Origin of the sequence: Pseudoalteromonas sp. APC 3355 (genome assembly GCF_030407615.1) — a bacterium.
In the GTDB taxonomy this organism is placed as follows: Bacteria; Pseudomonadota; Gammaproteobacteria; order Enterobacterales; family Alteromonadaceae; genus Pseudoalteromonas; species Pseudoalteromonas distincta.
Window position 1 is genome coordinate 1 of the sequence record NZ_JASDDB010000015.1, and the last position, 115,343, is coordinate 115,343.

Below are 115,343 nucleotides of genomic sequence, written 5' to 3' on the forward strand. Positions count from 1 at the left end.
TAAAAAACCAAGAAGCGTTTAAGCTCCAAGAAAGTTAAATACGACCTTGAAGCTTAAAATGAGAGATGGTATCTACAAGTAAAACTCATATCTACACTTTGGGGTAAACGTAGAGTTCGCTCACGTGAAAAGCATAGCTTTTAATTACTTAAATAAAACACTATTCACAAAGAGAAGAGCAAGAGGAGTAAATGAGAAAATATAAAGACCAACAACAATCTTTTTATCTATCACTGCCTCTAAAAGCGCAGCGCCTCATAACCTCTTTGTGAATAAATTACTTTACGGGCTTCGCGTCTACAGCGTTACTTTTTATGCAGCGCTTCAATGCGTGCTAACAGACTTGAGGTGTCGTATCTGCCGCCGCCAAGTGCTTGTACGTCGGCGTAATATTGATCGACCGTTGCGGTCATTGGTAAAGTAGCGCCGTTATTTTTAGCTTCATCGAGTGCAATGCCTAAATCTTTACGCATCCAATCTACGGCAAAACCAAACTCATATTCACCCGCCCACATTGTTTTGTAGCGGTTTTCCATTTGCCACGAACCGGCTGCACCTTTAGAAATGGTTTCTATAACTTTTTCACCATCAAGCCCAGCTTGCTTGGCAAAATGTAAGCCTTCGGCTAAACCTTGCACTACACCAGCAATACAAATTTGATTAACCATTTTACAAAGTTGTCCCGAGCCAACGCCGCCTAGTAATTGGCTAAAACGACTAAACGCCGCCATAACTGGCTGCACTTTAGCAAATACGGCTTCACTACCACCCGCCATAACCGTTAATACGCCGTTTTCGGCGCCAGCTTGTCCGCCCGATACAGGCGCATCTATAAAGTCGATATTTTGCAGAGCCGCTTTTGCAGCCACTTCACGTGCTACTTCGGCAGAAGTTGTGGTGTGATCAACCAAAACAGTGTGCGGTAACATGCCCGCTAACACGCCGTCGTCGCCATACACTACTGAGCGTAAATCGTCATCATTCCCAACACACATAAATACAATATCGGCATTGCTGGCAGCTTCGCGCGGGGTTGATGCAAAGCTTCCTGAATGTTCTGCAGTCCACGTTTGAGCTTTAGCTTGAGTGCGGTTATAAACGCATACGCTGTGCCCTGTTTTTGCTAAATGCCCCGCCATTGGGTAACCCATTACGCCTAAACCTATAAATGCGACTTTCATTGACATAAAAATGACCTATTTAACTGATAACTTAGAAACTAGACCTCGATTATGTCAACCGGTCGATAAAAAAGCGAATGAAAGTCTTTATAAAATTTCCTTAACGGGAAAGGTAAGTAGGTAACCTATGGACAGTATTTATCAATTTAATGCACCACTTTATAACAGCGAAAATTTTCCTCTTAGCCAGTTACAGGGCAAAACCGTCCTTATTGTTAATACAGCGAGTAAATGTAATTTTTCGGTGCAATTAAACGCACTCGAAAAGCTCTATCAGCAATATAAAAGCAATGGTTTTACTGTGCTTGCGTTTCCGTGTAACCAGTTTGGCCAAAATGAGCCGCTTGATAATTTAGCCATTAAAGACTTTTACCAAGATCAATTTAATATCTCGTTTGAGGTATTTGGTAAGGTAATGGTAAACGGGCCAGAAACACATCCGTTGTTTAATTATTTAAAGTCGCATACGCGGGGTATTTCGCAAAACCGCGCAATTAAATGGAATTTCACTAAGTTTTTAATTAATTCACAAGGGCAACTTGTTGCTCGCTATGCACCGCGTACTAAGCCCGAAACACTTAAACAAGTAATAGAAAGTAACTTACTGCAAGCCGCAAAGTTAAGCGCTGCAAGAGGTGGTAAAAAGGTAGCATCAAAAATATCTTTGTTTACGCCAGCTAAGGCTTAATTTAAATCAATAAGATGCGTGTTACTAAAGCATAGGTTTATAAAGTAGTTTATTGTATTGATACTTATTAAGCGTCGAGGCTATTACCATGAATATTGCTTTTTTTAGTACTCAAAAGTACGAACTGCCTTTTTTTGAACAAAGTACACGCGATAATCGTGATATAAAAATAACGTATTTTGAGCAATCCCTGAGCGAACAAACGGCTATTTTAGCAAACGGGTTTGATGCCATATGCGTATTTGTAAACGACACCGTAAACGCCACGGTTATTGAACAACTGGCAAGCCAAGGCATAAATACTACTTTGCTGCGTTGTGCAGGATTTAATAATGTTGATTTACCTGCTGCAAAAGCACATGAAATTAAAGTATTACGCGTACCGGCTTACAGCCCTGAGGCCGTAGCCGAGCATTGTATTGCACTTATGCTAACACTTAGCCGTAAAACCCATAAAGCGTATAACCGCGTGCGCGAAGACAACTTTGATTTAAACGGATTACTAGGCTTTAACTTGCACAATAAAACCGTGGGTATTGTAGGTTGCGGTAAAATTGGCCTTGCGCTGTGCAACATTTTAAATGGCTTTGGCGCTAAAGTATTAGTGTGCGACCCATACGCACAACCTGGCAATTATACAATTACCGATATAGACACATTACTTAGCCAAAGCGATGTGATTTCTTTACATTGCCCACTGAACGAGCAAACTCATCATTTAATAAATGATGAGGCATTTAGTAAAATGAAAACCGGCGTTATGCTCATTAACACTTCTCGCGGTGCATTGCTTGATAGTAACGCGTGTATTAGCGCGCTTAAAACTAAAAAGCTAGGTTACCTGGGACTCGACGTTTACGAGCAAGAATCGGAGCTTTTTTTTAAAAACCACAGCGACGAAATAAACCAAGACGATATATTCTCGCGCTTAGTGAGCTTTAAAAACGTATTAGTAACGGGGCATCAGGGATTTTTTACGCAAGAAGCACTTACCGAAATAGCAAACACAACCGTATTTAACGCGCTTGAAGTAAGTGAAGGTAGGCCTCTAACTAATGAGGTTTTATAAATACCTTAGCTTTACCTAAATAATAGGCACAAAAAAGCGAATAAGGTGAGCCCTATTCGCTTTTTGTTTAAAAATTTACTTTAAATAGAGCTTAGCCAAACGCAACGTTTGCAAATACCAAGGTCATTAATATTGGGCAAACAAAACGAATATACTGAGCAAACCAGTAATGTACGCCTGTTGTTGCTTGGTGTAATTTATTACCACGCTGCCACATCCACCCTACTGTAATAAAGTAAAATAAACCCATAAGCGGTAATTGGTATTGAGTAAATAGCATAATAACTAAGCCAAATAACCAATCAAAATTTAGTATAATTGCGCTTGCACACACAAGTACAACGGCGCTTACCGCCCACGTTGCTTTGGTGCGGCTAACGTTGTGGTTTTCGACTAAAAACGCCACCGGAATCTCAGTTGTCGATATAGTTGACGTAACCGATGCGATAGACATTAATACAAAAAACAGTAAACCAACTAATAAGCCAATTTCGCCCATGGTGCTAAATAGCTCAGGTAAAATAGCAAAAATTAGCTGCCCTTCGCCAATCAGTTTACCACCACTAAATACTTCAACACCGTTGTGCTGCGCCACATAAATAGCAGGAATAATAAGTAACCCAGCTAAAAAAGCAACGCCAGTATCAAGTAGTGCAACACCTGCTGTGAGCTTTGGTAAATTAGCATCTGGTTGTAAATACGAGCCGTAAATCATCATACAGCCCACACCTAGTGAGAGCGAAAAGAACGCTTGCCCCATTGCGGCAATAATTAAGTTAGGGTCGAGTATTTGGCTAAAATCAGGAATTAAATACGCGGCAAAGCCTTCGCTTGCGCCATCTAGTGTTGCAATGTAGGCAATTAAACCAACAAGCAAGACGAGTAGCAGTGGCATTAAACGGCGCGACCAGGTTTCGATTCCTGATTTAACACCTTTTAAAATAATACTGGCAGTTAAAATAAGCATAAGCGGCGTAAATACAAAATTACGCAGCACTGAGTCGCTATGTAGAAATTCGCTTGCGCCTGTGAAACCTAAAAAAGTTGTTATGGGTTCAATAGCGTACGAGAGCATCCACCCTGCCACTATTGAATAAAAACTTAGCATAACAACTGCGCCCGCAAGGCCTATGTAACCGGCTGCTGCACCTACTTTACGGCTAGTGTTTTGCCATGCATCGCCCAATGCTTTTACCGGGTTAGCTTGTGCTTTGTGACCTAAATAAAGTTCGGTATACAGCGCAGGTAGCGCAAGTAAAAATATAACAATAAAATAAACCAGTAAAAAAGCACCGCCGCCATGGTTGGCCGCTTGCGTAGGAAAACCCCAAATATTACCCAAACCCACTGCTGCGCCAGCAGCGGCTAAAACAAAACCAAGTCGGCTTTGAAACCCATCACGCACTTGTGCCATACATCTACAAATCTGTTATTATTTTGGTTATTGTGAATTAAACCATATTTCATGCCAGCTGAGTAATAAAATTGTACCCAGCCTTTATTAGTGGCGTTAACCGCTCACAATATCAGCGACTTCTTTTGCTTTAGGGCTTTTATGACTGAACACTATTTTAAAAACGCCTTGAGTATTACTTCAACTCAATTGGCAAATTTGTCTTTTGCGAGTAACAGTATTTTATTATTTAATGCTAAAACACTTGAGCTTAGTGACTTTAATTTGCCCGATTGCTTAAGCCCATTTGAATTAACTATTATAAACCGCCGTAAAAGCCCACAAGCTAAGCAAGAGTATTTAGCTACGCGGTTATTGTTAAAACACCTTATTAAAGTAGCGCAGCCGCAACATGCGCACGTAGCCCTTAATAAAATGAGTACAGAATTTGACGAGGCAAGCTCAAAGCTGCAAATACACGTAAGTGATGATGTTATTAATACCTGTATTTCGCACTCGCATGGTTTAGTTGGGGTCGCGCTAAATTTTGATAAAAGTGAGTTTGGTTTTGATATTGAAAAAGTAAGCCTAAAGCGCCCGTTTGAAAAGCTTGCTAAGCATTTTTATCATAATGATGAAATTACACTTATCACCGAGCCTACTAATACCCAAGCCCAAGCAGATACGTTTTTTAGAATTTGGACATTAAAAGAGTCAGTTGCTAAAGCCACCAGCCGCCCTATTGCAAAATTACTTAGCCCCAATGTGTTTGACGAATTACATAGTGCAAAGCTGAGTGCTTGCAGTAATCGCGTTACTGTAGCTTATAGCAATGACAGTAATGTTTGTTTTGATGTGAGTGTGGTGCATAAAAAAAGCATCGACTGGCGATGCTTTTTATTAAATGACTTTATTAATCAATTTTGTTAAGTGATTTTACTAGGTGATTTTCCTGAATAACGGTTATTTACGCAGCAAAATCATTTTCTAATAAACGACTATGAATAGACTGTACTACGTTATCTGACTCAGTTTGCTCTACTAAAAAGCACAGGTTGTGCTTACTAGCACCGTGACAAATTAATCGAATGTTAAAGTCTTTTAGCACACTCATTAAGTTCATTTCGTGTTGGCGTAATTGAATCTCAGAGCCAATAAGTGCTACCAGTGTTAAATTGTTTTCTACCGAAACATGGCAAAACTCTGCAAGCTTATCTAGGCATTCTTGATCAAGCTCTGGGCGCGAGGCGTTTTGCGCGTTATCAAGGGTTATAGCTACGCTTATTTCTGATGTGGTTACCAAATCTACCGATATATTGTATTCACTTAATAGTGTAAATACGCGTGCTAAAAAGCCGCTTGCTAGTAGCATTTCTGGGCTTTTAAGCGTAAGCAATATTTGGTTTTTACGTTGCGTTACTGCGCGTATACCTGGTTGCTGCGATTTTTCGCGCTCAATCCACGTACCGCCACGCTCAGGCTCTCGGCTAGAACCTACAAACACGTTAATGTGGCTACGGCTTGCTGGTAAAATAGTCGCTGGGTGCAATACTTTTGCACCAAAGGTTGCCATTTCAGCGGCTTCGTCAAAGCTTAAGCGTGCAATAGGCGTCGCTTTTGCGCACAAACGCGGGTCGGTGCTAAAAATGCCCACTACGTCGGTCCAAATATGCACACTTTTAGCGTTAATCGCTTCAGCTAGTAATGCAGCGCTGTAGTCAGAACCACCACGTCCTAGCGTTGTGGTGTGACCGTATTCGTCACTACCAATAAATCCCTGAGTTACAATTACTTGAGCGTCTAATAACGGAATTAAATGCTCTTTAGCAGCTTGCGCTGTGGCTGCAACATTGGGCGTTGCTTTACCAAATTGGCTGTCGGTTTTAAGTACCTTGCGCACATCAAAGCGATCGGCGTTTAAACCTTGTAAACGCAGCACTTGAGCAAACAAATACGACGATAAACGCTCACCAAAGCTAAGTAGCTCGTCGTGTTGCTGATCGGTTGTTAGTGGCTCTTGAGCCAATGTTTGAAATGCTTTTAGGGTTTCGTTAAAGCCAACCGCTAAATCGGCATCTAGCGATAATTCATCTAAAATAGTTTGTTGAATAGCAAGCACGCCGTTTATGTGTTCTTGGCGCTCACTAGGAGTAATGCTTGATTTACACAGTGCAACTAAGTGATTAGTTACGCCGGCACTGGCGCTCACGGCAACAATACGTACGCTTTTATCTGCAACAATAATTTCGCTACAGCGACTCATCGCTTCAAAATTTGCAACACTGGTTCCGCCAAATTTGGCAACGATGTAATCTGATTTTGCGCCTGATACTGTTTGTGGCACTGATTGGGTAGTCATTTAGTCTCCTTTCGCGGTATCCAAACCGCAATAAAACAAGAAGAACTTGGCAAAGGAATGCTTGAAGATAAGTCCACTGCCAGAAGCTCTCCACCTATATTGGTGACAGTTTTGAGGATTCAGCCCCATAAACCGAAAAACAATGACGACGTACCATTATTTTCCTCGGCGAGTACTTCCCTCCTTAATGATCATCGGCTTTCGTCGCCTAACATTAAGTACCTAAGTATCGCACCTCTTCTGAATGCTTTATTAACCAGTGGCTAATAAAACAAAACCCCACTAAGTAGCGGGGCTTTGAAAGTTATCGTTTAGACGTCTAGCTGTCAAGCATTTAATAATTTATGAGTTAAATAAAACTGCCCATGTAATACGAGCCCGCATATCCAACCGTGTAACAAATTAATAAATGCAGCGATAAACGCAAGTAGCTCATAAAGGTAAGCGCTTTAACTTTACTCATGGCAATAATGCCCGCAGCCGAACCAATAATAAGCATTGAACCGCCCACGCCCGTTGCATACGTAAACGACAACCAGTGTTGTTGGCTCATTACTATATTGGCTTTTAATAATGCAGCGGTAAGCGGTACGTTATCGACCCCTGCTGATAATATGCCCATTAAGTAGTTTGCGTATTCTGGTGCCATTACCGTGTATAGGTCGGTAAATTTACTCAACATACCAATTTCTTTAAGTGCGCCTACAAGTAAAAGTACACCTACAAAAAACAATAATGTGTCGTATTCTATATCGCGAACAAAATCGATTATGTCTTTGTTTATGTCTTTTTTGCGCATTAAAAATTGCGCCACTAAAAACATCACTGATAAGCCAAACAAAAAGGTTAATAAAGGCGGTACGCTGTAAATTACACTCAACGTAAGTGTGCTCACTACGGTAGATAAAAATATAACAGCAATGGTTATGTCGGTTTTTTCAATGCGGGTTTTACCTGCACTAGCAAACTCAACACGCCCTTTCATACCAATAGACAGTAACGCAGCAAGCAGCATAACGCTTGCAAGTGCTGGCGCTATAAGTAGTAATAAATGAGCAATGGTTACTTTGCCATCTAAAAATATCATTAGTGTGGTTACATCACCTGTTATTAGCGATACCCCACCTGAGTTCACTCCAAACACAATAAGCGTGGCGTATTTAACGAGCTTTTTAGGTTCAAGCTTTAACGACATAACAACCGCAAGCGATATAAGCGTCGCTGTTACGTTATCTGAAATCGACGAAAACAAAAACGCAAAACCACCCACCAAAAACATGAGCTTTTTTTCGCTAATACTTTTTGGCATAACACGGTGCACAATATTTTCTATAAACCCCTTTGAATTTAAATACGCGACAAAGGTCATTGCAGCCATTAAAAATAGCCATAATGAGGCAATTTCTAAAATATTTTCGTTTAAAAGATGCTGAATCGTATCGGGGCTTTGCCCGTGTAGGGGGTATATAAAAAGAAGAATCCAGCAAAGCGTACCAAAAAACAGCGTGGTTTTAGCTTTATTTACATGGATTATATCTTCTATAACGATCAGTAAAAATGCAATCGCTATCAGGGTTAGAATAATCGAGGAAACCATGGTAGTTAAACAACCTTTGATATAGTTTTAAAGAACACACAAATAACATTCCATTTCATGTGCCTATTTTCGGCGCGAATTTTAGCACTGCCTCTATGCAAAAACTATTATTAAATGGTCTTAAAAACGAATACTATATACAGACAAGGTTAATTAAAAATACGTAATAATGAGTCTTCTAAAAGAACTCAATAATAAAATACTAGGATGTTGTAACCCCTTATGATCCCAGCTAAAAAGCTGCTAAACACCATAACCGAACATTGGGGTGTATTAGAGCTATTATTTAAACGTTTTAAAATGGCTGACTTTAGCCTAAAAGACGTACAAAACGCGATTAAGCAAAAGCAGCCTACGTGGTCAAACGAACGCATTTATAAAGAAACAAATCGTTTGTTAAACCAAGATATTTTAATTCCACTGGCTAAATCCTCTCAACTTGAAATAAATCGTGCCATTGCCGATTTTGCTACTTTTTTACTGCAAGAAGAGCATTTAGGTTTAGCACAAGAAATTAGCGTATTAGTAGAGGACCTGGCTCGTTTAGGTAACCGCCTAGATAACGCTGGCGAAATAGAAGACTTTGACGACTTACGACGCTACAGCCGCATTATGGATGATCGGGTGCGTAAAATAATGAAGCTTTATACGCACAACGAAAACGCTATTTTAAATATTGTTGAACAAGCCAAATCAAATAATGCAGTGCAATCGCTGCAAAAGCGTTATAAAGCGGTAATAGAAGCCTTTGACGAATACATAGAGCCAATGCTTGAAATGGTTGATATTCGTGGTGAGTTTCATGCATGTTTTACCCTCATTGAAGAGCAAATAAGTAAGCAAATACTGCACATTGAGCGCTCAGGTAAAGCGTATAACGACAAACGTATGCTGGAGCAATTACGTACCCGTATACTCGAAATGCATTTAATGGGCCGAGAAAGCTTACGTAAAAGTGCCGATATGCTTATGCCACTGCGCGAGGAGCTACGCCGTAATAACTTAATTACTCGTCAAGCAGCCAAAGTACTTGGGCTTGTACGTAAAAATGGCGTAGACAATATGCTAAGTGCTGTGCAACCACATTTTGTAAGCGACGCGCAGCGATATTCGCTTGGTCAGCAACGCCATATTGTGGCTTACATGGCAAGCTTGGTTGAATTTGAACACGAAGAATACCAATTGCCTGACCAGCAAGACGTGCCTGCTTTTGTTACGCCTAATATTCCTGACTACAACGATGTTAAAACCAGTTTTGCTAAGCGCTTTAATAAAAAACGCAAAAAGCCGCAGCCCTTGCTGCAATTTTTAGACGAAAGCTATCCAGATCTCGATGCCGACGAAATGCTATTTTTGTATCAAAAATTAGTCAGCGACAGCGATATTAAAATAATTCAAAGCGATGAAAAAGCCCGCGTAAAAATTGCCGGTCAGCACTTTTCTTTATATCCATTTAATTCAGAGCCTCAGCCAGATCCAAAGGCAGGTAAATAAACCATGACACACATAAACTTAGACGAGCTAACCCATCTACAAGCCATTAATAAAAAATTAGTAGCGGGTTATCACATTTGTGAGCAAGACAACGTAATGTGGCAAGAGCTTGACCAACACATAGAAGACTACACCGCCCTATTTACCGCCCTAGGTAACGATTTGAAACACGACAGCCGTGGCTTTTATTATTTTGGTAGCGACGAAAGTACGCCAAATATGGGCAAAATATCTCGCGCTATCGCGCTCACCATTTACATTTTAATTGAGCACTACGCCAATACGGGTAAAGACCCAATGCGCGCATTGTTTGACGACGTAAACGATTTAGAGCTTATGCAAACGCTGGTGCAAATTAACAAACATTTGTTTGATCAGCTTGAGATATTTTCGGGATCGGATTTGCGTAAAGACGTTTACCTGCGCATGGTGCGCTTAGGTTTAGCCCGTGAAGTAGAAGGCGGCTTTATGCTACAAGCGCCAATTCACCGCTACATAGATGCACTCATGGAAGTAAACGAAGAAACCTACATTACAGAGGACGAGGAATGAAAAATCTATACGGACTAAGCAAACTCGCCCTACTTAACACCGCAGGCTATGCAAAATGTGTGATCCCGCTTGATAAAAGCAGCTCTATTTGCGCGCCCAATAACACAGGTAAAAGCTCGGTTATTAACGCCCTGCAGTTTCCGCTTATTAACGATTTGCGCTTAACAGAATGGGACGGACACGATTTAGATGAAACCCGTAAGTTTTATTTTTCATCCGATCAGTCCTACATTTTACTAGAAGCTAACTTGCCTCATGGCTCGGTAGTAATTGGAGTTGCAGGACTTGGTAAAATTGCCGGTTACGCGCATCAGTACTTTTGTTATCAAGGTAAGCTTGATTTAGAGCAGTATACGCAAGGTAAAACTATTATTAAATTTACCAAGCTGTTCAACCATTTAAAATCGCTTAACTACAACCCTATTGAGTTAAAAGCACAAGAGTTAAACGCGCTGTTGACTGGCGGCGCAACGCCTTTTGACGGCGACATTAACCTAAAAATGATCCCGCTAAATAATGTACAAGACTCTTCTATTTATAAAGAAATATTTAGACGTATTCTTAACTTACATAAATTAGGCGCAAGCGACGTAAAACGCTTTATGCTACGCGTGTTTGAACGCCATATGTCGAACTCTAAGGTCGACTTTTATGAAGTATGGCGTCGCTCGTTTGATAAAGTAAATCGCTCAAAACGCGAATTAAAAGCCCTTGAGTCAATGCAAGAGCCAATAGCCGCGCTTGAATCAATGCTTGAAAACCAAACCGTGCTTAAAGGTAAATTAGCGGCGTACGCACCTAAAATTGACCAAGCATTGATTGATTTTGATACTTATCAAGAGTCGCAACTTAATGAGTTGGGTATAGCGCTTGAAGATATAGAGCACGAAAAACACGAGTTTGAGCAAAAACAAAGCCTATACGTACAGCAATCGCGTGATATAGAGCGCAGACAAACTCAAATTGAGCAGTGGTTCTTAGATTACGATGCGCTTAAAAGCGAGTTTGAACTGGTAAATAAAGCCACGCTTAAAACCAGCCTGACTCAGTTAAAACAAGATTACGAGTCGCTTTCGCACTCTATAACAAGCGCACAAGGGCAAAGCCTACACACACTTGACTACCGCATTAGCGAAACACAAAAACAAATTAAGAGCCTAAAGCTACAACTTAAAAACCTTGAGTTTAATTTGTTTACCCGCATGCGCGAAGACCTCTCGTTAAAAGAAGTAGAAGAAATATCGCGCATTTTAAACCCTGATATTCTCTCGTTTGCAACCACCACTAATGGCGATATAACCATTGATGACGAAGACGCGTTTGGGGAATTTTTATCGCTATTAAGTGAAAACGTTAAAGGCGGCGTCTTAACGCTACCAGGTGCGAGCATTAAGCTTAAAAAGCTCTCGCCTGTGCAAATGCAAAGCGGCGAAAACAAAGAGCAATTAACCGCTCAGTTAAATGCACTTGAGCATTCACTTAAAGAGTTTAAGCAACAGCGCGATGTTGCTGCAAACGTTGCCGACAAGCAAAAAGAAAAAGACGCGTTATACGATGAGCTTATGAGCCTCGAGAGCGCCCTAAAACGCTTAGAGCAGTTTGATGTAATGCAGCTATCGGTTGAAGCGCAAGCCATGCTAAAAGAGCAGTTATTAGCTGAGCGCGAACAAGTTGACGACTACTTGCAAGATATTCAAAAAAATAGTGGCTCAATTGCCGATCGTCGCTCGTTAATTAAATCGAAACAAGAGCAAATTAATCGCCAAACTGAGCGATTACGCCAAGTTAAGAGCGAGCGAATTGATCACACGCTTGATTTATACAGCGGTAAAGTAACTCCATACATGATTGATATTACGGTCGACTTTGATAACTTAAGCGACCTTGTTCATCATTTTAATAAAGACTGCCAAGAACTGCGTAATTTTGACATAAACGTGCGTAATACCTATTTGCATGTATATAACGCGGGTATTACTAAATTCGACAACGAAAATGACGAATACACTAAATACCAAAAGCTAATAAGCGCCTTTCATAATATTGATAACGAACGCGATGCTGTTGAGCGCCAAGCACGCGTTGCGCTTACCGAAGTGGCCGCAACGATTAAAGGCTTGCGAGAAGATTTAGACCGACTTCGCCGCGAAATGAATAGCTTTAATAAAGGCATAAGCCAGCACCGTATTTCAAACCTGCAAGCGTTTAAAATTAACGTCATACCGCGCAAAATGCTGGTTGATAGTATAGATACCATTATCAGCACGTCGCATCAGTTTGAGCAAGGCGACACGCTTGATTTACTTAGCCAAGAACCGTACAGCGAAAGTGCGGTAAACGAAGCAAAAGATCACTTAATTAAACTCGCATCAGATAAAGCGGGCTTAACACTTACCGATTTATTTGATATTCGATTTGAAGTAGTTAACCGCGCAGGTGAAACCGAACACTTTGAAAAAATAGATTCGGCGGGTTCAAATGGTACACGTATTACGATTAAGTTATTGTGTGGCATGTTGTTTATACGTTACTTATTAAGCGATCAAGAACAAAACCTATACCGTATACCTATTTACATAGATGAAGCGGCCGACATTGACCCACAAAATCAAAAAGCGATTATAGAAACCGCACTAAGCTTTGGTTTTGTGCCTATATTTGCCTCAGTTAAACCACAAATAAGTTGTGACTACATTGTGCCTATTCGCTCGGTAAAAGACGGTGCACAAAACTGGGTAGATGAAAAAGATTGGATTGAAGTTGAACACAATTAATTGGCCGTTAAGGCAAACCAACTAAACTAAAATATAGGACGTTTAAATAATACACATTTAAACGATGTGTGTTATTTTAAATTAATGCATTTTATTGGAGCAAACGTAATGAAAAATATACTTATCGTTGCAGCGCTAGCACTACTTACAGCCTGTACACAAACCCCTGATTGGGATTACGATAAATCAGCCAACTTTAGTAATTTTAAAACATTTGCTTGGGTAGAAAACGCCAGCCTAACTAAAGACACAAATAACTACCAAATTAATGGCCTAATGGAAAAACGTGTTCGCACTGCCGTTAACGCAGAACTGAGCCAAACACTAGGTATGAGATTAGTTGATACAGCAAATGCTGATGTACTTGTTAACTATCATGCATCGGTAGATAAAGAGCTTGAAGTAGATACATTTAATGTAAACTACCGCCCGCATTGGGGTTATTGGGGTACTGGTTTTCAACGTGATACAACCGCGCGTGAATACGAAGTGGGCACACTGATTATTGATATTGTAGACCGTGAATCTAACCAGCTAGTATGGCGCGGCGCAAAAGAAGGCCGATTAAAGAAAAACCAATCGCCAGAACAACGTGAAGCATCAATTAATAAAACAGTGAGCGAAATTTTAAGTAACTTCCCGCCGCAAAAGCAGCAATAAGTTAAAATTAGCTATAAGTAAGTTTTAAAAAAGCTCACAGTTCGTGAGCTTTTTTGTGGGTGTGTATTTTTGGGACTTTTAAAATAAAGTAATTACGAGCTACGCCCGTCACGTCAGCAAGCTGCACGTCTACAAAAAAACACCGCGTCAAACCTTAACTGTAGGCGCTAAGCTTGCTTGCGCGAGAAGCGATAGCTTCTAATCACTTACCTTTACCTAACGCTATATTCAACCTTAAATTACGAGCTGCGCTCGTCACGTCAGCAAGCTGCACGTCTACAAAAAACACCGCGTCAAACTTTACCCGTAGGCGCTAAGCTTGCTTACGCGAGAAGCGATAGCTTCTAATTACTTATCTTTGTGCGCTTACCCTACTCAAATTTACGATTTATACTTATGCAGTAACTCAAGCGGTATATGGCAGTAATCATCAGGGTGATTAGTTAGTCGGTCTTGATGCTCAGGATCGCTTGGCACGTAGTTAGTTAGCAGCTCTACCCCTACCACAATTTTATCGGCATCACTGCGCTTGTTTATATAATTGCTTGCTGCATCTAAATGGCTTTGGTTTTTGCTATAAATGGCAGTGCGGTATTTAGGGCCTACGTCATCCCCTTGTTTATTAATACTGTATGGGTCAATAATTTCAAAAAAGTAGTCATACAGCTTATTTAGGCTAACGACTTTTAAATCAAAAATGACTTTTACGCATTCGGCATAACCATCGTATTCGCCGTCAGTGGTTTTGCTTGTACCATTAGCGCGCCCTGCTTCAGTGCTTATTACGCCTGGTAAGTGCTTTAAAAATTCTTGTACGCCCCACAGGCAGCCACCAGCAAAGTAAATTGTATTTTGTTGTGTCGTATCCATTATAAATGTTACCTAATAAGTAATTATACCGATTGCATTAAAATAGTGTTCTATTATAGCGCCAAGAAAATAGCGCAATAACAAGGCGAAAATTATGACATATAGTTGTTCTATATAAATAATTTTTAACGCAGTGAGTGCGCTATTTAATGCGATAGGATGATCATGTTTTTAATAAAGTCGGTATTACGTAAATGGTTATCAAATGCAGTTATTAACAAATTAATGTACAATCGCGCACAAAATGACTGCTGTTACATCTAGTTATTTTATCATGCTCAAATATAAGCTTTGAAATTAATTGTAACCGCAGCTACAAATAAAAAATGACGAGAAACACATGAATCGCACACCACACATTATAATACCTGCAATATTATGCAGCGTTACTGCATTTGCCAATGCTAATACGCTATCTGATGAGTCGGCAATCGAGAAAATAACGGTTGAGGCCTCACCCACTGCAAATAAGTTGCCAGTAGGTACATTCGACTCGCCTATTTCTAATTTAGAATATGACCCCCGTGTTGATTTACAATCGCGTAATATGGCTGAGGCGCAGGCTGATGTAACTATACGCGGCGGTATTTTCGAAAACACCGGTTTTAGGGTAGGAAGCGCTACCCTGCTTGACCCGCAATCTGGCCATTATTTTGCTGAAATACCCATTGCACCGCAAATGCTAACCGGCCCAGATGTTTTAACTGGTGCCGATAACGCACTTTACGGTATGAATAGCTCTGTAGGTACAGTTTCGTTTGGTTGGAAACCGATTATTACCGGCGGTAGTGTATCTCTTGGTACTGGTACAAACGACTTTAATCTGCAAAGTATTCACGCTGCTAAAAACACACAACTTGATAGCTTAGCTAACTATACTCTGGGCTTTGAAGGTGAGTATTCTCATTCGCAAAGTGATGGCACCATTGATAATGGCGATCATGACTTTTCGCGCGCCTCAGCTCGCGTGCAATTAGTAAGCGAGCACAGCCAAACAGATTTGTTTTTTGGCTCACAAGATAAGTTTTTTGGCTGGCCTAACTTGTACACCCCTTTTGGCGTTAACGAAACTGAAGATTTAGAAACCCGTCTTTGGATGCTTAATCACAAGCAAAACTACGCTGATAACAGCAACTTTGAAGTATCTGCTTATTATCGTACCCATGACGATCACTATATTTACTCGCGCGAAAATCCTAGTGCATTTGAAGCTTTTCATAAAAGCGAAGTTAAATCGTTTGGACTTTCGGGTCGCCATGCACAAAGCGATGCACTGGCAATAAATTACTCTACACAGTTTATTGACGACTCAATTGAATCTACCACGCTTGAAAACAACTTTACCTCTCGTAAGTATTATAAATTAAGCGTATTGCCTGAATACAAAATGGCGCTTGAGGATAATAAACAACTTACCTTTCGTTTAGGTGCTGCGTTTGACGATACAAATAGAGACGACTCTGAACTGTCACTTATTGGTGATATAACCCTTAATACACAAAACAGCAAAGGTTTTGAGCGCACGTTTTATTTATCGTACGCAGAGGCGAGTCAAGTTGCAGGCTACACAGCCATTGGCGGCAGCGACTCTGGCGGGTTATTTAGAAGTAACTACAACCTTGAGCGCGAAACCACATCAAACTTGGAGCTAGGTTTATTACTTGAAGAACAAAGCTGGCAGTTAAACTCGGCTATTTTTTATCGAAAAGATAATAACTTGACCGATTGGACCTTTAATTTTGATTCAACCTCAGCGCGCTTTGCAAACCCAGTTGATATTGATACTGCAGGGGTTGAATTTTTAGCGACTAAGCACTTTGATACAGCAAAGCTTATAGCAAGCTACACCTATTTACATAAATCAGAAAACTACGGCGCAGTCGATATTGATGCCAGCTTTTACGCGTTAAACTTTCCTGATCACCGTTTAACACTTGGCGCTGTGTACAACCCAACTGATATTTTAGAATTTAGAATAGATAACGAATGGCGTACACAACACAAAAATTCACTTAGAAACGGCAAAGACAACGCGTTATTTACCCAGCTAACGCTTAAAATAACGCCGCCACAGTTGAGTAATTTATTTATCACCTTAGCGGCAGATAACTTATGGGGTGAATCGTTTGAAGAGATACCAGGTACACCAGGGCGTGGTGAGCAATACACGCTAAGCGCAACGTATAGCTGGTAATTAAAGTTTTAGGAATTTATTCATTAGGTACCTGCTTACAAAAGTAGGTACCCAATAAATTTAACTTATAAAGAGACTGCGAGTACGAAAACGATGAAAGAGAAACCTAAAAGCCATGCATAAATTAGCTGTGCAACGGTAAACATAATAGGATCTTCAGTAATATCTAAGTTGCAGTTTCCTCCAAAAGTCCAGCCACTGTTAAATGAGTGAAATAGTAGCCCGCCTGACATGCTCATTAATAGCAAAGAAAAAAACACATCAGAGCCATCAAGTGTATCGGGAACTATGGAAAATCCTACAGGAAAGCCAAAAATTAGGCCAAATAAGAACAAACCAAGGATACGCTTTGCTGTGCAGGTGGTTTTTAAAATAACTTGTTTGGCTGCTATCGCAGATTTAGCCTCACTTTTACGCGCATTTATTTCAGTTTCTCTACGAGAAAACTCAATCATTAGCGCATTAAAATTCTCTGCGTATTTTACTTTATCAATACTCTTTTTTGCTTCGAGTAGTTCATCTAATGAATACTTTGAATAATCGACTTTGATGCAATATTTCCTTATAAAGCTGAATAACTTCGGCAAATCCAGTTAACCAAGAGTCTCCCTACTAAATTAGTTAATCATTTTACAGCACACTTTTTTCATTTGTAAATATATGTGTATTTCAAGAGCTCACTAAGTTAGCTCTTCAAGCTCTGTAATAAGCGCTAGAGCCTGTGCATTTGTTGATCCGCAAACATCAAATGTGGCGCTAAAATCACTACATACTTTAGGTCGACTTTCATCACCAAATAACTTACATAAATTACGTTCATCTAGCTGAATACAACGCTCTCCGGCTTTTTTACCATTTGGCATACCTGGAATAGGCGAACTAATACTTGGCGCAATACAACATGCGCCGCAGCCTAGCCTGCAATTCATCGATTCGGTTTTCATAATTTCCTCTGTATAAAAAACACTTACTTTAATTTCTTTTTAGGAACTTAATTAGTCACATAGTGAGTTGTAACACACACATGTAATGCTTTGTTACATCTTAAAACAGCTTGTAAACACTTTATTGCGTATTATTGCTCTGTCACCACCAATTATGAAGGAATGCCTTGTGGCTACTACAAAACAAATAATACTCCCAATCGCTGTTTTAGCAGGCGGTATTGCTTTAGCTTTCGCCTTTATGGCAATGAAAAAACCACCCGAAGAAAAGCCAGAGCAAGATTTACGTCCTTTAGTAGCAACACAAAGCGTACTTTTAGATTCTATAACGCTCGATGTTAAATCGTACGGCATTGTTAAACCAAAGTATCGTACCGAGCTAATAGCACAAGTTAGCGGGCAAGTTATTTCGGTATCAGATCAATTTGTTGAAGGCGCGTTTGTAAAGCAAGGCGATATTTTAGCACGAATTGATGCAAATGATTACGAGGCAGACTTTATTGAAGCGCAAGCGGGTTTAGCACAAGCAAGCTCAGCACTTGAAATAGAACGCGCGCAAGCACATGTCGCTCAAGCTGAGTGGGAGCGCATTAAGTCAGACTCAAGCGACGCTATCGCATCAGAACTTTATTTACGAAAACCACAGCTGGCAGAAAAATTAGCGCGTTACCGCTCTGCTCAAGCAAGTGTTAAGCGTGCTAGCCGCAATCTTGAGCGTACTTATATTAAAGCCCCTTATGATGCCATTATTAATGAGCGCACAATTAGCTTGGGTTCAGTAGTAAACCCAGGTAATAGTTTTGGCGCACTAAGCGCAACCTCAGTTGCAGAGGTACGTTTACCGGTTGCCGATCAAGAACTGCAATATTTAAAAAATGGCGGCGTAGGTTCAAATGTTACATTTAACGCAGAATACGCGGGTAAGCAAACAATGTGGCAAGCCAAAGTAATTCGCACCGAAGGTGTGGTTGATCAAACAAGCCGTATGAGCTACTTGGTTGCACAACTTGCAACACCTTATGGCGATAAAACACGTCCTCTTCGTTTTGGTTCGTACATTAACGCTACCATTGAAGGTCGCCCGCTTGATAACGCAATTATTGTTGCGCACCACTTAGTTAAAGATAATAAAATTGTAATTTTAAATGACGATTTAACATTGTCGTTTAAAACTCTCAATATTATACGCGAACAAAACGGCATGATTATAGCCAGCCAAGGGTTAAAAAATGGCGAGCAAATTGTTACCTCAGCGCTTGAATACCCAACTGAAGGTATGGCAGTAAAAATTGAAGATATTGCGCCTGATAAAACTGATGTAACTCAACTTGCGCTGAAAGAGGAATAATCATGAACACTCGTGAAACAGGGTTAATTGCATGGTTTGCCCGAAATCCCGTTGCTGCTAACCTACTAATGATATTTATATTAGTGGGCGGTATTTTAATGGCGATGACCATTCGCAAACAAATGTTCCCACAGTTTGAAAGCAACTGGATAAGCGTACAAGCGGTTTACCCAGGTGCAGCCCCGCAAGAGGTTGAAGAAGGCATAACCATAAAAGTTGAAGAAAACCTCGAAGGTATTGAAGGCATTAAACGCCTAATTACGTACTCTAACCGTGGTTTTTCACAAGCGTGGATTGAAATAGAAGAACAATACAATCCACAAGAAGTACTTGATGAAATTAAAGTACAAGTTGATTCAATAAACACCTTTCCTGCGGGGATGGAGCGCCCTGTTGTGCGCCGCGATAAGTTTGAGCAAGAGGTAATGATACTCGCGCTTTACGGCGACATGAGTAATTACCAGTTAAAAGAGCTTGGCAACGATATAAAAGACGAGTTACAAGCACTGCCTCACGTTAACCTTGTTAATTTTAACGGCGGCTTAGAATACGAAATTGGTATAGAAGTCAGCCCCGATAAACTGCGCGAATATGGCTTAACATTTAGAGATATTGCAGGCGCGGTGCAAAACTTTTCGGCAAATATGTCGGCGGGACAAATACGCTCTGAAAATGGTTATATTTCGATGCGTGTTGAAAAACAAGCCTACCGTGGTTTTGAGTTTGAAAAACTGCCACTTATTACCCTTGCTGATGGCGCACAAATTTATTTAGGCGATGTTGCAACTATTAATGATGGCTTTGAAGAAGGTCTACAATATTCAAAATACAACGGTAAAAATTCACTCTCGTTTGAAGTAAACGCATCAAAAGATCAAGACATTACCGATGTAGCAAAAGTACTTAAAAGCTACATGGCAACTAAAGAGCCACTTTTACCTGCAGGCGTTAAGCTCTCTCCTATTGTTGATTTAACTTACTACCTTGAAGGTCGACTCGATATGATGGTCGATAACATGATTTGGGGTGGCTTGTTAGTAATGATAGTGCTGGCACTATTTTTACCGCTACGCTTAGCATTTTGGGTAATGATGGGTTTACCAGTGTCTTTTCTGGGCGCCTTTTTGTTTATGCCTATTGGCTTTTTAGATGTAACAATTAACCTAGCCTCTCTTTTTGCCTTTATACTTGTACTCGGGATTGTTGTTGATGACGCCATAGTTGTGGGCGAATCAGCCAGTGCCGAAATAGAAAAACACGGCCATACACTTGATAACGTTGTACGTGGTGTAAAACGCGTTGCGATGCCAGCAACCTTTGGTGTGCTAACCACAATTGCGGCATTTTTACCACAAACACTCGCAACCGGCCCTGGCGCTGCTTTTTCTAAGGCCATTGGTGGCGTTATTATTTTATGTTTGATTTTTTCACTCATTGAATCAAAACTAATTTTACCTGCGCATATTGCAGCAATGAATCCGCGTAAACCAAATCCTAAAAACCTATTACATCGCTTACGTATGGTGATTGATAGTGGTTTAAAAGGCTTTGTGAATAACTACTACCTTCCTTTTGTTAGCCGCTGTATTCATTATCGCTATACAGTGATTGTCGGCTTTATGTGTTTGCTTATTGTAAGCGCAGGTATGTTTGCAGGTGGTTTAGTTAAGTTTGTACCAAACCCTAAAATACCGCACGACTTTCCGCGTATTGATATAGAAATGAACCTTGCCTCATCTGAGCAAGCAACACTTGAAACCGCACGTAAAATAGAAAGCGTGTTGTTAAAGGTCGATCAGCAACTACAAGAGCAATACGGTAAACCGATGATCCGCGATTTATCGGTAAGTCTGCGCGGACGAACGCAAGCAAATATTATGGCCATTTTGGTAGAGCCTGATTTACGCCCTATCGATACCTTTGCCCTAAGTGCGTTATGGCGTGAGCAAATGCCCGCTCTGCCCGGCATTAAAACCATGACCATTCAAGACAGTATAATGAATGGCGGTCGAGATGATGGCGACGTTAGCTTTAAACTTGAAGGCAAAAATGCTGACGAGCTAAAAGAAGTGGCTGGTAAATTAAAAGCTAAATTACAAACAATGGAAGGTGTTGGCGACGTAAACGATTCAATGCAAAGCGCTACCGACGAAGTGCAACTTGATTTAAAACCACTCGCTTACAGCATGGGATTAACGCTTGCTGATGTAGCGTCGCAAGTTAGCTTTAGTTACTACGGCTTAGAAGCGCAGCGAATATTGCGTGAAGGCGAAGAAATTAAAGTCATGATTCGCTATCCAGAAGACGAACGTAATTCAATAAGTGACATAGCAAGCGTGCGTATTATTACACCTACAGGCGCTGAAGTACCGCTAAGTGAAGTAGCCGAAGTTAAGCTGGTTGACGGTGTTAACCGTATTCGCCGCGAAAACTCTAAACGCACTGTAAACGTATGGGCTGCGGTAAATACCGACAAAGCCGAACCATTTGCGATAGCTGAGGAAATTCGTGATGAATACTTACCAACATTACTTAAGAGCTACCCTGGCGTTACAAGTGATGTAGCTGGGCGCATTCAAGAAGAGATGGATAGCGCTTCAGAACAGCTTCGTGACTTTGGTATATCAATGATGATTATATTTGCCTTGTTAGCGATTCCGCTTCGCTCTTACTCGCAGCCACTTATTATAATGTCGGTTATTCCGTTTGGTGTAGTTGGCGCGATGTTTGGCCATATGATTTTAGGTATGACTATGAGCAGCTTATCTATGTTTGGCATTATTGCTGTAGCGGGTGTGGTTGTAAATGACTCCCTCGTTATGGTTGATTTTGTAAATAAAGCCCGCGCCGAAGGTGTTGCAATTAAAGATGCAGTAGTACAAGCCGGTGCTCGTCGCTTTAGGGCAATACTACTCACCTCAATCACTACCTTTATTGGTGTAATGCCAATTATTTTTGAAACGAGTTTACAAGCTAAAATTGTTATCCCAATGGCTGTATCACTTGCTTTTGGTGTGTTATTTGCCACAGTAATTACACTGATACTTATACCGTGCCAGTATGTTGCACTAGAAGATGCTAAACGATTAGTACGTAAAATGCGTGGCAAGCCGCCACTAGTAGATGCCCAACCAGCGCCTACTAATAGCTAAATTAAGTAACATCCCAACCAAAAAAGCTCGGCATATTATATGCCGAGCTTTTTATTTTTAGCTTAAAAATAATATTCACCTATTTGCTAAGTCTTTATCTTACTGATAGTTTAACTCTATAAATATAACCCTCAAAAGGAATAATGATGGGCACAATTCAACTTATTTTATTTATTGTTTTTGCTGTATTAACCACTCTTGGCTACAAAAAGAATAACCGCAACTTAATGCTATTAGGCGCCGTTGCAATATCGTTTGCGTTTGTAGGGCTCGACTTTTTAATCGGCGTAGATGAAGGGATATCAGGCATTAATTAATCAATAAAAATTTTAGCTTGAAAATTAAAGGGACTTTAATGCGCTTATACATACTGATTATTTCTTTAGTTATTTTTTTAAGTGGTTGCCAGAGCTATATTGCTTATCAAATAACTAAGCCTCCGGAGAAAGTTCTCCCTAAAGAATTTGAGAGCTCTATCGCTTTATCTGGAGTACAAACCCATTACTGCAACAGCGAAATAGGTTGTCTTGATTTTAGGATTATTTCACCTAAGGATATTGATAATTATCTACTAAGTGGCAATACGTTAACATTAACTTTAATTAGTAAAGGAAGCACTGAAGACGATACTTTTGAATATCAACTCAATGCTGATAATTTACCGACTAAGTCAAACGATGGGCTTTTAATTATTTTTCCGGGATATGGCGTAAATAGTTTGGTTTATACCATGCAAGCCCGATGGCTTAGCCATATCACTGGAAAGAATGTAATAGTGATGCCTGCAAGTAATCAATACGATGAATTTAAGTATGGCTTAAACTCCCTTGATTTATTAGTAAAATATATAAATGAACACCAATACACCGACATTTCATTGCTTAGTTACTCTATGGGTGCAGTTGCAAGCATCGACCTCACAACCAAACTCAATATTAATAAGCATATACTTTTTGCTCCAATGATTAATTTTAAAGCCGCACTAAGAACAATTGCTAAATTATCATACCCTGTTTATAGCAAACTGTTAGGTGATGATTATATAAACGAAGTCGCGGCTAAGGTAATTGAAAACAGTAAAGTACCTCTTAATAAACTCGACATATTAAGTAATCTAAATAAGACCCCTCATGCAAGGCAAACTTACATCTTTTCAAGTAATGCAGACAAAGTGAGTCCATATAATGGGTTGCTTACTCTTAGTAACCCAAAAGTGAGCATTTATGAGGTAAAAGATTTAAATCATCTTGAAATGGTTTCTTTAATATCCGCACAACAAAGGAATGTGCTCCTTTCCTTGCTTGATGGATAACTTTGGCAACAATCATAATAATTGAGAGAAATATTGCTCGTTTTTTATCCCTAATACGTTATGGTATTTAAATAATAAATAGACATAATAAAGTTAAGGAACAGCCATGAATACATCCCCCTCTGATCACATTCCTCAAGAAGCCTTTGATTGGTATGACGAATACGCCCACGGTTTAATGGACCGACGTACTTTTATGAAAAAACTCGGTGGCCTTGCTGCACTTGGCTTTTCGATGGCTGTACTTACATCAGTATTATTACCTAATTACGCATTGGCTGAACAAGTGTCGTTTAATGACGACGATATTAAAGCAACATACGAAGAATTCGATTCGCCAGACGGGCACGGTAAAGGCAAAGGTTACTTAGCAACCCCTAAAAACATAGAAGGCAAGCTTCCCGTTGTACTCGTGATACACGAAAACCGTGGATTAAACCCTTACATAAAGGATGTAGCAAGACGCTTAGCTAAAGTAGGCTTTATTGCATTTGCACCCGATGCGCTATTTCCACTGGGTGGCTACCCTGGTAATGATGATGAAGGACGCGCTATGCAAAAAAACATGGATCGCGCTAAAATTCAAAACGATTTTGTTGCCGCAGCGCACTTTTTAAAATCGCATGCTAACAGTAACGGTAAATTAGGCGCTGTCGGTTTTTGTTTTGGTGGCTACATTGTTAATTATTTAGCGGCAGTTGATAGTAATTTAATCAGCGCTGGCGTGCCTTTTTACGGCACTCCCGCCAGTGAAAGTTTACGTAAAAATATTAAAGCACCGTTAATGATTCAATTAGGTGAGCTGGATAAACGTGTAAACGCGTCGTGGCCACAGTACGAACAAGATTTAAAAGCTAATAATGTTGAATACACTATGCATATGTATAAAGGGGCAAATCATGGTTTTCATAACGACTCTACAGGTCGATATGATAAAGACAATGCCGAGCTTGCATGGCAACGTACCGTTGAGTTTTTTAATAAAAAGCTAAGTTAACGAATACGATAAATGCCACCAGCTCTAAGCCGGTGGCATTATTAAGTAGACTAATTAGCTCAGTACGCTTTTATCAATAATTCCTTTCTTTACCAACTGCTGCAAAATAGCTTGGGATTTTGCTCTGCATGCATCACGTAGTAAACGCACCGCAGGGGTTATTGACTGCCTACTTGGGCAAATAAGCCAAAGTTCACCATTAACATGTTGATAATTTTGCATTACAGTAACCACCCTGTCATTGAGTAAATCATCGGCTATATCAAGGGCTGATTTTACAGCCAAGCCTTTACCCGCAACGCACCAGCGCCTTACTAAATCGCCATCGTTTGAGGCGCGCCTGCCATTCATTTTAACTTTAAATTTTGACTCACCATCGGTGAATTCCCACGTATTATTTATAATATCCTGCAACTGATAAAACAAACCTTGATGCGACGCTAAATCATCGGGATGCATGGGAGCCCCGTTTTGTAAGAGATATTCGTCAGTTGCACATAACAAGCGCGGTACGTTACAAATTTTGAATCCATAAACGCTAGCATCATTAGGCGAGCCATAACGAAGCGCTATATCAACTGAGTCACGGTAAAAGTCGATATTACTATCACTTATATGCGTTCTTAAACTTAGCTTTGGATAAGTGTCCATGAGTTCATCAATCCATGGGATCACTAAGTTACGGCCTAAGTCAGATGAAAGGGCAACGCGCAACTCCCCTTCAATTTCGTCATGCTCACCTTTTAGATTTTGCTTTGCAAGCTCAAGTACAGCTAAAGCCTGCTCACATTGTGGTATGTAGCGCTCCCCAGCAGCCGATAACCTTAAATGACGTGTTGTACGAACAAATAGCTCACTACCAAGGGCTGCCTCAACACGTTTAATAGCAGCGCTTGCTGTGGCTGTACGCATATCTAACTTAGCAGCTGCGAGCGTAATACTTCTAAACTCAGCTACTTTTAAAATAAGTTTTAAATCTTCTATGTTCATATTATCTATTTTTATTTGATAATTATTCAACAATTATGCGGTTTATCTATATTAAAGCAAGGTCTACTATATATCCATCAGCTAGCCAAAGCATGGCTTGCACCTTATATGTAAACAAATTAGGACACTTATTATGAAAGCCATTGGTTATAAAAAATCTCTTCCTGTTTCTAATCCTGAATCGTTAATTGATGTTGAATTACCACAGCCAGTTGCAACAGGTCGTGATTTATTAATTAAAGTTAAAGCTATTGCAGTTAACCCTGCCGATTATAAAGTGCGCCTATATATGCCACCAACAAACGGTGAAGTAAAAGTAATTGGTTGGGATGCAGTTGGTGAAGTGGTTGCCATCGGCGATGCTGTAACGGCATTTAAACCTGGCGATGCGGTTTATTACGCAGGTGATATTACTCGCCCAGGTAGTAATGCAGAATTTCAATTAGTGGATGAGCGCATTGTAGGATTTAAACCGCAGAGCTTAAACGATGCTGAAGCTGCTGCATTACCCCTTACTGCAATAACAGCGTACGAATTATTATTTGAGCATTTAAACATTGTAAAACAAGCAGCTGATTCAACAACAAAATCAGACGAAGTTATTTTAGTAACAGGTGCCGCAGGCGGCGTTGGTTCTATTTTTATTCAGCTTGCTAAAGCGATTACTGGTGCAACAGTGATTGCCACTGCATCGCGTGAAAGCTCACAAGCATGGGTTAAAAAACTAGGCGCAGACTATGTCGTTGACCATACAAAACCATTACCGGCTCAAATTAACGCATTAAATATTGGTTCTGTAACACATGTAGCAAGTCTGCACAGTACTGATACTTATTTTGAAGCGTATACAGAGGTACTTGCACCATTTGGTAAAATTGCAATGATTGACGATCCTGAGTCATTAGATGTAAGTAAATTAAAAATGAAGAGCTTATCGCTACATTGGGAATTTATGTTTGCCCGCTCAATGTTTAACGCAAAAGACTTAATAGAACAAAGTAAGTTATTAAATCATGTTGCTGAGCTAATTGATCAGGGCCATATTCAAACAACGATTGGTAAAAACTTAGGTGTTATAAATGCGGCTAACCTGCGTATTGCACACGCAGAACTTGAAGGCGGTCGCTCTATTGGCAAAATAGTATTGGAAGGTTTTTGATTCTATAAATACCAAACACGCGCTGCCTGAATTAATTACAGGCGCCAATGCAATTGGCGTCTTCAGCTAATATTTTGCGGCAGCTATGGCTGTATTTATATTTATTAAAGAAACGATTACCTAATAATATTTGATAATGATTCAACCATATACCTGTTTATCATATTGTAATAATCCACTACTATCCTTACCTAGCTATATTGATAGGCCTTACTTTACGTAGATATCAATTGAATTAAATAAGTAGAGTGACTTAAAAACACGATATTATTTTTGTAATAAATTTTTAAAAGGGTTTGTTTTTACTAAAACTAACTCAACATAGTAAATACTGGTAAAACACCTACTCAATGGAGAAACTAATGACTCACCCTATTATTAATGACTTAGAAAAGCGTTACACAGCAAAACGTTACGATGCAACGAAACGTGTATCTCAAGACGATTTAGCCGTTATTTACGAAGCTATGCGCCTATCTCCATCATCTATTAACTCGCAGCCTTGGAAATTCATCGTAATTGAATCAGATGAGGCTAAAGAGCGTATGCATAGTACATTTGCTAATAAATTTGCGTTTAACCAGCCACATATTAAAACAGCTTCGCATATAATATTATTCGCTCACAATCCTAAATATACCCGCGATGACTACGCACAAGTTATTGATGCAGATATTAAAAATGGCCGTACTAAAGCAGAAAATCGCGAACAAGCTTTTGGTGCTTATGCGTTTGTTGATATGAATACTGATGAGCAAGGCGTTAATGAAGAGTGGACTAAAGCACAAACTTACATTGCACTGGGTAACACTATGCATGCCGCTGCACGTTTAGGCATTGATTCAACCCCAATGGAAGGCGTAGATGCCGAGCTGATTGGCGAAGTCTTTGAAAAAGAACTTGATGGTTACGTATGCGACGTGGCATTAGTACTTGGCTATCATGATAGCGCTGAAGATTATAATGCTAAATTACCTAAATCTCGCTTAGCAAAAGAGCAAGTTATTCAGGTTTTATAAGTAATACGTTATAAACTTAAATGATAACAATATTAAAAAACCACTTATTTAAATAAGTGGTTTTTTTGCTTTAAAGCAGTTTAACTTACTTTGCGCTGTGCAGCCTGAATGTATTGCACTAAATCTTCAATAGAAACAACGGCCATACTATGTTTATTAGCATAATCACTCACCTCAGGTAAGCGCGCCATTGAACCATCTGGATTTGTTAGTTCGCAAATTACGCCAAATGGTTTTAAGCCGGCTAGTTGCATTAAATCAACGGATGCTTCGGTATGACCACGACGAACTAATACGCCACCCGTTTGTGCTTTTAAACCAAATACATGCCCTGGGCGCGATAAATCACTTGGTTTTGCATTATCCGCTGTCGCTGCTTTTATAGTAGTTACTCTATCAGCAGCAGACACGCCTGTTGTAACGCCATGCTTAGCTTCAATAGTGACTGTATAAGCGGTGTTATTTTGACTCGTATTGTTAGCTACCATTTGCGGTAAGTCGAGCTGTTTAATGCGCTCCTCCCCCATGCATAAGCAAACAATGCCGCTGCCTTCGCGGATCATTTCGGCCATTTGAGAAGTCGTTAAATGCTCAGCTGAAAAAACAAAGTCGCCTTCATTTTCACGGTTTTCATCATCAACAACAAGTACGCCTTGGCCTTGCTGTAGTGCAGTGATTGCGCTTTGTACGCGGGTATGGCTTTCGCCGAATTGAGTAAGTAGAGACTGAATCATCATTATATTCCAAATAAAAATAATAGATTCAGGACTGTGAAAGGATCAGTAATACATCACTTAAATTTAAAGCGATCACTACCAAAACAGCTTAAATAAAATAACAAAAAGCACGCAGCAAAATGCAGCGCACACTGTTATACCAATAACATTAAATTAGTGACTAATTATAGCGCAAAGAAAAATAGCTCACTTAACGCGATACAAGGATCATGTCTTTAATAAAATTGGTTTTAGTATAATAAGCCATATTCTCTTTCATCCGGACTGTAACCGTCGGCTCTGGCATCTCACCAGATCTGCTTGACCTTTACTTAACCTAAAATAAGTTAAATAAAGCGCTCGCGGGCTCGTTTAAGTCATAAAAAACATTAAACATACCGCCGGTGGGGAATTTCACCCCGCCCTGAGAATTTACAGTAAGCATTAGCACTTACTGTAGGCATATTATACGCTTGTATTTATTTGTTTTTCAAAACTAAATACAATAAAAACTACGAAAGTTGAATATTTAACGATGCGCGATCTACTATACCTTCGTTTATATCAGCAACTAGCGTACAGGTAGCACCATTGACCAAATTTAAGTTAGGTTGAACGTGCCCTATATCGGCATCAAAAATTACAGGAAATAAACACCCACCTAGCGCTACATCTAATGCATGGCGATAATCAAAGGCATCGTAATGACCTTGTGTTATTTCACTTCGCCCTAAAACCAAGCCATTGATGTCATCAAATATTCCGGCTAATTTTAATGACAGTAAAAATCGTGCAACGGTTGTTGGTGTAAGTTCTGAGTTTTCGAGGTATAAAATAAGCCCTTCGGGCGCACTGTCCTTTTTAAACTCATGCAGCGCTAAAAATGGCGAGTCGAGCAATAAACCTACGGTATCTAAACACCCACCAAATAACCGACCAGACATTTCTATGGTACGTTTATCTGTGTAGTTTAAACATTGCCAGTTTGTGGGCTCACTCGGGCTGAGTAATTCGTTCGGATTTTGCGCGTAATTAGGCTTATTTTTTTGGTATAAAGAAGAAGGACCTTGCTCAAATTTACTACCGGCTTCGTAGGTCAGAGTTTCAAATATTTGTAAGCTGTACGGATTTTTTTCATCTGGGTGTAACTGCATAAGATTGGCGCTGTGAAGGGTTGCCCATTGGCACTTAGCAGTGAGTGCACATGCAATAGTACTCACATCAGAAAAACCAACTAACCACTTAGGCTTTGCTTCTTTAATGGCGTTAAAATCAAGTAGTGGCAGTATTTCCATTGCCAGCTCACCACCCATTGGCGGCATAATCGCATCTATTTCATCATCTAATAAAAAACCCATTAGCTGCTTAGCATGCGCTTTAGCATTAAGCTGTTCACGTGGTTTGTTTTGACGTAAAAACTCGCCTTCAACAATATTATACCCTCGTTGTTTTAGTCCATTTATAACAATATCTAATCGTCCGTGATACTTTTCTTTTAGCCCAGATGAAAGCGAGCAAATAGCGATTTTAGAGCCTACTTTTAAAGGCGCTGGGTAAAGTATATTAGCCATTGAGTGTTCCTTTTAATGAAGTGATTATGTACCTATATCATCATGTTTACTCTTTATGCAATATGAACACCCTTATCAGTATAGTGATTTATTTAAGGCATAAAAAAACCGATGTAAATACATCGGTTTTTATTCAAAACGTTAAAGTGAGTTATGCGTTAAAGATACTCAACTTCAATGATTTCGTACTCAACGATACCTTTTGGCGTTTGGATAGACACTGCATCGTCTACTTGTTTACCAATTAAGCCACGCGCAATCGGTGAATTAACAGAAATTAAGTTGTTTTTAATATCTGCTTCATCATCGCCTACAATACGGTATTTTACTTCAGCATCCGTATCTACATTTACTATAGTTACGGTAGTACCAAAAATAACTTTGCCCGTATTTGGCATTTTAGTTACGTCGATTATCTGAACATTTGAAAGTTTAGCTTCAATTTCTTGAATACGACCTTCACAAAAACCCTGTTGCTCACGTGCAGCGTGGTACTCAGCGTTTTCTTTTAAGTCACCGTGTTCACGCGCAACAGCAATGTCGGCGATAATTTTTGGACGGGTAACTGTTTTTAATTCGTTAAGCTCTTTGCGCAGTAAATCTGCGCCACGAACTGTCATCGGAATTGATTGCATACTTTTCTCACTTAACACCAAGGCCCTAGTTGGCCTTGGCACATTTCCTTAGTTCAATCGCAGGTGTAGCTCTTGAACTGACGTTACTTTACTACGATCATCTGCTTTGTTAGCAGTACAGTTAGCAAAAGCCGCGTTCAAGGTTGTCGTATAGTTGGTTTTATTTTGCAATGCACCACGACGTAACACCTTCGAATCTTCGATCGCTTGGCGACCTTCGGTGGTATTAACGATATAGCTGTACTCTTTATTCTTGATATAATCAAGAATATGCGGGCGGCCTTCATATACTTTGTTTACACGTCGTACTTCAATGCCAGCTTCTTCAAGAGCTTGTGCCGTGCCACCCGTTGCGTCAAGTTCAAAACCTAAGTCGGTCATAATCTTGGCTAATTCAACAATGCGTGGCTTATCGCTATTACGAACAGATAATAACGCGCGACCACCGCGTGGTAAAGTGTTGCTTGCACCTAATTGTGCTTTTGCGAATGCTTCGGCGAAAGTATCACCAACACCCATCACTTCACCCGTTGAGCGCATCTCAGGGCCACGAATTGGATCCACACCCTGAAACTTAGCAAATGGTAAAACAACTTCTTTAACGCTGTAATAAGGAGGGATCACTTCTTTAGTAATACCTTGGCTTGCCAAAGACTGACCCGCCATACAACGAGCCGCCACTTTTGCAAGCGCTACACCGGTTGCTTTTGATACAAACGGTACAGTACGTGCGGCACGCGGGTTAACTTCAATTAAGTACACTTTGCCATCTTTTACAGCAAACTGTGTATTCATTAAGCCAACAACACCAAGCTCAAGCGCCATATCGGTTACTTGCTTGCGCATTACATCTTGCACTTCTTGCGATAAAGAATGTGCTGGTAATGAACATGCTGAGTCACCAGAGTGAACACCGGCTTGCTCAATGTGCTCCATGATACCGCCAATAATTACTTGCTCGCCGTCGCAAATTGCGTCAACGTCAACTTCAATTGCGTTATCTAAGAAACGGTCCAGTAATACAGGTGCTTCGTTTGATGCAGATACAGCTTCGGTCATGTAGCGACGTAAATCGTCTTCATCATATACAATTTCCATTGCACGACCACCTAGTACATACGACGGACGTACAACTAGCGGAAAACCAATTTCAACTGATTTAAGTAGTGCTTCTTCAGTTGAAGTTACTGTTGCATTTTCTGGCTGAAGTAAGTTCAAACGCTCAACAAGTTGTTGGAAACGTTCGCGGTCTTCTGCACGGTCAATCGCATCAGGTGAAGTACCAATTACTGGAACGCCATTCGCTTCAAGCTCACGCGCTAATTTAAGTGGTGTTTGACCACCGTACTGCACGATAACGCCTTTTGGCTTTTCAACACGTACGATTTCAAGTACGTCTTCAAGTGTAATTGGCTCAAAGTATAGTCTATCAGATGTATCGTAATCGGTAGAAACCGTTTCAGGGTTACAGTTAACCATAATGGTTTCATAACCGTCTTCGCGAAGCGCAAGCGAGGCATGTACACAACAGTAATCAAATTCAATACCTTGGCCGATACGGTTAGGACCGCCACCAATAACCATGATTTTATCTTTATCTGTTGGGTTTGCTTCACACTCTTCATCGTAAGATGAGTACATGTAAGCTGTGTCTGAGCTAAATTCTGCGGCGCACGTATCAACACGCTTGTATACTGGCACGATGTTCAATAGGTGGCGTTTTTTACGAATTTCAGCTTCAGATACACCAGCAATTTCAGCTATACGTGGATCTGCGAAACCTTTGCGTTTAAGTTTACGTAGGAAGTCGGCATTTAAACCAGCCATACCTACTTCACCAATTTTTGCTTCGTCTTTTAAAATATCTTCTATTTGTACTAAGAACCAGCGATTAACTTTAGTCAGCTCATAAACATCATCAACGCTCATACCATGGCGCATTGCATCGGCAATGTACCAGATACGCTCAGCACCTGGCTCGCGTAATTCGCGAATGATTTTTTCTTTCGCTTTAGGGTCATCAAGTGCAACTATTGGGTTAAAACCTGTTGCGCCAACTTCAAGACCACGTAATGCTTTGTGTAATGATTCTTGTTGGTTACGACCAATCGCCATTACTTCGCCAACCGATTTCATTTGCGTAGTTAAACGATCGTTAGCACCGGCAAATTTTTCAAAGTTAAAGCGAGGAATTTTTGTTACAACGTAATCGATTGAAGGCTCAAAAGATGCTGGAGTTTTACCGCCAGTAATATCGTTTTGAAGCTCGTCAAGCGTGTAACCTACTGCTAGCTTTGCAGCAATTTTAGCAATCGGGAAACCCGTTGCTTTTGATGCAAGTGCAGATGAACGTGATACACGTGGGTTCATCTCAATGATAACCATACGGCCATCTTCAGGATTAATACCAAACTGCACGTTAGAACCGCCAGTTTCTACACCAATTTCACGTAATACCGCCATAGAGGCGTTACGCATAATTTGGTATTCTTTGTCGGTTAGCGTTTGCGCTGGTGCAACGGTGATTGAATCGCCAGTGTGAACACCCATAGGGTCAAAGTTTTCAATGGTACAAACAATAATACAGTTATCGTTTTTATCACGTACAACTTCTGTTTCGTACTCTTTCCAACCAATCAGTGATTCATCAATCAATAATTCGTTTGTTGGCGATAAGTCTAAACCACGTTCACAAATTTCTTCAAACTCTTCCATGTTGTAAGCAACACCGCCACCGGTGCCACCCATGGTGAAAGAAGGACGAATGATACATGGTAAGCCAATTCGGCTCATTGTATCTTTAGCTTCTTCCATTGAGTGAGCAATTTCAGCACGAGGACATTCAAGGCCAATGTTTTTCATTGCTACGTCAAAGCGTTCACGGTTTTCTGCTTTGTCGATTGCATCGGCCGTTGCGCCAATTAGCTCAACGCCATGCTTAGCCAATACACCATGCTTGTCTAAATCAAGTGCACAGTTTAATGCTGTTTGACCACCCATTGTAGGCAATACTGCATCTGGCTTTTCTTTTTCAATAATTTTTTCTACCACTTCCCAGTGAATTGGTTCGATGTAGGTAGCATCGGCCATTTCAGGATCGGTCATGATAGTTGCAGGGTTTGAGTTAACTAATATAACTCTATAGCCTTCTTCTCTAAGTGCTTTACACGCTTGAGCACCAGAGTAGTCAAATTCACAAGCTTGACCAATTACAATTGGGCCTGCGCCTAAGATAAGAATGCTTTTTATGTCGGTACGTTTTGGCATTATTACTCCAGTTAAATTAGTGTTTACGCGCTTGCATCAAATCGATGAAGTGGTCAAATAATGGTGCTGCATCGTGTGGACCTGGACTTGCTTCAGGGTGACCCTGGAAGCTAAACGCAGGCTTATCAGTACGATGAATACCTTGAAGCGTTCCATCAAATAACGATTTATGCGTGGCACGAAGCGTACTTGGTAGGCTTGATTCTTGAGCTGCAAAACCATGGTTTTGAGCTGTGATCATAACTACATTACGGTCTAGGTCTTTAACTGGGTGGTTACCACCGTGGTGGCCAAATTTCATTTTTTCTGTTTTAGCACCTGAAGCAAGGGCTAATAACTGATGACCTAAACAGATACCAAAAATAGGTGTGTCGGTTTCTAAAAAGGCTTGAATGGCTTCAATAGCGTAAGTACATGGCTCAGGATCACCAGGGCCATTAGATAGGAAGATACCATCAGGGTTTAAAGCAAGTACGTCAGCGGCAGAAGTTTGCGCTGGTACTACTGTAAGTTTACAACCACGGTCTACAAGCATACGTAAAATATTACGTTTTACACCGAAGTCGTAGGCAACAACATGAAACTTTTCATCAGCAGCGTCAAGGGTTTTAAATCCTTCACCTAATGTCCAGCTTGATTCGCGCCACTCAAAATTTTCCTTGGTTGAGACAACTTTTGCTAAATCCATACCTTTTAAACCTGGGAAGGCTTGCGCGGCTTGTAACGCTTTATTTTCGTCTAGCTCGTCACCGGCAACAATACACCCGTTTTGTGCGCCTTTGTCACGCAAAATTCGAGTTAGCTTTCTGGTGTCGATGTCCGCAATACCTAAAATATTACGTTCTTTTAAGTAATCATCTAACGATTGCTCGTTACGAAAGTTACTTGCTAGCAGTGGCAAATCACGGATCACTAGGCCTTTAGCCCAAATTTGATTCGCTTCTTCGTCTTCGCTGTTGGTACCCGTATTACCGATATGTGGGTACGTCAAAGTTACGATTTGTTCCGCGTATGATGGATCAGTCAAAATTTCTTGATAACCAGTCATAGACGTATTGAATACCACTTCACCGACTGACATGCCGTCAGCGCCGATTGCAGTACCGCGAAACACTGTGCCGTCTTCTAGGACTAACAGAGCGGATTTAGTCAAGTTAAACCTCCTAACAGTAAAAAACGGGAGTAAGCAATTGCTTAACACCCCGCCAATACCCAGAGGGATCGTCAAAACCAGATTTTTGTGAGCTTAAATTGTTTTACGCAGTCTTAAATGATGCAGATGTAAAGCATTCAACCTTCAATCATTTTTCTTGCCTAAAACTATTTTATTCCCACTGAAACCCTGGATTTACTAGCCACTTGGGTATAATTGGAAACACGCATTTAGTAATTTTTGGCAAATTGGCTGCATATTACATGAAGTTGCTATTTAGGTCTAACATTATTTGGTTAATTGTTACAAATAAGTCACTGTAGGTGAAATTAGACCCAAACAGTTAAAATAGTAACTAAACTACTTAAGATCTAGCACATCTTGCATATCATAAAGTCCAGCAGGTTTGTTTTTTAACCAGCTTGCAGCCCTTATAGCACCTAGAGCGAACGTCATTCTCGAACTTGCTTTATGTGTTAATTCAAGCCTTTCGCCCATTGTAGCGAAGTATGCGGTATGTTCACCTACTATATCGCCCCCTCTTAGGACAGAATAACCAATCTCATTTTGAGATTTCGCTGTTTCTACTTGGCTTCGGTCATATACCGCAACCTCGTCGTGATCCCAGCCTTTCGCTTGCGCGATTGACTCACCTATTGCCAGTGCAGTACCCGATGGTGCATCTATTTTATGACGGTGATGCGCTTCAAATATTTCGATATCTAAATCGTCACCAAACTTAGTCGCTGCGGTTTGCACAAGGTTAAGTAATACATTGACACCTACGCTGTAATTTCGCGCAAATACAATAGGGATATGTTTAGCGGCATCGTGTAATAGCGCCATATCATCATTTGTTAAACCTGTTGTGCCAATTACCATAGGAATTTTTTGTGCAACAGCTGTTTTTAAATGGTTTTTCATACCCGCTGGCAGCGTAAAGTCGATTAAAACATCTACATCATCTATTGTACTTTCGTCGCTAAAGCTAACACTGTTATCGGCTGCGCTATTTACTTGATTTACATTAATGCCCAATAGCGATGAACCACTACGAACATATGCGCCTGTAAGTTGTGTTTGCTCTTTAATTGTCGCGGCTTCTAATAGGGCTAAGCCCATTCTACCGTTAGCACCAAAAACACCTATTCGATTTGTAGTCATGGTTTTTACCTAATTTAATTTGAATCCGTTTATTAGCCATATATCCGGGCATTACAAAATACGCAGGTGGGTATTTTTATGCAGTTGGATAAATATTAATCGCTGAAAATCGCGTTGCTTTATAGATATTATCTAAAAGTCATGCAATAGTCAGGTGACCTTTTAATTTAATAATAATAACAATACCAGTTTACTTTAGCCATCTATACATTTAAACTTCTCTTTCGCGTCGATTTGGTCTTTGGCTTGCGGACGCTGCGGCTAACAACTTTTTAAAATAAAAAGTTGTACTGCTAAATTCAGCTAAAAGAGGAGTTTTGGCTGTGATAAATTTTACTGGTTATGAGGATTATGATGCAGCCATCATTTAATAAAAACAAAGCAATACTTTCTTTACTTCCCCTACTTACCTTTGTAGCGCTATTTTTAGGCTCAGGTTTGTATTTGCAATCGCAAGGGGTTGATTATGCTTTTTACCAACTACCTGCACCTGTTGCTATATTGCCCGCCATCATGCTTGCGTTTATTTTAAATAAAGGCACGGTAAACCAATGTGTAGAGACCTTTATTAAAGGTGCCGGACACAACAATATTATTACCATGTGTTTAATCTACTTACTTGCAGGTGCTTTTTCGGCTGTGGCAAGTGCAACCGGTGGTGTAGATGCGGTAGTAAATGCAGGCTTATCGCTTATCCCACCTTCGTTATTGCTCCCTGGTTTGTTTTTAATTGCGGCCGTTGTTTCTACTGCAATGGGAACGTCAATGGGAACAATTGGCGCCATTGGCCCTATCGCTTATGCGGTATCAATTAAAACAGGTATAGACCCAGCATTAATGGCAGGTACGATTGTATCTGGCGCTATGTTTGGCGATAACTTATCTATTATTTCAGACACCACTATTGCAGCTACGCGCACGCAAGGTTGTGAAATGAAAGACAAGTTTAAAGAAAATCTTAAAATTGCAGTCCCTGCAGCCATTCTAACAATCGCCCTGTTGTTTTATTTAACACCTGCTGCACAAGTAGTTGAAACTAAAGACTATGATATTTGGTTAGTACTTCCTTATGCCTTTATTTTAGTGTTAGCAGTTGCCGGCTTGAACGTATTTGTAGTGTTGTTTAGCGGTATTATTTTTGCCGCATTAATGGGCTTTACCGGTAGTTACGAAGGCGCAAGCTTTGTAAAAGACATTTACAAAGGCTTTACTGATATGCAGGAAATATTTTTACTTTCTATGTTTATTGGTGGCTTATCTGAATTTATTCGTATTAACGGTGGTCTTGATTACATTGCTCAAAAGATTCAAGCGATTACTAAAATCATTGCAAAATGGCACCGTAAAGTGGCTGACCAATTAGGTATTGCCGCATTAGTTTTAACAAGTAATGTATGTATTGCTAATAATACAGTGTCTATTATTGTCGCAGGTCCTATTGCTAAAAAGCTAGCAGATGACGGTGAAATAAGCGGTAAACGCTCTGCCAGTTTACTTGATATATTCGCCTGTGTAACACAGGGGTCATTGCCATACGGTGCCCAAGCATTGTTATTAGGTGCTACGTTTAAAATTAGCCCGTGGGAAGTATCAACGTCTTCATATTACTGTTTTATTTTAGCATTTACTGCCATTGCAGTTATTTGCTTACGCCGTAATAAAGCATAATTTAAACACCTATACTATGTTGCAGCTTAATAAGTAAGCTGCAACATATGTTAAAATAACACTCTACATATCAATCACTTTTGCTATAATGCGCGCCTTCGCGTGTCACTAAAATTATAGTTAAATACAGATATGAAATTTAAAAAATTACTTCCTCTCGTTACTTTTACATCAATTGCTTTATCGTCTTCTGCTTTTGCGGCTAATTGGAGCAGCACAGCACTACATATTAATAATGGCGACCAAAAAAACCCATTCACTGAGCAAGAGTCAAACACCACTGTTTACTCGGTTCAACATGCATCGGGTTACGATTACGGCGATAACTTCTTTTTTATCGATTACAGTAAAGACGATACCGATGATGGTTACCAAGATGCTGATTTTTATGGTGAGTGGTATTCAACGGTAAGCTTATCGGCCATTAGCGGCGAAAAAATTGGCGCAGGCGCATTATTAGATGTGGGCCTTACCGGTGGTATTAACGTTGCTGGCGACGCTAAAGTAATGAAATACTTGCCTGGTGTTAAATTAAGCTGGGATGTACCTGGGTTTAACTTTTTTCAAACGCTGTTCACAGCTTACATTGACGATAGTGAAGGTGTAGCAAAAGGCGGGGCTCCTATTGAAACAAATAGCTGGATGCTTGATGTTGCCTTTGAATACCCTTTTAATATTGGCTCACAAAAATTTAGCTTTAAAGGCCACGCTGAATACATTGCAGAACGTGAAGATGAATTTGGTAACGATGTAGAGGCGTGGATACTCGCACAGCCTATTTTAGTATGGGATATGGGCCACGCTCTTCAAATGAAAGAGAACACACTACTGTTGGGTATGGAATTACAATACTGGCACAATAAACTAGGTACTGAAGTCACTGAGTCAGTGCCACAAATCCATATTGAGTGGACGTTTTAAGCTTTAACGATACTTCTTTTACCCTACATTAATAAGCGAAGCTCTCTTTTAGCTTCGCTTTTTTCATCTCCAAATTAAACAACGTTGAGCATGACAAAGCCTCAATTGAATAGTACTTAATGTTTAGTTACTATAATGAATTATTCTGAGTTTTATATATTAGAGCTCATATTATTTGTCCTTAATTGGAGTAACCAAATGTCGTCGATTAAAGTTATTTGCTTTTCTACTTTATTGTTATTAACAAACAATGCATTAGCGAGCACAACGCAAGATACCTCTTCACTTTCTTATGATGCACTTTTAAGCAGTTACCAGTACGATTTTAAAGTAAATTACTTTAACATTGAGTCACAAAAACAATCTCTTAAAATGGCCTATATTTACTTAAAGCCTACCAAATCCGACATGCCTACAGTGACGCTTATGCACGGCAAAAATTTTAATGCAGATTACTGGACTACTACTGCGCAATACCTGCAATCTTTAGGCTACGGCGTATTAATCCCTGATCAAATTGGTTTTGGAAAATCATCTAAACCAACTAATTACCAGTATTCATTTGCGGCTCTTGCTCATCATACCCATGCGTTAATGGACTCACTTAATATAAAAGAGTCAATTGTATTAGGGCACTCTATGGGTGGGATGCTAGCGAGTCGTTTTGCATTAATGTACCCAAACACAACAAGTAAATTAATTTTACTTAACCCTATTGGGCTTGAAAACTATCTGCAGTATGTTGATTACAAAGATACAAATTTTTTCTATAAAAACGAGCTTTCAAAAACGCCAGAAGGCGTAAGAAAATACCAACAAAAAAATTACTACGATGGTAAGTGGAATGCCACATATTCAGCCTTAACCGACTTTATAACAGGGCAAATACAAGGCCTAGATAAAGAACAAATGGCATGGGTAAATGCAAAAACATACGATATGATTTTCACTCAACCTGTAATAACCGAATTTAAAGATTTAACTGTACCGGTTAAATTAATTATTGGTACACGCGATAGAACCGGCCCTGGCCGTAACTGGAAAAAAGACGGTGTTGATTACGAGCTTGGTCGATATGATAAATTAGGCAAACACGCTGCAACACTTATCCCTGACGCACAATTATTTGAACTGGATAATTTAGGGCACCTACCGCACATTGAAGATTTCGAACGCTTTAAAAATGTATTTAAACAAGCACTTGCTGCTGAATAACCACGCTTAAAAACTAAAATAAAACCCCTGTAGGTAAATACTTACAGGGGTTTTATTTTAATTACGCATTAATACTAAACGTACACTACTTCAGATAGTAAAGCGCTTAACTACAGTGTGCATTGTGGGTTTTTACCCTGTGCTTTAGCAGTGCTTTGCTCGCTAAGTGCTTTACTCATTTGCGCTTGTAGATTTTTAATACGGTTACTTGGCGCTGGGTGAGTAGATAAAAACTCAGGGGTTGTACCGCTGCCCGCTGCACTCATATTTTCCCAAAGTGTAACCGACTCTTGTGGATTAAAACCCGCCTGTGCCATTAAATCCAGACCTATAGTATCGGCTTCTGATTCGTGAGAGCGGCTAAATGGTAAAACAACTCCATATTGTGCCCCCAAACCTAAGCCTTGCATAATTTCGTTACGGTATTGAATATTACCCATTTCAAGTGCCGCACTACCAAGCTGCATACCGGTATCTAAAATAGAGCTTTGTGAAACACGCTCATTAGAATGCTCAGCAATTACGTGCCCTACTTCGTGCCCTAGTACTGTTGCTAGTTGGTCTTGATTGGTGGCTATTTTTAATAAGCCCGTATGAACCCCAATGTAACCACCAGGTAATGCAAAAGCGTTAGCAGATTCATCTTCAAATACCACTACTTCCCAATTTTGCGACGCGTATTCTTTTGGTAATACAGCGACTACTTTTTCAGCAATGCAATTTACATAAGAATTTGTTTTAGCGTCTTTATTTATTGGCTGAGATGCTTTCATTTCGGCAAAGCTAGCTGTGCCCATTTCACTCATTTGTTGATCTGAGTAAAGCGCTATTTGAGTACGTCCTGTTGGTGACGTTTTACAACCGGCTAAAACGGCTGTCGCTAATACTGCAAGTACTAGTTTTTTCATGATAATTCTCTTAAGTAATGAATTTTTTATTGCTTGTAGAATAGCAAACACAGTACCAATTTAAAATATTTGCTTTATGTACCGTTATATTAAAAAAAAGCAATATGACGATAAACTTAGCGGGCAAACTAAGTTTATCCAAATACAATGCCCTGTTACACTATAACCCTTGTTTTTAGTGATTGTTGAGTTTACACATGGACGCCTCAGCCTCGTCTTTTAATACCCGTATTTTATTGCCTTTATTAGCCAGTATAGTGGCGATTACGCCATTGGCGATAGATATGTACTTACCTGCCATGCTGGTAATTGCAAACGATTTACACACTAATATGCCCAATGTACAAATATCGTTGAGTATTTACTTAGCGGGCTATTCATTAGGGATGCTATTTTTTGGCCCCATTGCCGATCAAATTGGCCGCCGTAAGCTTGCACGTATTGGCTTAACCTTATTTGGTGCAAGCTCTCTTGCACTGGCATTTACCACCGAAATCCATGCTTTTTGGACTCTTAGAGCAGTGCAAGCATTTACGGGAGCGGCAGCAACGGTAGTAGTACCGGGTATTATTCGCCATATTTATCAGCAAAATACAGCTAAGGGAATGTCGTATGTGTCGATGATTATGATGGTAGCGCCGTTAGTTGCCCCTTCTGTTGGTTCGTTTATTTTAGGATTTTCTGTTTGGTCAACCATATTTTTGGTTCTTGCTGGGTATAGCTTTTTAATATTAGCATTTGTGCAAGTGTATCTAATTGATATTCCTATTCACAAAAACGAAAAAAAGGGTCTCGCTCTATTTTTTGATAGCTATAAAACAGTACTCAGTAATAAAGATGCACGTGCCGACATACTCAGCTCTATGTTTGTATCGTTTGGATTTTTTTGCTTTTTAACATCAGTACCTTTTATATATTTAGATTTATATGAAGTATCAGAACAATTATTTGGTGTGTTATTTGCCTTTAACGTAATGGCGCTGATGTTTGGTAACTTTTTAAATACGCGAATTGTACCAAGGCTGGGCTCTCGAAAGATGCTCTATATTGGGCTTGTATGTGGGTTTGTATCGGGGCTTGCTTTGTTAACATTTAGCTTATTGCATTTATCACTTTATTATATTGTGGCTGCTATTGCGCCATTAATGATGAGCTTAGGCGTCACTGCAAGTAATGCTGACTCGTTAATTTTAATGAAGTTTGAAAAAAACACAGGCACGGCAACCGCCGTAATTGGCACACTTCGTTTTGGCAGTGGCGCATTAGTTGGCCCACTACTCGCTATTATGCATGCAAAAAGCGCAGTGCCATTTTCAAGTCTAATGTTTAGCGCTGTGTTGCTTACTATGCTCGTACAGTTAATTCACTATAAAAAAGACAAAAAAAATGCCTCAATATGAGGCATTTTTTAAAACTAATAATTCAATTAAGCATCAGCAGCTTTAGAAACCATAACCATTGCAGGGCGTAATAAACGACCATTCAATGTGTAACCTTTTTGCATAACAGCAAGTACTGTATTAGGTGTTACATCGTTACTTGGTTGAATTGACATTGCTTGATGAAAATCTGGATTAAACTGCTCACCTTGTGGGTTTACAATTTCAACACCAAACTTTGCAACAGCATCGTTAAAGCTTTTAACTGTCATATCGATACCTTCAAGCAACGGCTTTAAAGTCTCATTTTCTTTATCAGAAAACTCAATAGCACGCTCAAGATTATCAATTACAGGTAGTAATTCGTTAGCAAATTTTTCTAGTGCAAACTTATGCGCTTTTTCTACATCTTGTGCTGCACGACGACGAATGTTGTCTACGTCTGCTGCAGCACGAACAACACCATCTTTTTGATCAGCAATAGTTTGTTTAGCAGCTTCAAGCTCTGCATATAGCATAGCTATTTCTGCTTCAGGGCTTTGCTCTTCTTCTGCATGTTGATCAGCGGCTTCTACTGCTGCTTCTACATCAGCCTGCATTTTAGAAATTTCTTCGTTTAATTCTACTTCTTGCTCAGGGTTTTGTGTCTGCTCAGACATAAAATACGTGCTCCAATTCTTTACAACTGCGGTAATTATGGGGATTGAATAAAAAGATTCAAGAGTTAGATGCCTCAATTAATTTAAATTCTCGAATTATTTCTTCGATTTGCGCTGATTTAGGGCAAATTATACAAAAGCGGCTTTGGTATTCTTGGTTTTGAAAGTACGGCACGCTTATTACGATCAATTCATCACACTCAGTAAAAGGCAATTTTTCGCTATTAAGTACCGATACACCGTTTTTAAAAGCGAGTTTATCTTCTACATAATTTAAAAACGAAACACCAATATTTAAACTTTGCTCACAATCGATTTGTTTATAGAGGTAATTTTCGCCAACTACAATACTATTATCTGAGCCTAATTTTTGACTTAGCTGTCGCGTCCATTGATTAAGTGAATCATGACAATTTCGAGGCGCTGTATTTGTCATCGCCTGCATACGATACAAACCCTCCATAAGAGTTTGTTGGCTAAATACGGTATTCAACCATGTTGCAAACTGATAACGAACAGAATCTGACGAATCATGAGGTTTATCAATACAAATGTTGTGGCTCTGCCCAGCCCTGTCTATTAATAGAATAAGCCAGTCGGTAGAATCAAAATCAAGCACCTCAACTCTAAACACTTGCTGCGAGCTGGCTTGTGGTAAACCAACACAACAACATATTTGGTATTTTTGGCTCAAACCATGTGCTAGTTCAACGAGTTGTGATTGCTCTGGTTGCCAATAATTAGCAATTTCAGCGAGTGGAAAAAACTCATCAAACCAATAATCAAACCCTTCATTTGTGGGCACTCGTCCTGCAGATGTATGAGGTGAATACAATAGCCCCACTTTTTCTAAGCGAGCCATAGCATTACGAACCGTAGCCGAGCATACTGCCATACCTTTGAGCTTGGCAATTTTTGTTGATGGAACAGGCAAGCCTTCACCATTACAGTACATGTTCATAACAGCTGAAAAAATTTGCTGATCTCGTGAGTTTAGTTTCATGGTATCTACATCTTGTTGCATGAAAGAGATATCGGGGCGTTTAGTTGTTTTTCAAGTCGTGCAGTTAACTGACTGCGAATAAAATTGAAGGTTTATAATATTGCTATAATCTGTATTTTCAAACACTTCTGTTTTGAGTTACTCTACAATTATTAAATCTTTTTGTGCGTACATTATGGACTCTCCTTTTAATACCATAGGCCTAATTGGCAAACCTAATCACCCGGGAGCCGCTGCTACCCTTCAGCGCTTACATACATTTTTACTTGCGCTTGGTTTTGAGGTAATAGTAGAAAAACGCACAGGGAGTCAATTAGACGATATCCCGCATGACAAACTTGTTAAGTTAGTCGACTTAGGAGAACAAGCCGATTTAGCTATTGTTGTAGGCGGTGACGGGAACATGCTTGGTGCTGCGCGCGTGCTTGCGCGCTTTAACATTGCTGTTATTGGTGTAAATAGAGGTAACCTTGGCTTTTTAACTGATTTAAACCCTGAAGGGTTTGAAGCGAGCTTAGAGCAAGTCCTCAGTGGTGAGTACCTTGAAGAAAAACGCTTTTTATTAGAAGTAGAAGTATATCGCCACAACGAATTAAAGAGTGCAAACTCAGCCGTTAACGAAGCGGTACTTCATGCCGATAAAGTAGCGCATATGATTGAGTTTGAAGCTTTTATAAATAATGACTTTGTGTTTTCTCAGCGCTCTGACGGTTTAATAGTATCAACCCCTACTGGCTCTACGGCATATTCACTTTCAGGTGGCGGGCCAATTTTAACGCCAGAGCTAAATGCAATATCGTTAGTACCTATGTTTCCTCATACCTTATCTAGCAGACCTTTAGTGGTCGATGCCGATAACGAAGTACGCTTAAAGCTAAGCCTAGAAAATACAGATAGCCTACAAGTAAGTTGCGACAGCCACGTTGTGCTTGCCGTATTACCCGGCGATGAGGTAGTAATTAAAAAAGCGGATAAAAAATTGCGCTTAATTCATCCAAAAAATTACTCGTACTACAACGTTTTACGTACAAAACTAAATTGGGGTAGTCGTTTGTACTAATTTTATTGCCAAATTTAGTACTATAAAGCAAAATGGCGGCTTAAAATAATAATCAAATAATTTAGGAACGAGTAGCAATGACTTATGTAGTATTCTTTGCTTTACTGCTATTAATTACACTTTTATACAGTTACCTCAAAATTGAGAGTAATCGCAAAAAAGCAATCGAAGCTAGAAAAAAGCTATTTAATGAACGTGTTTCGCATGTAAATTCACGCCTTAAAGCAAAGCTTAATGATCTTCTTGATGCTAAAATAATTCGCCCAAAATACGTTCCTCGTATTCAAGCTATTGTAAATAATTTTTTTGTTGTGCAATCGCATACAGACGAGAATTTGCAACAACTTGAAGATACCGCTGACCTACTAATTAATACGTTGTCCAATGAGTTAATTAAAGCTAATCAAACGAATGTAATCCAACCATTGATTGATAATATACAGTACTTTGTATCTGAGTTACCTCAGCAAGGAATCTTATACAATAAGAGTTTTTACCTAAATACTTTACCTCCACTTATCGGGCTACTTAAAACCGAAGACGTTATACAAGCTACTGATATTGTTGATGATCAAATTGATACCTCCCCAAAAACTTCTGACACACAATTTACTCAAGATGTAAGCGTTGCATAAATAATAAAAAATTAATTTGCAAAAAACCAAAACACTGTATAAATTAACAGTTAATTGACTGGATGGATAAACAGTATGTTAATTGGTTTAGAAGTTAAAAATTTTGCAATTGTTAGTAATTTAAGCACAGAGTGGCGCAGCGGTATGACCGCGATCACTGGCGAGACAGGTGCTGGTAAATCTATTGCTATTGATGCGCTATCATTATGTTTAGGTGAACGAGCTGAAGCATCAGCAGTGCGCCCAAGCTCTGATAAAGCAGAAGTATGCGCTCAATTTGACCTAACAGATTTACCGCTAGCTCAATCGTTTTTAGAGCAACATATGCTAAACAATGACGATAATGAATGTTTATTGCGTCGTGTTGTTTGCAAAAATGGACGCAGTAAAAGCTACATTAATGGCAGTGCCGTTACCGCATCACAATTAAAAGAACTTGGTCAATATTTAATATCTATTCATGGACAACATGCCCACCAACACTTATTAAAAGCTGAGCATCAGTTACAGCTTTTAGATGCCTACGCAGGGCATCACCACTTAGTAAATGATGTAAATAACAACTATAAACAGTTTGCTAACTTACAAAAAGAATTTAAACATTTAGAGCAACAACAGCAGCAACAAGCAGCGCAAAAACAATTGTTAGAATACCAAGTTGCAGAGCTCGATGAGTTTGCCTTACAAGAAGGTGAGTTTGATTTAATTGAGGCCGAGCATTACAAACTTAGTAACAGCCAAACAATATTAGAATCGTGCCAACGTGAATTACAATACTTATATGAAAGTGATGAACAAAATGCTTGTTCAATGCTGCAGCACAGTGCCCAACAATTCGCTGAGCTGGCTCAATACGACGAAAGCTTAGCTGGCGTAGCAGCCCTCCTTAGTGAAGCCGCAGTACAAGTTGAAGAAGCAAGCCGTGAAGTTCGAAATTATACTGAGCAAGCAGATTTAGATCCTGCTCGTTTAGGTGAAGTAGAAAATAGACTAAGCGGTGCGATGGATTTAGCGCGTAAGCATCACATAAAACCACAGCAGCTAGTTGAGTTTCATCAATCGATTGCTCAGGAGCTTGAATCAATAAGTAATAATAGTAATCGTCTGGAGCAACTAGAGTCAGAAATAGAAAGCGCGTTAATTAGTTATAAGCAAGCTGCCGATGAACTTAGTAAAAGTCGCTATGAGTATGCTAATACACTTAACACACTAATAAGTGAAAGCATGGCTAATTTATCGATGGAAAACGGTGTATTTGAAATAGCTTTAACTCAAGAGAGTAGCCGCGCACCTAATAGCTTAGGGTACGATAATGTGTCGTTTTTAGTATCAACTAATCCTGGGCAGCCACTTCAGCCGTTAGCTAAAGTAGCCTCAGGTGGTGAGCTTTCGCGAATTAGCCTTGCTATACAGGTAATTATTGCCCAAAAAGTAACAACCCCAACGCTTATTTTTGATGAAGTTGATGTAGGTATTTCTGGCCCTACAGCATCAGCCGTAGGCAAACTATTGCGCCAGTTAGGTAAGTCTACTCAAGTGATTTGTGTTACCCATTTACCACAAGTTGCTAGTAGCGCACACCAACAATTTTTTGTAGCTAAAGAAATAGCACAAGGCGAAACGTTCACTCATATGCTGCCTTTGAATAAAGATGGTCGTATTAATGAAATAGCTCGCTTACTTGGTGGTGATAATATCAGTAAAACAGCTAAAGCGAATGCTAAAGAACTAATAATGGCCCATGCCTAATATTGGTTAATAGAGCTTTGAAGGATTAAATAATGCACAGTACTTTAGTTAATTTTTGTATCATTTTAAGTTGGTTTTTATTAGCGCTAAGCAGCTGTTTAATTATTTTTAGTAAATATAAGCATATCTACTTTAAACAGCGTTTACTGAGGTTTTTAAATAGCTTTTTAGTTCTTCAGATAATCGCTGTAGCCTATTACTTTACTAGCGAAAAAGTAAATAACCTAAGTGACTTAGGGATAAGTTATTGGCTATTAATTACAATGCAGATTGCCTGCAATGCAATGTGTTACATGAGCGTAAAGCGCAGAAAGGCTAAAATAAAGCCATCACTTGATTCGTTTTCAATGGATTAAAGTAGATAAACCTTTAAGAAGAACACGTTCTGTTTTTACCTTGCGCTTTTGCTTTATAAAGTAGTTCATCAGCACGCTTGATATCAAGATCAATTGAGCGTTCGGCACTTGCAGAGATAACACCAATACTTAGCGTAATATTGGTACTATCTGAAAATAAGCTCACAACTGAAGCTTTAAGGGCGTTGTGGATTTTTTCTGCAACTTGCTCCCCCTGCTCAACTGTTGCATCTGGAATAACAATTAAAAACTCCTCTCCGCCCCAACGTGATGCAATCGCATTTTTTGGAATACTTTTATCAAAGGTTTTAGCTAACTGAATAAGTGCTTCATCGCCAAAATCATGGCCGAATTGATCATTAATTTTTTTAAAATTATCTACATCAGCTAATAAAATTACAAAAGGAGTATTATTATCTTTCAGCTCACTTTTAAAAGCCACAAGCTTATTCATGGTATAGCGACGGTTTGGCAGGTTGGTGAGTGGATCTATAGTTGCTAAAAATTCATTTTTTTGACTCAAAGCAATTATTTTATTGCTGTATTTTTCTCTTAAACACTCGTAGTAGCCACTCAGCGACGCGACAATCATAAAGGAAATTATTATTCTTATAGGAAACTGTTCCGGACTATAGTCATATATGTTGAATATATCAGCACAGTAAAAGCCTAAAACAATCGCTAATAAAAACAAAATTATATCAAATGTACCTCGTTTAAGTCCGCGTATTGAATAAGTAACAGGAGACACTATGAATATCCATATAGGCCCTGTTCCTTGTGCCCCACCAGTGAGAACTAGGTAAAACATTAGTGCATAAAGGTTGTATAAAATTATAGTGCCTGACTTCTCTACTCCCCTACTTATGCTAAATGCCAATAAATAAACAAACGAAGAAACAACCAGAGTACACGCTAATAAATAACTGCTATTAATAAATGCTAAGCTAGCCATCGAAAACGTTGCTATAAACCCTATTGAAGAGAAGAATCGAACAATGAGTTTCCTTTCCGATTTGTTTGAATATTCGTACATAATTTCTATTTATTTTATTAATGTATAAAAGCCTACTTGTATGTAAAAAGTAAGCAAACCGTAAACAGCGTGCGATAATGAACCAGCTTTATATTTAAATCAACTCCTAAGATTAGTTATTTGAGCTTGATAAAAGCGTATATTTTAGTCATTATTTACCTTTATCAGGGATGAATACGGTTATTGTAATGTATGACCCCATGATGTAATACGCTTTATTTAAAAAAATAAAGCCTAGGATAAAACAATAACGTTAAGGATTAAAAATGAATAAACTTGCTCTTCTTGTTCCTGCACTAATAGTACTGAGTGGCTGTAAAAGTAATGATATAACTCGCGCAGTTAAAGATGGTATTAACGGTGCTGTAAATAGTGTATCTAGCTCTAGCAACCAATCAATTAACTCTTCAAATCAAAGTGCTTATACAACGACGCAAACAAAAGTTTTAGCGTATAAAGCAACAAAAGAAGCTAGAGATTATGGCCAAATAACGTTAGCTAGTACTGCTGAAAATCCAAAAAAACAAACTCGAGTTGCTATAAATAAGTGCCTGCATCCTCGTGTAGGTGAAGTAAAATGTAAGGCTTATATGTATGAGATTAGCCCTCAAGGCTGGTTAATAGATGCCCAAAGCAACCGTATTTGGCTCGAAACAAGAACAACCCACTATGACAAGGTAGTTCCTTCTGGTAGTTACTATATGAAAGTAAGAACGGAAGGTGTCGCTAAAGAAAGCTATGCTACAGGTGATATTAATATAATACCGTTTGTTACTAACTACGTTGACATTACATTCGAATAAAACAAATAAAAAAGCAAGCCAGTTGGCTTGCTTCTTATTCATTTTATTAATACGAACAATTAAACTTTTAAGTAATCCATAATACCTTCTGCAGCATTACGTCCTTCAAAAATAGCGGTTACCACTAAATCTGAACCACGCACAATATCGCCACCAGCAAATATTTTAGGGTTCGTTGTTTGATGTGTAAATTCACCTTGTTCTGGTGCATTAATGCCGCCCCAGTGGTTTATTTCTACATCGTATTTTTCTAACCAATCCATTTTGTGAGGCTGGAAACCAAATGCCATAATAACTTGGTCAGCTTCTATCACATGCTCTGAACCAGGTACTTCTTCAGCACGACTTCTGCCATTTGCGTCAGGTTCGCCTAATTTAGTTTTAACCATTCTAACGCCAGTTACTTTACCTTTATCGTTCAATACAATGCCTTTAGGCTGAACGTTATAGGTAAATATAACGCCTTCTTCTTTGGCGTTTTTAACTTCACGTTTAGAACCAGGCATATTTTCTTTATCACGACGATAAGCACACGTTACTTTTGCAGCATTTTGACGAATAGACGTACGCACACAGTCCATCGCTGTATCACCACCACCAAGTACAACTACTTTTTGGTTAGCCATATCAATACACGGCTGCTTAGTCTCGTCATAGCCCATTACACGGTTAGTATTACCAATCAAAAACGGGAGGGCATCGTGAACGCCTGGTGCATCTTCATTTTCAAGACCTGCACGCATACTTTGATACGTACCAACCCCTAAAAATACGGCGTCATAATCAGCTAAAATTTGATCAAGCGTAATATCAACACCTACTTCAACATTTAACTTAAACTCCACGCCCATTTCAGTGAAAATTTCACGGCGCTTTTGCATCACTTCTTTTTCAAGTTTAAAAGAAGGAATACCAAACGTGAGTAGTCCGCCAATTTCTGGATGACGATCAAACACTACTGGTTTTACGCCGTTACGAACTAAAATATCAGCACACCCTAAACCAGCTGGGCCCGCACCAATAATAGCTACTTTTTTGTCAGTCCATGTTACATAAGACATATCAGGCTTCCAGCCCATTTTAAATGCCTCATCAGTAATATATTTTTCAATATTACCTATTGTTACAGCACCAAACTCTTCATCGAGCGTACACGAGCCTTCACACAAGCGATCTTGTGGGCAAACGCGACCACACACTTCTGGTAAACTGTTTGTACGATGAGAAAGCTCTGCTGCCTCTATAATACGACCTGTGCGTATTAACTTTAACCATTGTGGAATGTAGTTATGTACTGGGCACTTCCACTCACAATACGGGTTACCACAATCTAAACAACGATCAGCTTGTGAGTTAACCTGATTCTCTGAAAAGGGTTCGTAAATTTCTACGAAAGATTTTTTACGTGACGAGATTGGTTTTTTGCGTGGGTCTACACGCTGCACGTCTATAAATTGATATACATTTTCGCTCATACTGCCCCCTTATTGCGCCTGAACACGTAGTTCGGCACTACTACGAGCGCGATGCCCGAGTAAACTTTTTACGTCGCTTGATTTTGGTTTTACTAATTTGAACATCGGTAAGTACAGTTCAAAGTTAGCTAAAATGCTTTCTGCTCTGCACGAACCTGTAAGCTCTAAATGCTCAGCAATTAAGCCGCGTAAATGTTCCTGATGCGACGTTAATTCGTCTAGTGTTACTATTTCTACAAGCTCTGGATTAATGCGTTTTTCAAAATCATTTCGCTCATCTAAAATATAAGCAAAACCACCAGTCATGCCCGCGCCAAAGTTAACACCTACATTACCAAGTACACACACAACGCCACCGGTCATGTATTCACAACCATTGTCACCTACACCTTCAACAACCGCTTGCACACCTGAGTTACGAACTGCAAAGCGCTCACCGGCACAACCCGCTGCAAACAGTTTTCCGCCTGTAGCGCCGTACAAACATGTGTTTCCGGCAATGGTTGCTTTATGGCTTTCAAAAGATGAGCCAAGTGGTGGACGAATAACTAACTTACCGCCTGCCATGCCTTTACCTACGTAATCGTTAGCATCGCCAACCAATGTCATTTCAAGACCACCGGCATTCCATACACCAAACGATTGACCCGCCGTACCGTGTAATTCAATTGCTACTGGGTCTGCCGCCATACCTTGATTACCGTGTTTATCAGCAATATAACCCGAAAGCATTGCACCTACAGAGCGGTCAGTATTACAAATACGACTCACAAGCGAGATACCGCTTGACGTATCAATTGCCTCTTGCGCTTTAGCTAATAAACTTTCGTTTAACTTACCTAGGTAATGTGAACTGTTAGGCGCACTACAATAAAGCGTTTCGCCAGTTGGGTTGTTCGGCTGAGCAATAACAGACGATAAATCTATTTTCTTCTGCTTTGCAGTTTTGCCTTCAATTTCTTCTAATAAATCTAAACGGCCAATTAAATCAGTTAAATTTGCAACGCCTAGGCTAGCCATAATTTCACGCGCTTCTTGCGCTATAAACTTAAAGTAGTTCATCGCCATTTCTGGTAAGCCGTGATAATGCTTTTGACGAAGTGTTTCGTCTTGTGTTGCAACACCGGTTGCACAGTTATTTAAGTGACAAATACGTAAGTATTTACACCCAAGGGCAACCATTGGACCAGTACCAAAGCCAAAGCTTTCAGCACCTAAAATTGCCGCTTTAATAATATCTAAACCTGTTTTTAAACCACCATCTGTTTGCAGGCGAATACGATGACGAAGGCCATTTTCAACTAGTGCTTGCTGTGTTTCAGCAAGTCCAAGCTCCCATGGGCTACCTGCATATTTAACAGAAGTAAGTGGGCTTGCGCCTGTACCGCCATCGTAGCCAGAAATAGTAATTAAATCGGCATATGCTTTAGCAACACCTGTTGCAATGGTTCCCACACCTGGCTCTGAAACCAGTTTTACAGAAATAAGTGCTTTAGGGTTTACTTGTTTTAAATCGAAAATTAGCTGTGCTAAATCTTCAATTGAGTAAATATCGTGATGCGGTGGTGGCGAAATTAACGTAACACCTGGTACCGAATAACGAAGCTTAGCAATATACGGCGTTACTTTTTCACCTGGTAATTGTCCACCTTCGCCTGGTTTTGCACCTTGCGCTACTTTAATTTGAATAACGTCAGCACTGCGTAAGTAATGAGGCGTTACACCAAATCGACCTGAAGCGACTTGTTTAATACGCGAGTTTTTCTCTGTACCATAACGCAGTTTATCTTCACCGCCTTCACCAGAGTTTGAACAACCACCTAAGCGGTTCATTGCAATTGCTAGCGCTTCATGCGCTTCTGGTGATAACGCACCAATACTCATTGCTGCTGAGTCAAAACGCTTGTATAGGTTTTCTGCAGACTCTACTTCATCAATGCTTATACCTTGCTCAGGTAATTTAAGCGCTAACATATCGCGCAAAGTCGCTATTGGACGATTATTAACTAAATCAGCGTACGCACTGTAGTCCTTATAATCACCTGAGCGAACCGCTTTTTGCAGGGTTTGAATAACATCTGGATTATAAGCATGATACTCACCACCGTGAACGTACTTAAATAAACCACCGTGGCTTAATAATTTACGCTTACTTAAAGCAAGTTTGTGCAAACTTTGCTGATCGTCATCAAAGTCGGTAAAGCACGCACCTTGTATACGACTTGCAACGCCTTTAAAGCACATTTCAATAATCGCATCAGATAATCCCACCGCTTCAAACAACATTGAACAACGATAAGACGCAACCGTACTTATGCCCATTTTAGACATAATTTTGTATAAGCCTTTATTAATGGCTTTACGATAAGCAAGGGTCACTTCGCAATACGACTTATCAATAATTTTGCTGTCGCTCATCGCAACTAACGATTCATACGCAAGGTATGGATAAATTGCCGTAGCACCAAAACCTAATAGCACAGCAAACTGGTGCGCATCTCGCACGCTGCCAGTTTCAATGATAATATTTGATTCACAGCGCAAGTTGTTATCAACTAAGCGTTTTTGTACCGCACCTACAGCCATAGCAGCTGGAATTGGTAAATTTATTTCATCAAAGTTACGGTCAGTTAAAATAAGCATGATACAGCCCGAAGCTGCTTTTTCTTGTGCTTGGTCACAAATACGCGTAACCGCGTTTTCTAAACCCTCTTCAACTGTGTAGGTAATATCAATTTTACAGTAGCTGTAGTGCGCTTCATCAGCATTTAATAGCTGCTGCATATCTGCGTACATTAAAATTGGTGTATCAAACTGCAGGCGCTTAGCGTGGCCCGTTGTTTCGTTAAATACGTTTTGCTCACTACCAATACAGGTTGCAAGCGACATTACATGGTTTTCACGTAGTGGATCGATAGGTGGATTTGTTACTTGCGCAAATTTTTGGCGGAAGTAATCATAAAGTGAACGATGCCCTTCACTAAGCACAGCAAATGGCGTGTCATCACCCATTGAGCCTGTCGCTTCTTGGCCGTTTTCACCCATTACACGAATAACGCTATCAAGCTCTTCGTTGGTATAACCAAACATTTTTTGATATTTAGCTAGCGTTTCGTCATCAAATGAGCGATTACCGGCGTCTTGCTCAGTAAGTTCTTCAAATGGAACTAAACGTTTAACGTTTTCTTCAAGCCATGACTTGTAAGGATGGCGAGATTTTAAATCCTGATCGATTTCATCCGAGTGCCAGATTTTGCCAAGTTTAGTATCAATAACTAATAATTCACCTGGACCAACACGGCCTTTTTCAACCACTTCATCGGCAGTGTAATCCCAAATACCCACTTCTGATGCAAGCGTAATAAAACCATCTTGTGTAATTACATAACGTGCTGGGCGAAGTCCATTACGGTCAAGGTTACACGCCGCAAAACGACCATCCGACATAACAATACCTGCCGGGCCATCCCATGGTTCCATATGCATAGAGTTAAAGTCGTAAAATGCACGTAAATCGTCGTCCATTGCACGGTTTTTCTGCCATGCAGGCGGAACGAGCATACGCATCGCGCGGAATAAATCCATGCCGCCAGCTAAAAATAGCTCAAGCATATTATCTAGGCTTGATGAATCAGAACCGGTTTCGTTTACAAACGGCGCTGCGCTTTGTAAGTCTGGAATAAGCGGTGACGCAAACTTATAAGAACGTGCGCGTGCCCACTGGCGGTTACCTTCAATAGTATTAATTTCACCATTGTGTGCTAAATAGCGGAAAGGTTGAGCTAAAGGCCAACGCGGCTGAGTATTAGTAGAAAAGCGCTGATGGAAAACACAAATCGCACTCGTCATACGAATATCAGCTAAATCTAGGTAAAAATTAGGTAAATCCGCAGGCATCATTAAGCCTTTATAGATAGTTACCAAACCAGATAAACTTGCGATATAGAAAGCTTCATCATCAACAATGCGCTTTTCAGCGCGGCGGCGTGCTACATATAAGCGACGCTCTAAGTCTTTAGAACGCCAACCTTCTGGCGCGCTAACAAAAATTTGTTCAAAACCTGGTAATTGCTGTACAGCAATAGGACCCAACATAGATGGGTCGGTTGGTACAACACGCCAACCTAAAATATTTAGCGTTTCTTTTTCTAATTCTTCGCTAAGTATTTGTTTTGCAGCTTGTGCTAAAACAGGGTCTGAATTTAAAAATATCATACCCACTGCGTAGTTTTTGCCTAAGTGCCAATTATGTTCACTGGCAATTGCACGGAAAAAGCTATCTGGTTTTTGTAATAATAAACCACAGCCATCACCTGTTTTACCATCGGCAGATATACCGCCACGGTGCTGCATGCGATCAAGCCCCGTAATAGCAGTACGAATAAGCCTATGACTAGCTTGACCATTAACTTGGGCTATTAAGCCAAAGCCACAATTTTCTTTTTCTAACTTTGAGTCGTATAACATAGACCCCTCCCCTTGCTGCACTGTTAGCGTGGATGAACTGCTCGACGATTTGCTAACAGACGGACAAAACTAGCCTCTATCTTAAATAGAGTCAATAGCACTTTGAATACATATTCACATTCTTGAATATTTCTCACTTCATAGCAAGATTTCTTTTTATCATTATTTTTAACATTTAGCGTTATTTTAACCACTATTTTTTCATGACACTGGTGTCAAGTTTAATATATTGTAAAAAACACAAGCGCTCAAAGCCGCAGCTTACGTAAACGTAAGGGTAGGCAAAAGTGAATAAGTATTCAACATATGAAGCGCTATTCAGTTAACATTTAGATAGTTTTATGCTATTTCATTACTTTAATGGCTTAACATCCCCGATTATTGCTGCTCATTAGTATAGTTATGAAAGTTCATGTCCTTTTTTGTACATTAATAGTGAATTTTTATTTAAAGCGGTGTCCGATGCGGACATAAAAACTGTCCGCGGACATCATTTTAAAGAACAAAAAATAAAAAGCACTTTAATATCAATGCGATAATAGTTGGCATATTAATCGTATAGCTTTACATATAATCGCTAATTGGAATTACCATGTTTACTCTAAGCTTATTTTTGCTCTCTCCTATTGCCGCCATTTGCACAGCAGCTTTATTACTGCTGTGCGAAAAATACATAAAAGCAATGTAGGGGGGAATTAAATGATTAAAGATACCAGCGCACAAGACGTACAAGTAAAGGCACCTATAAACTATAAAAAATACGCGATAATCACTGCGATTGTTTTCATTGTGGTCTCTACAGTTGCTTATATTTTTTTAACGAGTCATAGCGCTAAAAGCTCTATTAGCCGCTCAAAAGTACAGGTTGCAAAAGTACATGTTAAAGCGCTCATTCGAGATATTGCCGCCAGTGGTAAAATTGTTGCTGCCAATGCTCCTAAAATCTACAGTCCAGAACGTGGATTTATAGATTTAAAAGTAAAGGCCGGCGATACAGTAAAGCAAGGCGATACACTTGCCCTGCTGCAAAGCCCTGAGTTAACTAACGAATTAAAGCAACAGGAGTCTGTACTTAAAAGACTACAAGGCGAGCAGCAAAGGCAGCATTTGCAAGCAAGACGCCAAACACTCACTTTAAATAAAACACTCGATATGGCACAAGTTGAGCTTAATGCCGCTGAGCGCGAAAATCGTCGCGCGCAGTTATCAATTCAAAAGCACTTAATTAGCCAAATTGATCTTGAAAAAGCAGTTGATGATTTATCACGTGCAAAGCTCTCATATAAACATGCACAACAAGAGGTACTGCTTGCCAAAGACACGCTCGCCTTTGAACTACAAGCTGCTAAAAGTGATGTGACCCGCCAACAACTTATTGTTGATGACTTAATCAGAAAAGTAAGCAACCTATCTATTAAGGCTACCGTTACTGGGATCGTGGGTAACCTACTTGTGCAACAAAAAGCCGCTGTGACACAAAGCCAACCTCTTATGACACTCGTCGACTTAAGTAATTTCGAAGCGGAACTTCAAGTACCTGAAAGTTACGCCAATGAATTAGGGCTCGGTATGGAAGTAGAGCTTAAGTTAGGCAATGAAACAGTGATGGGGAATTTATCCGCCATATCACCAGAAGTTAATAATCGTGAAGTAACAGCACGCGTCCGATTTAAAGGTGTTACTAACAACATCCGTCAAAACCAACGCTTAACTGCTCGTATTTTACTCGACAACCGAGAAGGTGTAATGCAGGTAAAACGCGGCGCTTTTATGCAGCAAGGCGGAATTTTTGCTTATAAGGTAGAAGGCAATATTGCAAAGCGTATACCTATTACAATAGGCGCTACCAGCATTAATGCGGTTGAGCTTTTGAGCGGACTAAAAGAAAACGATGAGATTATTATTTCAAGCTACAGCGACTTTAAGCAAGCCGATACGATTTTATTAAATTAAACAGACGTTCTCAACCAACGCTAAAAATAATTAGGAACAACCATGTTACAAATGAACAATGTAAGTAAAGTATACCAAACAGAAATGGTACAAACCCATGCGCTTCGAGACTTTAACCTGCAAGTAAACGAAGGCGAATTTATTGCTGTTACCGGTCCTAGCGGCTCAGGAAAAACAACCTTTTTAAATATTGCAGGTATGCTCGAGCCTTTTAACGAAGGTGAATACCTGTTGGATGGCGTTAATGTTGGCAGCCTAAACGATAACCAACGTGCTGATTTACGTAATCAAAAAATTGGCTTTATATTCCAAGGCTTTAATTTGATCCCCGATTTAAATTTATACGAAAACATAGAAGTTCCTCTTCGCTACAGAGGGATTAAAGCAAATGAGCGAAAACGTCGAATTGAGCAATGCCTTGAACAAGTTGGTTTAGCATCTCGCGCTAAACACTTACCTCAACAACTCTCTGGTGGCCAGCAACAACGTGTGGCAATAGCCCGTGCGCTTGCTGGTAAACCTCGTTTTTTACTTGCCGATGAGCCAACAGGTAACCTTGACAGCCTAATGGCTCGCCAAGTTATGGAGTTACTTGAACAAATCAATCGCGACGGTGCCACTATTGTAATGGTAACGCATGATAGCGAATTAGCCCGCCGTGCTCCGCGTAATATTCAAGTAGTTGATGGACAACTTGCCGACTTTACGCTTTATCAGGGCGCGCAAACTATAAAAACAGCATCGGGGGTTTAACTAATGTTTATTCATTATTTAGATTTAAGTTGGCGCAGCTTCAAGCGCACCCCACTGGTTAGCTTTTTAATGGTACTTGCCATTGCGATAGGTATAGGCATAACAATGACCAGCCTTAGTGTTTATCACATGATGTCGGCCGATCCTATCCCAGAAAAAAGCAGCCAACTTTACAGTGTGCAATTACAAACAATGGACGATGGTAGTACGTGGTGGACAGAAGATAACATGCCACTGCAACTGACCTATCAAGATGCTGAGAACTTATTAAACGCACCCACGCCAGAGAAAAAAGTGGCTATGATGCGTACCGGCTTTTCAGTTTATCTAGACTCCGACAAAATAAAACCTTTTATAGGTAATGCTCGCATGACAACGCCTGACTTTTTTAGCATGTTTAATTTGTCATTTTTATACGGGGGGGCTTGGAGCAAAGAGCAAGAAGACTCTGCCGCACCTGTCGTTGTTATTACCCAAGAGATAAACGATAAACTATTTGCAGGAAAAAACTCTGTCGGAGAACTGATTTACTTAGATGATACAAGCTATCAAGTAGTTGGTGTTATTAACCATTGGCCTCTCAATATTAAATATTATGATTTAAATAACGGTGCATTTAATCAAGTAGAAGAGTTATTTATGCCCTTTAGCTTAATAAAGGCAAAAGAGCTCGTAAGTTGGGGCAATAGCAATGGATGGAAACACGAAAACACACCAACCTTTGCAGATAAACTGCAATCTGAGCAAGTATGGATCCAGTTTTGGGCAGAGCTAAATACGCTTGAACAAAAACAAGCCTATCAAAATTACTTATTAGCCTACATGCAAGAACAACAAAAACGTGGTCGATTTAATCGTAAAGAACTTGAGTATAAACTTCGCGATGTAAACCAATGGATGCAATACAACAACGTCGTCACCGAAGACAATAAAATTTTAGTGGGCCTGAGCTTTATGTTCTTAGGTGTCTGCTTAGCCAATATTTTAGGTTTACTTTTAGCTAAGTTTTTACGCAGAGCGCCAGAAGTAGGTGTAAGACGCGCATTAGGTGCTAGTAAAAGGCAAATATTTTTACAGCACTTAGTTGAGGTCGCCATGCTTGGCTTTATAGGTGGCATGCTAGGAATTGTACTAGCACAACTTGGTTTAATGGGCGTAGGGCAAAGCTACGACTACTATGAAAACTTAGCGACAATGGATTTAACCATGCTATTGAGCGCCCCATTGATTGCAATTACAACCTGCATTTTAGCTGGTTTGTACCCAGCTTGGTTAGTGTGTAAAACCAATCCTGCTATTTATCTTAAGAGCCAATAAGGAATGTCACAATGTTAGAAATAAAACCTATATTTAACGCCTTATGCCGCTCAAAGGTGGGCGCTGTATTACTACTAATTCAAATTGCAATTACCACAGCTATAGTCAGTAATGCTGCATTTATTATTCAAGATAGAATTAGCTATTTAAACCAAGAAACGGGCTACCCTGAGCAAGATATATTTAAGTTTAATGTAATGACCTTTGGTACTGATATTAACTTAAGCCAGCAGTTTGAGCTTGATGAAAGCATGCTTAGAAAAATGCCAGGCGTAGTTGATGCCGCATTAAGCAGTAGTATTCCGCTATCAGGGGGTGGCAGCGCTTCGAGCTTTAATTTAAAACCTGCTCCACAAGAAGGCCTAAGTGTCAGGACCGCTTATTTTTTTATAGATGACCACGCAATTAATACCTACGGCGTTAACTTAATTGCAGGGCGAAACTTTACCGAAGATGAAGTGCTCGTTACAAACGAAATTACACAAAAGCGCACCAACGTCACTATAGTCACTAAAGCCTTACTTGATGAGCTCTACCCTGATGGAGATGGTTTAGGAAAGATAGTTTATTTTGGTGACCTACCACTTAAAGTTATTGGCGTGATCGGAAAAATGAAAGGCCCGTGGCTCAAAGACAGTAAACCCGATAATCTTGCGTTTATTCCTTATATTAAAGCAGCAAGTTATGCACAAGTTGCCGTTCGTACTAAGCCTGGTCAGCGAGCAGCTGTGATGAAAGAAATAGAAAATGCTATGCTCGAAAATTACAGCAAACGCGTTATTAACAACATTAAAGGGCTTGATGAATTAAAAAATGAGTATACCGCTCAAGATCGCCTTATGATGCGCATGCTCATAGTATTAATCACTATTTTAGTGCTTATAACCGCTCTCGGTATTTTTGGCTTAACCTTATTTAATATTAGCAAACGTACTAAGCAAATTGGTACACGCAGAGCACTTGGCGCAAGAAAGTCAGCTATTGTTAGCTACTTTTTAGTAGAAAATGCATTAATTTGTAGCCTAGGTTTAGCCTTAGGTGTAGTAACAGCAATACTGCTTGGGAAAATGTTAATGCAGTATTTTTCTGTAGCTGCACTACCGCCAAGTTATATAGCCGTTACCGCCATTGCCGTATTTTTAATGAGCTTACTTGCAGTATTAGCGCCGGCTAAACGCGCTGCTAATATTTCGCCCAGTATCGCAACTCGCACTATTTAATAATATGTAAATCACTATGCTACACTGCTTAGTAAGGCAGTGTAGCCATTAAAAAATTATAAAAATAACCTATGACTCATAAAATACTCATTGTTGATGATAACCAAGCAGTACTCGACGCACTTTCATTGTTGCTCGAGATCCACGACTTTTCGGTAGTCACTGCAACAAATCCGTTTGATGCTCTGCAAATAGTTCGCTATCAGCGAATTGAGCTTGTAATTCAAGACATGAACTTTACCAGTGACACCACCTCTGGTGAAGAAGGTAAAGCCTTGTTTTATGAACTACGAGAAATAAACCCACACCTCCCTATTATACTTATTACAGCCTGGACCGAACTTGCCACCGCCATTGAGCTTGTAAAAGCCGGTGCTGCTGATTACTTACCAAAACCCTGGGATGATGCAAAACTACTAGTTTGTATCGCTAACTTAATAGAGCTAGGCAGTGCTAAAAAAATAGTTGCTACACATAATCGCCATCAACAAGAGCGTGAAGGTACATTTAAAAGCGCAGACCTTGCCGGGCTAATATTTAAAAGCACGGCTATGGAACGACTGGTCACTATGGCGCTACAAGTAGCTAAATCTGATATATCTGCATTAATTACAGGCCCTAATGGGAGTGGTAAAGAGTGCATTGCGCATATCATTCAAAAAAACTCCCCACTTGTATCGCAACCTTTTATTAAGGTAAACGCAGGCGCACTACCGCAAGAACTTATAGAGGCCGAGCTTTTTGGCGCTGAAGCCGGTGCATATACGGGGATAACCAAACAACGTATTGGTCGATTTGAAGCAGCTGATGGCGGTACGTTATTTTTAGATGAAATTGGTAATTTACCACTTTCAGGACAAATAAAATTACTACGCGTACTACAAACCGGCGAGTTTGAACGTTTAGGCTCAACAAAAACACGAAAAGTAGATGTGCGGGTTATATCGGCCACTAACGAAAACTTACTACAAGCAATTCAACAAGGTAGATTTAGGGAAGACTTATATTATCGCCTTAATGTAATTGAGCTCAATGTGCCTGCCCTGTGCGAAAGACAAGATGATGTTTTAGCACTTATTAGCCATTTTTTACCTCACCGAGAGCTGACTATAAACACAGAGCAAGCACTTCAACATTACAAATGGCCGGGTAACGTTCGAGAGCTAGAAAACGCTTGTAAACGCGTAGCGGTACTAAAACCTACAGGTGCGCTTACAGTCGATGACTTTGTACTTTCGTCACCGGTTACTGCTCAACAAGAAGCAAAAGCAGAGCCGACCAAACAAGAAATAGAACACGCAATGCGCGCTCATCAAGGTGTTATAGCCAAAGTGGCCCGTGAATTTGGTTTAAGCCGACAAGCACTTTACAGGCGGTTACAAAAAATGGGTATTGATTATTAATGCTAAACATTATTAGCAACTTTACCCTAAGCCAAAAGGTTGTATTAATTTGCGGGTTTTGTAGCGCGCTGCCTGTTGTTATTATTGCCGCGCTAAGTGGCTTTGATATTTACTACACTCTGTTTTTAATATTACTAACGCTTACATTTAGCACCCTGCTTTCAAGAGCTCTCTCCAAGCCAATAAAGCTTGGCATGCAATCGCTTGAAACCGGATTACTTAATTTTAAAGATGGTGAGCTCTCCAGTTTGCTTGCGTATAAAAGTAATGATGAACTTGGAAAACTATGCCAACTTTATAATCAAACCGCAAAACAGCTTCGCCAAGAAAAACAATGGATTTACCAGCGCGAGTTAATGCTTGATAAAGTATTGCAAAGCTCGCCGCAAGCGTTATTGCTGGTCAATGATAATAATACGGTGGTATTTAGTAATTTAATTAGCCGTAGTTTATTTAATAGCGCAACTCGCCTTGAAGGTATGCAGCTAAGTAAATTGCTCGAAAATTCGCCTCTGCAATTAGTAGCAGCTATAGAGCACGGTATTGATGGCCTCTTTAATATAGAAATAGAGAATCAAGACTCGCAAACTTGGCATTTAGCCACTGGGGAGTTTTTACTTAATAATCAAAAGCATCATTTATATATATTTAAACAGTTAACCCGTGAACTTAGTCGCCAAGAAGTTGCGGTGTGGAAAAAAGTAATACGCATTATTAGCCACGAATTAAATAATTCACTCGGCCCTATGTCATCCATGCTACACAGCGCACAATTGCTCGCAAATAAAGTTGATGAGCCTCGCCTTGCCCGTGTATTTGCAACTATTGATGAGCGAATTAGTCACTTAACTGAATTTGTACAAGGCTATGGCAAGTTTGCTAAATTACCTCAGCCACAAAAAACGCGGGTTAACTGGCAAAACACCCTCAATAATTTAAAAAATCACTGGCAATTTAGCTACGAAATAAAAAATTCACACAATGAATTACAAGCTGATCAAACACAACTCGAGCAGCTGCTGATAAACCTATTAAAAAATTCACACGAGTCAGGCTCCAACGCCAATGAAATACATATTCAGGTCGAGTTTGTACCCCAAGCATGTGTTATAAATGTAAGCGACTGCGGCAAAGGAATGAGCGAGCAAGTAATGGCAAATGCTTTAGTGCCCTTTTATTCAACAAAAAGTACGGGGAGTGGTTTAGGGCTAGCCTTATGCAGAGAAATAGCAGAAGCGCACCAGGGGCATATAAGTTTACATAACAAAATAGAGGGCGGCTTAAACGTACAAGTGAGCCTTCCTTATTCATAAATTCACACAAATTAAAAACAACAAAGCCACTTAAAAAGTGGCTTTGTGTTTAAAGAGCTTAATAACCTGAGTTCAGGTTGAGTAATAAATTACTCTGCGTCAGCTTCTTTGTATTTAGCAGCAGTTTCAGTAATTAACGGCTGTAATTCACCGCGTTGAAACATTTCGATAATAATGTCACAACCACCAACTAATTCGCCATCTACCCAAAGTTGTGGGAATGTTGGCCAATTTGCGTATGCTGGAAGCTCAGCACGAATGTCTGGATTAAGTAAAATATCAACGTATGCAAATGGTTCACCACATGACATTAACGCTTGCGATGCTTGTGAAGAAAAACCACAATTTGGTAATTTTGGTGACCCTTTCATGAAAAGGATTATTGGATTTTCTGAAATTTGCTGTTTAATTTTATCAATGGTTTCCATCTACAACCTCAAAGTAACGATAGCTAAATATATTTAGGTCTTGAAAACAACTCATCGTGACCACAAATATATAACTTAAAATGGGCAAATAAAGCCGCAATTGAAATAGTCTTTCGCAATAGCATTGCTGTTTGCTTAAACTTGAGTAAAATACTCAACAATTATAGTAACACTATATTACCGCTTGGTATAGGTAACTGCTCTGTTTCAACAGGCATTACGTATTACCAAATGGACTATCAACCAAAGAAGATGGAGATAAAAAAATGGCATTTGAACTACCGTCACTACCATATGCAATCGACGCACTTGAGCCACATATTTCAAAAGAAACGCTAGAGTTTCACCATGGCAAACATCACAACACATACGTGGTTAAGCTTAATGGTTTAATCCCTGGTACTGAGTTTGAAAACAAATCTCTAGAAGAGATCGTATGTTCATCAGAAGGCGGCGTATTTAACAACGCAGCACAAATCTGGAACCATACTTTTTACTGGAACAGCTTATCTCCAAACGGCGGCGGCGAGCCTACTGGCGCAGTTGCTGATGCAATCAACGCTAAATGGGGTTCTTTTGATGCGTTTAAAGATGCATTAAATGACAAAGCAGTAAATAACTTTGGTTCAAGCTGGACGTGGTTAGTTAAGCTTGCTGATGGTTCACTAGACATCGTTAATACATCTAACGCTGCTACACCATTAACTGATGATGGCGTTACTCCAATCCTGACAGTGGATTTATGGGAACACGCTTACTACATCGATTACCGTAACGTTCGTCCAGATTACCTTAAAGGTTTTTGGTCGCTTGTTAACTGGGAATTCGCGAACGCTAACTTCGCTTAATTAGCCTTTAAACGCTAATGTAAAAAAGACGCTTAGGCGTCTTTTTTTGTTTCTTGTTTATCACACCTAAGCGCCTCATCATTTAATAAAACGCTTTTAGTAACATGATCTTTTTTCACTTAAATTTTTAATTTTATTGCACAAAAATACAGATTCGTGACTAGACTTTAAAAGGTAAGCACCTTTTTACAGCGGGTTTCGGAGGTTATTATGACGATTTTTGAGCATTACCAAGCACGATACGAAGCGGCACAGGAAGAAGAATACAGTATCGCTGAATTTCTTGAGATTTGTAAAACCGATAAGTCTGCCTACGCCAGCGCACCAGAACGCCTACTCATGGCAATTGGCGAACCACACATGGTAGATACCGCAACGGATGCACGACTAAGTCGATTATTTTCAAATAGAGTAGTTGCGCGCTACCCTGCCTTTGCTGATTTTTATGGTATGGAAGACGCCATTGAGCAAATAGTCTCTTATTTAAAACATGCGGCTCAGGGGCTAGAAGAATGCAAACAAGTGCTTTATTTACTTGGACCTGTTGGTGGAGGTAAATCATCCATTGCTGAAAAACTAAAGTATTTAATGCAACAAGTGCCTATTTATTCAATTAAAGGCTCTCCTGTAAACGACCACCCCCTCTCCTTGTTTGATCCTATCGAAGATGCAGACGTACTCAGCAAAGAATACGGTATTAAACCGCGCTACTTAAAAACCATTATGTCGCCTTGGGCTGGCAAACGCTTAAAAGAGTTCAATGGTGATATTAGCCAGTTTAGAGTGGTTAAACGCTACCCTTCTATTTTAAACCAAATAGGTATTGCCAAAACCGAACCAGGAGATGAAAACAACCAAGATATTTCAGCACTGGTTGGTAAGGTCGATATTCGCCAGCTTGAGCACTTTGCCCAAAACGATCCTGATGCATACGCCTACTCTGGCTCTTTATGTTTAGCTAACCAAGGGCTGATGGAATTTGTAGAAATGTTTAAAGCGCCTATTAAAGTGCTGCATCCTTTACTTACCGCCACCCAAGAAGGTAACTATAACGGCACAGAAGGCATTAGTGCCCTGCCCTTTAATGGCATGATCCTCGCTCACTCGAATGAGTCTGAGTGGCAAACCTTTAAAAACAATAAAAACAACGAAGCATTTTTAGACCGTGTTTATATTGTAAAAGTCCCTTATTGCTTACGTGTAACTGAAGAAATTAAAATTTACGACAAATTACTTGAGCACAGCGAGCTATACAACGCGCCATGTGCACCGGGTACACTTAAAACTTTGGCGCAATTTACGACGCTATCACGTTTAAAAGAGCCAGAAAATTCAAGTATCTATTCTAAAATGCGGGTATACGATGGCGAGACCCTAAAAGACACCGACCCTAAAGCAAAATCGTATCAAGAATATCGTGATTACGCAGGTGTTGATGAAGGTATGACGGGGCTCTCTACTCGCTTTGCGTTTAAAATTTTGTCCCGTGTGTTTAACTTTGATACCACTGAGGTTGCTGCAAATCCGGTGCATTTATTCTATGTGCTTGAGCAACAGATAGAGCGCGAGCAATTTTCAAGTGAAATAGAAGAGCGTTATTTAAGCTTTTTAAAAGGCTATTTAATTCCACAATATGTCGAGTTTATAGGTAAAGAACTGCAAACCGCTTATCTAGAATCGTACTCGGAATACGGACAAAATATTTTTGACCGTTATGTTATTTATGCAGATTTTTGGATACAAGACCAAGAATATCGCGACCCCGATACAGGACAGCTATTTGACCGCGCAGCGCTAAACGCTGAACTTGAAAAAATAGAAAAGCCAGCGGGTATTTCTAATCCTAAAGATTTTCGTAATGAAATAGTGAACTTTGTACTACGTGCCCGTGCACACAACAACGGTAAAAACCCACTATGGACAAGCTACGAAAAACTACGCACGGTGATTGAGAAAAAAATGTTCTCTAATACCGAAGATTTACTACCCGTTATTTCGTTTAATACTAAAACGTCTGCAGAGGATCAGCAAAAGCACGAAGACTTTGTGAACCGTATGGTCGAAAAAGGCTATACACAAAAACAAGTTCGCTTGCTTTCTGAGTGGTATTTACGGGTTAGAAAATCGCAATAACCTTCATAGTCGTAGTATATAGGAGGTCAATATGGCGCATTTTATAGATAGGCGTTTAAACGGAAAAAATAAAAGTACGCTTAATCGCCAGCGCTTTATTAGGCGCTATAAAAAACAAATTAAAGAAGCAGTTTCAGATGCGATTAACAAACGCAGCGTTACCGATTCAAGCTCTGGTGAGAGTATTTCTATTCCACAACGCGATATCAGCGAACCTACATTTCATCAAGGGCAAGGCGGGAATAGAGAGCAAATTCACCCTGGTAACGATCAGTTTTCTACAGGTGATAAAATTGAGCGCCCTAAAGGCGGACAAGGCGGTGGTGCCGGTGAAGGTGACGCCAGCGATTCGGGCGAGGGACAAGATGAGTTTGTATTTTCAATATCAAAAGATGAATACCTTGATTTACTGTTTGAAGATCTAGAACTTCCTAACTTACAAGAAAACCAACTTGATAAGTTAGTGCAAATGAAAACCCATCGCGCAGGATTTTGTAGCGACGGCATGCCAAGTAATATTGACATTGTACGCTCTCTTCAAGGCTCGCTTGCACGGCGTGTTGCCATGAGTGCAGGTAAAAAACGCCGTTTAAAAGAGCTCGAAGAACAACTTGCTCTGCTGCTTGCTGGTCCACATAACGATAAAGCGGCAATTGCTTTGTTACAAAAAGAAATTGCAGCATTAAAAGTGCAAATTAAGTCGGTTCCGTTTATTGATAACTACGATTTACGTTTTCGTAATTACGAAAAGCGCCCTCACCCCACCAGCAAAGCCGTGATGTTTTGTATTATGGATGTGTCAGGCTCAATGGATCAGCCAACAAAAGACATGGCAAAGCGTTTTTATATTTTGCTCTATCAATTTTTAACCCGCAGTTATAAAGACATAGAAGTTGTTTATATTCGCCACCACACACAAGCTAAAGAAGTAGACGAACAAGAGTTTTTTTACTCCCAAGAAACTGGCGGCACTATTGTTTCAAGCGCACTTAAATTAATGAACGAAATAATAAAAGAGCGTTATCACGCAAATGAGTGGAATGTATACGCCGCACAAGCCTCTGATGGCGATAACTGGGCGGACGACACCCCGCAGTGTGGTGAAATATTACGTAATAAGCTCTTAAGCGCAGTACGTTATTTTGCTTATATTGAAATAACCACTCGTGCTCATCAAAGCCTATGGCGCGAATATGAATCTATAACACACAGCCATAATAATTTCGCCATACAGCATATTCAAAGCGTTGAAGATATTTACCCAATTTTTAGGGAGCTATTTAAAAAAGGTCGTCAACAGCAAAACTCTGCATAGCCAAAAGCGAGGTAGTATTATGAATGATAAACGATTGAGTGATGGCCCAGATTGGACCTTTGATTTATTAGATGAGTACCAAGGTGAAATTGCCCGTGTTGCAGCTCACTACAGGTTAGACACCTACCCTAATCAAATTGAAGTGATAACCGCAGAGCAAATGATGGATGCTTATTCAAGCGTTGGTATGCCTATTGGCTACAGTCATTGGTCTTACGGTAAGAAATTTATCCAAACAGAGCAAAATTATAAGCGCGGACAAATGGGTCTCGCTTACGAAATAGTGATAAATTCAGACCCTTGTATTGCGTACTTAATGGAAGAAAACACCCTACCTATGCAAGCGCTTGTAATGGCACATGCGTGTTACGGACATAACTCATTTTTTAAAGGTAATTACTTATTTAAAACCTGGACCGATGCAGGTTCAATTATTGATTACTTGGTATTTGCTAAAAACTACATAAGCCGCTGCGAAGAAAAGCATGGTATTACACAAGTAGAAGCCCTACTCGACTCATGTCATGCATTAATGAATTACGGGGTCGATCGCTACAAACGTCCACAACAAATATCGCTATTTGAAGAGCAAAAACGCCAACAAGAGCGCGAAGACTACCTTCAATCGCAAGTAAACGAATTATGGCGGACTATTCCTGAGCAACAGCAAGAAACCAAAAAGAAAGTCCGCCATTTCCCTTCTGAACCTCAAGAAAATATTTTGTATTTTATTGAAAAAAATGCCCCATTACTCGATTCTTGGCAACGTGAAGTGATACGTATTGTCCGTAAAATTTCGCAATACTTTTACCCACAAAAACAAACTCAAGTAATGAACGAAGGTTGGGCAACTTTTTGGCACTACACCATACTTAATCACTTATATGATGAGGGAAAGCTCACCGACTCTTTCATGTTAGAGTTTCTACAAAGCCACACCAACGTAGTTTATCAGCCACCTTATAACAGTAAATATTATTCAGGCATTAACCCATATGCTTTAGGCTTTAATATGATGGTTGAGATTCGCAGAATATGTGAACACCCAACTGAAGAAGATAAACGCTGGTTTCCGGAATATGCAGGTAGTAACTGGCTAGATACACTGCATTTTGCAATGGAAAACTTTAAGGATGAGAGTTTTATTAGCCAGTTTTTATCGCCTAAGTTGATTCGTGATTTTAAATTATTTAGTATTATTGACCATACTAATAATCCCCATTTAGAAATTGGCGCAATACATAACGACAACGGCTATAAGGCAGTGAGAGAAGCACTCTCAGCGCAGTACAATTTAAGTAATCATGAGCCTAACATTCAAGTGTATGATGTTGATATTAGAGGTGACCGTTCATTAACCCTACGCTATGTACCTCATAACAATATTCCTTTAGCAAACTCGCACGAGGAAGTGCTTAAGCATCTTTACAGATTATGGGGCTTTAAAGTAAAACTAGAACAAGAGTTAAATTCTGGTGAGGTTTCAATGATTGGTCAATGCCCAATAGATGACTCTCGACACACAACACAATAATGAAGGGCAATACAATTTCCATACTGATTGGATTTGCTCAGCAGATTGTAAAAAAACACGGTATTATTTAGCCCTAAATTCTGGATATAAAAAATGACGCTTAAGCGTCATTTTTTATATCTTCGTAGGCTATTACTTTATTTCGCCCTGTATTTTTAGACTGGTACAGTGCTTTATCTGCAGCCTCTATCCAGCGCTCATGATTTTTAAAATCATTACTGCTACCAGCCAGCCCTATACTTACCGTCATTGTTATTTCAAAATGTTTATACTTAACAGGGTTAGTTTCAATCAATACCCTTAAACGCTCAGCAAATACAAAAGCGCCTTCTTTATCTGTATCAAGCAATGTCACTGCAAACTCTTCACCGCCATAGCGCCCTGCAACATCAGTCTCGCGCAGCGTCGTACGTAGTAAGTTAGATAAATGACGAAGCGATTCATCACCACAGCTATGGCCATATTCATCATTTATTTTTTTAAAGTGATCAATATCAAACATTAATAATGTACTACAGCCACCACTTCGCTTAACTCTTAAAAACTCTTGGCGTAGCGTACCTTCCCAGTGTCCACGGTTTGCAAGCTGCGTTAAGCTATCTGTTTGACTTACTTGTTCTAATTTTTTATTTAACTCTTCAAGCTCTTTTTTATTTACCGCGACATCTGTTACATCATATAAAATAATACAAATGTGGCTAACTTCGCCCATCGTATTGGTAAGAGGGATGAATGTCGCATTTTGATACATGTAATCAGCTTTACCAGTAATAGGTCGATAATTTTTAAACCTAAAAATGTATGGCTGCTGCTCCCAAATCGTAAAAGAGCGGTTTTTTAAAACAAAAACCGACTCAGATTTACTTCTAAACCATTTTTCGTCTATTGCTGGAAATAAATCAAATAGATCTTTATCTTTTACTGCGCTTGGTAGAAGCCCTGAATGGTTTTCCATAAAACCATTCCATACACACACCTTATAATCCCTATCGAGTACCACAAGGCCTACATCAACGGTATTAAACATATCCATTAACCAATGGATCTCATTCATTTCTAAATCAGCGGCCATAACTTAATCTTCTAATAGGTAAGCAACTTTATACTTCAAAGTTTTAAGTGAATCTTCAGTAAATAACAGCATGAGGTCGCAATTTATATCATGGTTTTCAATACCGTAACTAATCTCTATTGCAAGGGTGCGTTGCCAACGTGACTTGTTTGATTTAACCAACTCAGATACATCTCTGTGTTGGCCAAGTACAATCGGGTGCCCTTGACTAAATGACATATCGAGCTGTTTTGAAAGACCCGTTAAAATAGCGCCTATCAAAATATTACTAATATCCATAAGCAGCTCAAGTTCAACTTTATCGTTTAACTCGCCGTCATAGTTCATCAAAGAAGCTATTTCTTTAAAGCTTGAATCATTTAAAAGTAATAGCGCCTCGCCCGAAATACCACCGCCAATAAAGCCCTGGCACACACCCGATGTAGCTGCGTTATTATCTATAGACTGCAGCGCCATATCGAGTTCATTAACTTCCAAAATATTCACATTAGGAATTGGTAACTCTACAAATACATTAAGAAGACGTGCAAGTAAATCCCCAGCCTGCCCCATAGCAACATTAGTTAGCTCTTGGTATATATCCCGAACATCAGGGTCGACTTGCTCTCCTAGCGAATGAGAGAGACGCTCACGCATGGCTTTATCTTTAATCCCATGGTGTTCAATTATGCTGGCTAGTTTTTCGGGGGAGCATGGTTTTTGAATAAAATCGATAGCACCAAGCTCAAGCACTCTTTGGTGTGCACTTGGTTGTATATCACCAGAGACAACAACAGTGAGAATATTAAGCCCCTGTTCTTTCATAGCGATTAATACTTCATAACCGTCCATTTCTGGCATGTTTAAATCGAGAAAAAGTATCTCTGGTTCAATTAACTTTATTTGCTTTATACAATCAACGCCGTCAAGTGCAAATTCAACTTTAATGTCCCAATCTTCAGGTAATGAGCGAGCCAACTGACGTCTAGCTAATTTCGAGTCATCACATATTAATACCGATGTTGACATATTATCTCTCTGTTTCTAAACCAGTAATGAGCATTAAAATCATTTTATGATGGTTTTTATTTTTATTATTGAAGATATCTTTTGTAACTTCATGTTAATCAAAGTTTAGCATAGTTACAATTTTTATATTTCAGAGCTAATACCCACTCTATTAAGCAGGTTTAATCACTTGGTAACTAAAGCCCAGTATAATACACTGACGCCCATTGCGTTAATTTAAAAGGAAATACCTTATGTTACGTTCACTTGCCTTTGCTTTGAGTGCATTTTGTTCTGTGGCTATTGCAGCCGACTATCCAGAAAACACACTTGATGCAGGAAAAGTATCCGCACAAGGCAAACCAGTCACTTTATTAGGTCAAGGTATCTCAATTGGAGATAGTGCGCCAAACTTTAAAGTTGTTGATGGCAACTTTATTCCAGTGACACTTGAGGATTATAAAGGCCAAGCTGTATTGATAAGTGTAGTACCCAGCCTAGATACCGGCATTTGTAGCCTGCAAACTAAGCACTTTAATGAAAAAGTAGCCTCACAATTCCCAAGTGTAGTTATGCTAACAATTAGTGCTGATTTACCATTTGCTCAAAAGCGTTTTTGCAAAGCTGAAAATATCGATAAAATCACTACGTTATCAGATTCTGTTTGGCGTGATTTTGGTCAGAAATACGGATTGATTATTAAAGATATGGGCTTACTAACGCGAACAGTCTTTATTTTAGATGAAAGCCATAACGTCATTTATAAACAGTTAGTTAGTAGCCTTTCAACTGAACCAGAATACAACAGCGTAATTGAGAAACTTAAAACATTGTAAAGTCCATTAAGTAGCACTAATTAAGCAATGCTAAATAGCCTTAAAACAAAAAACCGCCAATTGGCGGTTTTTTAATGTGCTTTTATAATTAACCTAAAAGTTCACCAAGTTGTTGGCTAACAGTTTCAACAGCTTGTGTACCATCTAGTTTATGGTATTGAGTATTACCAGCAGCCGCTTCTGCTTGATAGTAATCAACCAATGGCATAGTTTGCTCATGGTAAATACCTAAACGTTTACGTACTGTTTCTTCAGTATCATCAGCGCGAACAATTAAGTCATCCCCAGTTTCGTTGTCTTTACCTTCCACTTTTGGTGGATTATAAACAACGTGGTAAACACGACCAGAACCAGGATGAACGCGACGTCCGCCCATACGCTCAACAATGACTTCATCAGCCACGTCAAATTCAATAACGTGATCAACCACTACGCCATTTTCTTTCATTGCATCCGCTTGCGGGATTGTACGCGGGAAGCCATCAAGTAAAAAACCTTTCTCACAATCCGCTTTAGTAATACGCTCTTTAACTAAACCAATAATAATATCGTCAGAAATTAGTTGACCAGCATCCATTACTTTTTTTGCTTCTAGACCCAGTGGCGTGCCTTCTTTAATTGCCGCACGTAACATATCGCCAGTAGAAATTTGTGGAATACCGTATTTGTCCATTAAAAACTGAGCTTGAGTACCTTTACCTGCACCCGGCGCGCCCAAAAGAATAATGCGCATATTATTGTCCCCTAGTATGGATATTTATTTTAAAGCCTGAATTCTTCCACAAGCGCCGCCGATACTCAAGCAACTTATACTAATTGATGAGCCGTTGGGGTGTTTACAGGGCATTAAAAAAGGGAACACACGTTCCCTTTTATTTAAAGTACATAACTTATACTTTATTAACTGAGTAAATAGCTATTTGCTTATTTACTTAGTTCAAGCATCAATTTATTTAAGCGAGTAACAAATCCTGTTGGATCTTTAAGTGTACCGCGTTCTGCAAGTAGTGCTTGATCGAGTAAAACGTGTGACCACTGCGCAAACTTATCTTCATCTTGTTCGTCATTTAAGTGCTTAACAAGTTGATGATCTGGGTTTAGCTCAAACACAGGTTTTGCTTCAGGGGCTGCTTGACCAACAGATTCCATTAGCTTTTGCATTTGTGAGCTCATGTCGTTGTCGTCGCTTACAACACATGCTGGAGAATCTGTTAAGCGGTGCGTAAAGCGCACTTCTTTAACGTCATCACCTAGTGCTGTTTTAATACGTTCAACAAGGCCAGCCATTTCTTTTTCAGACTCTTCTTGCGCTTTTTTAGTTTCTTCGTCGTCAAGCTTACCTAAATCTAAGTCACCACGTGTGATTGACTGTAGTTGCTTATCAGCAAATTCAGTTAAGTGGCTCATCATCCACTCGTCAACACGGTCACTTAGTAGTAATACTTCAATGCCTTTTTTGCGGAAAATCTCTAAATGCGGTGAGTTTTTCGCAGCGGTGAATGTATCAGCTACTACGTAGTAAATTTTGTCTTGGCCTTCGTTCATGCGTTCAACATATTGCTCAAGCGACACATCTTGTGTTTCTGAATCAGTGTGTGTCGAAGAAAAACGAAGTAGCTTACAAATAGCTTCTTTATTTGCAGCATCTTCAGCTGGGCCTTCTTTCATTACTTGACCAAACTCATTCCAAAATACTTGGTAATCGTCAGCTTTGTTTTTAGCCATACGCTCAAGCATTTTAATAATACGCGATGTACACCCTTTACGAATAGCTTGCGTTACTTTGTTGTCTTGTAGAATTTCACGAGATACGTTCAGTGGTAAATCGTTTGAATCTAGTAAGCCTTTTACAAAGCGAAGGTAGCTTGGCATGAATTGCTCAGCATCATCCATTACAAACACACGTTGTACGTAAAGTTTTAAACCACTTTGACGTTCACGGTTCCATAAGTCGAAAGGTGCTTTTTTAGGAATATATAAAAGGCTAGTGTATTCAGTTTTACCTTCAACCTTATTATGTGCCCAGCTAAGTGGCTCTTCCCAATCATGGCTTACATGCTTGTAAAACTCTTTGTATTCATCATCAGAAAGCTCTGATTTATCGCGTGTCCACAATGCAGTTGCACGGTTAATGCTTTCCCACTCACCTGGTACTGCTGGAATTTTTTCGCCGTCTTCACCTTCAGATTCTGGCACTTCTGCTTTAAACATTTGTACTGGCGTTGAGATGTGATCAGAGTATTTAGTAACGATACTACGTAGGCGCCAGTCATCAGCAAATTCTTTTTCTTCATCACGAAGATGTAAAATAATGTCGGTACCACGACCTTCTTTTTCAATTTCTTGAAGCGTGTATTCGCCTTCACCTTGAGATTCCCACTCGTAAGCGGTTGTTTCACCGGCTTTACGTGTACGAACAGTTACTAAATCAGCAACAATAAATGCTGAGTAAAAACCAACACCAAATTGACCAATTAATTGTGAATCTTTACTTTGATCACCCGTTAAGTTTTTGAAAAACTCAGCAGTACCCGACTTTGCAATAGTACCTAATGAGCTAATGATTTCATCGCGCGTCATACCAATACCATTATCTGAAATGGTAATTGTATTTGCTTCTTTATCTGCACTAATACGAACACGTAAATCGGCATCACCTTGGTAAAGGTCACCTTGAGATAATGCTAAAAAGCGTAACTTGTCTGCTGCGTCTGATGCATTTGACACAAGCTCACGTAAAAATATTTCTTTATTAGAATAAAGAGAATGAATCATTAAGTTTAATAATTGTTTTACTTCTGTTTGAAAGCCTAATGTTTCTTTTTGTGCTGCAGTCATTTATATATCTCCAATTTGCAAAGTGTCTGCGTTATGCACTTAATATGGGGTGAGGTGTTAGAACTTCAAGGGAAAAATTTAAAAAAGGTGAAACGAAAACAAAGAACCATTAATTTGTTTAAAACGAATGCGGACAATTAATATGAATCTTTTCACCTGTTGTTGGATGTTCAAAATATAAATCGCTGGCATGTAATTGTAACCGCCCTGCCATATGTTCACTTTGCGCACTTTTATATAAATCACAGCCTAAAATTGGGTGCCCTATAAACTGGCTGTGTATTCGTAATTGGTGAGTACGCCCAGTAATAGGTGTAAATTGCACTAAGGTTCTGCACGGTTGCCTGAGCCGCTCAAGTACTTTATATTCACTCACCGCTGTTTTACCTGTCGATTGGCAAATTTTAACACGCGGAAAAAGCAGTTTATCTTTAGCAATTGGCGCAGTAATTTGCCCTTCATCAACAGCCAAGCATCCCTCTAATATGGCTACATAACGCTTTTGAATAGTACGCGCTTGAAATTGCTTATTAAGGTGCTTTGACGCAATCGCGTTTAATCCAACAATCATAATGCCCGATGTGCCCAAATCTAGCCGATGCGGTAACTTAGCCTCTGCAAATGCAGCTGTTAAGCCCTTTTGACCATTTACTAAGCGGTAATGCACTGAGTCCCAGTTAAGCGGGTTTTTACCTGATAAACTTAATAGTCCACTGGGTTTATTGATCAGTAAAATATCGTCATCTTGATATAATATTTCAATAAACCCGTCGCACTTAGGGGCTACAAAATCATCAACTATAATGGGTTGTTCTGAAGGTGTATGTGATGTTGAGTTAGCCATTAAGTTAATCATTAAATTAGTCACTATCTTTTGAATGAAGCGCTTTTAAAGCCAATACTTTTTCACGTAAATCATCTGCTACTACTTTATCAGCAGCAATCGGGGCACCTACTGCAACCGACACCAAAGACCATTTTAATCGAGGCAATTGCCATTTAGCTTTACGACTAAACATGCTGCCCCATAAACCCCCTAAGTGCACAGGAATAACGGGCACAGGTGAGCGCTCAATAATGCGCTCTATTCCACGGCGAAAAATATCCACTGAGCCGTCACTGGTTAGTTTTCCTTCAGGGAAAATACCAACAAGTTCGCCTTTATTAAGCGCAGCAGCCACTTCATCAAAGGCTTTTTTAAACGCTTCTGGATTCGTTTTTTCACTGTTAATGGGAATAGCCTTGGCCATTTTAAATAACCAATGTAGGGCCGGCGAATAATAAATAGGGGCAAATACCATAAACCGGATAGGCCTTGGTGATGCGGCTAAAATAAACATCCAATCAACAAAGCTGACATGATTACACACGACAACCGCAGCGCCTGCATCAGGTATATTATTTTCACCTTTTGTACGCACTCTGTACATACAAATAGCTAAAATATATATAATAAATCGTAAAAAGAACTCTGGTACTTTGGTATAAATATAAACAGAGATAAGCAAGTTTAGCCCAGCAAGTAACAGTAGCAACTCTGAAATACTCCACTGAAAAACAGACAGCGTTACAATACTTAAAACAGCACTGCCCACCATAAACAGTGCATTTAATACATTGTTAGCCGCTATAACTCGTGAGCGACTCGACTCTTCAGTACGCTGTTGAATAAGCGCATACAGCGGTACAGTGTAAAAACCAGAGCCAATACCAATGCCTGCCATCCATACAAAGTGCCACACCATGTCGCCTGTTTTTAATAGCTCCTGAAGCGTCATTAACTCAAGGTTTTGCGGTAAATAAGAGCTAATGGCTGGCTCTTGGCTCAGTAAGTATAAAAACAAGGTAATTAAAATAGCGCCAAAAGGCACAATTCCTAATTCTATTCGTGAGCGAGAAAGCTTTTCACACAGTAACGAACCAATCGCAATACTTAGTGAAAACACAACAAGCGCGCTAGTGACAACCAGTTCATCACCACCCATTGTGTGTTTTACATAATTTGGTAGGGATGTTAAAACGATGGCGCCAATTAACCAAAACCAACTGATCCCGAGGACTGATTTACCAACCGATTCTGTTTGCGAATTAAGTGCTGAAAATACGTTTTTTGTAGATGAAAATATATTATAGGTAAATTTTAAGTTAGGCTCGTTTGCTTCACTAGTGGGTATAAAGCGACTGCTCACATAACCCATCACGGCCAATACTAATACTGCAATACTTATAAGCGTAGGCCCTACTGATTGAGTAATATAATAAGTGCCAAAAATTGTACCCATTAGTATGGCCACAAACGTGCCTGATTCAACCAAACCATTCGCTTTTGTTAATTCATTAGGTGCTACGTGCTGCGGTAAAATAGAATATTTTAATGGACCAAAAAACGTACTTTGCACGCCCATTAAAAATACGGTGGCTAACATTAGCCACACATACTGCGTTAAAATAGAAACTGCCCCTACAACCATAATAGGGATTTCACATAGTTTTACGATTCTAATCAATTTTGATTTTTCTGTTTTTTCTGCAAGCTGCCCTGCCATCCCTGAAAATAAAAAGAACGGAAGAATAAATAACCCAGCAGCAATATTTGAATAAAGTGCGCCATCTGCAAGCGTTGCAGCCTGAAATATCAATAGAATAAGCACTGATTGCTTATACACGTTATCGTTTATCGCTGAGAAAAACTGCGTAATAAAAAGCGGTAAAAAACGCTTACTACCGAGTAATGCACCTTGATAGGGTTGGTTATCTTTCATTGTATTCCTTACTAATTAGAGACATAGCCCAAAAATAAATTAGATTGTTTTTAAGCTTACCTTAAAAACGAAAAAGCCTACATGATTTAATCATGTAGGCTTTGGTAATTTGTTTTCAAATAGTGACTTAGAGCTAGTCTTGAGTAACTAGGCGCCTGCCGCTAAAGGCATGCATAAGTGTTCTACCATCTACTAAATCAAGCTCACCTCCCACAGGAATACCATGGGCAATACGTGAAGCGCCTACTTTGTATTTATGACAAAGCTGAGCAATATAATGTGCGGTAGTATCGCCTTCAACGGTAGGGTTAGTCGCTAAAATAACCTCATTAATATCGCCTTGAGCAAGCTTTTGCTCTAAAACATCTAAGCCAATCTCTTTAGGACCAATACCGTCTATTGGCGATAAGTGACCCATTAATACAAAGTATAGACCTAAATACTGACCTGTTTGCTCGATGGCAAGTACGTCAGTAGGCGATTCAACAACACATAATATACCGCTGACTTGGCGTTTTGTACTTAAACAAATATCGCACTGAGCTTGTTCGCAAAAAGTACGACAAGACTGACAGTGCCCTATGGCGGTCATTGCTTTAGTGAGTGCATTGCCCAGCTGAGTGCCTCCCTTTCGGTCGCGCTCAAGCAGGTGAAAAGCAATACGTTGCGCTGACTTTGGACCAATGCCCGGTTGACAACGCAGTGCTTCTATAAGCTGATTTAAACTATCTGAAAGTTGCATTATTTACTTAAAACGGCATTTTCATACCTGGTGGTAATTGCATACCGCCAGTTACTTTACCCATACGCTCTTGTGTTTCTTCTGCAACACGGCGAACAGCATCGTTACATGCTGCTGCAAGTAAGTCTTCAATCATGTCTTTGTCGTCTTCCATCAAGCTTTCATCAAGCTGAACACGACGTACATTGTGGTTACCAAGCATAGTTACTTTAACTAAACCTGCACCGGCTTCACCAACAACTTCAAGAGTTGCGATTTCGTCTTGGGCTTTTTGCATGCGATCTTGCATTTGCTGCGCTTGCTTCATCATGTTGCCCATTCCACCTTTAAACATAACTTTCTCTCTTTCTTTTAATACATTAATTAACATGAACATAAGGGCGATTGTAAGTAATTACAATGCCTGAATACTGTTTTCGTCAATTTCGGCGCTAAATACTTGCTGAAATTGTACTATGTTTTCATCCGATGTGATCACATCGATTGCTTGTTGATGACGTCCTGCATCTATTTTTTGCTGAATAAGATAAGGAGAATCAATAACTCCCTTAGCAAAATTAATACTTAACGACACGTTATGCTCATAAATACTCGACAATGCGGCATCTAATCTTTGGCGAAGCATCGGTGTATCTAAATGCTTTTGTGATTCATCAACGTCTATATGTAAGCTGTTGCCTTGCTTGGTAAATATTGAATGCAACGCAAATTGGCGCATACGACCACCCAGTCCCATACGTTTAATTAAATAAGCCCATTCATCTTGTTGATGTGCAAATCTAATTTCACTAATTGGACTTTGAAAATCATCAGGCACGGGAATGCTAATTTCCTCGGGCGCTGCTTCAGGTACTTTTTGAGGGTTTATTTGCTCAAGTAGCTCTGGCGCTAGATTTTCGGTAATTGTTTGATGCTTTTCTTTAAAATCAACTTTTCGTGCTGGTTTTGTATTAGCGTGACCATGTGCCTGGCTTTCGCTCCCTGTTAGTGGGAGCTCATGCTTTTTTTCACTTGCACCTGCACTATCATTCACCCAAGGTGGGGGATCGCTAGGTGCTACGCTTGAAACGCTGTTGAGCTCGTTTGTATTTTCAGCGGTACTATCTTGGTGAACACTTTGAGCTTTAGGCATTCTTGCGTGATGTTCTGGCTTTTTAGCGGGTGCTTGGTTTGGCTGCGCTGCTACATTATTTGCAGAGGTGCTTGTACTCTTGCTTGATAACCTACCCGCACCGGATATGTTTCTGTCACGTAAAATACGAGCAATGGCAGATTGCGCCTGCGCTTCTTGTTCAGCTATTGGCGTACTTGCATTGTGATTTGTTAAGGGCTCTGGTGAAGGCTCTGAGTTTGCAGTAGGTGCAGGTTTAAAACCCTGATCTACAGCGCTACTCATTATATCGTCAAATTGCGAGGCCAGCGTTTGTTCAGCATCACTATGGAGCATATAAGCTTCATCTTCGCTTTGTCGCTGGGCTTGAGCATCTGAAACAACATTAGTTTGTGGTTGCTCTTTAGCTAAAGCCTGTTGCTTTGAAGCGTTTTCACTTTGTTGAACCGGTTGCTCTACTGCAACTTGGGAAGGCTCATTATTACTTTGCACGACTTCATTATTTGATGACTGAGCGGCAGCGTTAGCTGAAGGCTCTATCTCAACGGCTTTAGGCTGCTCTGCATTGCTAACTGGCTTAGTATTATTTACAGGTACACTACTTTGGCCAGCTACGGTGTTTTGCGATGTTTTATTTTTATTTAATATATCTCGCAGTGCATTTGCACGGCCTTGTTTATTTGGGGCCGGCTCTTCGTTTGCTGTGTGTACAGTTTGTTGCACATCTGAAGGCTTAAATGCTAATAATCTTAGCATTATCATTTCAAAACCTAAGCGAGGCTCTGGTGCCCATTGTAAATCTTTTTTACCATTTAACAGTAACTGATAATAAATTTGAATTTGTTGTGGGCTCGTATGTTGTGCAACATGAGCAATATAATCTACATTTTTTTCATCTAGCCCTGCCGCTTCAGGCACTAACTGGGTTAGTTGAGTCAAATGCGTAAGTGCAATTAAATCATCAAGCAATGCCACATAATTAGGATTACGACTTGCTACCTGCGCAATCTCATCCATTAGCGCAGCGCCATCTTGTGCAAGTATTGCTGCAAGCAAGCTTTGGCTATAATGAGTATCCATTAAACCAAGCATTGTTTGTACTGCTTGATTATTAATATCACCATTTGTTTGCGCAATAGCTTGGTCGGTTAAGCTAAGTGCGTCACGCATACTACCATCAGCGGCTTTTGCAATAATGCTAAGTGCATCGGTATCAAAGCTAAGCTGCTCTTGAGTAAGTACGTGTTCAAGCTGTGTTTTAATTTCACTTTGCGACAAGACATTTAAGTTAAATTGTAGACAGCGAGATAATATAGTAACTGGTAATTTTTGAGGATCGGTGGTCGCCAATAAAAATTTCACATGCTCTGGTGGCTCTTCAAGCGTTTTTAAAAGCGCGTTAAAGCTGTGCTTAGAAAGCATGTGAACTTCATCGATTAGGTATACTTTATAACGTCCACGAGTTGGTGCATATTGAACGTTATCAAGTATTTCGCGAGTGTCTTCTACTTTTGTACGAGAAGCCGCATCTATTTCGAGTAGGTCAATGTAGCGCCCTGCTTCTATATCCAAACAGCTGCTACATTGTCCACACGGATTTGCAGATATACCTTCATCGCAATTTAAGCTTTTAGCAAAAATACGTGCAATGGTGGTTTTACCTACACCGCGGGTTCCAGTGAATAAATAAGCGTGATGCAGTCTATTTTGCGTAAGCGCATTTACAAGCGCTTGCTTAACATGAGACTGCCCAACCAATTCATGAAAGGTTTGAGGACGCCATTTTCTCGCTAGAACCTGATAACTCATCGATTACTCGCCTTCGAATTCAACCAATTTTAGGATTTTAATACCCATTTTTTTGATGCGCTGCTCGCCACCAAGTTCTGGTAGTGATACAACAAATGCTGCATCTGTGGCTTCGCCACCTAGTTTATTAACTAACTTAGCAGTGGCTTCAATTGTGCCACCAGTTGCTAATAAGTCATCAACTAGTAATACTTTGTCGCCAGGTACAATTGCATCTACATGCAGTTCAAGCGTGTCTTCACCGTACTCAAGTAAGTAATCTTGGCGAATAACTTCGCGTGGTAACTTACCTGGTTTACGTACTGGAATAAACGGAATGCCTAACGCATAAGACAATGGCGCACCAAAAATAAAACCACGTGATTCTGTGCCTATGATTTTAGTAAAGCCTTGATCTTTATATTCTGCGATAAACGCGTCAATAGTTGCTTTAAAGGCTTCTGGATTTGCCATTAAAGTGGTTACATCGCGAAACATAATGCCCGCTTTTGGATAATCAGCAATTGTCGTTATGCTGTTTTTGATAATTGCTGGTGTTACTTGAGTCATAATTTTAACTGCTCAATTGTTTATATTACAAAGCAGGTGATTATAACCTTAACTAACCTTTAATTGCGAGTTTGGCGTTATTATAAAAGAAGTATTAAATATGGAAGGGGTAATTAAAATAAAGTGGTTCAAGGCTGAAGTTAGCAACAGCCTTAATAAACGCTATACATTTTACGTTAAGCTAGTGATCCAGCCTAATATTGCATTTAAACAACCAATCCCTGCAAATACAGCTAAAAAAGCAAGAAAGTAAGTAGCGTTGAACGGATCTTTAAAGTCTTTATCATCTGACATTGGTACAACCTTTTATTAAGCACGGCAAATAAGGCTGCCATAATAGACGATGTAAAATCATCAATAAAGACCTTAGTCTTGATTTTTTGTCACAATTACTCCTCGTTCAACCATAGCATTAAGAGTAACCAGTGCACCTTGAGCAATTTGCTCTGCATTAAATTGTGGTGCATGAGCTAATACCTGTTGGCAGACGTTGTCAAATATCGCGCCTTCGCTTGCCTCTATGATTGACAATAGCAAAGCTGTCATTGCATTCGTAGCTAAAAATTGAACGTCGTCATTTTCGTCTCTATATACAACAAAATAATTTGGCTGAGGTGATGGCTCATTTGGCTTAAAGCGACTGCTAATATTTTGAACCGGAAATTGATAACTTAAATTTCTTGCCGTTTTCGATAAATATAAAGCTGAACTAGTGAGCACTGTTGTTTGTAATTTTTTCTCTTGCTCATCTTCGTGTGCAATGGATACATCTAGCTCTACCCATTCATAATGGGCAAGCTCTAGCATAAACACGGGATCGTATTTTTTCATTTTATAATCACTTGATAAGTAATTAATAAACTCCCCTGCTATGTCTAAAAAGTACGGCGAATTACAATCATATTCGCTAAAAAACTGGCGTACGAGGACTTGCCATTGCTTCTGGGTATATAACGTTTTTAATACCGGAAAACCTGATGATATAAAACCTTCAATGTTATTAAAAAATAGGTCGCGATAAATACCCATACGCCGGTCTTCGATACCGCTGGGCTTTTTATTTTTTTGAGGCTCGCGAATATGCGCCATAAATTCGTTTTGTATTTCAATAAAGCTCATAACTAGGCACTCTTTTAATGTTGATAAAGGCTTATATTAAGCTCGTTGTTTTGAAACAGTTGAATCAAAGTGTTTAGCTTGTAGAGCATGAATTATATCTAACTCTTTGGTTAAAACATTCATGGTAGGAATATTAAAATCACGCTCAAGCAGGGTTGGAAATACGCCATGCACTTCGTATGCTTTATCGAGTAGATCCCAGACAGGATCAATCACATCAGCGCCATGTGTATCAACAATTAAGTCATCAGCCTCATTATAATGGCCAGCAACATGCCCATAGGCTATACGATTAGAAGGTAACCCAGTTAAAAATGCTTGCGCGTTGTAGCCATGATTTATCGAATTAACATAAATGTTATTCACATCAAGTAAAAGTTTGCAGTCAGCTTGCTCTAAAATAATATTCGTAAATTCAAGTTCTGATAATTTCTGTCCAGGAGCGCCATAATAGGAAACATTTTCTATCGCAATTTGCTGCTCTAGTATGTCTTGAACTTGTTTAATACGAGGTACAACATGTGCTATGGCATCTTGTGTAAACGGAATGGGCATTAAGTCATACATATGCCCTGTACCCGAGCAGTAACTTAAGTGCTCACTAAAAATTTTTATATTGTGCTCTTCAAAAAACACTTTTAAAGACTTAACAAATTCAACATCAAGAGGTTCGGGAGAACCGATAGACAGTGATAATCCATGACACACAAAATTATTAGCATCGGTTAATGTTTTAAATTGTTTTTTAAAGCGTCCACCTAGTTTTAACCAGTTCTCTGGCGCAACTTCTAAAAAGTCTACTTGATTAGGTACATGCTCAAGCAGCTCATCAAGCATTTCTCGTCGTAGGCCAAGGCCCACCATCCCAAAATCTTTACTTTGAGTTTTTATCATAACTACCTCTAACTTAACAAAAAAGGGCCTTAGGGCCCTTTTAGCATAACTTATTTAGGATAAGATATTAACGGCCACCACATTTACCTTCGCCGCACTTACCTTCTTTTTTAGTTTTTTTAGCGTCGCCGCCACATTTACCTTCACCACATTTGCCTTCTGTTTTAGCTTTTGCGTCTTTTGCATCGCCGCCACACTTACCTTCGCCGCATTTACCTTCTTTTTTATCTTTTGCGTCGCCACCACATTTGCCTTCGCCGCATTTACCTTCTTTTTTACCTTTTGCATCGCCGCCACATTTGCCTTCGCCGCATTTGCCTTCTTTTTTATCTTTTGCGTCGCCGCCACATTTGCCTTCGCCGCATTTACCTTCTTTTTTACCTTTTGCGTCACCGCCACATTTACCTTCACCGCACTTACCTTCTGCAGCATCTAATTGGTAACCTGTTACTAGTTGTTGAAACTCAAATGGGTTAGCTTGTACATCTGCAGATACAAAACTTGCAGAGCCAACTACTACTGCACCTAAAGTTAACGCGATTGTATTTTTTTTAACTGTATTCATTTTATGACTCTCTTTAATCAAGGATTGTAAATCTTAGCAATAAAAATGTATTTTTAAATTGCTTGTATGCTTAAGTAGACCCGTACAAAAATAAAAACTTTCATTTATTTTCATAATATTTACTTTTGCAATTTATACATCAAATATGGGCGGTAATTACAGATTTATCAATGTGTGATTTACAGGTAAACTATGCCTCCAGTTTTTTATCAAAATTAATCTCTTTATGAAACTTGTTTTAGCACCTATGGAAGGTGTCGTTGATTTTAAAATGCGCCAATTACTCACAGACATTGGTGGGTTCGATTTGTGCGTTACAGAGTTTGTAAGAGTGGTTGAAACATGCTTACCTGACAAAGTTTTTCATCGATTTTGCCCTGAACTACATAATAATGGATTTACACGAGCAGGTACTCCTGTGCGTGTTCAATTACTCGGTCAAGAAGCAAATCCGTTAGCCGAAAATGCAATAAGAGCAATCGCATTAGGGTCCCATGGGGTCGACCTAAATTTTGGTTGCCCAGCAAAAACAGTTAATCGTAGCCGAGGGGGGGCTGTACTGCTTAAAGACCCTGACCATATGTATACGATTATTAAAGCAGTCCGAGATGCTGTAGATGATGAACATGAAGTAAGTGCAAAAATTCGCTTAGGCTTTGATGATGACAGTAACAGCCAAGAAATTGTTGATGCTGTGGTAAGTGCAGGTGCAAATAGTGTAGCTATTCACGCCAGAACCAAACGAGATGGTTATAACCCGCCAGCTTATTGGGAAAAAATTCCACCAATAATAAAAGGTAAGAATATTGCCGTTGTTGCCAATGGTGAAATTTGGCAAGTAGAGGACGCAATGCTTTGTCAAAAACGAAGTGGGTGCACTGATTTAATGCTTGGTCGTGGCGCCCTTTCGCACCCTGATTTAGCAAAAAAAATTAAAGCTCATGTAAATAATGAGCAATATGATGGCCTTGAGTGGGAGCATATTATTTATCACTTAATTCACTCAGCTATTCATCAAGACCCCGCGAAGGATGAAAAATACTTTGCTTCACGTACTAAGCAATGGCTCGGTTATCTAAAACGCCAGTACCCACAAGCTATCGATTTGTTTGACGAAATCAGACGTTTAAAAAGTAAAGAAGATGTGGCGAGCGTATTAAATAAATATGCCAAAGCACCGCAACTTGATTCAAATCATAACGACTAACTTAAAGACTCTAGATAATATCAGTATAACGTAAAGCCCATTTAATAAGGTTGTACTGATAATGCATCATCAAAAAAGACTTAACGATGAAATAGCACAAGTTAAATTAAATATATTAACCATGCTTTCTAAATCAGCTTACCCTGCACATCACCATTTAATACAAATTTTAGCTGATACAGCAAATAATGAATGGTTAGACTGCGCAGCAGAGAAGTTAGGCCCTGAGTATGCACTTTTAATCAGTCGTATGACCAAACTAGAAGCCGCACTAAGTCAAATAGAAATTGGCCAGTATGGCTACTGCTGTGATTGTGAAGAAAAAATATCAGCTGAGTCACTTGAACTAGACCCCGCAACTCAACGGTGTACAAAGTGCGCACAATAAGCGCACTTTCAAATCATTATATAATGTGTTGTATAAAGCTAAATGATTGCCCTGGGTAGAGAATTATATCTTCAACCAAGTACTGGGCCTCTTCTGGACTCATTTGTAGGCGCTTTATAAGGTTCACCTTTGCTTGAGGCAAAGTCCACGCATGGTAGTGAATACCTATATCTGATTCCATCATCGCAAGCATCAATGTTTTATCTTTATTAGACATATCCATAGCGCTCGCCATTGCAGGTAAGTCTTGATATTTAGCCTGCCAATCTAAGCCTTCTATTAATTTTTCATCAGATAAATACTGAACTAAAAACGATTTTTGGTGAGAAGTTGGCAGCTTACTGTCGAATGCAACACGATCTAATACTTTTATTTTTTCGTTTAAAAGAGTAACCCATTCTAACGGTGAATGTACTTCGCCACTAAAGTAATTAAGTTTGCTCTGATACCACTGAGTGCCATTTGGCAGACCTCTTAGACCCACACTTCCTCTTGGCTTATAACTAGCTAAATAATCGCTAAAAGCTCTTATATGGCTTTTAAGCGCTGGTTGAACATGGTTACTTGCTATCGCACTTAATACATAGCTTTGTAACAATGTAAGTTCAACCTTGTTCAGCTTTAAATTGCTTTGTTGAGCACTGTCTAGGGTATCTTGGGTTAACTTGAGCCAAGTAATAACATTATCCGGTGTGTTTTTTGAGCCTTCAAAAGCAAGCATGTTTTTTAACACATTTACTTGGGCTGGCCAATTAAAGTAGCGTTCAGGGAAACGCTCTGCAATTACCAAATAGTTTACTTGCGCAATTTGATTTAGATTAAGCTCCATACCCATTAGGCTCTGATAAATAGTATGGCGTTTTGTTAAGTAAGCATCAGAGAAAACCAATTGATCTTTTTCAATGTTATTGCCTTTAGTAGCACCTGTTTGTACAAGCGCCATGTTTAAAGCTTTTAAAGCGACTTGTGCGTCCTCAAAAGACTCATAAGGTTGAGGCTGCTTTGAACATGCAGCTAAAAATAGGCACAGTAGTGATGATAAAAAGAGCTTTTTATACATAGTAGTTCCAATAAAAAAAGCCCCAGAGGGGCTTTTTATAAGTTGCTTAAGCTAATTAAAATTAAATTTTAACACCGTTGCGAGCGGCTTTATCTTTAATATATGTAGACCAACCTTTTGCAAACTTACGTGTGCGAGGGTCATCCATAGCTTTAGTAATTGCAGCATATGCTTGCTTATACTTACCTTGGTAGTAATACGCTTCAGCTAAATCTGAATAAATTGTGCCTTTTTTGTCAGAGCCAAGCTCTAATGCTTTGTTCAAGCGAACAATAGCAGCACTGAATTTTTCAGATTGTAAAAGTAATGAACCTGCTTTGCGGTAAAGCTCAGCGTCGTCATCAAATTTAGCAGCATCTTCGTAGTACTTAGCAGCTTTTTCTAAATCTTTAGAACGATGGTAATTACTCGCAATCGCGCTAACATTCTGCTTTGTACGTTCTACTTTTTCACTCTTAATGGCCTTTTCTAGCGTTACAGCTGCTTTATAAGGGATCTCATTTAGAGAGTAAAAGTTAGATAAGACTTTATACTCAACTTCATTTTCAAAGTAACCATTCTTGTATGCAACTTCCATAGTTGCTAAACCTTTAGAATAATCTTCAGTTTGTAGGTAATACTTACCTAAGCTAACCCAAGCTTTTTTATCATCAGGCCATACACGAACAATTTCTTCGCCAATTTTAACCATGTTTGCATAATCTTTAAGCTCAAAGTATGCGCCAAGTTTTAATTGGTAAGGGCCTTTGTTAGGCTCTTTTTGAAGTTTTATTGCCTTATCTGCTGGTTCAAAAACATCACGGTATTGCTCTAACTGATAGTTAGCTTGAGCAATACGTGTATAAACCGTAGGGTCCTCTTCACCGGTAAAGTCCATCCAAGCTACATATGCTTTTTTAGCTTCTTGGAACTTTTCTGTACCAGCGTATAAGTCACCTAACAACTTAAGAGTTTGTTCTTGATCAGCAAAGTTTAAAACATCAGGTGCAACGGCTTGCTTAGAGTATTTGATCGCTTCGTCATACTTTTCTTTTTGAGCGTACATGCTACCTAGGTAACGATTTACGGTCGCTTTATCAAAGTCATTCGAAGGCTCGATTTCTCTAAGCAAAACAATTGCTTCATCAACTTTTTCTTCGTTGTACAAATCAAATGCTTTAATTACTTTTTTACCAGTACGCTCGCCCATGATTTTAGTTTTTGCTTTTTTACGCTCTTCAATCTTTGCGTAATCCGGCGCTGCTAAAACAGATGCACTTAAAGTAGCACCCGACACAGACATAAGAATTGCAAGAGCAGTTACTTTAGAAAAATTTCTCATTACTCGCCTCCTTAGTTGCCTTGGTTAAGTTTAAAGTCTAATTGAACTTGTAAACCTGGTTGTTTCTGTGGTTTTCCGTCAATGATCTTAGGACGGTACTTCCACTTACGCAGTGCACGTTTAGCTTCACGGTCAAAGATACGTTTAGGATCTGCGTCAATTACTTCAACGTCAGTTACTCCACCTAGCTCATCAATTGTGAATGAAAGTTGAACCCAACCTTCTTTACCATCACGTGCTGCTTGCGTTGGATATTTTGGTTCTATACGAACGATAGGTGTCGCATCACCATCTCGTCCAAATGCACCAGGACCACTTAGTCCACCTGCCGAACTACCAACATCAATGCTTCCCATATTAAATGACATAGCACCAGGATTTGGATTATTATTTTCCGGCTGTGGCGGCTGCGGTTTAGGCGGCTGCTTTGGCGGTGGCGGAGGAGGAGGCGGTACACGCTTCCTCTCCTGCACCTTAGATTCAGGCGGATTCGTCATTATTTCGACTATGATCTGCTCTTTTTGTTCCGTATTACGGTCAGCCCCACCAGAGATGAGGAATGCCATGAAGTAGAACAAGCCGAAAGTAACTGCCCCACCTGCAATCAGTGAAAACAGAAAACGAATCATTACTGATCTCCAGCTATTGAAATTCTCAGGTTATCACCCGTCGCTTTAATCTGGTCCATAACTTTAACCACTACGCCGTGTTTTGCTTCTTTATCAGCTTGCAAAATTACAACTTCAGTAGGTTGTTCTGCTAATAAACTTTCGATTTTTGCTGAAATACGTTCAACATCAACCTGCTGTTTATCAATCCAGATCTCGCCGTTACTACGAATAGCAATAAAAATGTTAGCATTTTTTTGCTTAGTAGCTTGAGCCGCTTTAGGTTTATTGACCTCGATACCAGCCTCTTTAACGAACGATGTAGTTACGATAAAGAAAATAAGCATGATAAATACGATGTCAAGCATTGGCGTCATATCAACCGCTGCTTCTTCTTCTTCACGAAAACGTTGTTTACGTGCCATATTTAATTCTCTCTCTAGTGATGAGGCATACTATCAATAAGTTTGGCTTTCACCATTTTAGCTTTTGTCTCAAGACGTGAGCTAAAAAATACTCCAGATAATGCCGCAACCATTCCAGCCATTGTTGGGATTGTTGCCATTGAAATACCTGATGCCATTAAACGTGCGTTACCCGTACCCTGGTTGGCCATGGTTTCAAAAACCGAGATCATACCAGTAACAGTACCAAGTAAGCCTATTAAAGGACAAACAGCTACTAATGTCTTAATCAACAACATACGCTGATCTAATTTTTCAGACGCTTCAGAAATCCATGCTTCACGGATTCTGTGTGCGTACCAAGACGTAGTGTCTTGGCGGGCATCCCACTTTGCTACAATTTCTTTCGCTGTGCGAGGAAATTCTGCAAGTAGGAACCAATAGCGCTCAATCATTAAAACCCACATAAGAAAGAGTGCTATCGCGACCACGTATAAAACCTGGCCGCCTGTGCCAACAAAATCCCTGATAGATTCCCATATCTCCATCAGGACTAGCATTAGGCTTTCTCCTTCTCCGCGTGAGTAGCAACGATACCCGCGCTTTGCTCATCAAGGATGTGTAATACCGACTTACTACGACCAGCTACAAGAGCATGAAGTAGAATTAGTGGTAATGCAGCAATTAGACCTAGCGCTGTAGTTACAAGTGCTAGAGAGATGTTACCTGCCATGATCTTCGGATCACCCGTACCGAACAATGTGATTGTTTGGAACGTTAAGATCATACCGATTACTGTACCTAGTAGACCTAGTAACGGTGCGATTGCAGCAAGAATCTTAATTATATTGATACCAGCTTCAATGCGTGGCGTTTCACGTAGAATCGCTTCATCAAGTTTAAGCTCAAGGTTTTCAACATCTTGGTTCTTGTTGTCATGGTACACTTTAAGAATACGACCCAGTGGGTTATTTGTATTCGGTGTAGCAACATTTTTAAGCTGGCTCTTAATCTTACTAGTAGTAAGTGTAAGGTCAACAAAGCGGATTAGAGTAATTAGCATACCTAGGCCAAGTAAAGCCGTGATGATATAACCAACTACGCCACCTTGATGGAAGTATTCCATAAGGGTCGCTTTTTGAGTGTTGATACGTAAGATAGCACCACGAGTCGGATCTATGTAAACACCAGCGTAGTTATCTGGTGATGTATTTTCTAGAGCCGAGATACCGTCTAAGATATAACCGTCTGGTTGCTTACCTAGAGGCTGGATAGACTTAGTCTCTGGTGAATAAATTAAGTAACCATCGTCTGTAACTAAGTTAAAGTTACCGATACGTGTTACTTTTTTCATTGACGGGTTACCGTCAAGACCAGCAACTTCAGTTTCAAAAGTTGAAACTTTAGCTGATTCTGTCATTTCAGTTTGAAGTGAAATCCAAAGTTCTTCAAGTTCGCGAACTGTAGGAAGTTCTTTAGCAGCTGCTAACGAACGTAAGATTTCAGCACGACCTGGTTTTTCAGCACTAACTAGTGACGCTTCGATAGAACCGATAGCATCTTGAGCTGCACGACGTACAACACCAAACATCTCACCTAAAGTACCTTGGGCACTTTGAAGAGCTGCTTCTTTTTCAGCTAGCGTATTTTCGTTTTGTGCATATTGCTTAGCTAAGCTTTCACCACGAGACTTCTCAGAAGCAAGTTGGCTTTTAGCTTTGTTAAGTAATGCTTGCTTGTCAGCACGTTCTGATAAGAACTCTTGCTCACGTTGCTTATTGATTTTACCTTCAGAGATACGCTCTTGCTTTACTTGCTCAAGAATTTTATCTAGAGCTCCAGTATTTGCATGTGCATTAAGCGCGGTACCTGCAGAAACAGTTAGTACTGCTGCAACAGCAAAACCTTTAAATAGTTTCTTCATTATTGATTACTCCGCGCCAAAGATAGGTAGTTTAACAAGTTCTAATGTCGCTTGCTTACGCGCCATACGAATAACTTCTTTAACAGGTTTTAGGTATTCTTCACCTAATTCTTTCCACTGTTTAGTGTTGTTATCCCACACCCAAGCATGTTTCAAGTCAAAAGACTGAGCAACGTAAGTGATACGACCTAACTGACCGATATCAACGTTAATGCTTTTACCATCAACTTCTAGAGTACCTTGTGAAGCAGATACAAGAGAGCTGTATGCTGTTTCAATAGTGTAAGCTTCAAGTACTTGACGGAATTTTTCAGACGTCGTTACAGACGCAGAAACCATGATCTCACGTAGTCTTTCTACACGTCCTAAACGCGTTTCAAGATTAAATGGAACGTCCGCTTTGATGAATTGCTCAAGCGTATCGATCATGCGATACATCAAAGGCACAACGTTTTGTTTAGTGTTATCAATAGTCGCGATTTGACGATCAAACGATTCAATTGAAGCGTTTTGGCTATCAACCAAGCGCGACACGTGATCGTTATACACTTTCATAAGTTCAGTCTCATCAACAACGCTACGGTACTCAGCGATTAGCTCCTGAGTTTGACCATATACATTGTCAATTTTAGTTTGAGACTTAACCGCAGCCTTTTGAATTTGTTGACCTGCTTTTTGCACGTCATTCAAAGGATCTGCAATCACATTGCTGCTTGCAAATGCAAATGCGCCAACCAACGCAGTTGCTACAAGACTCTTTCTGATTTTAACAGACATAGTTCCCAACCAATTAAGTAATGTTACTTTTATAATTTAATTATCCTCCGAGGAGAACAACCCTGATATCTTTTAATAGATATCAACCTTCCAATAATGCTAAATGCAATTAGCGCTGTCAACTTGATGTTTACTAATCTCAGTAAATAAATAGCTAAGTTAATGCTTAAACGAAAGTACCAGCCCACAACAGTTAACATTATTGCAACGAAGCTTTTTCTTAATATTTCTATTAAAGCCTTTTAAGGGGTGTATTTATTCGCATTGCACTGACATAAAACAACATTATTGCAACATTTAGCTAAAGCTGAATTCGCACTGAAAAAAAACTAAAAAAAATATAAATTGATATAACAAAAGTTATTTTTTACACGATTTTATCGTGTTTTATCACCTCAGTTACACTTCATCTGAAAAAACAAACCATTTGTCGCACAAAAAAACAACACTGGATAATATTTAATATCGGATACTCACGCTTTATATACGTTACTTTTAAAGCTATTTTAAAACGTGTTTTTCCATAAATAGTAATAATAAACTCAACAATGCATTTCTTTTATCAGCATAAAAGCTTTTGATAATTAAACAGGTTGTATTTACCGCTTTAAAGTATTCTTTAATACTATTTTAACGTTAAGGTTAATTCAGTAATTAAGTTAATCATGAAGAGTTACCCTACTTTATTAGTAATACACTATAAATGAAGCTTTACGTTCACATAATAAAGTAATAGAAGCACCTAGAAGCCCTTATCAATGAGTAGCCTTCGTCACACAGAGTAAGCTTGAAACAGAATTTGCATGGATTGATATTGAGCATCAATTTTATTTAAGCTGGTATCAGGCCTATTGAATAAATTCTCATGAATGGTTTTTAAAAGTATTAGAGGATTGTTTTGTCCGTTAGATTATTAGTTGTTTAGCTTTGCAAAGATAGAATGTTTGAGTAGTTTTTTAAGTTTAAAAAAAGGAGAATTTGAGGTATGAAATAAATAGATTTAAGTAAGGGGAATTATGGTGAAACAGAAATCTGCTTCACCAAGATGAACTAGAGTTCACATAATAAATTATGCTGCTTCTACGTTCTCAGCTTCAGGGCCTTTTTGACCTTGTTTGATGCTGAATGTCACTGCTTGACCTTCGCTAAGAGTGCGAAAACCAGAACCAGTGATTGCGCTGAAATGTACAAACACGTCAGGACCATTTTCTTGTTCAATGAAACCAAAGCCTTTAGCTTCGTTGAAAAACTTTACTTTACCAGTAACCGACATACTAAATTTTCCTGTAAGTCAATAATTAAAATTCAGCCATATTATTATGGCAATATCCTCCCTGAGTCAATGCTCAAAAATATGGAGGTACAGTACAGGAACAAGTAATAACCTAACCGGTAACCTTAAACGCAGCACAATATCCGTAAATTCAATACATAAAAACTCAAAGCAAGGTAAGATTAACACATTATATTTTTTTTCGCTCTATTAATTAGGAATTATTTCTTAAAAATATAAATTTGTTTTAAATCGCCTTTAACTGACTAATTTACAAGCAAAAAACTATAAGTATTATTGTAATATTTATTGCTGTAAGCGAGATCAAAAGCCACCTACAACCACCCTGTCGTCGAATTACGCTTCAATAATATCAAAAGCACAAACAAAAAAGCCGCATTAAAAATTAAGCGGCTTTAGATTTAAATATATTATTAGTTATTCGACAGACCAATCCATTGTATTTTCAGCCTTTATAGGCACAACTTCAGAGTCGCCCAATGTATAACTTGCAGGTACTTTCCACGGCTTTCTTTGTAATGTAATTGTATCTGTATTACGCGGCAATTCGTAAAAATCAGGGCCAAAGTGGCTTGCAAACCCTTCAAGCATGTCCAAAGCTCCTGCATCCTCAAATGCTTCAGCATATAATTCAATAGCGGCATGAGCCGTGTATGCACCAGCACACCCACAAGCTGCTTCTTTTTTATCTTTATAATGTGGTGCAGAGTCAGTTCCTAAGAAGAATTTTTTATTTCCACTTATTGCTGCAGCCATTAATGCTTGCTGGTGAATGTTACGCTTGAGAATTGGCAAACAGTAATAATGTGGGCGAATTCCACCCGCTAACATATGATTGCGGTTATAAAGCAAGTGATGCGCTGTAATTGTTGCCGCTACATTGCTAGGTGCATTAACTACAAACTCTACTGCATCTTTAGTCGTAATATGCTCGAGTACAATTTTAAGCTCAGGAAAGTCATTTACTACATCTCCTAAAATTGTATCCAGAAATACTTTTTCACGGTCAAAAATATCAATCGACGAATCTGTCACTTCCCCATGCACTAACAGCAACATGCCTACTTCTTGCATTGCTTTTAAAACTGGATAAATATTTTTTACTGATGTAACACCCGAGTCAGAATTAGTGGTAGCGCCAGCAGGGTAAAGCTTAGCTGCTACTATTTTACCTGTCGCTTTAGCTTTTATTATTTCATCTGGTGTAGTTTTATCCGTGAGATACAAAACCATTAATGGCTCAAAGTTGCCTTGTGGATTTGCAGACATAATGCGTTCTCTGTACGACAATGCCGTATCTGTGCACGTTGCTGGCGGAACAAGGTTTGGCATAACAATAGCGCGGCCCATATATCTGCTAATATCGCGTACAGTGTCTTTTAACTGGTCACCATCACGTAAATGTACATGCCAGTCATCAGGGCGAGTGATAGTAAGGGTTGTTACAGAGTTTGTATTATTACTTGTCATTACTTTGTTCCACGGCTGAATTTATCCGATCATAGGCATATGATGTTTTCGAGTAAAGATTTTATTAAAAATAAAGTTTTTATATGGATAAAATTACTGAGGTACTATTTAAAGCACAATGAGCAAATTCAATGTTATTAGCTTATTGTAATGATTTATGATTAATTAAAACTCGCTATATTAAAACTTTACAGTCTATGAAACCACTCATCGCTTTAATTTGTACAAAAACCCAAGATTAGGTTAACTTAACTGCGAATTTAAAAATAAAAAGAACAATATAAATTGCCTATGTCTTATAAAACCGATGCTACTAGAGCGCTTGAGATAAAAACTGATCAACTAAGTATCATTAATCAATTTTCATCTAGCCTATTGCAACTAGACACACTAGACGAGCTATTTGAGTATGTTACAACGCACGTTGTAAATCGCTTAGGGTTTGTTGATTGTGTCATATATCTAGCTGACAATAATGCAAATACATTAAACCAAGTTGCATCAATGGGTATTGCACACGCGCGGGACAAATATCAAGCGGAACGTAAAATAATACGTTTTAGTGAAGGTATAACGGGCGCAGTTGCAACGACCGGAAAAGCGGTAATTATTAACGATGTAACGAAAGACAGCCGTTATATCGCTGATGAACGCCCTGCTCAATCAGAACTATGCGTCCCTCTTATATATAAAGAACAAGTTTTAGGTGTTATTGATTGTGAGCACCCTATTAAAGGCTACTTTACAAACGCACATCTTGAAATTCTTACAACAGTTGCCCACTTACTCAGTGCTAAAATTAACCAAGTAAATACGGTAAATAGCTTACAGAAAACAGTTGAACAACTTAACAACGCACAAAAATTAGAAAATAGCTTATTACAAATAGCAAATCTAACCTATAAAGCTAACGACTTAGATACGTTTTTTGAAGCCCTTCATTCAATTATCAATAATTTACTTCGAGCCGATAACTTTTTTATCGCTCTATACGACAAAAAAGTAGATATACTTGACCTCGTTTACATAGTCGAAGAAGGCATAAACACTAAAACTCATCAAAAAATATCTAAAGAACAACTTAAAGATACCGCTTCATATTACCTTCTAAAAACAGAGCAAACCCTATTACTTAACAAAGATGCCTTTCAAAGTCATATAGATAACGGTGATTTTAAAATGGTAGGCAGACAATCAGAGTCTTGGTTGGGTGTTCCATTTAAAACAAGTGATCGTATAAGCGGGGTTATCGTTGTACAAAGCTACGATAAAACACTGCATTACAACGAACACGATAGTGCTCTTCTAACGTATGTAAGTCGTCAAATAAGTATGGCAATTGATAGGCAATTAGCCCGCCAAGAACTTGAGCACAAAGCATTACATGACGAGCTTACAGGCCTTGCTAACCGCTCACTACTTATTGAACGTATAAAACATGCTATTTTACGTTTAACGCGTGCTAAAAAGAGTACTAGCCATGCCCTGTTGTATCTAGACTTTGACCGTTTTAAAAGTATTAATGATTCGCTCGGGCATGAAGTTGGGGACCACTTCCTTATAAAAATATGCGACTTGATTAAAGGTACAGTACGAAGCACGGATACATTTGCACGTTTAGGTGGCGATGAATTTGCAATTTTTATGGAAAACATCACGCATAAAAACCAAGTTAATGAAGCTTTGAACCGCATTAAAAACGCATTATCAAAACCTTTAAATATAGATAACCACTTACTCCAAGCATCAACGAGTATTGGGGTTGCCTATACAGATAACGTAAACGACAAAGCTTATATATTACTGCAACAAGCCGATGCCGCTATGTATGAAGCTAAGTCAACCGGACGTGGTCAGGTAAAGTTTTTTAATAACACGATGCGTAAAAAACTTAAAACCCATGCCGATATAGAAAACGACTTACAACACGGTATAGAACACAACGAGTTTGAACTCTATTTTCAGCCAATTTTCACAATTAATACCAGTGAAGTTATCGGCTTTGAAGCACTTGTTCGTTGGCACCACCCTACAAAAGGGTTTGTACCCCCTAATGACTTTATACCGATAGCTGAAACTACAGGGCAAATTATAAATCTTGATTTACATTTACTTGATTTGGCGGCCCAGCATATTTCAAATTGGCACCAACAAGGCCATCGCTTTTTAAAAGTCACCGTTAACGTATCGTCACGACACTTTGCAAGCCTCGATTTTGTAGCGCAAATACATTCCATTTATAATAAGTACCAATTACCTCTAGGTTCTTTATGCTTAGAAATTACCGAATCTGGCTTAATAGAAAATCTAGAACTCGCCACTCAAATAATTGAAGGTCTCTCACCTTTAAAAGTAAAATTATGTCTTGATGATTTTGGAACAGGTTATTCAGCACTAGGCTACTTGCACCAACTGCCTATTCATATTTTAAAAATAGATAAAAGCTTTATTGACCATCTACAGGATTCTACTAACCCACTTGTTGAAGCCATTTTATCACTTGCGCAATCATTAAAACTTGAAGTTGTAGCTGAAGGAATAGAAACAGTTGAGCAATTAACTATTTTGCAATCCACTGCGTGCGACTATGGCCAAGGCTTTTTAAAATCAAAACCTGTTACTGCCAAAGAAGCCATATTACTAATTAATAAACCCTTATAAAAAGAGCCAGCGAGTAGGTCGCTGGCTTAGGTATTACGCATATACTCTCCCATTGAGCTAAACTTAAGCTATAAGGCAAAACGACTCTATTTTTTAAAGCACAATCTAAAGTAAGCATTCAACAAACCTCACCTCATACCGTTATCAGCATGGTTAAAACTCACGCTGAGCTAAAATACACAGCAATCGTTATATTTAAAATACAACATGAAGCAAACTCATCTAAAACTCATCAAACCAGTTTTCAAATGACTTTTATCATTACTAACTCTAATATTTTCACGATTCATAGCGATAAATTGCAATAAAACGCATGACTTTAGCCATCTAGACGTTGAAACGTTTTTTATATAGGCGTAGTATGTAATTAATCTGAGCTGAACTCACTTTTTTCATGAGAATTTTTAAAGATGATTGGTATTAAACATTTAAAAACCATAGCAACCCTAAAAGAAACAGGATCTTTGGTTAATACAGCACGAGAGTTATTTTTGACACAGTCTGCTTTATCTCATCAAATCAAAGATTTAGAGAATAAATTGGATTGCCAATTATTTGAGCGTAAAACTCAACCAGTCCGCTTTACCCCTCAAGGAATGCTATTACTTGAATTAGCTCACGAAATATTGCCAAAAATGGAAGCGACTAAATGTCGTTTAAAAGAAAGCTTAAACCAGCCTATTTCTCAACTACGTTTGAGCGTGGAATGCCATGCATGTTTTCATTGGTTATTACCTACTATTAAAGAATTTAATAACTTTTGGCCTGATATAAAAATTGATTATGAACGTGGCTTTAGTTACGACGCTATTCCTGACTTACTAAGCGATGAGCTCGATTTAGTTTTAACGTCTGACATACGCGAACCCGACACATTAGAATACGCGCACTTATTTGATTTTAAATTGAAGCTTATTGTGGCGCCGGATCATGAACTTGCTAAAAAAGCGTATGTAACAGCGCTTGATTTAAAAAACGAAACTATTATTTCATACCCTATTCCGCGTGAACGCCAAGATATATTTAAGCATTTCATTCAGAATGCTCGTTTTGACGGTACATTAAAAACGGTTGACCAAGGACTACTTATTTTTCAACTAGTAAGTGCTGGAATGGGCGTTGCCGCTTTACCTGATTGGCTAGTTACACCTTATGAAAGCCAAGGCTTAATTAAATCAATTCCTTTGGGCGCTCTTGGTCTTACTCGCCCTATGTATTTAGCGATGAAAAAAGACATGAAAGATAACCCTGTTTATCGTCACTTTTTAAATACCTGTAAGCTAAATAACGGTCGATAATCATCAATATAATAAGTAATATCGCTGTAATTAACTCTACAGCGTTTAACTCTTATGTTTGTTATTAAAAAAATGATTGGTGGTTTACTTATGCCACTGCCTCTATTGGGTTTATTTGCGTGTCTGATGCTCCTACTGGCATTTAAAGGCCGTAAATCAGCTCTCTTTTTGTCTACTTTAAGTTTAATTGTATTACTTGCATTGAGCACACCCTTTATCGCCAATTTAATTATCCAAAATAATGAACCTGCGTCGCTTGCATTTAATACTCTAAAGCATCCAAAAATAGACAAAATAGTTGTACTAGGTTGCGATATAAACCCAAATCCTGCACTCAGTGCTAATAATCAATTAGGTAATTGTGCGCTAACGCGCTTGGTAGAAGGTGTAAAACTGGCAAAGCACTACCCTAATGCAGAGCTTATAGTTTCAGGCGGGGGTTATAAAAATACCACTAATAGCGGGCTTATGTATCAAACGGCAATTAGTTTAGGCGTTAATAAGAGCCGTATTTTCCAAAATCCAAAAGCAATGGACACAGGTGAAGAAGCTAAATTACTGGCATCAAAATTAGTCGACTTTAAAGTTGCACTAGTAACATCTGTACTGCACATGCCCCGTGCCAAAGACTTATTTAATGCTCAAGGTATTGAAGTCATAACCGCAGCCACTGATTATCATAATTTTGCTGCACTTCCATGGAGCAAGCAGTTTATTCCCAATGCTCATGCCTTACTTGTGGTTACGCAATACAGTCACGAAGTAGTAGGAAATATATGGATAAGTTTGCGCCGCTGGATAGATCCAGAGGCGCTGTAACTTATATAGCCTAATTAAACTGGGTTATCTATGTCTATAAATGTCACATCAAAACCATGCTCTTGAGCAAGTAACTCACCTAGTGCTTTTACACCATAGCGTTCTGTTGCATGATGCCCGGCTGCAAAAAAATCAATGTTTTGCTCACGAGAACTATGAATTGTCTGCTCCGATGCTTCACCCGTTAAATAAGCATCAATGCCTTGCTCTGCTGCTAAGTCAATATATCCTTGCCCACCACCAGTACACAGTGCAATGGTTTCTATTTTAGCTGAGCGTACTAAGCTTGTGAGCGGGGTTCGATTAAGCACTTTTGCAATTTTATCTGCAAAATCTTCACCACTTAATGGTGTTTTTAAACGCCCTTTCATTGCTACGCTATTTGAAGTTGGCTCTAGCCCTGTTTCAATTTCAATATCTAATAACTTTGCAAGTTGTGCGTTATTGCCAACTGCTGGATGAATATCGAGTGGTAAGTGATAGCCGAATAAATTAATATCGTTTGCTAGTAGTGCGCCTATGCGACGCTTTTTCATACCCGTTATTGGTTGAGATTCCCCTTTCCAAAAAAAACCATGATGAACCAAAATAGCATCTGCTTGTTGCTCAATGGCAGCTTCTATTAAAGCTTGACTTGCGGTTACACCCGTCACAATTTTTTTAATTTCGTTTTTACCTTCGACCTGTAAGCCATTTGGGCAAAAATCTTTTATTAAATGAGGTTTCAAAATGTCATTTAGGAGTTGGTTAAATTCTCTACGTTGCATACAACTTACCTTACTTAGCACTGAATTTTGTGCAAATTTTGGCGTTTATAGGCCTAAAATGGAAGGAAAATCGCAAAAAATTGAAAAACTGTTTTAAAATAGGTATAAATACCTCTTCTTTATCTGTGTTCACAACGTATAGGGTCTCTGATGAGCAAACTAGACAAAACAGAAGTGTTATCTGCCTTTGAAGCAGCGTACGAAACTGCCAATGGTAAAAAACCTGAAATCACAACCAAACCTGGTTGGTACAGCATTGATGGCGGTAAAAATTTACGCCTAGCTGACGTAGCAGAGCTTACTAAAAAATTAAACTCTGGTAAAACAACTAAAACGAAAAAACCAAAAGCAGCTGCTCCTGTTAAAGCACAGAAAAAAGCGCCATTCACTGTTGTTACCGAAAATGAAGAAGGTTACACAGCGGAAGAACTTTGGATTGTAATTTTAGCTCGTAAAGATCATGACTGTCGCTTACCGCGCGGTGTTGTTTAATCAACATTTATGATTTTTAAAAGAAACCGCGTTAAGCGGTTTTTTTATATCCGTTATTTGCCAAAAACATAAAGCTTTATAAGTTGTGTAAGGCTAAAAAAAGCGGCTATGTAGCCGCTTTAAAAAGTTTAAAATAAATTACAGTTCTTCAAAATAAAGTGGTTCGCGTTCTTTTTTACCCACTTCATTCATTGTCTCTGCATTGAATAGTCGACCATTGATCATGGTGTAATCTACTTTATCCGAATCTCGAATATTTTTAAGCGGATCGCCATCTATAACCATTAAATCAGCCAGTTTGCCCACTTCAAGCGAGCCTACGTTTTTATCAAGTCCTAAATACTTAGCTGGATCGAGTGTTGATGCACGTATTGCCTCAAGCGGTGTCATTCCGCCTTGTGCGAACATCCACATCTCCCAGTGTGCACCTAAGCCTTCACGCTGACCGTGCGCACCTAAGTTAACTAATACACCTAGGTCTTGTAGCTCAGCAGCAACGCGTGCGTTATTAAAGTGATTATAGTGATGATCGGGCGCTTTAATGCGGCGCATAGAGCGCGGTAATAATTGATTTTTTGGCACAAATTTACTTAAACGCGGATGATTCCACACATCAGTTTTATCGTACCAGTAATTTTCACCCCAAATGCCTCCATAAGCCACTACAAGTGTTGGTGTATAACCAACATCACTTTGCGACCATAACTGCTTTATATCGTCATATATGTGCTCTACAGGGATTGAATGCTCAATACCTGTGTGTCCATCTACAATCATGCTTAAGTTATGTTGTAATAATGAGCCGCCTTCAGGGACAACCATCATTTCAAGTTCACGGCCTGCTTCAATAACTTGTTGGCGCTGCTCGCGGCGTGGCTGGTTATAAGACTTAACACTAAATGCACCTACTTTTTTAAGGCGCTCTAAATGAAATTTAGCATCGTCTAACGAGTCAATATGCGACGTATAACCTGGCATATTTGCGCCATATAAAATAGTACCCGTTGAGAAAATACGCGGGCCAACAATCATGCCTGCCTTTTGCATTTCGCTTGCGGTAAATATTTCAGAGGTATCGTTTGATGGATCGTGAATTGTAGTTACACCCAGCGCTAAACCTGCGAAGTTTTTCCAATTTTGCTCCGGTATAATTTCACCGCTTGCTTGCGAGCCATGTGCATGAGCATCAACAATACCAGGCATAATTGTTTTGCCTGTTACATCAATAACCTCAGCATCTTTAGGGATGCTTATCTCGCTGGCTGTACCAATTGCTTTAATATGCTTGCCATCAGTGATAATTACACCATTTTCAATAACCTTTTCGCCATCCATAGTTATAATTTTTGCACCAGTGAGCGCAATCATGCCTTTAGGCTCAGCCATTTTTTTACTGAAACCGATATTATCGCCACTTTTCACTTTAAAGTCGGCATCTTCGGCTTTGTTAATGGCAAACATCCCTTCAAGGCTTGCATGATAAAGCTCAGGCCCTAATGTCCAATAAAGTTTGTTGCTCTTAGCACTCCAGCTAATGTTTTCACCAGCACGTACCGATAACTGCTCTATTGGGAATTGACTGTCTTTAGGCCCAATATTAATTGTTTTACCACTTTGAACAAACGGCGTTACAAATACTTTAAATCGCTCAGCAAAAGCGAGGTATTGCCCATCTGGTGATACTCTAAATTCAGTAGCATGCTCTGATTCGTACAGTTTGCGAACTTTTTTACTTTCAAGCTCAACTACGCTAAGCGTTGGTTTTGGCCAAGGACTCATTATAAAAACGCGATCGTTTGCATCTCCAAATTGTGGTTGATATCCACTTTTTGAAATAAGCTCACTTTTACCGCCTTTTGCGCTTACGCTATAAACCCCCGGATTAAGTGACCACTTAGGGTTTAAAATACTGCCGCCAGTAGCTTTTCGATAAACAACCGTTTTACCATCTGGGCTAAACGTTGGCTCTACATATTTACCAGGCTCTTTAGTTATTGTATCGCCACGTCCACTGCGCGCAGAAACCACTCTTACAGACCCTTGTTTGTTATCATCCCATGTGGTGTAAACTATTTTTTTACCATCACGAGAGTACTGTGGAAATAATTCGTAATGATCTGTTTGCTTTGTTAAACGCTTAATTTTACCCGACTCTAAATCACGTTTATAAATATGCCCAAGCGCTTCAAAAATTGCCGTTTCGCCATCTGGGCTTACTTGCACATTACGCAGCATTTTTACATCAAACTCATCAGTATCTAAGTTTTGTGTAAAGCGCACCGCTTTTTGAATTTTTTTACTTGTTTGCACTTTAAAAGGAATGGTTTTTACAGATTTGTCTGCAACATCTAGCTTGTGAATTGTGCCACCAGCCCAAAATACCAGTTCTTCATTATCGGGTGCCCATGCAATAGTTGGGTATACACCATGAATAGCCCATGTTTCTTGCATATCTCGCTCAAGCTTATCGTAAAGCTTAGTGTGCTCACCGCTGGTTAAGTCATATAAATAAAGACTAGTTTGAAAATCATCACGCTTTATATACGCCAGTTTTTTTCCATCAGGTGACGGTGTAGGCCTAATAGCACCGCCCATCGTATCGATTATGGTTTCAATTTCACCCGTTTCACGGTCGTAGCGCTTAATTTTATAAATACCCGCTACAGAATCTTTTGAATAATGAAAGGTTTTACCGGGTGTTGCATCATGCGAAAAGTATACATAACGACCATCCGGTGAAAACATTGGCTCACCTAAATCTTTTTGATCGTTCTCGCGTTTTGTAAGCTGTACGCCCTTGCCACCCGCTTTATGATACAACCACACTTCACCTGCTCCCAATGAGCGGCTAGCTGTAAAGTGTTTACGCGCAACTAAGTAGTCGCCATCAGGACTCCATGCAGGACTATTTAATAACCTAAAGGTTTCATCGGTAACAGCGTGTTGATTTTCGCCATTTAAGTCCATTATCCAAATGTTATCGCCGCCACCTTGGTCGGAGGTAAACGCAATACTTTTGCCGTTAGGACTAAAGCGTGGTTGCATTTGCCATGCAATATCAGAGGTGAGCTTTGTAGCTGTACCACCACTCATTGGCATAGTGTAAATATCGCCAAGTAAGTCAAACACCACAGTTTTACCATCAGGGCTAATATCTATATTCATCCATGTGCCTTGCTCAACGCTAATTGCAGCGTCAACAAATTGCCCTTTTGGTGAATCTACTTGCCATTTTTGTTCGTCTTTTTCAGCGGCATTTACCTGCCCTATCGCTAATGACACCGACAATGCTAATACTGTATGAAGCATTTTTTTCATGCGTTTCTCGCTTGTTATTGTTGCAGTAAAAACTATTTCACATGATTGCAACAAAAACAAACGCAACTTGCCAGCGTTATATGATAAAGCGCGGTTTATGTAGGTTTAATGCCAAACAATAGGGTCAAATTGATAGTAATTAACTAGCATACTATAAATTTCAGGATCGTATCGGCGAAGCTCTGCGGGTTTTTCGAGGAAGGTTTCGGTGAGTACAGCAAAAAACTCAGCTTCGTTAGTCGCACCATAGCTGTGAATAACATGCGGCATGCTATAAGCAACGTGACTTTTTAACTGGGTGAAAGCACGGCTAAATACTCGGCCCCACTCTTTGTAATCTGCTGAGCTTTTTAAAATGGGTGTGCCCGTTGTTTTACCTGTTTCTTGATCGAGTTGATGAGCAAACTCATGAAAAACTAAATTATGTCCATCACTTGGCAAGCGGTTACCCTCAAGCACATCATGCCAACTGAGTACAAGCGTGCCGCCAGGCCATGACTCGCCTAGTCTTACCGTATTGTGGTAACTCACAAGTCCTGCACTATCGCGAGTTGATTGTGGGGCGTAATAAGCACTGGGGTATAATAAAATTTCTTTTACATTTCTATATAACGGCCACGGTTTATTAAGCACTAATACACACGCATCGGCGGCTACAATTAACTTCATTGCAGACGTTAGCTTTAAGCCATCACAACCAACGAAGCGTTTTTCATTTAAAAACCACGTAATATGTCGCTCTAACTTTTCTCTGTCGGCATCGGTCATTTTTTTATAGATGGGCATGCAACGCAGTAAAATATCTTTTTGCTGCGAATTTAAAGCAAAGTCTTTATATTTACTGCGCCATAATCGGTTTTGAATTGATGGCCAACGCCAGAAAATCACCACAAAAAGAATTAAAACAACAATTAACAGTCCATTTATCATGGGGATTTCCTGAGCTAAGGTATGGTATATAAATATGTCCAGCACATGTGCTTTTCAAGCATATAAGGTTATGTATTTGAATAAAAAGTAATTCACATCGCATTGCTTATAGATTACTTAACCTGAACTTTGGTTAAGAGATTTACTAATGTATTGGATCATGGTGATATTTAAATTTATTTTCTCTAGCCAGAGATTTTCAGTGAAAACAAGGCGAATTTACGCGTCAATAGCGGGCCTATTGCAAGTAAATTCAACGCAGTTAGCGCTAAAAATAGCTGCTTGAGATAGATTTATTATCCAGAGTTCAGGTTAATTACTGCTTTGCACTGCCGTTAAATGACGTGTTTAAGTTAACCTTTGCAAAAGGAGTCAAATGTACCCTGCAATGTGTTTATAAATTTCGCTACGTGCAAACCATCCATTAATGAGTGGTGTACATCGATAGCTAAAGGCATTGTACCTGTGTGTTTATCAAAGTGACCAAATACAAATTTAGGAATGCCTAAACTCTCCCCTTCACTAAATGCATGCGAAAACGCACTAAAATTCAGCCACGGCAAAACAGATATATGAATTAAGTCGGCCTGCCCTTCTGTTTGGGCAAATGCATCAGAAAATAACGGCTGTTGTTTCGCTTTTTTGCTTACGTCACTTGCATGATTTGCAAACTCTTTAAAATCGCTTGCGCTATTAAAATAACTAAAAACAAACGTATCGTTTTCAGACAACTCAACCACACTTGCGCGAACACTATTAAGTAACCATGGCCTACTATCTATTATACGTAGCATTATTGAATCGTACTCATGGCACGCTTTTAAGGTGCAATATACATACGCTTGAAAAAAAGAAAATTGATTGGTTTTGCAATAGTCGTAAAGTGCTTGAGCATCTAAACGCACACACACATTAAAATAAGGCTGAGAAAAGTGTTTATATAATTCAAAGTGTTGCTTTCTAGGCCAATTATCTAAATCGATAGGCTGCATGAGAGAAGTTGAGGGAGTCATAATTTGCCGCACAAAATTAAAAATAAAGTGTACCGCTGTTCAGTAATAATTGCATTAGGGTCTGTTGATCTTTCAAGGTTAAATCCGCAAAGATCAACACCCCTTAACTTACAGATAAACAAAAGGTGTGCAATTGCACACCTTTATTGCATTTTAGCTTAAATTTATAGACCGTTTCTAATGATCTCTTGCGCTAATTCGTCAGCAATTAAATGCGTTGATTTTTGCTCTTTTTCGCTACGGGCAAAGATTTCAGTTAACGTATTAAAAATACCTTCAACATGTTTATTAGAGGCTGCGGCACTGTAACCTTCTGGCGCTGTTTCGTAATAAACATTAATAATACCACCGGCGTTAATTACGTAATCTGGTGCATATAAAATGCCTTTTTCACGAATAACTTCACCGTGGCGAGATTCTGCCAGCTGATTATTAGCACAGCCTGCAATAATAGTCGCTTTTAAACGCGGTATAGTTAAATCGTTAATAGTTGCGCCTAATGCACACGGTGCATAAACATCAACATCTAAGTCGTAAATGTCATCAATGCCAACCGCAGTAGCGCCAAAATCACTTACTACACGATCAATGGCGGCTTGGTTAATATCAGTTACAAACAACTCAGCGCCCGCATCATGTAAATGTTTACATAAACCATAAGCAACAGCACCTAGACCTTGCACAGCCACTTTCACACCTGCAAAATTTTGATGGCCACGTTGATGCTGTAGCGCTGCTTTAATTCCTAAAAAAGTACCGTATGCTGTAAATGGCGATGGGTTACCGCTTTTACCTTCAAGGCCCAGTACGTAATTAGTTTCTTTATTCATGATAGCTACATCAGCACATGTGATGTTTACATCTTCTGCTGAGTAATAGCTGCCATTTAATCGCTCTAACTGGCGACCAAATGCACGGAATAATTGCTCAGATTTAATTTCTTTCGCATTACCTATAATTACAGATTTACCGCCACCAAAGGGTAAGCGCGCAACTGCATTTTTATAAGTCATGCCCTTTGATAAACGTAGCACGTCGTAAACAGCATCTTCGTCGTTTGCATAATCCCACATTCTACATCCGCCAACTGCAGGACCTAGGTTGGTATTATGTACAGCAATAATTGCTTTTAAACCCGACTCTTCATCAGAACAAAAAACCACTTGTTCATGGTTATCAAATTCAACTAGATTAAACACAGCCACTTAAAATACTCCGAAATAGTTAACCCGTGAGAGGGTATGCGCGCTGGAAATTGCCGAGACTTTATCACTTCATATACGTGTTCGCTATACTCACAGATGATAAAACCAATGAAAACATCTAGCTTAAATTAAATAACCGGATTAAAACTATTGAATAGATAAAAAATTCACAAAATCGTCATTTGTAAGTTTTAAAAACTATAAATAGAACAACCACACCAATTTACGTTTACGTGAACGTAACACAACTATTGCGTGTAAAGTTTAATATACAAGTGCTGCTTGCCCGCCACGTACTGCTGCCTATAGGTTTCCAGTAAAAAGTGAGCTTTTTCGCAAACTGGTCAGAGCTGCAAACTTGGTAATGACTCTATTTAAAAAACAAAAAAGCGAGCACTAGGCTCGCTTTTTAAAAATACAAAACGTACGTTATTTTAGCTTGCTATCAAGCTCTTCAATTTTAGCTTTCCAGATTGCAGGGCCTTGTGTATGCGCATTGGCGCCTTCACTGTCTACTGCAACAGTCACTGGCATATCTTCTACTTCAAATTCGTAAATAGCTTCCATACCTAAATCTTCAAAAGCAACTACGCGTGCTTTTTTAATCGCTTTAGATACTAAGTAAGCTGCGCCGCCTACAGCCATTAAATAAACAGATTTATGCTCTTTAATAGACTCAACCGTTGCAGGGCCACGTTCAGCTTTACCAATCATGCCTACAATGCCTGTTTTTTCTAGCATCATATCGGTAAATTTATCCATGCGAGTGGCTGTTGTAGGGCCAGCAGGACCTACTGCTTCATCGCGTACCGCATCCACAGGGCCTACGTAATAAATAAATTTATTATCAAAGTCTACGCCCTCAGGTAAACCTTCACCTGAGTTGATCATATCTTGCAAACGTTTATGCGCTGCATCACGACCTGTTAAAATAGTGCCCGAAAGTAAAACGGTTTCACCCATTTTCCATTCTTGAACATCTTTTTTAGTCAGTGTATTTAAATCAACACGACGTGTGCCTTCGCCCACTTCAAATGTTACTTGTGGCCAATCTTCTAGCTTAGGTGCTTTTAAATTAGCAGGGCCAGAACCGTCAAGCGTAAAATGTACATGGCGTGTTGCCGCACAATTTGGGATCATTACTACAGGTTTTGAAGCTGCATGCGTTGGTGCTGTTTTAATTTTAACATCAACAACCGTTGTTAAACCGCCTAGACCTTGTGCGCCAATACCTAATTTATTAGCACGGTCAAAAATTTCTAAACGCAGTTTTTCTTCAGTTGTCTCTGCGCCGCGTTCCATTAGTTCATGGATATCAACCGGATCCATTAACGACTCTTTAGCCATTACTGCTGCTTTTTCAGCCGTACCACCAATACCTATTCCTAGCATGCCTGGCGGACACCAACCAGCACCCATTGTTGGTAGTGTTTTTTCTACCCATGCAGCAACATCATCTGACGGGTTTAACATAACCATTTTACTTTTGTTTTCAGAGCCGCCGCCTTTAGCCGCAACCATTACTTCTACTTTTCCACCCGCTACTAAATCAATATGCACAACCGAAGGCGTATTATCTTTAGTATTTTTACGCGTACCAGCAGGGTCTGCAACAATAGATGCACGTAAAGGGTTATCTGGATTCAAATATGCACGACGAGTACCTTCATCAACCATTTGTTGAACGGTTAAATCTGTTTTATCCCACTTAACATCCATACCTACTTTAACAAAACAGGTAATAATACCGGTGTCTTGGCAAAGTGGACGCTTGCCTTCAGCCGACATGCGTGAGTTAATTAAAATTTGTGCAATGGCGTCTTTAGCCGCTTTACTTTGTTCTTTGTTGTACGCTTTTTCGAGCGCTTGAACAAAATCAAGTGGGTGATAGAACGAAATATATTGCAATGCATCTTCAATGCTATCAATAAAGTCTTGCTGACAAATTGTACTCATAGTGGTTCCTTAAGTTACCGTTACGCGTTCTCGCGTAATCTAAATCAAACCGGTGACGGTGGTTTGCACTGTTTTTTGCAGCTTAGTGCTGCCAAAAAATTTGACTTATGATACCCTCCCAGCCCGTTTCGAGCCAGTTCTTAAAGGGGCAGTAAATGCTAAACAATAAAAAAAATTGTATTAAATTAGGCATAACACAAAACTGCATTGACGTTTTTGCGCATTTTTCACATTTGCCTTATGCAATTCTATTAGATTCTGCAAATAGTAATCATATAAACAGCCGTTTTGATATTATTGCCATTGAGCCGCAAAGTACCCTTGAAGTAAAAAATAATAAAAGCTTTTTAAATAATATAGAAAGTAGTGATAACTGCTTTGAAATTATGAATAATGAGCTTTCGCATCTTGATAAAACAAAAGCCGATTACGATTTACCCTTTAACGGCGGCTGGCTTGGCTACTTTGGCTACGACTTAGGGCGTACAATTGAAAACATCCCCACTCGTGCTATTGAAGACATTAATCTTCCCCAAATGGCTATTGGCCTTTACTTAGATGCCCTTATTTACGACAAGCAGCAACAAAGCTGGTTTTATGTATCGCAGCCAAACACCGATCGATTAGCGCTTTATGAGCAATACTTAAATACACACGCTAACTCCCAAGTTAATACGCAGTCCTTTGCCCTAAACAGCGACTGGCAATCAAATATGAGCGAAACGGAATACGCTGCAAAGTTTGCCCAAATTGAGGAGTATTTAAAAAGTGGCGATTGTTACCAAATTAATTTAGCGCAGCGCTTTAACGCTCAGTTTGAAGGCTCCCCTTGGGCAGCTTACATTAAACTGCGTGAAGCAAATAAAGCGCCATTTTCGAGCTTTATAAATCATCCTCAAGGGGCAATTTTATCAATTTCCCCTGAGCGCTTTATATCAGTAAATAATAACGTTGTAGAAACCAAACCTATTAAAGGCACACTGCCGCGAAAAGCGGATGCGCTGGAGGATCAACGCCAAGCCCAAATACTCGCAGCATCAGCTAAAGATCGCGCTGAAAATGTCATGATTGTTGATTTACTGCGTAACGACTTAGGCAAAGTGGCAAAACCTGGCAGCGTTCACGTCCCTTCCCTTTTTGCCATTGAAAGCTTTCCGGCAGTGCATCATTTAGTAAGCACGGTAACCTCAGAACTTGATGAAGGCAAAACAGCGGTCGATCAGCTAGAAGCGGCTTTTCCGGGAGGCTCAATCACCGGTGCGCCCAAAATTAGGGCGATGGAAATAATTGAAGAACTAGAACCACATCGCCGCAGCATTTACTGTGGTTCAATTGGTTATTTAAGTGCATGTGGAAATATGGATACGAGTATCACTATTCGTACCTTGGTATGCCACAAAGCGCAAATTTACTGCTGGGCTGGTGGCGGAATAGTCGCTGATTCTAAAGTCGAATTGGAATATCAAGAAACTTACGATAAAGTAAATAAAATCCTCCCTTTATTAAAACAGTAGGTCGTTTTGAATAGTGAACACATTATGGCGCGGTTTCTGTTAAGCCCTACAGCTGCGCCAAACCAGTTAAAAGACACGCGTAAAAAACGTGCTAGCGCTGTTATGCTGCCAATTATTGATATAGACAACCATGCACATATTTTACTGTGTAAACGCCCTACTTATTTACACCATCACCCTGGGGAGATTTGTTTGCCCGGAGGCAAGTTTGAAGTAAGCGACATTACCCTTCGCACCACAGCCCTTCGCGAACTAAAAGAAGAGCTAAATATTGCCCAAAACAACGTTAATGTATTAGGTCACTTACCTGAGTATTCAACCTTAACGGGTTTTAGTATTAGCCCCTATGTGGGTTTACTTAATAAAGGCACCACCTGGGAAAATGATTATAATGAAGTACAAGCGAGCTTTTTGCTCTCGGTCACTGAGCTAAATAACGAAGCTAACTGGCAACCCTTACCTTTTCAACGATTTGGGAAAACGGTTATTTTGCAAGGTTTTAAAACACCACATGGTTTACTTTGGGGTGCGACTGCAAGCATTATAAAAAACTTTACAAAACAACTCGCCTTACCAGTTTAAATCTTCGTTATTAGTAGTTACACAATCACAATTCCACGTTATCATGCTCGACCGTTCAAAGAGCAGCTTCGTGCTGATAAAACAAAGTAGAGACACACATTATGATCAGTGCATTTGATATGTTTAGCATTGGTATTGGCCCTTCGTCATCACACACCGTTGGCCCAATGCGCGCATCACGCTTATTTGTTAATGACCTACAAGAACAACAATTATTAGCAAATGTTACCGATATTAAAGTAGAGCTTTATGGCTCTTTGGGACAAACAGGTGTTGGCCATGGATCGGGTAAAGCCGTAATTCTTGGTTTAGCCGGTTATGACCCTGAAACTATAGATGCCGATTTAGTCGACGACATTTTAGCGACCATCGAAAAAGATCAGGTTATTTATCTAAACAAAACACACAAAGCTAAGTTTCCAAAACAAGGCGCTATTGTTTTTCATCGTCGCAAAACGCTGCCTAAGCACTCTAATGCAATGGAAATTATCGCCTCAAACAACGGCGAAAAAGTTTACAGCAAAGTATATTACTCTATTGGCGGTGGCTTTATTGTTACTGACGAAGAGTTTGAAAACGAAAAACAAGCAGCCATTGATATTAGAGAAGAAAACCCAGCCCCATTCCCTTTCAGTAGCGCAAAAGAGCTACTAGAGATGTGTAAAGAGTCAGGGCTTAGTGTTTCAAGCTTAATGATGAAGAACGAAAAAACACTGCGTACTGAAGATGAAATAAAAGACACGCTGTTTCATATTTGGAAAGTAATGATGGCCTGTATTGAGCGTGGTATGCGTACCGAAGGTATCCTACCTGGCGGCTTAAAAGTAAAACGCCGTGCGCCAAGCCTATACTTAAAACTAAATATAGAAGTCAGTAACGACCCACTTCGTGCAATGGACTGGGTTGATTTATTTGCCCTTGCCGTAAACGAAGAAAATGCGGCAGGTGGTCGTGTAGTTACCGCACCAACTAATGGTGCTGCGGGTATTTTACCGGCTGTGCTTATGTACTATCACACATTTGTGAAAGAAGTAGACCGCGATATAGCCACGCGTTATTTATTAACCGCTGCTGCTATTGGTATTTTATATAAAAAGAATGCCTCTATATCGGGTGCCGAAGTAGGTTGCCAAGGTGAAGTCGGCGTTGCGTGCTCTATGGCTGCAGGCGCATTAACAGAAATTGTTGGTGGCAATGTTGTGCAAGTAGAAAACGCAGCAGAAATTGGTATGGAACATAATTTAGGCCTCACGTGCGACCCTGTTGGTGGCTTAGTACAAGTACCGTGTATTGAACGTAATGCAATGGGCGCGATTAAAGCAATTAATGCCTCACGTTTAGCTATTCGTGGCAGTGGCGAGCAAAAGGTATCACTTGATAAAGTGATTAAAACCATGCTTGAAACCGGCAACGATATGAAAACCAAATACAAAGAAACCGCTCGCGGTGGATTAGCAGTTAATATTATCGAATGTTAATCAGCTCGCTATAAAGAGAAAAAGCTGCCTATTTTAAAATAGGCAGCTTTTTTATTGTTCGTTCAATGCAATCACCTTATTTAACGGGTAACTCTATATCTGCAAATAACTTATCTACGTCATCTTGGTTACGTAACAAGCTTGCTCGCTCTACGCGCTCTTTAGTTAAGTGCGGTGCAAAACGTTCAATAAAATCATACATATAAGTACGTAAAAAGCTGCCCTTTCTAAAACCAATTTTGGTCGTGCTTGCTTCAAATAAGTGGCTTGCATCAATACACACTAAATCGGTATCGCTCACTTGATCTATCGCCATTGAAGCGACAACACCAACTCCTAAACCCAGTCGTACGTATGTTTTTATAACATCAGCATCGGTTGCAGTAAATACAATGTGTGGCTCAAGTCCGTGTGCGCTAAATGCTTTATCCAACTCTGAGCGGCCCGTAAAACCAAATACATATGTAATGAGTGGATATTGGGCAATGTCAGCAACTGTTAAACTATTTGCCTTTTTAGCGAGCGGATGGTCTTTAGCAACAACAATACTGCGGTTCCAATGGTAGCAAGGCAGCATAACTAAATCTGAATACAAATGCAGTGCTTCTGTTGCAATAGCAAAGTCGGCATCACCGCGTGCTGCAGCATCCGATATTTGCTGTGGAGTACCTTGGTGCATATGAAGCGATACCGCAGGGTATTTTTTCATAAACCCTTGAATAACGTTAGGCAAAGCGTAACGAGCTTGGGTATGTGTTGTGGCAATATTTAACTTACCTTGATCAGGTAGCGTATGCTCATTAGCAACGGCTTTAATACCTTCTACTTTGGAGAGTATTTCACGAGAAATATTAATTATATCTTCGCCAGCACCGGTTACATGCGTTAAATGTTTACCACTGCGACCAAAAATTTGTACACCCAACTCATCTTCTAACATGCGTACTTGTTTAGAAATTCCTGGCTGCGAGGTAAATAAACTCTCAGCAGTCGCTGAAACATTTAATTTATGATTTTGTACTTCTACGATGTATCTGAGTTGTTGTAATTTCATGGCTGCAAATTTTAACGTTATTATTCATATTATTTATAAAGGCAATACCGCTTAAAACCAAGTGTTATTTGCGTAAAATATCACTTTAGGTCTTTAGGTGTGCAATTATCTGATTAGAGTTCAAGGCTAGCATAATAAATATGCTTGAGGTAGCGATGTTTATTCAGCTTTAGTTTATAAGCCCTTAGGTTGACTACGGTTTATAAAGAGCTCAACCTATCAATTTTTTGGTATATTTTTTAAGTTAATCGGCGCAAAGCTACCCTGTTAACGTATATTTAATGTAAGATTAAATAATTAGGTTATATATCCGAGAATTACACCATGATCGTTTCTATTATAATAGTGCTTATAGTTGCATTGATTGTGATTGCACTTTGGGTAAGTGCTGTACAACAACACAAAGAAAAACAAGAGGCAGAACGCCGCAAAGAGCTTACAAAACAAAAAGCTATAATAGAAGAAACAGAAGAAGCGCTAATGAATAGTGCTAACATACCCCTATCTGAGAATCTAATTCGTACGTTACAACGCCGTATTTACGAAGCTTTGAATACAATGATTAATAACTCGCAAACATCTAAAGCACTTAAAAGCCGCTTAAGTGAAGCGAAAACGCACTTATCTAATCCAGTTAAAGATAATAGCAGTGAAGCTTTAACGCTACCGAGTAATGACAAGCAACTAGTAGGCCTAATTCAGGGCATTAA

General features: G+C 39.4%; 96 protein-coding genes and 2 riboswitches (1 of these 98 running past the window's edge). Of the genes, 45 read left to right on the forward strand and 51 right to left on the reverse strand.

The annotated features are described in order from the left end of the window. Nucleotides 1-305: 305 nt before the first annotated feature. Entirely contained in the window at nucleotides 306-1,187 is an 882-nt protein-coding gene (locus tag QMA08_RS16930) for an NAD(P)-dependent oxidoreductase (protein WP_182780913.1), read from the reverse strand. Nucleotides 1,188-1,308: 121 nt separating this feature from the next. Between QMA08_RS16930 and QMA08_RS16935 the strand changes: the two genes are divergently transcribed. Together QMA08_RS16935 and QMA08_RS16940 are read left to right on the forward strand one after the other, a co-directional pair. Next, nucleotides 1,309-1,869 carry a glutathione peroxidase gene (locus QMA08_RS16935; protein ID WP_024605886.1) on the forward strand — a complete coding sequence of 187 codons (561 nt, stop codon included), beginning with the start codon at nucleotides 1,309-1,311 and terminating at the stop codon, nucleotides 1,867-1,869. A gap of 88 nt (nucleotides 1,870-1,957) precedes the next feature. Next, nucleotides 1,958-2,938, forward strand: a complete 981-nt coding sequence (locus tag QMA08_RS16940; RefSeq protein ID WP_290175014.1) for a 2-hydroxyacid dehydrogenase — start codon at nucleotides 1,958-1,960, stop codon at nucleotides 2,936-2,938. Between the two features lie 91 nt (nucleotides 2,939-3,029). On the opposite strand, the gene QMA08_RS16945 is transcribed toward QMA08_RS16940, so the two are convergent. Then, nucleotides 3,030-4,352, reverse strand: coding sequence for a sodium-dependent transporter (locus QMA08_RS16945; protein ID WP_007375800.1), 1,323 nt, complete (start codon nucleotides 4,350-4,352; stop codon nucleotides 3,030-3,032). Nucleotides 4,353-4,493: 141 nt separating this feature from the next. Here QMA08_RS16945 and QMA08_RS16950 point away from each other — a divergent pair, with 141 nt between their 5' ends. Beyond that, nucleotides 4,494-5,261, forward strand: coding sequence for a 4'-phosphopantetheinyl transferase superfamily protein (locus QMA08_RS16950; protein ID WP_290175015.1), 768 nt, complete (start codon nucleotides 4,494-4,496; stop codon nucleotides 5,259-5,261). A gap of 37 nt (nucleotides 5,262-5,298) precedes the next feature. Here the strand turns inward: QMA08_RS16950 and lysC are convergent, their stop codons facing one another. Further along, entirely contained in the window at nucleotides 5,299-6,690 is a 1,392-nt protein-coding gene (lysC, locus tag QMA08_RS16955; protein WP_182693750.1) for a lysine-sensitive aspartokinase 3, read from the reverse strand. A 75-nt stretch (nucleotides 6,691-6,765) separates the two neighbouring features. Continuing rightward, nucleotides 6,766-6,938, reverse strand: a riboswitch (Lysine riboswitch). 101 nt (nucleotides 6,939-7,039) lie between these two features. After that, nucleotides 7,040-8,287, reverse strand: a complete 1,248-nt coding sequence (gene nhaD, locus QMA08_RS16960; RefSeq protein WP_101217585.1) for a sodium:proton antiporter NhaD — start codon at nucleotides 8,285-8,287, stop codon at nucleotides 7,040-7,042. Between the two features lie 222 nt (nucleotides 8,288-8,509). Between nhaD and QMA08_RS16965 the strand changes: the two genes are divergently transcribed. The 4 genes from QMA08_RS16965 to QMA08_RS16980 all read left to right on the forward strand — a co-directional run bounded on the left by QMA08_RS16965 (nucleotide 8,510) and on the right by QMA08_RS16980 (nucleotide 13,767). Continuing rightward, on the forward strand, nucleotides 8,510-9,781 hold the full coding sequence (locus tag QMA08_RS16965) for a hypothetical protein (RefSeq protein ID WP_182769613.1): 1,272 nt from the start codon (nucleotides 8,510-8,512) through the stop codon (nucleotides 9,779-9,781). Between the two features lie 3 nt (nucleotides 9,782-9,784). Further along, complete coding sequence (locus tag QMA08_RS16970) at nucleotides 9,785-10,333, forward strand: hypothetical protein (protein WP_024605891.1); 549 nt, start codon at nucleotides 9,785-9,787, stop codon at nucleotides 10,331-10,333. Beyond that, entirely contained in the window at nucleotides 10,330-13,107 is a 2,778-nt protein-coding gene (locus tag QMA08_RS16975) for an ATPase (protein ID WP_290175016.1), read from the forward strand. Before QMA08_RS16970 ends, QMA08_RS16975 begins: the two co-directional genes overlap by 4 nt. Nucleotides 13,108-13,215: 108 nt before the next feature. Beyond that, nucleotides 13,216-13,767 carry a DUF4136 domain-containing protein gene (locus QMA08_RS16980; RefSeq protein WP_290175017.1) on the forward strand — a complete coding sequence of 184 codons (552 nt, stop codon included), beginning with the start codon at nucleotides 13,216-13,218 and terminating at the stop codon, nucleotides 13,765-13,767. A 381-nt stretch (nucleotides 13,768-14,148) separates the two neighbouring features. On the opposite strand, the gene QMA08_RS16985 is transcribed toward QMA08_RS16980, so the two are convergent. Next, the gene (locus QMA08_RS16985; RefSeq protein WP_182715797.1) at nucleotides 14,149-14,637 is read right to left on the reverse strand and encodes a peptide-methionine (S)-S-oxide reductase; all 489 of its coding nucleotides are present in this window, start codon (nucleotides 14,635-14,637) and stop codon (nucleotides 14,149-14,151) included. A 340-nt stretch (nucleotides 14,638-14,977) separates the two neighbouring features. Here QMA08_RS16985 and QMA08_RS16990 point away from each other — a divergent pair, with 340 nt between their 5' ends. Continuing rightward, a complete protein-coding gene (locus QMA08_RS16990; protein ID WP_290175018.1) occupies nucleotides 14,978-16,831 on the forward strand; it encodes a TonB-dependent receptor in 1,854 nt (617 codons plus the stop codon). Nucleotides 16,832-16,896: 65 nt separating this feature from the next. Here QMA08_RS16990 and QMA08_RS16995 read toward each other — a convergent pair whose 3' ends face one another. Both QMA08_RS16995 and QMA08_RS17000 read right to left on the reverse strand, forming a co-directional pair. Further along, complete coding sequence (locus QMA08_RS16995) at nucleotides 16,897-17,418, reverse strand: hypothetical protein (protein ID WP_290175019.1); 522 nt, start codon at nucleotides 17,416-17,418, stop codon at nucleotides 16,897-16,899. A 93-nt stretch (nucleotides 17,419-17,511) separates the two neighbouring features. Next, nucleotides 17,512-17,775: a YkgJ family cysteine cluster protein gene (locus QMA08_RS17000; protein ID WP_008134548.1), complete on the reverse strand. Its 264-nt coding sequence runs from the start codon at nucleotides 17,773-17,775 to the stop codon at nucleotides 17,512-17,514. A 169-nt stretch (nucleotides 17,776-17,944) separates the two neighbouring features. Here QMA08_RS17000 and QMA08_RS17005 point away from each other — a divergent pair, with 169 nt between their 5' ends. From QMA08_RS17005 to QMA08_RS17025, 5 genes are all read left to right on the forward strand, one after another. Continuing rightward, a complete protein-coding gene (locus QMA08_RS17005) occupies nucleotides 17,945-19,123 on the forward strand; it encodes an efflux RND transporter periplasmic adaptor subunit (protein ID WP_004335425.1) in 1,179 nt (392 codons plus the stop codon). Between the two features lie 2 nt (nucleotides 19,124-19,125). Beyond that, a complete protein-coding gene (locus QMA08_RS17010; protein ID WP_290175020.1) occupies nucleotides 19,126-22,275 on the forward strand; it encodes an efflux RND transporter permease subunit in 3,150 nt (1,049 codons plus the stop codon). A gap of 146 nt (nucleotides 22,276-22,421) precedes the next feature. Next, a complete protein-coding gene (locus QMA08_RS17015; protein WP_004335422.1) occupies nucleotides 22,422-22,592 on the forward strand; it encodes a hypothetical protein in 171 nt (56 codons plus the stop codon). Between the two features lie 38 nt (nucleotides 22,593-22,630). Next, nucleotides 22,631-23,587 (forward strand): alpha/beta hydrolase, encoded by a 957-nt coding sequence (locus QMA08_RS17020; RefSeq protein WP_290175021.1) that lies wholly within the window; start codon nucleotides 22,631-22,633, stop codon nucleotides 23,585-23,587. A 106-nt stretch (nucleotides 23,588-23,693) separates the two neighbouring features. Continuing rightward, complete coding sequence (locus QMA08_RS17025; RefSeq protein ID WP_290175022.1) at nucleotides 23,694-24,584, forward strand: dienelactone hydrolase family protein; 891 nt, start codon at nucleotides 23,694-23,696, stop codon at nucleotides 24,582-24,584. A 54-nt stretch (nucleotides 24,585-24,638) separates the two neighbouring features. Here the strand turns inward: QMA08_RS17025 and QMA08_RS17030 are convergent, their stop codons facing one another. Further along, the gene (locus tag QMA08_RS17030; protein ID WP_290175023.1) at nucleotides 24,639-25,574 is read right to left on the reverse strand and encodes a LysR family transcriptional regulator; all 936 of its coding nucleotides are present in this window, start codon (nucleotides 25,572-25,574) and stop codon (nucleotides 24,639-24,641) included. A gap of 133 nt (nucleotides 25,575-25,707) precedes the next feature. Between QMA08_RS17030 and QMA08_RS17035 the strand changes: the two genes are divergently transcribed. Both QMA08_RS17035 and QMA08_RS17040 read left to right on the forward strand, forming a co-directional pair. Next, a complete protein-coding gene (locus QMA08_RS17035; RefSeq protein ID WP_290175024.1) occupies nucleotides 25,708-26,733 on the forward strand; it encodes a zinc-binding alcohol dehydrogenase family protein in 1,026 nt (341 codons plus the stop codon). 362 nt (nucleotides 26,734-27,095) lie between these two features. Then, on the forward strand, nucleotides 27,096-27,752 hold the full coding sequence (locus tag QMA08_RS17040; protein ID WP_004335410.1) for a nitroreductase family protein: 657 nt from the start codon (nucleotides 27,096-27,098) through the stop codon (nucleotides 27,750-27,752). An 80-nt stretch (nucleotides 27,753-27,832) separates the two neighbouring features. Here the strand turns inward: QMA08_RS17040 and ribB are convergent, their stop codons facing one another. The 6 genes from ribB to dapB form a co-directional block, all read right to left on the reverse strand. Further along, the gene (ribB, locus tag QMA08_RS17045) at nucleotides 27,833-28,486 is read right to left on the reverse strand and encodes a 3,4-dihydroxy-2-butanone-4-phosphate synthase (RefSeq protein ID WP_138490023.1); all 654 of its coding nucleotides are present in this window, start codon (nucleotides 28,484-28,486) and stop codon (nucleotides 27,833-27,835) included. Between the two features lie 246 nt (nucleotides 28,487-28,732). Then, nucleotides 28,733-28,904, reverse strand: a riboswitch (FMN riboswitch). Between the two features lie 76 nt (nucleotides 28,905-28,980). Further along, a complete protein-coding gene (locus QMA08_RS17050; protein ID WP_290175025.1) occupies nucleotides 28,981-30,039 on the reverse strand; it encodes a S66 peptidase family protein in 1,059 nt (352 codons plus the stop codon). Nucleotides 30,040-30,197: 158 nt separating this feature from the next. Then, nucleotides 30,198-30,674 carry a transcription elongation factor GreA gene (greA, locus tag QMA08_RS17055; RefSeq protein ID WP_004335404.1) on the reverse strand — a complete coding sequence of 159 codons (477 nt, stop codon included), beginning with the start codon at nucleotides 30,672-30,674 and terminating at the stop codon, nucleotides 30,198-30,200. 48 nt (nucleotides 30,675-30,722) lie between these two features. Next, nucleotides 30,723-33,941 (reverse strand): carbamoyl-phosphate synthase large subunit, encoded by a 3,219-nt coding sequence (gene carB, locus QMA08_RS17060; protein WP_039487473.1) that lies wholly within the window; start codon nucleotides 33,939-33,941, stop codon nucleotides 30,723-30,725. Between the two features lie 16 nt (nucleotides 33,942-33,957). Beyond that, nucleotides 33,958-35,094: a glutamine-hydrolyzing carbamoyl-phosphate synthase small subunit gene (carA, locus tag QMA08_RS17065; RefSeq protein WP_004335400.1), complete on the reverse strand. Its 1,137-nt coding sequence runs from the start codon at nucleotides 35,092-35,094 to the stop codon at nucleotides 33,958-33,960. 360 nt (nucleotides 35,095-35,454) lie between these two features. Continuing rightward, entirely contained in the window at nucleotides 35,455-36,258 is an 804-nt protein-coding gene (gene dapB / locus QMA08_RS17070; protein WP_004335398.1) for a 4-hydroxy-tetrahydrodipicolinate reductase, read from the reverse strand. A 354-nt stretch (nucleotides 36,259-36,612) separates the two neighbouring features. On the opposite strand from dapB, the gene QMA08_RS17075 reads away from it, so the two are divergent. The 3 genes from QMA08_RS17075 to QMA08_RS17085 all read left to right on the forward strand — a co-directional run bounded on the left by QMA08_RS17075 (nucleotide 36,613) and on the right by QMA08_RS17085 (nucleotide 40,062). Next, nucleotides 36,613-37,926 carry a Na+/H+ antiporter NhaC family protein gene (locus QMA08_RS17075; protein ID WP_004335396.1) on the forward strand — a complete coding sequence of 438 codons (1,314 nt, stop codon included), beginning with the start codon at nucleotides 36,613-36,615 and terminating at the stop codon, nucleotides 37,924-37,926. A gap of 132 nt (nucleotides 37,927-38,058) precedes the next feature. Next, complete coding sequence (locus QMA08_RS17080) at nucleotides 38,059-38,847, forward strand: nucleoside-binding protein (RefSeq protein WP_149602436.1); 789 nt, start codon at nucleotides 38,059-38,061, stop codon at nucleotides 38,845-38,847. A 198-nt stretch (nucleotides 38,848-39,045) separates the two neighbouring features. Next, nucleotides 39,046-40,062, forward strand: coding sequence for an alpha/beta hydrolase (locus tag QMA08_RS17085; protein ID WP_290175026.1), 1,017 nt, complete (start codon nucleotides 39,046-39,048; stop codon nucleotides 40,060-40,062). 110 nt (nucleotides 40,063-40,172) lie between these two features. Here QMA08_RS17085 and QMA08_RS17090 read toward each other — a convergent pair whose 3' ends face one another. Further along, nucleotides 40,173-40,970 (reverse strand): M48 family metallopeptidase, encoded by a 798-nt coding sequence (locus tag QMA08_RS17090; RefSeq protein ID WP_039487466.1) that lies wholly within the window; start codon nucleotides 40,968-40,970, stop codon nucleotides 40,173-40,175. A gap of 197 nt (nucleotides 40,971-41,167) precedes the next feature. Here QMA08_RS17090 and QMA08_RS17095 point away from each other — a divergent pair, with 197 nt between their 5' ends. Then, nucleotides 41,168-42,370: a Bcr/CflA family efflux MFS transporter gene (locus tag QMA08_RS17095; RefSeq protein WP_004335389.1), complete on the forward strand. Its 1,203-nt coding sequence runs from the start codon at nucleotides 41,168-41,170 to the stop codon at nucleotides 42,368-42,370. 26 nt (nucleotides 42,371-42,396) lie between these two features. Here the strand turns inward: QMA08_RS17095 and grpE are convergent, their stop codons facing one another. Then, nucleotides 42,397-43,008 carry a nucleotide exchange factor GrpE gene (grpE, locus tag QMA08_RS17100; RefSeq protein WP_024597391.1) on the reverse strand — a complete coding sequence of 204 codons (612 nt, stop codon included), beginning with the start codon at nucleotides 43,006-43,008 and terminating at the stop codon, nucleotides 42,397-42,399. Between the two features lie 58 nt (nucleotides 43,009-43,066). After that, the gene (locus tag QMA08_RS17105; RefSeq protein WP_290175027.1) at nucleotides 43,067-44,032 is read right to left on the reverse strand and encodes an HrcA family transcriptional regulator; all 966 of its coding nucleotides are present in this window, start codon (nucleotides 44,030-44,032) and stop codon (nucleotides 43,067-43,069) included. Between the two features lie 154 nt (nucleotides 44,033-44,186). Here QMA08_RS17105 and nadK point away from each other — a divergent pair, with 154 nt between their 5' ends. The 4 genes from nadK to QMA08_RS17125 all read left to right on the forward strand — a co-directional run bounded on the left by nadK (nucleotide 44,187) and on the right by QMA08_RS17125 (nucleotide 47,811). Then, nucleotides 44,187-45,071 carry an NAD(+) kinase gene (gene nadK / locus QMA08_RS17110; protein WP_290175028.1) on the forward strand — a complete coding sequence of 295 codons (885 nt, stop codon included), beginning with the start codon at nucleotides 44,187-44,189 and terminating at the stop codon, nucleotides 45,069-45,071. A 77-nt stretch (nucleotides 45,072-45,148) separates the two neighbouring features. Beyond that, nucleotides 45,149-45,706, forward strand: coding sequence for a hypothetical protein (locus QMA08_RS17115; RefSeq protein ID WP_149602433.1), 558 nt, complete (start codon nucleotides 45,149-45,151; stop codon nucleotides 45,704-45,706). A gap of 75 nt (nucleotides 45,707-45,781) precedes the next feature. After that, a complete protein-coding gene (recN, locus tag QMA08_RS17120; RefSeq protein ID WP_182711572.1) occupies nucleotides 45,782-47,455 on the forward strand; it encodes a DNA repair protein RecN in 1,674 nt (557 codons plus the stop codon). Nucleotides 47,456-47,487: 32 nt separating this feature from the next. Next, on the forward strand, nucleotides 47,488-47,811 hold the full coding sequence (locus tag QMA08_RS17125) for a hypothetical protein (RefSeq protein ID WP_149602431.1): 324 nt from the start codon (nucleotides 47,488-47,490) through the stop codon (nucleotides 47,809-47,811). A 13-nt stretch (nucleotides 47,812-47,824) separates the two neighbouring features. Here the strand turns inward: QMA08_RS17125 and QMA08_RS17130 are convergent, their stop codons facing one another. Continuing rightward, nucleotides 47,825-48,505 carry a GGDEF domain-containing protein gene (locus tag QMA08_RS17130; protein ID WP_290175029.1) on the reverse strand — a complete coding sequence of 227 codons (681 nt, stop codon included), beginning with the start codon at nucleotides 48,503-48,505 and terminating at the stop codon, nucleotides 47,825-47,827. A gap of 608 nt (nucleotides 48,506-49,113) precedes the next feature. On the opposite strand from QMA08_RS17130, the gene QMA08_RS17135 reads away from it, so the two are divergent. Continuing rightward, a complete protein-coding gene (locus tag QMA08_RS17135) occupies nucleotides 49,114-49,650 on the forward strand; it encodes a hypothetical protein (RefSeq protein WP_039487450.1) in 537 nt (178 codons plus the stop codon). Between the two features lie 59 nt (nucleotides 49,651-49,709). On the opposite strand, the gene QMA08_RS17140 is transcribed toward QMA08_RS17135, so the two are convergent. Together QMA08_RS17140 and gltB are read right to left on the reverse strand one after the other, a co-directional pair. Then, the gene (locus tag QMA08_RS17140) at nucleotides 49,710-51,125 is read right to left on the reverse strand and encodes an FAD-dependent oxidoreductase (protein ID WP_004335378.1); all 1,416 of its coding nucleotides are present in this window, start codon (nucleotides 51,123-51,125) and stop codon (nucleotides 49,710-49,712) included. Nucleotides 51,126-51,134: 9 nt separating this feature from the next. Further along, nucleotides 51,135-55,592, reverse strand: a complete 4,458-nt coding sequence (gene gltB / locus QMA08_RS17145; RefSeq protein WP_290175030.1) for a glutamate synthase large subunit — start codon at nucleotides 55,590-55,592, stop codon at nucleotides 51,135-51,137. 699 nt (nucleotides 55,593-56,291) lie between these two features. On the opposite strand from gltB, the gene QMA08_RS17150 reads away from it, so the two are divergent. The 6 genes from QMA08_RS17150 to QMA08_RS17175 all read left to right on the forward strand — a co-directional run bounded on the left by QMA08_RS17150 (nucleotide 56,292) and on the right by QMA08_RS17175 (nucleotide 63,551). After that, on the forward strand, nucleotides 56,292-57,545 hold the full coding sequence (locus tag QMA08_RS17150; protein WP_004335376.1) for an HlyD family efflux transporter periplasmic adaptor subunit: 1,254 nt from the start codon (nucleotides 56,292-56,294) through the stop codon (nucleotides 57,543-57,545). Nucleotides 57,546-57,587: 42 nt separating this feature from the next. Then, on the forward strand, nucleotides 57,588-58,298 hold the full coding sequence (locus tag QMA08_RS17155) for an ABC transporter ATP-binding protein (protein ID WP_024592687.1): 711 nt from the start codon (nucleotides 57,588-57,590) through the stop codon (nucleotides 58,296-58,298). A gap of 3 nt (nucleotides 58,299-58,301) precedes the next feature. Continuing rightward, a complete protein-coding gene (locus QMA08_RS17160) occupies nucleotides 58,302-59,615 on the forward strand; it encodes an ABC transporter permease (RefSeq protein WP_149602430.1) in 1,314 nt (437 codons plus the stop codon). Nucleotides 59,616-59,626: 11 nt separating this feature from the next. Further along, the gene (locus tag QMA08_RS17165) at nucleotides 59,627-60,835 is read left to right on the forward strand and encodes an FtsX-like permease family protein (protein ID WP_188161563.1); all 1,209 of its coding nucleotides are present in this window, start codon (nucleotides 59,627-59,629) and stop codon (nucleotides 60,833-60,835) included. Nucleotides 60,836-60,906: 71 nt separating this feature from the next. Further along, nucleotides 60,907-62,238 (forward strand): sigma-54 dependent transcriptional regulator, encoded by a 1,332-nt coding sequence (locus tag QMA08_RS17170; protein WP_039487435.1) that lies wholly within the window; start codon nucleotides 60,907-60,909, stop codon nucleotides 62,236-62,238. Then, complete coding sequence (locus QMA08_RS17175; protein ID WP_039487432.1) at nucleotides 62,238-63,551, forward strand: ATP-binding protein; 1,314 nt, start codon at nucleotides 62,238-62,240, stop codon at nucleotides 63,549-63,551. The genes QMA08_RS17170 and QMA08_RS17175 overlap by 1 nt, the downstream gene beginning before the upstream one ends. Nucleotides 63,552-63,640: 89 nt before the next feature. Here the strand turns inward: QMA08_RS17175 and QMA08_RS17180 are convergent, their stop codons facing one another. Next, nucleotides 63,641-63,979, reverse strand: a complete 339-nt coding sequence (locus QMA08_RS17180; protein ID WP_004335359.1) for a Grx4 family monothiol glutaredoxin — start codon at nucleotides 63,977-63,979, stop codon at nucleotides 63,641-63,643. Between the two features lie 266 nt (nucleotides 63,980-64,245). On the opposite strand from QMA08_RS17180, the gene QMA08_RS17185 reads away from it, so the two are divergent. The 4 genes from QMA08_RS17185 (at nucleotide 64,246) to QMA08_RS17200 (ending at nucleotide 69,809) form a co-directional block, all read left to right on the forward strand. After that, nucleotides 64,246-64,827 (forward strand): Fe-Mn family superoxide dismutase, encoded by a 582-nt coding sequence (locus tag QMA08_RS17185; RefSeq protein WP_002960323.1) that lies wholly within the window; start codon nucleotides 64,246-64,248, stop codon nucleotides 64,825-64,827. Nucleotides 64,828-65,037: 210 nt separating this feature from the next. After that, on the forward strand, nucleotides 65,038-66,960 hold the full coding sequence (locus QMA08_RS17190) for a PrkA family serine protein kinase (protein WP_007375848.1): 1,923 nt from the start codon (nucleotides 65,038-65,040) through the stop codon (nucleotides 66,958-66,960). Nucleotides 66,961-66,991: 31 nt separating this feature from the next. Beyond that, nucleotides 66,992-68,275, forward strand: coding sequence for a YeaH/YhbH family protein (locus QMA08_RS17195; protein ID WP_007375849.1), 1,284 nt, complete (start codon nucleotides 66,992-66,994; stop codon nucleotides 68,273-68,275). A gap of 19 nt (nucleotides 68,276-68,294) precedes the next feature. Continuing rightward, on the forward strand, nucleotides 68,295-69,809 hold the full coding sequence (locus QMA08_RS17200; RefSeq protein WP_290175031.1) for a SpoVR family protein: 1,515 nt from the start codon (nucleotides 68,295-68,297) through the stop codon (nucleotides 69,807-69,809). 100 nt (nucleotides 69,810-69,909) lie between these two features. Here QMA08_RS17200 and QMA08_RS17205 read toward each other — a convergent pair whose 3' ends face one another. Both QMA08_RS17205 and QMA08_RS17210 read right to left on the reverse strand, forming a co-directional pair. Beyond that, nucleotides 69,910-70,881: a diguanylate cyclase gene (locus QMA08_RS17205; RefSeq protein WP_024592692.1), complete on the reverse strand. Its 972-nt coding sequence runs from the start codon at nucleotides 70,879-70,881 to the stop codon at nucleotides 69,910-69,912. A gap of 3 nt (nucleotides 70,882-70,884) precedes the next feature. After that, nucleotides 70,885-71,889, reverse strand: coding sequence for a response regulator (locus tag QMA08_RS17210; protein ID WP_024590825.1), 1,005 nt, complete (start codon nucleotides 71,887-71,889; stop codon nucleotides 70,885-70,887). Between the two features lie 233 nt (nucleotides 71,890-72,122). On the opposite strand from QMA08_RS17210, the gene tpx reads away from it, so the two are divergent. Then, entirely contained in the window at nucleotides 72,123-72,704 is a 582-nt protein-coding gene (gene tpx, locus QMA08_RS17215; RefSeq protein WP_278380973.1) for a thiol peroxidase, read from the forward strand. An 88-nt stretch (nucleotides 72,705-72,792) separates the two neighbouring features. Here the strand turns inward: tpx and adk are convergent, their stop codons facing one another. From adk to QMA08_RS17275, 12 genes are all read right to left on the reverse strand, one after another. Beyond that, nucleotides 72,793-73,437: an adenylate kinase gene (gene adk, locus QMA08_RS17220; protein ID WP_039487425.1), complete on the reverse strand. Its 645-nt coding sequence runs from the start codon at nucleotides 73,435-73,437 to the stop codon at nucleotides 72,793-72,795. 191 nt (nucleotides 73,438-73,628) lie between these two features. Further along, the gene (gene htpG, locus QMA08_RS17225; protein WP_002962320.1) at nucleotides 73,629-75,542 is read right to left on the reverse strand and encodes a molecular chaperone HtpG; all 1,914 of its coding nucleotides are present in this window, start codon (nucleotides 75,540-75,542) and stop codon (nucleotides 73,629-73,631) included. A 118-nt stretch (nucleotides 75,543-75,660) separates the two neighbouring features. After that, nucleotides 75,661-76,398, reverse strand: coding sequence for an RluA family pseudouridine synthase (locus tag QMA08_RS17230; protein ID WP_182673524.1), 738 nt, complete (start codon nucleotides 76,396-76,398; stop codon nucleotides 75,661-75,663). Between the two features lie 4 nt (nucleotides 76,399-76,402). Further along, on the reverse strand, nucleotides 76,403-78,304 hold the full coding sequence (locus QMA08_RS17235) for an MFS transporter (protein ID WP_290175032.1): 1,902 nt from the start codon (nucleotides 78,302-78,304) through the stop codon (nucleotides 76,403-76,405). A 133-nt stretch (nucleotides 78,305-78,437) separates the two neighbouring features. After that, on the reverse strand, nucleotides 78,438-79,046 hold the full coding sequence (recR, locus tag QMA08_RS17240) for a recombination mediator RecR (protein WP_182756146.1): 609 nt from the start codon (nucleotides 79,044-79,046) through the stop codon (nucleotides 78,438-78,440). Nucleotides 79,047-79,053: 7 nt separating this feature from the next. Next, on the reverse strand, nucleotides 79,054-79,380 hold the full coding sequence (locus QMA08_RS17245) for a YbaB/EbfC family nucleoid-associated protein (RefSeq protein ID WP_002962306.1): 327 nt from the start codon (nucleotides 79,378-79,380) through the stop codon (nucleotides 79,054-79,056). A gap of 60 nt (nucleotides 79,381-79,440) precedes the next feature. Continuing rightward, the gene (dnaX, locus tag QMA08_RS17250) at nucleotides 79,441-81,966 is read right to left on the reverse strand and encodes a DNA polymerase III subunit gamma/tau (protein ID WP_290175033.1); all 2,526 of its coding nucleotides are present in this window, start codon (nucleotides 81,964-81,966) and stop codon (nucleotides 79,441-79,443) included. 3 nt (nucleotides 81,967-81,969) lie between these two features. Then, nucleotides 81,970-82,515 (reverse strand): adenine phosphoribosyltransferase, encoded by a 546-nt coding sequence (apt, locus tag QMA08_RS17255; protein ID WP_002962303.1) that lies wholly within the window; start codon nucleotides 82,513-82,515, stop codon nucleotides 81,970-81,972. 171 nt (nucleotides 82,516-82,686) lie between these two features. Continuing rightward, a complete protein-coding gene (locus QMA08_RS17260) occupies nucleotides 82,687-82,809 on the reverse strand; it encodes a hypothetical protein (RefSeq protein WP_002962301.1) in 123 nt (40 codons plus the stop codon). Between the two features lie 72 nt (nucleotides 82,810-82,881). After that, nucleotides 82,882-83,634 (reverse strand): putative DNA-binding domain-containing protein, encoded by a 753-nt coding sequence (locus QMA08_RS17265; RefSeq protein WP_290175034.1) that lies wholly within the window; start codon nucleotides 83,632-83,634, stop codon nucleotides 82,882-82,884. 36 nt (nucleotides 83,635-83,670) lie between these two features. Beyond that, a complete protein-coding gene (locus tag QMA08_RS17270) occupies nucleotides 83,671-84,528 on the reverse strand; it encodes a DUF692 domain-containing protein (protein WP_290175035.1) in 858 nt (285 codons plus the stop codon). Nucleotides 84,529-84,595: 67 nt separating this feature from the next. Beyond that, on the reverse strand, nucleotides 84,596-85,093 hold the full coding sequence (locus QMA08_RS17275; RefSeq protein ID WP_272450451.1) for a hypothetical protein: 498 nt from the start codon (nucleotides 85,091-85,093) through the stop codon (nucleotides 84,596-84,598). A gap of 226 nt (nucleotides 85,094-85,319) precedes the next feature. Between QMA08_RS17275 and QMA08_RS17280 the strand changes: the two genes are divergently transcribed. Together QMA08_RS17280 and QMA08_RS17285 are read left to right on the forward strand one after the other, a co-directional pair. Next, on the forward strand, nucleotides 85,320-86,300 hold the full coding sequence (locus tag QMA08_RS17280; RefSeq protein ID WP_002961717.1) for a tRNA-dihydrouridine synthase: 981 nt from the start codon (nucleotides 85,320-85,322) through the stop codon (nucleotides 86,298-86,300). 61 nt (nucleotides 86,301-86,361) lie between these two features. After that, nucleotides 86,362-86,688: an RNA polymerase-binding protein DksA gene (locus tag QMA08_RS17285; RefSeq protein ID WP_002961716.1), complete on the forward strand. Its 327-nt coding sequence runs from the start codon at nucleotides 86,362-86,364 to the stop codon at nucleotides 86,686-86,688. A gap of 16 nt (nucleotides 86,689-86,704) precedes the next feature. On the opposite strand, the gene QMA08_RS17290 is transcribed toward QMA08_RS17285, so the two are convergent. The 9 genes from QMA08_RS17290 to pyrC form a co-directional block, all read right to left on the reverse strand. Beyond that, on the reverse strand, nucleotides 86,705-87,748 hold the full coding sequence (locus QMA08_RS17290; RefSeq protein ID WP_290175036.1) for a hypothetical protein: 1,044 nt from the start codon (nucleotides 87,746-87,748) through the stop codon (nucleotides 86,705-86,707). A gap of 61 nt (nucleotides 87,749-87,809) precedes the next feature. After that, entirely contained in the window at nucleotides 87,810-89,069 is a 1,260-nt protein-coding gene (locus QMA08_RS17295) for a tetratricopeptide repeat protein (protein WP_002961712.1), read from the reverse strand. An 11-nt stretch (nucleotides 89,070-89,080) separates the two neighbouring features. After that, nucleotides 89,081-89,698, reverse strand: coding sequence for an energy transducer TonB (locus tag QMA08_RS17300; RefSeq protein WP_007583869.1), 618 nt, complete (start codon nucleotides 89,696-89,698; stop codon nucleotides 89,081-89,083). Next, a complete protein-coding gene (locus tag QMA08_RS17305) occupies nucleotides 89,698-90,102 on the reverse strand; it encodes a biopolymer transporter ExbD (protein ID WP_002961710.1) in 405 nt (134 codons plus the stop codon). The genes QMA08_RS17300 and QMA08_RS17305 overlap by 1 nt, the downstream gene beginning before the upstream one ends. 14 nt (nucleotides 90,103-90,116) lie before the next feature. Continuing rightward, entirely contained in the window at nucleotides 90,117-90,641 is a 525-nt protein-coding gene (locus QMA08_RS17310; protein WP_002961709.1) for a MotA/TolQ/ExbB proton channel family protein, read from the reverse strand. Further along, on the reverse strand, nucleotides 90,641-92,005 hold the full coding sequence (locus QMA08_RS17315; protein WP_290175037.1) for a MotA/TolQ/ExbB proton channel family protein: 1,365 nt from the start codon (nucleotides 92,003-92,005) through the stop codon (nucleotides 90,641-90,643). Before QMA08_RS17315 ends, QMA08_RS17310 begins: the two co-directional genes overlap by 1 nt. A 6-nt stretch (nucleotides 92,006-92,011) precedes the next feature. Then, nucleotides 92,012-92,782, reverse strand: coding sequence for a DUF3450 domain-containing protein (locus QMA08_RS17320; protein WP_024590812.1), 771 nt, complete (start codon nucleotides 92,780-92,782; stop codon nucleotides 92,012-92,014). 1,069 nt (nucleotides 92,783-93,851) lie between these two features. Then, a complete protein-coding gene (locus QMA08_RS17325; RefSeq protein WP_002961702.1) occupies nucleotides 93,852-94,055 on the reverse strand; it encodes a cold-shock protein in 204 nt (67 codons plus the stop codon). 438 nt (nucleotides 94,056-94,493) lie between these two features. Next, the gene (gene pyrC, locus QMA08_RS17330; RefSeq protein ID WP_024595527.1) at nucleotides 94,494-95,546 is read right to left on the reverse strand and encodes a dihydroorotase; all 1,053 of its coding nucleotides are present in this window, start codon (nucleotides 95,544-95,546) and stop codon (nucleotides 94,494-94,496) included. A 291-nt stretch (nucleotides 95,547-95,837) separates the two neighbouring features. Here pyrC and QMA08_RS17335 point away from each other — a divergent pair, with 291 nt between their 5' ends. The 3 genes from QMA08_RS17335 to QMA08_RS17345 all read left to right on the forward strand — a co-directional run bounded on the left by QMA08_RS17335 (nucleotide 95,838) and on the right by QMA08_RS17345 (nucleotide 100,324). After that, the gene (locus tag QMA08_RS17335) at nucleotides 95,838-98,207 is read left to right on the forward strand and encodes an EAL domain-containing protein (RefSeq protein WP_290175038.1); all 2,370 of its coding nucleotides are present in this window, start codon (nucleotides 95,838-95,840) and stop codon (nucleotides 98,205-98,207) included. Between the two features lie 410 nt (nucleotides 98,208-98,617). After that, the gene (locus QMA08_RS17340) at nucleotides 98,618-99,505 is read left to right on the forward strand and encodes a LysR family transcriptional regulator (RefSeq protein WP_002961689.1); all 888 of its coding nucleotides are present in this window, start codon (nucleotides 98,618-98,620) and stop codon (nucleotides 99,503-99,505) included. Nucleotides 99,506-99,559: 54 nt separating this feature from the next. Further along, nucleotides 99,560-100,324, forward strand: coding sequence for a YdcF family protein (locus QMA08_RS17345; RefSeq protein ID WP_182682136.1), 765 nt, complete (start codon nucleotides 99,560-99,562; stop codon nucleotides 100,322-100,324). A 14-nt stretch (nucleotides 100,325-100,338) separates the two neighbouring features. On the opposite strand, the gene QMA08_RS17350 is transcribed toward QMA08_RS17345, so the two are convergent. Continuing rightward, a complete protein-coding gene (locus tag QMA08_RS17350; protein ID WP_182198005.1) occupies nucleotides 100,339-101,091 on the reverse strand; it encodes a Nif3-like dinuclear metal center hexameric protein in 753 nt (250 codons plus the stop codon). Nucleotides 101,092-101,241: 150 nt separating this feature from the next. Between QMA08_RS17350 and QMA08_RS17355 the strand changes: the two genes are divergently transcribed. Next, nucleotides 101,242-101,583, forward strand: a complete 342-nt coding sequence (locus QMA08_RS17355) for a hypothetical protein (protein ID WP_002961684.1) — start codon at nucleotides 101,242-101,244, stop codon at nucleotides 101,581-101,583. Between the two features lie 138 nt (nucleotides 101,584-101,721). Here the strand turns inward: QMA08_RS17355 and QMA08_RS17360 are convergent, their stop codons facing one another. The 5 genes from QMA08_RS17360 to QMA08_RS17380 all read right to left on the reverse strand — a co-directional run bounded on the left by QMA08_RS17360 (nucleotide 101,722) and on the right by QMA08_RS17380 (nucleotide 110,005). Next, the gene (locus tag QMA08_RS17360) at nucleotides 101,722-104,901 is read right to left on the reverse strand and encodes an amidohydrolase family protein (RefSeq protein ID WP_290175039.1); all 3,180 of its coding nucleotides are present in this window, start codon (nucleotides 104,899-104,901) and stop codon (nucleotides 101,722-101,724) included. A gap of 105 nt (nucleotides 104,902-105,006) precedes the next feature. Then, the gene (locus tag QMA08_RS17365) at nucleotides 105,007-105,831 is read right to left on the reverse strand and encodes a M90 family metallopeptidase (protein ID WP_024595522.1); all 825 of its coding nucleotides are present in this window, start codon (nucleotides 105,829-105,831) and stop codon (nucleotides 105,007-105,009) included. A gap of 353 nt (nucleotides 105,832-106,184) precedes the next feature. Next, nucleotides 106,185-106,823 (reverse strand): CatA-like O-acetyltransferase, encoded by a 639-nt coding sequence (locus tag QMA08_RS17370; RefSeq protein WP_290175043.1) that lies wholly within the window; start codon nucleotides 106,821-106,823, stop codon nucleotides 106,185-106,187. Nucleotides 106,824-107,008: 185 nt separating this feature from the next. Further along, nucleotides 107,009-108,049, reverse strand: coding sequence for a Glu/Leu/Phe/Val dehydrogenase (locus QMA08_RS17375; RefSeq protein WP_290175040.1), 1,041 nt, complete (start codon nucleotides 108,047-108,049; stop codon nucleotides 107,009-107,011). 429 nt (nucleotides 108,050-108,478) lie between these two features. Then, the gene (locus tag QMA08_RS17380; protein WP_007375888.1) at nucleotides 108,479-110,005 is read right to left on the reverse strand and encodes a fumarate hydratase; all 1,527 of its coding nucleotides are present in this window, start codon (nucleotides 110,003-110,005) and stop codon (nucleotides 108,479-108,481) included. A gap of 155 nt (nucleotides 110,006-110,160) precedes the next feature. On the opposite strand from QMA08_RS17380, the gene pabB reads away from it, so the two are divergent. From pabB to QMA08_RS17395, 3 genes are all read left to right on the forward strand, one after another. Next, on the forward strand, nucleotides 110,161-111,519 hold the full coding sequence (pabB, locus tag QMA08_RS17385) for an aminodeoxychorismate synthase component I (protein ID WP_272450457.1): 1,359 nt from the start codon (nucleotides 110,161-110,163) through the stop codon (nucleotides 111,517-111,519). Nucleotides 111,520-111,525: 6 nt separating this feature from the next. Further along, nucleotides 111,526-112,101: a CoA pyrophosphatase gene (locus QMA08_RS17390; RefSeq protein WP_182696425.1), complete on the forward strand. Its 576-nt coding sequence runs from the start codon at nucleotides 111,526-111,528 to the stop codon at nucleotides 112,099-112,101. Nucleotides 112,102-112,202: 101 nt separating this feature from the next. After that, entirely contained in the window at nucleotides 112,203-113,579 is a 1,377-nt protein-coding gene (locus QMA08_RS17395; protein WP_138489333.1) for an L-serine ammonia-lyase, read from the forward strand. 76 nt (nucleotides 113,580-113,655) lie between these two features. Here QMA08_RS17395 and cysB read toward each other — a convergent pair whose 3' ends face one another. Next, nucleotides 113,656-114,633 (reverse strand): HTH-type transcriptional regulator CysB, encoded by a 978-nt coding sequence (cysB, locus tag QMA08_RS17400; RefSeq protein WP_002961670.1) that lies wholly within the window; start codon nucleotides 114,631-114,633, stop codon nucleotides 113,656-113,658. A 324-nt stretch (nucleotides 114,634-114,957) separates the two neighbouring features. Between cysB and QMA08_RS17405 the strand changes: the two genes are divergently transcribed. Further along, on the forward strand, nucleotides 114,958-115,343 hold the 5' portion of the coding sequence (locus tag QMA08_RS17405) for a hypothetical protein (protein ID WP_290175041.1). 373 nt of this gene lie beyond the right edge of the window; only the first 386 of its 759 coding nucleotides appear in the window; its start codon is at nucleotides 114,958-114,960; the stop codon falls past the right edge of the window.

What these genes read in the sequence shown, in the direction of transcription:
- QMA08_RS16930 (WP_182780913.1), bottom strand. Translation starts at nt 1,187, where the DNA reads ATGTCAATGAAAGTCGCATTTATAGGTTTAGGCGTAATGGGTTACCCA.
- QMA08_RS17325 (WP_002961702.1), bottom strand. Translation starts at nt 94,055, where the DNA reads ATGTCGGTTACTGGTAAAGTAAAGTTTTTCAACGAAGCTAAAGGCTTT.
- QMA08_RS16975 (WP_290175016.1), top strand. Translation starts at nt 10,330, where the DNA reads ATGAAAAATCTATACGGACTAAGCAAACTCGCCCTACTTAACACCGCA.
- apt (WP_002962303.1), bottom strand. Translation starts at nt 82,515, where the DNA reads ATGACTCAAGTAACACCAGCAATTATCAAAAACAGCATAACGACAATT.
- QMA08_RS17030 (WP_290175023.1), bottom strand. Translation starts at nt 25,574, where the DNA reads ATGAACATAGAAGATTTAAAACTTATTTTAAAAGTAGCTGAGTTTAGA.
- QMA08_RS17155 (WP_024592687.1), top strand. Translation starts at nt 57,588, where the DNA reads ATGTTACAAATGAACAATGTAAGTAAAGTATACCAAACAGAAATGGTA.
- QMA08_RS17040 (WP_004335410.1), top strand. Translation starts at nt 27,096, where the DNA reads ATGACTCACCCTATTATTAATGACTTAGAAAAGCGTTACACAGCAAAA.
- gltB (WP_290175030.1), bottom strand. Translation starts at nt 55,592, where the DNA reads ATGTTATACGACTCAAAGTTAGAAAAAGAAAATTGTGGCTTTGGCTTA.
- QMA08_RS17210 (WP_024590825.1), bottom strand. Translation starts at nt 71,889, where the DNA reads ATGTCAACATCGGTATTAATATGTGATGACTCGAAATTAGCTAGACGT.
- QMA08_RS17245 (WP_002962306.1), bottom strand. Translation starts at nt 79,380, where the DNA reads ATGTTTAAAGGTGGAATGGGCAACATGATGAAGCAAGCGCAGCAAATG.
- QMA08_RS17150 (WP_004335376.1), top strand. Translation starts at nt 56,292, where the DNA reads ATGATTAAAGATACCAGCGCACAAGACGTACAAGTAAAGGCACCTATA.
- QMA08_RS17365 (WP_024595522.1), bottom strand. Translation starts at nt 105,831, where the DNA reads ATGATAAATGGACTGTTAATTGTTGTTTTAATTCTTTTTGTGGTGATT.
- QMA08_RS17295 (WP_002961712.1), bottom strand. Translation starts at nt 89,069, where the DNA reads ATGAGAAATTTTTCTAAAGTAACTGCTCTTGCAATTCTTATGTCTGTG.
- pyrC (WP_024595527.1), bottom strand. Translation starts at nt 95,546, where the DNA reads ATGACAAGTAATAATACAAACTCTGTAACAACCCTTACTATCACTCGC.
- htpG (WP_002962320.1), bottom strand. Translation starts at nt 75,542, where the DNA reads ATGACTGCAGCACAAAAAGAAACATTAGGCTTTCAAACAGAAGTAAAA.
- QMA08_RS17310 (WP_002961709.1), bottom strand. Translation starts at nt 90,641, where the DNA reads ATGCTAGTCCTGATGGAGATATGGGAATCTATCAGGGATTTTGTTGGC.
- QMA08_RS17175 (WP_039487432.1), top strand. Translation starts at nt 62,238, where the DNA reads ATGCTAAACATTATTAGCAACTTTACCCTAAGCCAAAAGGTTGTATTA.
- QMA08_RS17285 (WP_002961716.1), top strand. Translation starts at nt 86,362, where the DNA reads ATGCATCATCAAAAAAGACTTAACGATGAAATAGCACAAGTTAAATTA.
- pabB (WP_272450457.1), top strand. Translation starts at nt 110,161, where the DNA reads ATGCTAAACAATAAAAAAAATTGTATTAAATTAGGCATAACACAAAAC.
- QMA08_RS16980 (WP_290175017.1), top strand. Translation starts at nt 13,216, where the DNA reads ATGAAAAATATACTTATCGTTGCAGCGCTAGCACTACTTACAGCCTGT.
- QMA08_RS17020 (WP_290175021.1), top strand. Translation starts at nt 22,631, where the DNA reads ATGCGCTTATACATACTGATTATTTCTTTAGTTATTTTTTTAAGTGGT.
- cysB (WP_002961670.1), bottom strand. Translation starts at nt 114,633, where the DNA reads ATGAAATTACAACAACTCAGATACATCGTAGAAGTACAAAATCATAAA.
- QMA08_RS17290 (WP_290175036.1), bottom strand. Translation starts at nt 87,748, where the DNA reads ATGTATAAAAAGCTCTTTTTATCATCACTACTGTGCCTATTTTTAGCT.
- QMA08_RS17345 (WP_182682136.1), top strand. Translation starts at nt 99,560, where the DNA reads ATGTTTGTTATTAAAAAAATGATTGGTGGTTTACTTATGCCACTGCCT.
- dapB (WP_004335398.1), bottom strand. Translation starts at nt 36,258, where the DNA reads ATGACTACAAATCGAATAGGTGTTTTTGGTGCTAACGGTAGAATGGGC.
- QMA08_RS17010 (WP_290175020.1), top strand. Translation starts at nt 19,126, where the DNA reads ATGAACACTCGTGAAACAGGGTTAATTGCATGGTTTGCCCGAAATCCC.
- QMA08_RS17135 (WP_039487450.1), top strand. Translation starts at nt 49,114, where the DNA reads ATGAATAAACTTGCTCTTCTTGTTCCTGCACTAATAGTACTGAGTGGC.
- QMA08_RS17000 (WP_008134548.1), bottom strand. Translation starts at nt 17,775, where the DNA reads ATGAAAACCGAATCGATGAATTGCAGGCTAGGCTGCGGCGCATGTTGT.
- recN (WP_182711572.1), top strand. Translation starts at nt 45,782, where the DNA reads ATGTTAATTGGTTTAGAAGTTAAAAATTTTGCAATTGTTAGTAATTTA.
- QMA08_RS17235 (WP_290175032.1), bottom strand. Translation starts at nt 78,304, where the DNA reads ATGAAAGATAACCAACCCTATCAAGGTGCATTACTCGGTAGTAAGCGT.
- QMA08_RS17170 (WP_039487435.1), top strand. Translation starts at nt 60,907, where the DNA reads ATGACTCATAAAATACTCATTGTTGATGATAACCAAGCAGTACTCGAC.
- QMA08_RS17320 (WP_024590812.1), bottom strand. Translation starts at nt 92,782, where the DNA reads ATGTCTGTTAAAATCAGAAAGAGTCTTGTAGCAACTGCGTTGGTTGGC.
- QMA08_RS17115 (WP_149602433.1), top strand. Translation starts at nt 45,149, where the DNA reads ATGACTTATGTAGTATTCTTTGCTTTACTGCTATTAATTACACTTTTA.
- QMA08_RS17090 (WP_039487466.1), bottom strand. Translation starts at nt 40,970, where the DNA reads ATGAAAAAACTAGTACTTGCAGTATTAGCGACAGCCGTTTTAGCCGGT.
- QMA08_RS17195 (WP_007375849.1), top strand. Translation starts at nt 66,992, where the DNA reads ATGGCGCATTTTATAGATAGGCGTTTAAACGGAAAAAATAAAAGTACG.
- ribB (WP_138490023.1), bottom strand. Translation starts at nt 28,486, where the DNA reads ATGATTCAGTCTCTACTTACTCAATTCGGCGAAAGCCATACCCGCGTA.
- QMA08_RS17080 (WP_149602436.1), top strand. Translation starts at nt 38,059, where the DNA reads ATGAAATTTAAAAAATTACTTCCTCTCGTTACTTTTACATCAATTGCT.
- QMA08_RS17165 (WP_188161563.1), top strand. Translation starts at nt 59,627, where the DNA reads ATGTTAGAAATAAAACCTATATTTAACGCCTTATGCCGCTCAAAGGTG.
- QMA08_RS16950 (WP_290175015.1), top strand. Translation starts at nt 4,494, where the DNA reads ATGACTGAACACTATTTTAAAAACGCCTTGAGTATTACTTCAACTCAA.
- QMA08_RS17095 (WP_004335389.1), top strand. Translation starts at nt 41,168, where the DNA reads ATGGACGCCTCAGCCTCGTCTTTTAATACCCGTATTTTATTGCCTTTA.
- QMA08_RS17140 (WP_004335378.1), bottom strand. Translation starts at nt 51,125, where the DNA reads ATGAGCGAAAATGTATATCAATTTATAGACGTGCAGCGTGTAGACCCA.
- QMA08_RS17180 (WP_004335359.1), bottom strand. Translation starts at nt 63,979, where the DNA reads ATGGAAACCATTGATAAAATTAAACAGCAAATTTCAGAAAATCCAATA.
- QMA08_RS17370 (WP_290175043.1), bottom strand. Translation starts at nt 106,823, where the DNA reads ATGCAGCCTATCGATTTAGATAATTGGCCTAGAAAGCAACACTTTGAA.
- QMA08_RS17275 (WP_272450451.1), bottom strand. Translation starts at nt 85,093, where the DNA reads ATGAATACAGTTAAAAAAAATACAATCGCGTTAACTTTAGGTGCAGTA.
- recR (WP_182756146.1), bottom strand. Translation starts at nt 79,046, where the DNA reads ATGCAACTTTCAGATAGTTTAAATCAGCTTATAGAAGCACTGCGTTGT.
- QMA08_RS16935 (WP_024605886.1), top strand. Translation starts at nt 1,309, where the DNA reads ATGGACAGTATTTATCAATTTAATGCACCACTTTATAACAGCGAAAAT.
- QMA08_RS16945 (WP_007375800.1), bottom strand. Translation starts at nt 4,352, where the DNA reads ATGGCACAAGTGCGTGATGGGTTTCAAAGCCGACTTGGTTTTGTTTTA.
- QMA08_RS17015 (WP_004335422.1), top strand. Translation starts at nt 22,422, where the DNA reads ATGGGCACAATTCAACTTATTTTATTTATTGTTTTTGCTGTATTAACC.
- QMA08_RS17270 (WP_290175035.1), bottom strand. Translation starts at nt 84,528, where the DNA reads ATGATAAAAACTCAAAGTAAAGATTTTGGGATGGTGGGCCTTGGCCTA.
- QMA08_RS17190 (WP_007375848.1), top strand. Translation starts at nt 65,038, where the DNA reads ATGACGATTTTTGAGCATTACCAAGCACGATACGAAGCGGCACAGGAA.
- QMA08_RS16965 (WP_182769613.1), top strand. Translation starts at nt 8,510, where the DNA reads ATGATCCCAGCTAAAAAGCTGCTAAACACCATAACCGAACATTGGGGT.
- QMA08_RS17300 (WP_007583869.1), bottom strand. Translation starts at nt 89,698, where the DNA reads ATGATTCGTTTTCTGTTTTCACTGATTGCAGGTGGGGCAGTTACTTTC.
- QMA08_RS17200 (WP_290175031.1), top strand. Translation starts at nt 68,295, where the DNA reads ATGAATGATAAACGATTGAGTGATGGCCCAGATTGGACCTTTGATTTA.
- adk (WP_039487425.1), bottom strand. Translation starts at nt 73,437, where the DNA reads ATGCGCATTATTCTTTTGGGCGCGCCGGGTGCAGGTAAAGGTACTCAA.
- QMA08_RS16940 (WP_290175014.1), top strand. Translation starts at nt 1,958, where the DNA reads ATGAATATTGCTTTTTTTAGTACTCAAAAGTACGAACTGCCTTTTTTT.
- QMA08_RS17160 (WP_149602430.1), top strand. Translation starts at nt 58,302, where the DNA reads ATGTTTATTCATTATTTAGATTTAAGTTGGCGCAGCTTCAAGCGCACC.
- grpE (WP_024597391.1), bottom strand. Translation starts at nt 43,008, where the DNA reads ATGTCTGAGCAGACACAAAACCCTGAGCAAGAAGTAGAATTAAACGAA.
- QMA08_RS17185 (WP_002960323.1), top strand. Translation starts at nt 64,246, where the DNA reads ATGGCATTTGAACTACCGTCACTACCATATGCAATCGACGCACTTGAG.
- lysC (WP_182693750.1), bottom strand. Translation starts at nt 6,690, where the DNA reads ATGACTACCCAATCAGTGCCACAAACAGTATCAGGCGCAAAATCAGAT.
- QMA08_RS16990 (WP_290175018.1), top strand. Translation starts at nt 14,978, where the DNA reads ATGAATCGCACACCACACATTATAATACCTGCAATATTATGCAGCGTT.
- QMA08_RS17305 (WP_002961710.1), bottom strand. Translation starts at nt 90,102, where the DNA reads ATGGCACGTAAACAACGTTTTCGTGAAGAAGAAGAAGCAGCGGTTGAT.
- QMA08_RS17380 (WP_007375888.1), bottom strand. Translation starts at nt 110,005, where the DNA reads ATGAGTACAATTTGTCAGCAAGACTTTATTGATAGCATTGAAGATGCA.
- QMA08_RS17050 (WP_290175025.1), bottom strand. Translation starts at nt 30,039, where the DNA reads ATGGCTAATATACTTTACCCAGCGCCTTTAAAAGTAGGCTCTAAAATC.
- QMA08_RS17355 (WP_002961684.1), top strand. Translation starts at nt 101,242, where the DNA reads ATGAGCAAACTAGACAAAACAGAAGTGTTATCTGCCTTTGAAGCAGCG.
- QMA08_RS17125 (WP_149602431.1), top strand. Translation starts at nt 47,488, where the DNA reads ATGCACAGTACTTTAGTTAATTTTTGTATCATTTTAAGTTGGTTTTTA.
- QMA08_RS17260 (WP_002962301.1), bottom strand. Translation starts at nt 82,809, where the DNA reads ATGTCAGATGATAAAGACTTTAAAGATCCGTTCAACGCTACTTACTTT.
- dnaX (WP_290175033.1), bottom strand. Translation starts at nt 81,966, where the DNA reads ATGAGTTATCAGGTTCTAGCGAGAAAATGGCGTCCTCAAACCTTTCAT.
- QMA08_RS17035 (WP_290175024.1), top strand. Translation starts at nt 25,708, where the DNA reads ATGAAAGCCATTGGTTATAAAAAATCTCTTCCTGTTTCTAATCCTGAA.
- QMA08_RS17230 (WP_182673524.1), bottom strand. Translation starts at nt 76,398, where the DNA reads ATGATTAACTTAATGGCTAACTCAACATCACATACACCTTCAGAACAA.
- QMA08_RS17265 (WP_290175034.1), bottom strand. Translation starts at nt 83,634, where the DNA reads ATGAGCTTTATTGAAATACAAAACGAATTTATGGCGCATATTCGCGAG.
- QMA08_RS17315 (WP_290175037.1), bottom strand. Translation starts at nt 92,005, where the DNA reads ATGAAGAAACTATTTAAAGGTTTTGCTGTTGCAGCAGTACTAACTGTT.
- QMA08_RS17105 (WP_290175027.1), bottom strand. Translation starts at nt 44,032, where the DNA reads ATGCAACAAGATGTAGATACCATGAAACTAAACTCACGAGATCAGCAA.
- QMA08_RS16970 (WP_024605891.1), top strand. Translation starts at nt 9,785, where the DNA reads ATGACACACATAAACTTAGACGAGCTAACCCATCTACAAGCCATTAAT.
- QMA08_RS17340 (WP_002961689.1), top strand. Translation starts at nt 98,618, where the DNA reads ATGATTGGTATTAAACATTTAAAAACCATAGCAACCCTAAAAGAAACA.
- nadK (WP_290175028.1), top strand. Translation starts at nt 44,187, where the DNA reads ATGGACTCTCCTTTTAATACCATAGGCCTAATTGGCAAACCTAATCAC.
- QMA08_RS17395 (WP_138489333.1), top strand. Translation starts at nt 112,203, where the DNA reads ATGATCAGTGCATTTGATATGTTTAGCATTGGTATTGGCCCTTCGTCA.
- carB (WP_039487473.1), bottom strand. Translation starts at nt 33,941, where the DNA reads ATGCCAAAACGTACCGACATAAAAAGCATTCTTATCTTAGGCGCAGGC.
- QMA08_RS17085 (WP_290175026.1), top strand. Translation starts at nt 39,046, where the DNA reads ATGTCGTCGATTAAAGTTATTTGCTTTTCTACTTTATTGTTATTAACA.
- QMA08_RS17025 (WP_290175022.1), top strand. Translation starts at nt 23,694, where the DNA reads ATGAATACATCCCCCTCTGATCACATTCCTCAAGAAGCCTTTGATTGG.
- QMA08_RS17335 (WP_290175038.1), top strand. Translation starts at nt 95,838, where the DNA reads ATGTCTTATAAAACCGATGCTACTAGAGCGCTTGAGATAAAAACTGAT.
- QMA08_RS17205 (WP_024592692.1), bottom strand. Translation starts at nt 70,881, where the DNA reads ATGGCCGCTGATTTAGAAATGAATGAGATCCATTGGTTAATGGATATG.
- QMA08_RS17075 (WP_004335396.1), top strand. Translation starts at nt 36,613, where the DNA reads ATGCAGCCATCATTTAATAAAAACAAAGCAATACTTTCTTTACTTCCC.
- QMA08_RS16985 (WP_182715797.1), bottom strand. Translation starts at nt 14,637, where the DNA reads ATGGATACGACACAACAAAATACAATTTACTTTGCTGGTGGCTGCCTG.
- QMA08_RS17350 (WP_182198005.1), bottom strand. Translation starts at nt 101,091, where the DNA reads ATGCAACGTAGAGAATTTAACCAACTCCTAAATGACATTTTGAAACCT.
- tpx (WP_278380973.1), top strand. Translation starts at nt 72,123, where the DNA reads ATGTTACGTTCACTTGCCTTTGCTTTGAGTGCATTTTGTTCTGTGGCT.
- nhaD (WP_101217585.1), bottom strand. Translation starts at nt 8,287, where the DNA reads ATGGTTTCCTCGATTATTCTAACCCTGATAGCGATTGCATTTTTACTG.
- QMA08_RS17360 (WP_290175039.1), bottom strand. Translation starts at nt 104,901, where the DNA reads ATGAAAAAAATGCTTCATACAGTATTAGCATTGTCGGTGTCATTAGCG.
- greA (WP_004335404.1), bottom strand. Translation starts at nt 30,674, where the DNA reads ATGCAATCAATTCCGATGACAGTTCGTGGCGCAGATTTACTGCGCAAA.
- QMA08_RS17280 (WP_002961717.1), top strand. Translation starts at nt 85,320, where the DNA reads ATGAAACTTGTTTTAGCACCTATGGAAGGTGTCGTTGATTTTAAAATG.